The 114869-nt window shown below is 71.8% G+C and carries 102 protein-coding genes, 2 tRNA genes, 1 pseudogene and 1 riboswitch (2 of these 106 cut by a window edge); of the genes and pseudogenes, 19 read left to right on the top strand and 86 right to left on the bottom strand.

Annotated features, from left to right (window positions below; genetic code table 11):
- Positions 1–989: the 3' portion of an AAA family ATPase gene (locus tag H0H10_RS10005; protein WP_188180512.1), read on the top strand. Its footprint begins 874 nt before the window's first position; only the last 989 of its 1863 coding nucleotides appear in the window; its start codon lies beyond the left edge, outside the window; the stop codon is at positions 987–989.
- A 54-nt stretch (positions 990–1043) separates the two neighbouring features.
- Here H0H10_RS10005 and H0H10_RS10010 read toward each other — a convergent pair whose 3' ends face one another.
- From H0H10_RS10010 to H0H10_RS10050, 9 genes are all read right to left on the bottom strand, one after another.
- A complete protein-coding gene (locus tag H0H10_RS10010) occupies positions 1044–2135 on the bottom strand; it encodes a hemolysin family protein (RefSeq protein ID WP_188180513.1) in 1092 nt (363 codons plus the stop codon).
- On the bottom strand, positions 2132–3463 hold the full coding sequence (locus H0H10_RS10015) for a hemolysin family protein (RefSeq protein ID WP_188180514.1): 1332 nt from the start codon (positions 3461–3463) through the stop codon (positions 2132–2134). The genes H0H10_RS10010 and H0H10_RS10015 overlap by 4 nt, the downstream gene beginning before the upstream one ends.
- 267 nt (positions 3464–3730) lie before the next feature.
- Entirely contained in the window at positions 3731–4213 is a 483-nt protein-coding gene (locus H0H10_RS10020) for a PH domain-containing protein (RefSeq protein ID WP_188180515.1), read from the bottom strand.
- 23 nt (positions 4214–4236) lie between these two features.
- Entirely contained in the window at positions 4237–5094 is an 858-nt protein-coding gene (gene hisG / locus H0H10_RS10025; protein ID WP_188180516.1) for an ATP phosphoribosyltransferase, read from the bottom strand.
- Positions 5095–5141: 47 nt separating this feature from the next.
- Positions 5142–5414, bottom strand: a complete 273-nt coding sequence (locus H0H10_RS10030; RefSeq protein ID WP_030951748.1) for a phosphoribosyl-ATP diphosphatase — start codon at positions 5412–5414, stop codon at positions 5142–5144.
- Positions 5415–5448: 34 nt separating this feature from the next.
- Positions 5449–5934, bottom strand: coding sequence for a 6,7-dimethyl-8-ribityllumazine synthase (ribH, locus tag H0H10_RS10035; protein WP_188180517.1), 486 nt, complete (start codon positions 5932–5934; stop codon positions 5449–5451).
- A 20-nt stretch (positions 5935–5954) separates the two neighbouring features.
- Positions 5955–7244: a bifunctional 3,4-dihydroxy-2-butanone-4-phosphate synthase/GTP cyclohydrolase II gene (locus H0H10_RS10040; RefSeq protein WP_188180518.1), complete on the bottom strand. Its 1290-nt coding sequence runs from the start codon at positions 7242–7244 to the stop codon at positions 5955–5957.
- Positions 7241–7885, bottom strand: coding sequence for a nicotinamide mononucleotide transporter family protein (locus H0H10_RS10045; protein ID WP_188180519.1), 645 nt, complete (start codon positions 7883–7885; stop codon positions 7241–7243). Before H0H10_RS10045 ends, H0H10_RS10040 begins: the two co-directional genes overlap by 4 nt.
- Positions 7882–8484: a riboflavin synthase gene (locus H0H10_RS10050; RefSeq protein WP_188180520.1), complete on the bottom strand. Its 603-nt coding sequence runs from the start codon at positions 8482–8484 to the stop codon at positions 7882–7884. The genes H0H10_RS10045 and H0H10_RS10050 overlap by 4 nt, the downstream gene beginning before the upstream one ends.
- A 151-nt stretch (positions 8485–8635) precedes the next feature.
- A riboswitch (FMN riboswitch) is annotated at positions 8636–8766 on the bottom strand.
- 215 nt (positions 8767–8981) lie between these two features.
- Here H0H10_RS10050 and H0H10_RS10055 point away from each other — a divergent pair.
- From H0H10_RS10055 to H0H10_RS10065, 3 genes are all read left to right on the top strand, one after another.
- On the top strand, positions 8982–11327 hold the full coding sequence (locus H0H10_RS10055) for a chitinase C-terminal domain-containing protein (RefSeq protein ID WP_188180521.1): 2346 nt from the start codon (positions 8982–8984) through the stop codon (positions 11325–11327).
- Positions 11328–11483: 156 nt separating this feature from the next.
- Complete coding sequence (locus tag H0H10_RS10060) at positions 11484–12251, top strand: SDR family oxidoreductase (RefSeq protein ID WP_188180522.1); 768 nt, start codon at positions 11484–11486, stop codon at positions 12249–12251.
- On the top strand, positions 12248–12691 hold the full coding sequence (locus tag H0H10_RS10065) for a hypothetical protein (protein WP_223179654.1): 444 nt from the start codon (positions 12248–12250) through the stop codon (positions 12689–12691). The genes H0H10_RS10060 and H0H10_RS10065 overlap by 4 nt, the downstream gene beginning before the upstream one ends.
- A gap of 258 nt (positions 12692–12949) precedes the next feature.
- Here the strand turns inward: H0H10_RS10065 and H0H10_RS10070 are convergent, their stop codons facing one another.
- Positions 12950–14206 (bottom strand): ROK family transcriptional regulator, encoded by a 1257-nt coding sequence (locus H0H10_RS10070; RefSeq protein WP_188180523.1) that lies wholly within the window; start codon positions 14204–14206, stop codon positions 12950–12952.
- 160 nt (positions 14207–14366) lie between these two features.
- Here H0H10_RS10070 and H0H10_RS10075 point away from each other — a divergent pair, with 160 nt between their 5' ends.
- The gene (locus tag H0H10_RS10075) at positions 14367–15578 is read left to right on the top strand and encodes an MFS transporter (RefSeq protein ID WP_188180524.1); all 1212 of its coding nucleotides are present in this window, start codon (positions 14367–14369) and stop codon (positions 15576–15578) included.
- On the opposite strand, the gene H0H10_RS10080 is transcribed toward H0H10_RS10075, so the two are convergent.
- Positions 15538–15996, bottom strand: coding sequence for an acyl-CoA thioesterase (locus H0H10_RS10080; RefSeq protein WP_188180525.1), 459 nt, complete (start codon positions 15994–15996; stop codon positions 15538–15540). The two genes, H0H10_RS10075 and H0H10_RS10080, sit on opposite strands and share 41 nt — an antisense overlap.
- 195 nt (positions 15997–16191) lie before the next feature.
- On the opposite strand from H0H10_RS10080, the gene H0H10_RS10085 reads away from it, so the two are divergent.
- Positions 16192–17583, top strand: a complete 1392-nt coding sequence (locus H0H10_RS10085; RefSeq protein ID WP_188180526.1) for a uracil-xanthine permease family protein — start codon at positions 16192–16194, stop codon at positions 17581–17583.
- Here H0H10_RS10085 and H0H10_RS10090 read toward each other — a convergent pair.
- Positions 17565–18710 carry a glycoside hydrolase family 6 protein gene (locus H0H10_RS10090; protein WP_188180610.1) on the bottom strand — a complete coding sequence of 382 codons (1146 nt, stop codon included), beginning with the start codon at positions 18708–18710 and terminating at the stop codon, positions 17565–17567. The two genes, H0H10_RS10085 and H0H10_RS10090, sit on opposite strands and share 19 nt — an antisense overlap.
- 174 nt (positions 18711–18884) lie before the next feature.
- On the opposite strand from H0H10_RS10090, the gene H0H10_RS10095 reads away from it, so the two are divergent.
- Entirely contained in the window at positions 18885–19580 is a 696-nt protein-coding gene (locus tag H0H10_RS10095; protein ID WP_188180527.1) for a DUF5995 family protein, read from the top strand.
- A gap of 95 nt (positions 19581–19675) precedes the next feature.
- Positions 19676–20602, top strand: coding sequence for an LLM class F420-dependent oxidoreductase (locus H0H10_RS10100; RefSeq protein ID WP_188180528.1), 927 nt, complete (start codon positions 19676–19678; stop codon positions 20600–20602).
- A 33-nt stretch (positions 20603–20635) separates the two neighbouring features.
- Here the strand turns inward: H0H10_RS10100 and H0H10_RS10105 are convergent, their stop codons facing one another.
- The 10 genes from H0H10_RS10105 to rpe all read right to left on the bottom strand — a co-directional run bounded on the left by H0H10_RS10105 (position 20636) and on the right by rpe (position 32061).
- A complete protein-coding gene (locus tag H0H10_RS10105) occupies positions 20636–22333 on the bottom strand; it encodes a flavin monoamine oxidase family protein (protein WP_188180529.1) in 1698 nt (565 codons plus the stop codon).
- 45 nt (positions 22334–22378) lie between these two features.
- Positions 22379–23167 carry a carbon-nitrogen hydrolase family protein gene (locus H0H10_RS10110; protein ID WP_188180530.1) on the bottom strand — a complete coding sequence of 263 codons (789 nt, stop codon included), beginning with the start codon at positions 23165–23167 and terminating at the stop codon, positions 22379–22381.
- A 734-nt stretch (positions 23168–23901) separates the two neighbouring features.
- On the bottom strand, positions 23902–25134 hold the full coding sequence (locus H0H10_RS10115; protein WP_188180531.1) for an MFS transporter: 1233 nt from the start codon (positions 25132–25134) through the stop codon (positions 23902–23904).
- Between the two features lie 138 nt (positions 25135–25272).
- Positions 25273–25725, bottom strand: coding sequence for an Lrp/AsnC family transcriptional regulator (locus H0H10_RS10120; protein ID WP_188180532.1), 453 nt, complete (start codon positions 25723–25725; stop codon positions 25273–25275).
- A gap of 10 nt (positions 25726–25735) precedes the next feature.
- Positions 25736–27208, bottom strand: a complete 1473-nt coding sequence (locus H0H10_RS10125) for an amino acid permease (protein WP_188180533.1) — start codon at positions 27206–27208, stop codon at positions 25736–25738.
- A 731-nt stretch (positions 27209–27939) separates the two neighbouring features.
- Positions 27940–29382 (bottom strand): GuaB1 family IMP dehydrogenase-related protein, encoded by a 1443-nt coding sequence (locus H0H10_RS10130; protein ID WP_188180611.1) that lies wholly within the window; start codon positions 29380–29382, stop codon positions 27940–27942.
- 141 nt (positions 29383–29523) lie between these two features.
- The gene (locus H0H10_RS10135) at positions 29524–29844 is read right to left on the bottom strand and encodes a barstar family protein (RefSeq protein ID WP_188180534.1); all 321 of its coding nucleotides are present in this window, start codon (positions 29842–29844) and stop codon (positions 29524–29526) included.
- Positions 29841–30212: a guanyl-specific ribonuclease gene (locus H0H10_RS10140; RefSeq protein ID WP_188180535.1), complete on the bottom strand. Its 372-nt coding sequence runs from the start codon at positions 30210–30212 to the stop codon at positions 29841–29843. Before H0H10_RS10140 ends, H0H10_RS10135 begins: the two co-directional genes overlap by 4 nt.
- 40 nt (positions 30213–30252) lie before the next feature.
- Positions 30253–31296, bottom strand: a complete 1044-nt coding sequence (locus H0H10_RS10145) for a sugar-binding transcriptional regulator (protein ID WP_188180536.1) — start codon at positions 31294–31296, stop codon at positions 30253–30255.
- 78 nt (positions 31297–31374) lie between these two features.
- Entirely contained in the window at positions 31375–32061 is a 687-nt protein-coding gene (gene rpe / locus H0H10_RS10150; RefSeq protein WP_188180537.1) for a ribulose-phosphate 3-epimerase, read from the bottom strand.
- Positions 32062–32177: 116 nt separating this feature from the next.
- Between rpe and H0H10_RS10155 the strand changes: the two genes are divergently transcribed.
- Positions 32178–34316: an MMPL family transporter gene (locus tag H0H10_RS10155; protein ID WP_188180538.1), complete on the top strand. Its 2139-nt coding sequence runs from the start codon at positions 32178–32180 to the stop codon at positions 34314–34316.
- On the opposite strand, the gene H0H10_RS10160 is transcribed toward H0H10_RS10155, so the two are convergent.
- Both H0H10_RS10160 and fmt read right to left on the bottom strand, forming a co-directional pair.
- Positions 34297–35715: an RsmB/NOP family class I SAM-dependent RNA methyltransferase gene (locus H0H10_RS10160; protein WP_188180539.1), complete on the bottom strand. Its 1419-nt coding sequence runs from the start codon at positions 35713–35715 to the stop codon at positions 34297–34299. The two genes, H0H10_RS10155 and H0H10_RS10160, sit on opposite strands and share 20 nt — an antisense overlap.
- A gap of 75 nt (positions 35716–35790) precedes the next feature.
- Positions 35791–36723, bottom strand: coding sequence for a methionyl-tRNA formyltransferase (gene fmt / locus H0H10_RS10165; RefSeq protein WP_188180540.1), 933 nt, complete (start codon positions 36721–36723; stop codon positions 35791–35793).
- A 323-nt stretch (positions 36724–37046) separates the two neighbouring features.
- On the opposite strand from fmt, the gene H0H10_RS10170 reads away from it, so the two are divergent.
- Entirely contained in the window at positions 37047–37595 is a 549-nt protein-coding gene (locus H0H10_RS10170) for a hypothetical protein (RefSeq protein ID WP_188180541.1), read from the top strand.
- An 81-nt stretch (positions 37596–37676) separates the two neighbouring features.
- Here H0H10_RS10170 and H0H10_RS10175 read toward each other — a convergent pair whose 3' ends face one another.
- The 14 genes from H0H10_RS10175 to pyrR all read right to left on the bottom strand — a co-directional run bounded on the left by H0H10_RS10175 (position 37677) and on the right by pyrR (position 54537).
- Positions 37677–39830 (bottom strand): primosomal protein N', encoded by a 2154-nt coding sequence (locus H0H10_RS10175; protein WP_188180542.1) that lies wholly within the window; start codon positions 39828–39830, stop codon positions 37677–37679.
- A gap of 436 nt (positions 39831–40266) precedes the next feature.
- Complete coding sequence (gene metK, locus H0H10_RS10180) at positions 40267–41475, bottom strand: methionine adenosyltransferase (protein ID WP_188180543.1); 1209 nt, start codon at positions 41473–41475, stop codon at positions 40267–40269.
- A 238-nt stretch (positions 41476–41713) separates the two neighbouring features.
- On the bottom strand, positions 41714–42916 hold the full coding sequence (coaBC, locus tag H0H10_RS10185) for a bifunctional phosphopantothenoylcysteine decarboxylase/phosphopantothenate--cysteine ligase CoaBC (protein WP_188180544.1): 1203 nt from the start codon (positions 42914–42916) through the stop codon (positions 41714–41716).
- A gap of 103 nt (positions 42917–43019) precedes the next feature.
- Positions 43020–43292 carry a DNA-directed RNA polymerase subunit omega gene (gene rpoZ, locus H0H10_RS10190; protein WP_003977348.1) on the bottom strand — a complete coding sequence of 91 codons (273 nt, stop codon included), beginning with the start codon at positions 43290–43292 and terminating at the stop codon, positions 43020–43022.
- A 69-nt stretch (positions 43293–43361) separates the two neighbouring features.
- A complete protein-coding gene (gmk, locus tag H0H10_RS10195; protein WP_188180545.1) occupies positions 43362–43919 on the bottom strand; it encodes a guanylate kinase in 558 nt (185 codons plus the stop codon).
- A gap of 37 nt (positions 43920–43956) precedes the next feature.
- Entirely contained in the window at positions 43957–44280 is a 324-nt protein-coding gene (locus H0H10_RS10200) for an integration host factor (RefSeq protein WP_003977346.1), read from the bottom strand.
- A 257-nt stretch (positions 44281–44537) separates the two neighbouring features.
- Positions 44538–45383: an orotidine-5'-phosphate decarboxylase gene (pyrF, locus tag H0H10_RS10205; protein WP_188180546.1), complete on the bottom strand. Its 846-nt coding sequence runs from the start codon at positions 45381–45383 to the stop codon at positions 44538–44540.
- Positions 45380–46486, bottom strand: a complete 1107-nt coding sequence (locus tag H0H10_RS10210) for a quinone-dependent dihydroorotate dehydrogenase (protein WP_188180547.1) — start codon at positions 46484–46486, stop codon at positions 45380–45382. The genes pyrF and H0H10_RS10210 overlap by 4 nt, the downstream gene beginning before the upstream one ends.
- 92 nt (positions 46487–46578) lie before the next feature.
- A complete protein-coding gene (gene carB / locus H0H10_RS10215) occupies positions 46579–49887 on the bottom strand; it encodes a carbamoyl-phosphate synthase large subunit (protein WP_188180548.1) in 3309 nt (1102 codons plus the stop codon).
- Positions 49880–51019 carry a glutamine-hydrolyzing carbamoyl-phosphate synthase small subunit gene (carA, locus tag H0H10_RS10220; protein WP_188180549.1) on the bottom strand — a complete coding sequence of 380 codons (1140 nt, stop codon included), beginning with the start codon at positions 51017–51019 and terminating at the stop codon, positions 49880–49882. The genes carB and carA overlap by 8 nt, the downstream gene beginning before the upstream one ends.
- Positions 51016–51582, bottom strand: a complete 567-nt coding sequence (locus H0H10_RS10225) for a PH-like domain-containing protein (RefSeq protein ID WP_188180550.1) — start codon at positions 51580–51582, stop codon at positions 51016–51018. The genes carA and H0H10_RS10225 overlap by 4 nt, the downstream gene beginning before the upstream one ends.
- Positions 51579–52865, bottom strand: coding sequence for a dihydroorotase (locus H0H10_RS10230; protein ID WP_188180551.1), 1287 nt, complete (start codon positions 52863–52865; stop codon positions 51579–51581). The genes H0H10_RS10225 and H0H10_RS10230 overlap by 4 nt, the downstream gene beginning before the upstream one ends.
- Before the next feature lie 5 nt (positions 52866–52870).
- On the bottom strand, positions 52871–53851 hold the full coding sequence (locus tag H0H10_RS10235) for an aspartate carbamoyltransferase catalytic subunit (protein WP_188180552.1): 981 nt from the start codon (positions 53849–53851) through the stop codon (positions 52871–52873).
- A 116-nt stretch (positions 53852–53967) separates the two neighbouring features.
- Positions 53968–54537 (bottom strand): bifunctional pyr operon transcriptional regulator/uracil phosphoribosyltransferase PyrR, encoded by a 570-nt coding sequence (gene pyrR, locus H0H10_RS10240; protein WP_188180553.1) that lies wholly within the window; start codon positions 54535–54537, stop codon positions 53968–53970.
- 287 nt (positions 54538–54824) lie between these two features.
- Here pyrR and bldD point away from each other — a divergent pair, with 287 nt between their 5' ends.
- Positions 54825–55328, top strand: a complete 504-nt coding sequence (gene bldD, locus H0H10_RS10245) for a transcriptional regulator BldD (RefSeq protein ID WP_030166512.1) — start codon at positions 54825–54827, stop codon at positions 55326–55328.
- 173 nt (positions 55329–55501) lie between these two features.
- Here bldD and nusB read toward each other — a convergent pair whose 3' ends face one another.
- From nusB to H0H10_RS10305, 13 genes and pseudogenes are all read right to left on the bottom strand, one after another.
- Positions 55502–55936: a transcription antitermination factor NusB gene (gene nusB, locus H0H10_RS10250; protein ID WP_188180554.1), complete on the bottom strand. Its 435-nt coding sequence runs from the start codon at positions 55934–55936 to the stop codon at positions 55502–55504.
- 2 nt (positions 55937–55938) lie between these two features.
- Positions 55939–56505, bottom strand: coding sequence for an elongation factor P (gene efp, locus H0H10_RS10255; protein ID WP_188180555.1), 567 nt, complete (start codon positions 56503–56505; stop codon positions 55939–55941).
- A gap of 59 nt (positions 56506–56564) precedes the next feature.
- Positions 56565–57671: an aminopeptidase P family protein gene (locus H0H10_RS10260; RefSeq protein WP_188180556.1), complete on the bottom strand. Its 1107-nt coding sequence runs from the start codon at positions 57669–57671 to the stop codon at positions 56565–56567.
- 607 nt (positions 57672–58278) lie between these two features.
- Positions 58279–59154 (bottom strand): Pro-rich N-terminal domain-containing protein, encoded by an 876-nt coding sequence (locus tag H0H10_RS10265; RefSeq protein ID WP_188180557.1) that lies wholly within the window; start codon positions 59152–59154, stop codon positions 58279–58281.
- 244 nt (positions 59155–59398) lie between these two features.
- A complete protein-coding gene (gene aroB / locus H0H10_RS10270) occupies positions 59399–60490 on the bottom strand; it encodes a 3-dehydroquinate synthase (protein WP_309141771.1) in 1092 nt (363 codons plus the stop codon).
- Positions 60491–60607: 117 nt separating this feature from the next.
- Positions 60608–61012 (bottom strand): annotated as a pseudogene (locus tag H0H10_RS39790) (shikimate kinase); the annotation flags it as partial.
- 32 nt (positions 61013–61044) lie between these two features.
- Positions 61045–62229 (bottom strand): chorismate synthase, encoded by a 1185-nt coding sequence (gene aroC, locus H0H10_RS10275; RefSeq protein ID WP_188180558.1) that lies wholly within the window; start codon positions 62227–62229, stop codon positions 61045–61047.
- Positions 62230–62480: 251 nt separating this feature from the next.
- Positions 62481–63308, bottom strand: coding sequence for a shikimate dehydrogenase (locus tag H0H10_RS10280; protein ID WP_188180559.1), 828 nt, complete (start codon positions 63306–63308; stop codon positions 62481–62483).
- Positions 63308–65029 carry an endolytic transglycosylase MltG gene (mltG, locus tag H0H10_RS10285; RefSeq protein WP_188180560.1) on the bottom strand — a complete coding sequence of 574 codons (1722 nt, stop codon included), beginning with the start codon at positions 65027–65029 and terminating at the stop codon, positions 63308–63310. The genes H0H10_RS10280 and mltG overlap by 1 nt, the downstream gene beginning before the upstream one ends.
- A gap of 123 nt (positions 65030–65152) precedes the next feature.
- Entirely contained in the window at positions 65153–65617 is a 465-nt protein-coding gene (gene ruvX / locus H0H10_RS10290; protein ID WP_223179680.1) for a Holliday junction resolvase RuvX, read from the bottom strand.
- 35 nt (positions 65618–65652) lie between these two features.
- The gene (gene alaS / locus H0H10_RS10295) at positions 65653–68325 is read right to left on the bottom strand and encodes an alanine--tRNA ligase (protein WP_188180562.1); all 2673 of its coding nucleotides are present in this window, start codon (positions 68323–68325) and stop codon (positions 65653–65655) included.
- Complete coding sequence (locus H0H10_RS10300; protein WP_188180563.1) at positions 68325–68678, bottom strand: hypothetical protein; 354 nt, start codon at positions 68676–68678, stop codon at positions 68325–68327. Before H0H10_RS10300 ends, alaS begins: the two co-directional genes overlap by 1 nt.
- Positions 68679–68685: 7 nt before the next feature.
- Positions 68686–69129 carry a DUF948 domain-containing protein gene (locus H0H10_RS10305; RefSeq protein ID WP_188180564.1) on the bottom strand — a complete coding sequence of 148 codons (444 nt, stop codon included), beginning with the start codon at positions 69127–69129 and terminating at the stop codon, positions 68686–68688.
- A gap of 154 nt (positions 69130–69283) precedes the next feature.
- Here H0H10_RS10305 and H0H10_RS10310 point away from each other — a divergent pair, with 154 nt between their 5' ends.
- A complete protein-coding gene (locus tag H0H10_RS10310; RefSeq protein WP_188180565.1) occupies positions 69284–71449 on the top strand; it encodes an ATP-binding protein in 2166 nt (721 codons plus the stop codon).
- Between the two features lie 28 nt (positions 71450–71477).
- Here the strand turns inward: H0H10_RS10310 and rpsD are convergent, their stop codons facing one another.
- From rpsD to H0H10_RS10335, 5 genes are all read right to left on the bottom strand, one after another.
- Entirely contained in the window at positions 71478–72092 is a 615-nt protein-coding gene (gene rpsD, locus H0H10_RS10315; RefSeq protein ID WP_029383113.1) for a 30S ribosomal protein S4, read from the bottom strand.
- 295 nt (positions 72093–72387) lie between these two features.
- Entirely contained in the window at positions 72388–73743 is a 1356-nt protein-coding gene (locus tag H0H10_RS10320) for a replication-associated recombination protein A (protein WP_188180566.1), read from the bottom strand.
- 68 nt (positions 73744–73811) lie between these two features.
- Positions 73812–74474 carry a vitamin K epoxide reductase family protein gene (locus H0H10_RS10325; RefSeq protein ID WP_188180567.1) on the bottom strand — a complete coding sequence of 221 codons (663 nt, stop codon included), beginning with the start codon at positions 74472–74474 and terminating at the stop codon, positions 73812–73814.
- 194 nt (positions 74475–74668) lie between these two features.
- The gene (hisS, locus tag H0H10_RS10330; protein WP_188180568.1) at positions 74669–75931 is read right to left on the bottom strand and encodes a histidine--tRNA ligase; all 1263 of its coding nucleotides are present in this window, start codon (positions 75929–75931) and stop codon (positions 74669–74671) included.
- A 13-nt stretch (positions 75932–75944) separates the two neighbouring features.
- On the bottom strand, positions 75945–76652 hold the full coding sequence (locus H0H10_RS10335) for an MBL fold metallo-hydrolase (protein ID WP_188180569.1): 708 nt from the start codon (positions 76650–76652) through the stop codon (positions 75945–75947).
- 180 nt (positions 76653–76832) lie between these two features.
- On the opposite strand from H0H10_RS10335, the gene H0H10_RS10340 reads away from it, so the two are divergent.
- Both H0H10_RS10340 and H0H10_RS10345 read left to right on the top strand, forming a co-directional pair.
- On the top strand, positions 76833–77654 hold the full coding sequence (locus H0H10_RS10340; RefSeq protein ID WP_188180570.1) for a peptidylprolyl isomerase: 822 nt from the start codon (positions 76833–76835) through the stop codon (positions 77652–77654).
- A 135-nt stretch (positions 77655–77789) separates the two neighbouring features.
- Positions 77790–79019, top strand: a complete 1230-nt coding sequence (locus tag H0H10_RS10345) for a DUF349 domain-containing protein (protein WP_188180571.1) — start codon at positions 77790–77792, stop codon at positions 79017–79019.
- Between the two features lie 69 nt (positions 79020–79088).
- Here the strand turns inward: H0H10_RS10345 and relA are convergent, their stop codons facing one another.
- The 15 genes from relA to pgsA form a co-directional block, all read right to left on the bottom strand.
- On the bottom strand, positions 79089–81623 hold the full coding sequence (gene relA, locus H0H10_RS10350) for a GTP pyrophosphokinase (protein WP_188180572.1): 2535 nt from the start codon (positions 81621–81623) through the stop codon (positions 79089–79091).
- Between the two features lie 172 nt (positions 81624–81795).
- On the bottom strand, positions 81796–82335 hold the full coding sequence (locus H0H10_RS10355) for an adenine phosphoribosyltransferase (protein ID WP_188180573.1): 540 nt from the start codon (positions 82333–82335) through the stop codon (positions 81796–81798).
- Entirely contained in the window at positions 82332–83450 is a 1119-nt protein-coding gene (secF, locus tag H0H10_RS10360; protein WP_188180574.1) for a protein translocase subunit SecF, read from the bottom strand. Before secF ends, H0H10_RS10355 begins: the two co-directional genes overlap by 4 nt.
- 1 nt (position 83451) lies before the next feature.
- On the bottom strand, positions 83452–85242 hold the full coding sequence (secD, locus tag H0H10_RS10365; protein ID WP_188180575.1) for a protein translocase subunit SecD: 1791 nt from the start codon (positions 85240–85242) through the stop codon (positions 83452–83454).
- Between the two features lie 132 nt (positions 85243–85374).
- Positions 85375–85869 (bottom strand): preprotein translocase subunit YajC, encoded by a 495-nt coding sequence (gene yajC / locus H0H10_RS10370; protein ID WP_188180576.1) that lies wholly within the window; start codon positions 85867–85869, stop codon positions 85375–85377.
- A 175-nt stretch (positions 85870–86044) separates the two neighbouring features.
- The gene (ruvB, locus tag H0H10_RS10375; RefSeq protein ID WP_188180577.1) at positions 86045–87115 is read right to left on the bottom strand and encodes a Holliday junction branch migration DNA helicase RuvB; all 1071 of its coding nucleotides are present in this window, start codon (positions 87113–87115) and stop codon (positions 86045–86047) included.
- Positions 87116–87146: 31 nt separating this feature from the next.
- A complete protein-coding gene (gene ruvA, locus H0H10_RS10380; RefSeq protein ID WP_188180578.1) occupies positions 87147–87752 on the bottom strand; it encodes a Holliday junction branch migration protein RuvA in 606 nt (201 codons plus the stop codon).
- A gap of 13 nt (positions 87753–87765) precedes the next feature.
- Positions 87766–88314 (bottom strand): crossover junction endodeoxyribonuclease RuvC, encoded by a 549-nt coding sequence (gene ruvC / locus H0H10_RS10385; protein WP_188180579.1) that lies wholly within the window; start codon positions 88312–88314, stop codon positions 87766–87768.
- Between the two features lie 112 nt (positions 88315–88426).
- Positions 88427–89179 (bottom strand): YebC/PmpR family DNA-binding transcriptional regulator, encoded by a 753-nt coding sequence (locus tag H0H10_RS10390; protein WP_188180580.1) that lies wholly within the window; start codon positions 89177–89179, stop codon positions 88427–88429.
- Between the two features lie 48 nt (positions 89180–89227).
- Complete coding sequence (gene pdxT, locus H0H10_RS10395) at positions 89228–89833, bottom strand: pyridoxal 5'-phosphate synthase glutaminase subunit PdxT (protein WP_188180581.1); 606 nt, start codon at positions 89831–89833, stop codon at positions 89228–89230.
- A gap of 56 nt (positions 89834–89889) precedes the next feature.
- Positions 89890–90801: a pyridoxal 5'-phosphate synthase lyase subunit PdxS gene (gene pdxS, locus H0H10_RS10400; RefSeq protein ID WP_188180582.1), complete on the bottom strand. Its 912-nt coding sequence runs from the start codon at positions 90799–90801 to the stop codon at positions 89890–89892.
- Between the two features lie 99 nt (positions 90802–90900).
- The gene (locus H0H10_RS10405; RefSeq protein ID WP_188180583.1) at positions 90901–91443 is read right to left on the bottom strand and encodes a LemA family protein; all 543 of its coding nucleotides are present in this window, start codon (positions 91441–91443) and stop codon (positions 90901–90903) included.
- A gap of 155 nt (positions 91444–91598) precedes the next feature.
- Entirely contained in the window at positions 91599–92762 is a 1164-nt protein-coding gene (locus tag H0H10_RS10410; RefSeq protein WP_188180584.1) for a glycosyltransferase family 4 protein, read from the bottom strand.
- Positions 92759–93688 carry a phosphatidylinositol mannoside acyltransferase gene (locus H0H10_RS10415; RefSeq protein ID WP_188180585.1) on the bottom strand — a complete coding sequence of 310 codons (930 nt, stop codon included), beginning with the start codon at positions 93686–93688 and terminating at the stop codon, positions 92759–92761. The genes H0H10_RS10410 and H0H10_RS10415 overlap by 4 nt, the downstream gene beginning before the upstream one ends.
- Positions 93685–94359 carry a phosphatidylinositol phosphate synthase gene (gene pgsA / locus H0H10_RS10420; protein WP_188180586.1) on the bottom strand — a complete coding sequence of 225 codons (675 nt, stop codon included), beginning with the start codon at positions 94357–94359 and terminating at the stop codon, positions 93685–93687. The genes H0H10_RS10415 and pgsA overlap by 4 nt, the downstream gene beginning before the upstream one ends.
- 265 nt (positions 94360–94624) lie before the next feature.
- Here pgsA and H0H10_RS10425 point away from each other — a divergent pair, with 265 nt between their 5' ends.
- Positions 94625–96823, top strand: coding sequence for an elongation factor G-like protein EF-G2 (locus H0H10_RS10425; RefSeq protein ID WP_188180587.1), 2199 nt, complete (start codon positions 94625–94627; stop codon positions 96821–96823).
- Positions 96824–97135: 312 nt separating this feature from the next.
- Positions 97136–98797: an AbeC-like domain-containing protein gene (locus tag H0H10_RS10430; protein WP_188180588.1), complete on the top strand. Its 1662-nt coding sequence runs from the start codon at positions 97136–97138 to the stop codon at positions 98795–98797.
- 97 nt (positions 98798–98894) lie between these two features.
- On the opposite strand, the gene H0H10_RS10435 is transcribed toward H0H10_RS10430, so the two are convergent.
- The 4 genes from H0H10_RS10435 to H0H10_RS10450 form a co-directional block, all read right to left on the bottom strand.
- Complete coding sequence (locus H0H10_RS10435) at positions 98895–99443, bottom strand: HIT family protein (RefSeq protein WP_188180589.1); 549 nt, start codon at positions 99441–99443, stop codon at positions 98895–98897.
- 76 nt (positions 99444–99519) lie between these two features.
- Positions 99520–101499 carry a threonine--tRNA ligase gene (gene thrS / locus H0H10_RS10440; RefSeq protein ID WP_188180590.1) on the bottom strand — a complete coding sequence of 660 codons (1980 nt, stop codon included), beginning with the start codon at positions 101497–101499 and terminating at the stop codon, positions 99520–99522.
- A 90-nt stretch (positions 101500–101589) separates the two neighbouring features.
- Entirely contained in the window at positions 101590–102810 is a 1221-nt protein-coding gene (locus tag H0H10_RS10445; RefSeq protein WP_188180591.1) for a hypothetical protein, read from the bottom strand.
- Positions 102807–103373, bottom strand: a complete 567-nt coding sequence (locus tag H0H10_RS10450; protein WP_188180592.1) for a DUF4365 domain-containing protein — start codon at positions 103371–103373, stop codon at positions 102807–102809. The genes H0H10_RS10445 and H0H10_RS10450 overlap by 4 nt, the downstream gene beginning before the upstream one ends.
- Positions 103374–103544: 171 nt before the next feature.
- On the opposite strand from H0H10_RS10450, the gene H0H10_RS10455 reads away from it, so the two are divergent.
- Positions 103545–104270: a 3'-5' exonuclease gene (locus H0H10_RS10455; protein WP_188180593.1), complete on the top strand. Its 726-nt coding sequence runs from the start codon at positions 103545–103547 to the stop codon at positions 104268–104270.
- Between the two features lie 141 nt (positions 104271–104411).
- Here the strand turns inward: H0H10_RS10455 and H0H10_RS10460 are convergent.
- From H0H10_RS10460 to H0H10_RS10500, 9 genes are all read right to left on the bottom strand, one after another.
- Positions 104412–104483: transfer RNA gene (locus H0H10_RS10460), tRNA-Val, on the bottom strand.
- 39 nt (positions 104484–104522) lie between these two features.
- Entirely contained in the window at positions 104523–104969 is a 447-nt protein-coding gene (locus H0H10_RS10465; protein ID WP_188180594.1) for an SRPBCC family protein, read from the bottom strand.
- Positions 104970–105009: 40 nt separating this feature from the next.
- Entirely contained in the window at positions 105010–107748 is a 2739-nt protein-coding gene (locus H0H10_RS10470) for an exo-rhamnogalacturonan lyase family protein (RefSeq protein WP_188180595.1), read from the bottom strand.
- A 104-nt stretch (positions 107749–107852) separates the two neighbouring features.
- Positions 107853–108455 carry a hypothetical protein gene (locus tag H0H10_RS10475; protein ID WP_188180596.1) on the bottom strand — a complete coding sequence of 201 codons (603 nt, stop codon included), beginning with the start codon at positions 108453–108455 and terminating at the stop codon, positions 107853–107855.
- A gap of 9 nt (positions 108456–108464) precedes the next feature.
- Positions 108465–109358 carry a carbohydrate ABC transporter permease gene (locus H0H10_RS10480; RefSeq protein ID WP_188180597.1) on the bottom strand — a complete coding sequence of 298 codons (894 nt, stop codon included), beginning with the start codon at positions 109356–109358 and terminating at the stop codon, positions 108465–108467.
- Positions 109355–110356 carry a carbohydrate ABC transporter permease gene (locus tag H0H10_RS10485; protein ID WP_188180598.1) on the bottom strand — a complete coding sequence of 334 codons (1002 nt, stop codon included), beginning with the start codon at positions 110354–110356 and terminating at the stop codon, positions 109355–109357. Before H0H10_RS10485 ends, H0H10_RS10480 begins: the two co-directional genes overlap by 4 nt.
- On the bottom strand, positions 110356–111645 hold the full coding sequence (locus H0H10_RS10490; protein WP_188180599.1) for an ABC transporter substrate-binding protein: 1290 nt from the start codon (positions 111643–111645) through the stop codon (positions 110356–110358). The genes H0H10_RS10485 and H0H10_RS10490 overlap by 1 nt, the downstream gene beginning before the upstream one ends.
- A gap of 384 nt (positions 111646–112029) precedes the next feature.
- Positions 112030–112101: transfer RNA gene (locus H0H10_RS10495), tRNA-Val, on the bottom strand.
- Positions 112102–112242: 141 nt separating this feature from the next.
- Positions 112243–112695 carry a TIGR02611 family protein gene (locus H0H10_RS10500; protein ID WP_188180600.1) on the bottom strand — a complete coding sequence of 151 codons (453 nt, stop codon included), beginning with the start codon at positions 112693–112695 and terminating at the stop codon, positions 112243–112245.
- A 191-nt stretch (positions 112696–112886) separates the two neighbouring features.
- Between H0H10_RS10500 and H0H10_RS10505 the strand changes: the two genes are divergently transcribed.
- A complete protein-coding gene (locus H0H10_RS10505) occupies positions 112887–113300 on the top strand; it encodes an SsgA family sporulation/cell division regulator (RefSeq protein ID WP_004002642.1) in 414 nt (137 codons plus the stop codon).
- Between the two features lie 300 nt (positions 113301–113600).
- Complete coding sequence (locus H0H10_RS10510) at positions 113601–114161, top strand: CGNR zinc finger domain-containing protein (protein ID WP_188180601.1); 561 nt, start codon at positions 113601–113603, stop codon at positions 114159–114161.
- Between the two features lie 62 nt (positions 114162–114223).
- Here H0H10_RS10510 and H0H10_RS10515 read toward each other — a convergent pair whose 3' ends face one another.
- Together H0H10_RS10515 and H0H10_RS10520 are read right to left on the bottom strand one after the other, a co-directional pair.
- A complete protein-coding gene (locus tag H0H10_RS10515; protein WP_188180602.1) occupies positions 114224–114403 on the bottom strand; it encodes a hypothetical protein in 180 nt (59 codons plus the stop codon).
- A 179-nt stretch (positions 114404–114582) separates the two neighbouring features.
- Positions 114583–114869: the 3' portion of a hypothetical protein gene (locus H0H10_RS10520; protein WP_188180603.1), read on the bottom strand. 163 nt of this gene lie beyond the right edge of the window; only the last 287 of its 450 coding nucleotides appear in the window; the start codon falls outside the window, past its right edge; the stop codon is at positions 114583–114585.

Here is a 114869-nt window from a genome sequence, read left to right on the forward strand (position 1 = left end):
TGAAGCTCTCCGAACCCGACCCGCCGTCCGCCCCGCTGCCGTCCGTGCCCGGCCCGCCGGTGCGCGAGAAGACCGGCATGCCGGAACAGTCCCTGCCGGCCGGGCCCACCGACCCGGCGTTACTGGAGCAGGCGCTCGCCGAACTGGAGCGCATGGTCGGGCTGGAACCGGTGAAGCGGCAGGTCAAGGCGTTGTCGGCGCAGCTGAACATGGCGCGGCTGCGGGCCGGACAGGGGTTGCCGGTCCAGCCGCCCAAACGCCACTTCGTCTTCTCCGGCCCCTCCGGCACCGGCAAGACCACGGTCGCCCGCATCCTCGGGCGCGTCTTCTACGCCCTCGGCCTGCTCGGCGGCGACCATCTCGTGGAGGCGCAGCGGGCCGACCTGGTCGGCGAATACCTCGGGCAGACGGCCGTGAAGGCCAACGAGCTCATCGACTCCGCGCTCGGCGGCGTCCTCTTCGTCGACGAGGCGTACTCGCTGTCCAACTCCGGCTACGGCAAGGGCGACGCGTACGGCGACGAGGCCCTTCAGGTGCTGCTGAAACGGGCGGAGGACAACCGCGACCACCTCGTGGTGATCCTGGCCGGCTACCCGGAGGGCATGGACCGGCTGCTGACCGCCAACCCGGGACTGTCCTCCCGATTCACCACCCGCGTGGACTTCCCCTCGTACCGCCCGCTGGAACTCACCGCGATCGGCGAGGTGCTGGCCGCGGAGAACGGCGACGCGTGGGACGAGGAGGCCCTGGACGAGCTGCGCTCGATCGCCGGGCACGTCGTCGACCAGGGCTGGATCGACGAGCTGGGCAACGGGCGGTTCCTGCGGACGCTGTACGAGAAGAGCTGCGCGTACCGGGATCTGCGGTTGTCCGCGTATCCCGGCACGCTGACGCGGGAGGACCTGGCGACGCTGCGGCTGCCGGACCTGATGCAGGCGTACGGGGAGGTCCTGTCGGGGCGTGGGCCGCAGGACCCGCCGGGCATGTGAGACGCCGGGGGCGGCACGGGTTTCCCCGGCCGCCCCCACCGTGCCTCTGCCCGGCTACGTCGCCAGCGCCTGCTCCGGTGCCCCGCTCACCCGGGGCTGCGCCTCCGGCACCGCCTCCGTCGTCACCGCCCGGTGCGCCGGGTCCCGTACCTCGCCGACCAGCAGCTCCAGTACGTCCTCCAGGGCGACCAGGCCGAGCGTCCTGCCGGAGGCGTCGGCCACCTGCGCCAGGTGCGTGGCGGCCCGGCGCATCACGGTGAGCGCGTCGTCGAGCGGCAGTTCGGGCCGCAGGGTCGTCATGGGCCGCCAGAGCCGCTGCGGGACGGCACGGTCGGAGTCCTCCAGGTCCAGCACGTCCTTGACGTGCAGATACCCCATGAAGGCGCCGGTCTCCGCGGCGACCGGGAAGCGGGAGTAACCGGTGCGGGCGGTGAGCTCGACGATCTCGCCCGGCGTGACCGCGGGACCGACCGTCACCAGCGACTCGCGTCCGAGAAGCACGTCCGTGACCGGGCGGGAGCCCAGTTCCAGGGCGTCCTCCAGGCGTTCCTGCTCCTCCGGGTCGAGCAGCCCGGCCTGGCCGGCGTCCTCCACGAGCCGGTTGAGCTGCTCGCTGGTGAAGACGGCCTCGACCTCGTCCTTGGGCTCGACGCGGAACAGCCTGAGGACGCCCTGGGCGCAGGCGCCGAGGCCCACGGTGACGGGTCTGCAGAGCCGCGCGAAGGCGACCAGACCGGGGCTCAGCCACAGTGCGGCCTTCTCGGGCGCGGCCATCGCGAGGTTCTTCGGGACCATCTCGCCGATGACCAGGTGGCAGAAGACCACGGCGGCCAGCGCGATGACGTACCCCAGCGGGTGGATCATGCCGTGCGGCAGGTGGATCCACTCGAAGAACGGCTCCAGCAGACGGGCGACCGTCGGCTCGGCGACCGCGCCCAGCGTCAGCGAGCAGACGGTGATGCCGAACTGGGCCGCGGCCATCATCTGCGGCAGGTGCTCCAGGCCGTGGAGCACCTGCCGGGCGCGGGCGGTGCCGAGCGGTTCGATCTGGCTGCGGCGTACGGAGACCAGGGCGAACTCGGCGCCGACGAAGAAGCCGTTGGCGAGCACGAGCAGCACGGCGAAGACGAGTTGCAGAACGCTCATCGGGCGGCCTCCAGCACGGACACCGGCGCCGTCCGCACCAGCCGTATGCGTTCGGCGCGGTAGTGGCCGACCTGCCGGACGGAGAACCGCCAGCCGGGCAGCTCCGCCCGGTCCCCGACGGCCGGGATGCGGCCGAGCAGGTCGGCGACCAGGCCGGCGACGGTCTCGTACGGGCCCTCGGGCGCCTGAAGGCCGATGCGCCGCAGGGCGTCGACGCGGCAGCTGCCGTCGACGTCCCAGGCGGGGTGTCCGTCCTCGGCCGGGGCGGGGGCGAGTTCGGGGACGTCGAGGCCGTCGTGCTCGTCGCGGACCTCGCCGACGATCTCCTCGACGATGTCCTCCAGGGTGACGACGCCGGCGGTGCCGCCGTACTCGTCGACGACCACCGCGATGGGCTGCTCGCTGCGCAGGCGCGTGAGCAGCGGCCGCACGGGCAGCGTCTCCGGGACGAGCAGCGCCGGGCGGGCGATCCGGCCGACCGGGGTGCGCAGCCGGTCGGGCGCCGGGACCGCGAGGGCGTCCTTCAGATGGACCATGCCGACGATCTCGTCGATCTTCTCCCGGTACACGGGGAAGCGGGACAGGCCGGTGGCGCGGGTGAGGTTGACCACGTCCTCGGCGGTCGCCGAGGACTGCAGGGCGCTGACCTTCACCCGAGGGGTCATCACGTGCTGCGCGGTCAGCTCGCCCAGCGACAGGGTCCGGACGAACAGGTCGGCGGTGTCCTGTTCCAGGGCGCCGGCCCGGGCGGAGTGCCGGGCCAGGGAGACGAGTTCGCCGGGGGTGCGGGCGGAGGCCAGTTCCTCGGCGGGCTCGAAGCCGAGCGCGCGCACCAGGCGGTTGGCGACGGCGTTGAGCGCGGCGATCACGGGCCGGAACAGGCGGGCGAAGACATGCTGCGGGCCGGCGACGAAGCGCGCGACCTGCAGCGGCTTGGACACCGCCCAGTTCTTGGGCACCAGCTCGCCGATCACCATCTGCACGGCGGACGCCAGCAGCATGCCGACGACCACCGACACCCCGGGTACGGCGCCGTCGGGGATGCCGATCGCCGTGAACGGGCCGTCCAGCAGCTGGGCGAGCGCCGGTTCGGCGAGCATGCCGACGACGAGGGAGGTGATGGTGATGCCGAGCTGGGTGCCGGAGAGCTGGAAGGACAGCTCCCTGAGGGACTCGACGACCCGGCGGGCGCGTCGGTCGCCGTCGGCGGCGGCCTGCTCGGCGTCGGGGCGCTCCACCGTCACCAGCCCGAATTCGGCGGCGACGAAGAAGCCGTTGGCCAGGATCAGCAGGAATGCGGCTGCCAGGAGCAGCAGGGGGGTGGTCATGAGGCCGCCGCCTCCGCATGGGCGCGTACCGCGTGGGTGCGGTCAGCGCTATGTCGGCAGGGGGCGGCGCAGGTACTGCAGGACGATCCGTCCATCGCCGGAGGGAGTCACTCCTCGGGTAGCAGGAACCCCCGCGCACCGGGCGGAGCGACAGGGGCGCGGACGCGCCGGCCGCGTCCGCGTTCCCAGATTAATCGCGACCGGGGCGCCTGCGGCAGAGCGGACGCTCCGGAGCCGCCCCCGGACGTGTCCCGGGGGCGGCTCCGGTCAGCCGTGCCGGGGCTCGGGGCCGGCGCCGGACCGGGCCTCGGTGAGGGCCCGCAGGGCCCGCGCGTCGGCGATGGCGCGCTGCCTGGCGATGCCCGGCTGGATGCCGAGCGCGGGCAGGCTGGTGCCGTCGCTGAGGTCGAGGAAGACCCACGGGTCGCCGGGGCGGAGGTTCACCTGAAGGATCTCCGCCCATTCCAGGTGCCGCTTGCTGGTGAGGTTGACCACGGTGACGCCGGAGTCGTCCGCGACGACCTTGGGCCGGGCCAGCACGAGCAGGACGCAGTCCAGGAGGAGGGCCGTCAGCACGAAGCTGAGGCGCTCCCCCGGGCCGAGCCCCTTGAGCGACACCGCGACCGCGGTGATGGTCACGAGGATGGCGACGGCCGAGGCGATCAGGACGGCTCGGGTACGGCTTGGCCGGAAGGTGACGGGCAGGGCGGGCGTGGCGTCCGGTGCGGCCGCCGGCTGGGCATCCGACATGGTGGTGCTCCGGTGGGGCCCGGTCAGAGACGGCAGGCGTGGATGGCCGTGGTCAGGATGGCCCGGGCGCCGATGTCGTAGAGGTCGTCCATGATCCGCTGGGCCTCCTTGGCCGGGACCATCGCGCGGACGGCGACCCAGCCCTCGTTGTGCAGCGGGGAGACGGTCGGGGACTCCAGGCCGGGGGTGAGCGCGACGGCCTTCTCCAGCTGCTCGACGCGGCAGTCGTAGTCCATCATCACGTACGTCCGGGCCACCAGGACGCCCTGGAGGCGGCGCAGGAACTGCTGCACCTTCTGCTCGACGCTCTCGTCGGCGTCGGCGCCGGTGCGGCGGATCACGACGGCCTCGGACTTCATGATCGGCTCGCCGATGACCTCCAGGCCCGCGTTGCGCAGCGAGGTGCCGGTCTCGACGACGTCGGCGATGACCTCGGCGACACCGAGCTCGATGGCGGTCTCGACGGCGCCGTCGAGGTGGACGACGGAGGCGTCGATGCCGTTGTCGGCGAGGTGCTTCGCGACGATCCCCTCGTAGGAGGTGGCGACCGTCATGCCCTTGAGGTCCTCGACGCCGTTCGCCGTGCCCGGCTTGGTGGCGTAGCGGAAGGTGGAGCGGGCGAAGCCCAGCGGCAGGATCTCCTCGGCGCTCGCGCCGGAGTCGATCAGCAGGTCGCGGCCGGTGATGCCGATGTCGAGCTTGCCGGAGGAGACGTAGATCGCGATGTCGCGGGGGCGGAGGTAGAAGAACTCCACCTCGTTCTCCGGGTCGACGATCCGCAGTTCCTTGGACTCGCGGCGCTGCTGGTAGCCGGCCTCATGCAGCATCTCCGCCGCAGGGCCTGAGAGGGAACCCTTGTTGGGGACGGCGATGCGCAGCATGAGGTCGGCTTCCTTTGTGTGAAGGGATGTGGGGGGAGGACTGGGTTCTACAGGTGGGCGTAGACGTCGTCGAGGGAGATGCCGCGGGCGACCATCATCACCTGGACGTGGTACAGCAGCTGGGAGATCTCCTCGGCGGCCGCCTCCTTGCCCTCGTACTCGGCGGCCATCCAGACCTCGGCGGCCTCTTCGACGACCTTCTTGCCGATGGCGTGGACGCCCTTGTCCACCAGCTCGGCGGTGCGGGAGGTGGCGGGGTCGCCGTTTGCGGCCTTGTGCTGGAGCTCGGTGAAGAGCTCCTCGAACGTCTTCTTGGACATGGTGGCGCCCACTTTACGCGTTGTGCCCGGCGGTCTAACGCCACGGTTCGGATACTGAGCGGAGTGTGGCCGCCGTGGCGACGGCGGCGGTCACCGCCTCGTGCCCCTTGTCCTCGCTGGAACCGTCGAGGCCGGCCCGGTCCAGGGCCTGCTCCTCGGTGTCACAGGTGAGCACGCCGAAGCCGACGGGGACGCCGGTGTCGACCGAGACCTGGGTGAGGCCCTGGGTCACGCCCTGGCACACGTAGTCGAAGTGGGGGGTGCCGCCGCGGATGACGACGCCGAGGGCGACGACCGCGTCGTAGCCGCGGCCCGCGAGGACCTTGGCGACGACCGGGAGCTCCCAGCTGCCGGGGACCCGCAGCAGGGTCGGCTCGCTGATGCCCAGGTCGTGCAGGGCGCGCAGGGCGCCGTCCACCAGTCCGTTCATCACCTTCTCGTGCCACTGTGCCGCGACGACGGCGACCCTGAGGTCTCCCACGTTGCGTACGGACAGTTCCGGTGCACCCTTGCCGCTCATGTCTCTCCTGGAGTCCTTGCTTACTGGTTGCCGCAGGTGGACACGGGGGTCGTGTCCAGCCAGGGCAGGTCGTGCCCCATCCGGTCCCGCTTGGTGCGCAGGTACCGGAGGTTGTGCTCGCCGGCCTGTACCGGCATCGGTTCGCGGCCGGTGACCTCGATGCCGTGCCGCCGCAGCGCGGCGGACTTGTCGGGGTTGTTGGTCATCAGGCGTACGGCGCGCACGCCGAGGTCCGCCAGGATCTGTGCGCCGGCGCCGTAGTCCCGGGCGTCGGCGGGCAGGCCGAGTTCCAGGTTGGCGTCGAGGGTGTCCCGGCCGCGCTCCTGGAGTTCGTAGGCGCGCAGCTTGGACATCAGGCCGATGCCGCGTCCCTCGTGGCCGCGCAGGTAGACCACCACTCCCCTGCCCTCGGCCTGGATGCGGTCGAGGGAGGCGTCCAGCTGGGGGCCGCAGTCGCAGCGCTGGGAGCCGAAGACGTCGCCGGTGAGGCACTCGGAGTGGACGCGGACGAGGACGTCCTCGCCGTCGCCGATGTCGCCGTGCACGAGGGCGACGTGCTCGACGCCGTCGACGGTGGAGCGGTAGCCGTACGCCGTGAACTCGCCGTGGCGGGTGGGCAGCCGGACCTCGGCCTCGCGGCGGACGGTGGGCTCGCTGCTGCGGCGGTAGGCGATCAGGTCCTCGATGGAGATGATCGTCAGGCCGTGCTTGCGGGCGAAGGGGATCAGCTCGGGCAGCCGCAGCATGCGCCCGTCCTCGCCGGCGATCTCCACGATCGCGCCGGCCGGGCGCAGGCCCGCGAGGCGGGCGAGGTCGACGGCGGCCTCGGTGTGGCCGTTGCGCACGAGCACACCGCCGGAGCGGGCGCGCAGCGGGAAGATGTGGCCGGGGCGGACCAGGTCGGTGGGCTCGGCGGTACCGCTCGCCAGCAGCCGGAGCGTGGTGGCGCGGTCGGCGGCCGAGATGCCGGTGCTCACGCCGTGGGCGGCGGTGGCGTCCACGGAGACCGTGAACGCGGTCCTCATCGACTCGGTGTTGTCCTCGACCATCTGCGGGAGCCTGAGCCGGTCCAGTTCCCCGCCCTCCATGGGGGCGCAGATCAGGCCGCGGCACTCGCTCATCATGAAGGCGACGATCTCCTCGGTCGCCTTCTCCGCGGCGATCACGAGGTCGCCCTCGTTCTCGCGGTTCTCGTCGTCGACGACCACGACGGGGCGTCCGGCGGCGATGTCGGCGATGGCCTGTTCGACGGGGTCGAGGAGCAGGTCCTCGGGGCCGTCGGGGCTGTAGAGGATGGGTGCCGTGCTCATGCGGGCGCTCCTTCCGGGATGGGCCGCGTGGCGTTGCGGGAGCGCAGCCACCAGTCGCGCAGGCCCCACAGGACGAGCGCGCCGTAGATGACGTAGACGAAGCCGGAGAAGGCGAAGCCGTTGGCGAAGTTCAGCGGCACGCCGACCAGGTCGACGAGCAGCCAGGCGAACCAGAACTCGACCATGCCGCGGGCCTGGGCGTACATGGCGACGACGGTGCCGACGAAGATGTACGCGTCCGGCCAGGGGTCCCAGGACAGGGTCGGGTAGGCGGTGAACAGCCCGCCGACCGCGAGGGTGCCGACGGCGGCCGCGGCGAGCAGGGCGCCGCGCTCGCGCCAGGTGGCGAACCGGACGGCGATGGAGCCGTCCTGCGCCTGCTGCCGGCCGCGGTTCCACTGCCAGAAGCCCCAGGCGGCGACGACCATGACGACGATCTGCTTGCCGGCGCTGCCGGAGAGATGGGCGGTGGCGAAGGCGGCGAAGAGGATCAGGCCGGAGACGAACTGGGCGGGCCAGGTCCAGATCGAGCGCCGCCAGCCGAGGGCGAGGGCGAGCAGCCCGATCACGTTGCCGATCATGTCCGACCACTTGATGTGCTGGTCGAAGAGCGTGAACGCCTCGGAGTTGAGCCAGTTCACTTGGTGCCCCCCTGGGTGCCGAGCAGCCGCTCGACGTACTTGGCGATGACGTCCACTTCGAGGTTGACCGGGTCGCCGGGCTGCTTCAGGCCGAGCGTGGTCAGGGCGAGGGTGGTGGGGATGAGGCTGACGGTGAAGAAGTCGGGTCCGGCGTCGACGACGGTGAGGCTGATGCCGTCGACGGTGATGGAGCCCTTCTCGACGACGTAGCGGGAGAGGCCGGCGGGCAGGGAGATCTTGACGATCTCCCAGTGCTCGGACGGCTTGCGCTCGATGATCTCGCCGGTGCCGTCGACGTGGCCCTGCACGATGTGCCCGCCGAGCCGGGCGCCCACGGCGGTGGGGCGCTCCAGGTTGACGCGGGAGCCGACGGCGAGGACGCCGAGGCTGGAGCGGTTCAGGGTCTCGGCCATCACGTCGGCGGTGAACTCGTCGCCCTCGTGGTCGACGACCGTGAGGCACACGCCGTTGACGGCGATGGAGTCGCCGTGCCTCGCGCCCTCGGTGACGACGGGGCCTCGCAGGCGGAAGCGACAGGCGTCGTCGAGGGTCTCGACGGCGGTGACCTCGCCCAGCTCTTCGACGATTCCGGTGAACACTTCCCGGGTCCTCCTGCCTCTTCGGGCACGGACTCCGGGGCTGTCGATGACGACAGAAAGTACGAACGGGAACACCGGGAGCGACGCCGGACGGGGACCCGCCCGGTGCCGGACGAGCCCAGAGTCGGCGGCGCGCACGCATGCCCGCCCGCCGCGCACTGCCTCCCATCCGGACTTTAACCGTCGGTCCAGGAATTTCACCTGGTCAACCGGTCGCTGGAGGCGACCGGGTCGCGGACTGTAACCGCCGGTTCGGACTTTCACCGACCCCGGAGTGCGCTGCTTCTGGTACAGGGCCAGTGTGCCACGCCTGATCGGTGCCCATGCGGGCGAGTCGTGTGGATTGCCTCACAGGCCACTCCCCCGCATCCGCCGGCCTGCGCGCGGCGGCCCCAACTCGCCGCCGTCCGCTCCCGCTTGAGATTGGTCCATACCTATTGACTCACTGGTCTAGTCCTCTCTAGGGTCTGCGCAACTTCCGTGGAGAGGAACCGACTGTGCCTTCCCCCTCACGCCATAGAGCGAGACCCGCGCTGTTCGCGGCGGCGGCCGCCGTCGCCGGCCTGGTCCTCGCAGGCCTCCCGGCGACCGTCTCGCACGCCGCCGACCAGGAGTCCTGTCGCCCCGACGGGCTCTACCGGACCCCCGGCGCCGACGTCCCCTACTGCTCGGTCTACGACGCCGAGGGCCGGGAGAAGATGGGCGCCGACCACCCCCGCCGGGTGATCGGCTACTTCACCGGCTGGCGCACCGGAAAGGACGGCAAGCCCGCCTACCTGGCCTCGGACATCCCCTGGGACAAGGTCACCCACATCAACTACGCCTTCGCCCACGTCGACGGCGGCAACAGGCTCTCCGTCGGCTCGGACGGCGCCGCCAACCCCGCCACCGGGATGACCTGGCCGGGCGTCAGCGGCGCCGAGATGGACCCGGGACTCCCCTACAAGGGCCACTTCAATCTGCTGAACAAGTTCAAGAAGCAGCACCCGGACGTCAAGACGATGATCTCGGTGGGCGGCTGGGCCGAGACGGGCGGCTACTTCGCCGACGACGGCAGGCGCGTGAACTCCGGCGGCTTCTACTCGATGGCCACCAACGCCGACGGCTCGGTCAACCAGGCCGGCATCGACACCTTCGCGGACTCGGCGGTCGACTTCGTCCGCAAGTACGGCTTCAACGGCGTCGACATCGACTACGAGTACCCGACGACGATGAAGGACGCGGGCAACCCGCTCGACTGGTCCTTCGCCAACGGCCGCCGGGCGGGCCTGGTCAAGGGCTACGCGGCGCTGATGAAGACGCTGCGGGAGAAGCTGGACCGGGCGGGCGCGGCGGACGGCAGGCACTACCTGCTGTCGGTGGCGGCCCCCTCGTCCGGCTATCTGCTGCGCGGCATGGAGACGTTCCAGGTCCAGAAGTACCTGGACTACGTCAACATCATGTCGTACGACCTGCACGGCGCCTGGAACGAGTACGTGGGCCCCAACGCCTCCCTGTTCGACGACGGCAAGGACGCGGAACTGGCGGCGGCGAACGTCTACGGCAGCCAGCAGTACGGCGGCATCGGCTACCTCAACACCGACTGGGCGTACCACTACTTCCGCGGCTCCATGCCGGCGGGCCGCATCAACATCGGCCTGCCGTACTACACGCGCGGCCACAAGAACGTGCAGGGCGGCACGGACGGCCTGTGGGGCAGGGCGGCGGCCACCTCCTGCCCGGCCGGTTCCGGTCTGACCAAGTGCGGTGACGGTGCCGTCGGCATCGACAACCTGTGGCACGACAAGGACGACAACGGCAAGGAGTCCCCGGCCGGTTCGAACCCGATGTGGCACGCGAAGAACCTGGAGAAGGGCATCGTCGGGGACTACGTGACGCAGTACGGCTTCCCCGCCGGCACCCGGCTCACCGGGACGTACGCGCGCAAGTACGACTCCACGCTGGTCGCACCGTGGCTGTGGAACGCCGAGAAGAAGGTGTTCCTGTCCACCGAGGACGAGCAGTCGGTGGCCGCCAAGGCCGACTACGTCGTCGACCGCGGCATCGGCGGGACGATGGTGTGGGAGCTGGCCGGCGACTACGGCTGGAACGCGGCCAAGGGCCAGTACGAGGCCGGCGACACGCTGACCTCCCTGATGTACGAGAAGTTCAAGTCGGCCTCCCCGTACGGCGCGAAGGTCTCGAACAAGGCGCTGCCCGCCAAGGCCGTCGACATCGGTGTGGAGTTCACGGACTTCAAGCTCGGCGATTCCAACTACCCGATCACCCCGAAGGTGAGGATCACCAACAACACGAGGACGACGCTGCCGGGCGGCACGGAGTTCCAGTTCGACTACTCCACCGCGGCCCCGGGCAACGCCTCCGACCAGTCGGGCTTCGGCACGAAGGTGATCAGCAGCGACCACACGGGCAGCAACGTGGGCGGGCTGAAGGGCGACTTCCACCGCGTCTCGCTGAAGCTGCCGGCCTGGCAGTCGCTGGCGCCCGGCGCGTCGGTGGAGCTGTCCTTCAACTACTACCTGCCGGTGTCCACTCCGTGGAACTGGACGGTGAACATCGCGGGCACGACGTACGCGCTGGCCGGGGACCTGGCGCGCGGCACCACCGTGGTGGAGCCGGGCTCGGGCTCCTCGCCCTCCCCGGACCCGACGAACCCGACTCCGACGCCCACCCCGACGCCCGGCGCCTGCACCGCGCCCGCGTGGAACGCGGCCTCGGAGTACGGCGGGGGTTCGACGGTGTCCCACAAGGGGCACTCGTGGAAGGCCAAGTGGTGGACGAAGGGCGAGGAGCCCGGCACCACCGGTGAATGGGGGGTCTGGCAGGACCTGGGCGCCTGCTGACCCTCCGGCGAGACCGGCCCGGCGGCGGTGACGACGGCCCTTGCCCGCCGCCGGGCCTCCCAACGGCCCGTCCGGGGCGTGCTCTCGCAAGGCGCCCCGGACACGGACAGACTGGAGTGCGCAGGGAGCGTCCGGCGTCCGAAGGGGCAGAACGGCATGACCACGATCCTGGTGACCGGCGGCACCGGCACGCTCGGCCGGCTCGTCACCGAACGGCTGCGCGCGGACGGGCACGAGGTGCGGGTGCTCAGCCGCCGCAGCCGGCCGTACGCCGTCGACCTGCGCGAGGGCGGCGGCGCTCTGGACGCGGCGCTCGACGGGGTGGACACGGTCGTGCACTGTGCGACCTCCCCGCGCGGCGGCGACGAGCGGGCGGCCACCAACCTGATCGCGGCCGCGCTGCGGGCCGGCGTGCGGCATCTGGTGTACATCTCCATCGTCGGCGTGGACCGGGTGCCGCTCGGCTACTACCGGTCCAAGCTCACCGTCGAGCGGCTGGTCGAGGCGTCGGGTCTCGGCTGGACCGTGCTGCGGGCGACGCAGTTCCACGACCTGGCGGTGCGGCTGCTCGACGCACTGGCCAAGCCGCCGGTCATGGTCCTGCCTGCCGGCGTGTCGGACCAGCCGGTCGAGGTGGCGGAGGTCGCGGACCGGCTCGCCGGGCTGGCCGTCGGCGAACCCGCCGGACGGGTCCCGGACCTGGCCGGACCGGAGGTACGGACGCTGGAGTCGCTGGCCCGCGCGTATCTGAGGGCGACGGGACGCCGGCGGGCCGTGGTGAGCGTGCCGCTGGCGGGGAAGGCTTACCGCGGGTTCCGTGCGGGCGGGCACCTCGCGCCCGCGCGGGCGGTCGGCAAGCGGACCTTCGAGGAGTACCTGGCGGTGCGGTTCGGCCGCGGGGACGGGGACGGGCGGCGCGGATGACCAGACGCGAGTGGCTGCGGGCGGGGCTGGGGCTGCTCGCCGGTACGCAGGTGCTGCTGGGGCTGTGGATCCTGCTGCTGCCGGAGCTGTTCTGGAAGTGGCGCTGGGTGTCGCACCTGCCGCCGTACAACGAGCATCTGCTGCGGGACTTCGGCGGGGCGAGCCTCGCGCTCGCCGTGGTGCTGTGCGCGGCGGTGGCGGCGATGGAGCGGCGGCTGGTGGTCACCGCGCTGGTGGCCTACCTGGTGGCGTCCGTCTCCCATCTCGTCTTCCACGCCCAGCACCTGGAGCCCCTGGCGGCCGCGAGCGGTGCCGGCTTCATGGCGCTGCTGGGCGCGGCGGTGGTGCTGCCGTCCGCGCTGCTCTGGCTGGCGTCGGACGCGGCGGCCTTCCGGCCGTCCGGGCACAGCGAGCCGGAGGCACCCGACCGGCGCGGCTGAGCGGCGCGGTACGTCCCGCCGCCCGGCTGCAGAGGGCACCGGCGGAGGCCGGCGCGCGGGGGTGCGCCCAGGGACGCCGTTCTTCTACCGCTCCTGAGGTGCGAAAAGCTCGTCCGGGCTCACCCGCTCCTGGGTGCGAATGGCTCGCCATGGCTACCGCCCCTGGGGACGCGCACAGTTGGCCCTGGCTACCGCTCCTGGTAGCGCGAACAGTTCGTCCTGGCTACCGCTCTGGGACGCACGAACAGTTCGCCCTGGCTACCGCTCCTGAGGTGCGAACAGTTCGTCCTGGGCGCGGTCCCGGGCCGTCAGCAGGGCGCCGCGCAGTACGGCGCCGCCGCCCAGCGCGCTGGGCCGCACCTCCGTGGCGAGCGGCGACATCCGGGCGAGGCGGTCCCGTACCCGGGCGGCGAGGGCGTCGCCCCCGGCCCGGCCGAGCTCGCCGGCCAGCACGACACAGCCGGGGTCCAGGACGGAGACGACCGCGGCGGCCCCGAGGGCGACACGGTCAGCGAGGGCGTCCAGGAACCGCCCGGCCGCGGGACCCGGCGCCGGCCCGGTCACGCCCGACGGCCGGCCGTCCTCCCCGCCCGCCGCCCCGGGGCATTCCCCGTCGGCCAGGCGTACCGCCTCCCGCACCAGGGCCGCCGCCTCGCGTTCGAGGTCCGCGGCATGGGCCGTCAGGCCGTGTTCCGCCGCGAGGCCGACGACCGCGGCCGCCCCGGCGAGGGAGTGGAAGCCGCCCGCGCAGTCGGTGGCCGACGGCAGGCCGCTCGTTCCCGGCACCGGCAGGAAGCCGATCTCGCCCGCGCCCCCCGAGGCACCGCGCCGCAGCGTGCCGTCGAGGACGACCGCGGCGCCGATGCCCAGGCCGAGCCACAGCAGGGCGAAGGTGTCGCGGTCCCGTGCCGCGCCGTCGCGCTGCTCGGCCAGGGCGGCGAGGTTGGTCTCGTTCTCGACGCTGACGCGGGCCTTCGGGAACCGCTCCTGGAGGGCCGCCACCAGACGCCGGTGCCATGCGGGCAGGCCGGTGGAGTCGCGGAGTTCACCGCTCGCGGGGTCGATCAGGCCGGGCGCCCCGATGCCGACGGTGTGCAGCAGGTCGGTGCCCGCCTCCTTCGCCGCCCGCTCGACCAGTGTCACCGCCTGCTCCACCGCGGGACCGGTCCCGGTGTCGTCGCCGATCGGCACGGACGCCTCGGCGAGCACCCGCCCCACCAGGTCGGACACGAGCACGGAGACGCCCTCGGTGCGCACGTCGAGCGCGGCCAGGTACGCCCGGTCGGCGACGATGCCGTACAGCCTGGCGTTCGGTCCGCGGCGCTGCTCACCGGACTCACCGGTCACCTCGATCAGACCGGCGGCGGCGAGGCGTTCGACGAGGTCGGCGACGGTCGGCCGGGACAGGCCGGTCAGCTGCTTCAACCGCGCCGCCGTCAACGGACCCTCCTGCTGGAGCAGACGCAGGGCGAGCCGGTCGTTGATGGCCCGGGCGGTGCTCGGGGATGCGGGCATGCCGGGATCCTCCCAGATCGACGGACCGCGCCGGACGGGGCCGTGGCACGGAGCGGCGGCCCATTATTTCGCCTATCTATCAGGCAGGGTTCCTGATAGTTTACGCCGCGCAGTGGGCGCAGCGGACGCACAGGCGTCACGACAGGGGGAGGACCCGACAATGAGTTCAGTGGTCTACGAGCAACGCGAGGTGAGGCGCGCCCGGTACGCCGTGGCGGCCGTGTTCGCCGTGCACGGCGCCGTCACCGGCTCGTTCGCGACCCGTGTGCCGTGGATCCAGGACCATGCCGGGGTGAGCGCGGGCCAGCTGGGTCTGGCGCTCGCGTTCCCGGCGCTCGGCGCCTCCGTCGCCATGCCCCTGGCCGGCGGCATCAGCCACCGCTTCGGCGCCCGCAACGCGCTGCGCGGACTGATCGCCCTGTGGACGCTGTCGCTGGTCCTGCCGTCGATCGCCCCCGGCCTGCTCACCCTCTGCCTCGCCCTGTTCGTCTACGGCGCCACGGCGGGCATGTCGGACGTGGCCATGAACGCGCTCGGCGTGGAGGTCGAGAACCGTCTCGACAAGTCGATCATGTCCGGCCTGCACGGCATGTGGAGCGCCGGCGCCCTGATCGGCTCGGCGGCCGGCACGCTCGCCGCCCACCTGGGCGCGGACGCCCGGCTGCACCACGTGCTGGCCGCCGCCGTACTGACCGTGCTGGGGGTCACCGCATGCGCCTGGGTACTGGACCTCCAGCCCGCCGAGGACGAGGACCCGCCGCCCAGGTTCGCGCTGCCGCCCAGGTCGGCGCTGCTGATCGGCGCGATCGGGTTCTGCGCGGTGTTCGCGGAGGGCGCGAGCCTGGACTGGTCGGCGGTCTACCTGCGGGACGAGCTGGAGACCTCGGCCGGCCTCGCGGCGGCGTGCACGACCGGCTTCACCCTCACCATGGCCGTCGCCCGGATCGCGGGCGACAAGGTGGTGGACCGGTTCGGCGCGGTGCGCACGGTCCGGGTCAGCGGCGTACTGGCCGCGCTCGGCGGAGTGCTCATCGTCGCCGCAGGCCATCCGGCGGTGGCGATGACGGGGTTCGCGCTGATGGGCCTCGGCATCGCCGTGGTCGTACCGCTGTGCTTCGCCGCGGCCGGCCGCAGCGGGCCCAACCCGAGCCAGGCCATCGCGGGCGTGGCCACCATCACCTACACCTCCGGCCTGGTCGCGCCGAGCGCGATCGGCACGCTGGCGCAGGTGACCAGCCTGGTGGTGTCGTTCGGTCTGGTGACCCTGCTGTCCTGCGGGCTGGCGGCGTTCGCGGGGGTGCTGCGCGCCGGCGACCGGGACCGGCCGAAGGTCAGTGCTCCGGGCGCAGCAGTTCCCGACCGGCGTTCCTGAAGGCGTCGCTCCAGGGCGCCGGGCGCAGCGTTCCGGAGTCCAGCCGGACCAGCACCCGGGTGCCCCGGGCGTACGTGGTGGAGCCGTCCGCCGAGCAGAACCGGAAGCCGTACGTCAGCCCGGTCGTGCCGAGCCGCTCCAGCCAGAGGTGGACGGCGTACGCTCCCGGCCGGGTGACCGGCGCCTCGTAGGTGATCCGCAGTTCCTTGACCGCGTTGCAGGCGTCCCCGGCCGCCGCCCAGTCGCCCTCGAACCGGAAGCCGTGCTCGGTCCACAGCTCCGCCCAGGCCCGCTCGACCATCACCGGGTAGCGGGCGTTGTGCAGCAGGCCGAGGGCGTCCAGGTCGTCGAAGTGGACGGTGACGGGGACGAGCCGGCCGTGGGCCAGGGCGGGGGCGGCGGGTGCTTCGGCGGTCACGGGCGGGCTCCTGGAAGGTCGCGCAAGGCTTGCTCACATACGGAAGTTCGCCTTCATCCTAAGCGCACGCTCAGTAGCCCCGCCGGGGAAGGCCCTGGTCAGCAAGGGGGCCGCGGGACAATGGCACGGCCCGGTACCCCCGACAATGGGTCCGGACAGTCCTTGCGGAACGTACAGAGAAAGCGAAACCTCACCATGGACCTCGGCGTGCGCTGGAAGCTGCACGGTGACGGGCGCACGCCCGCACCCGGAGCGGTGGTCCGCCCCGACGAACGGCTCTCGTGGCCCCGCACGGTCGGGCTCGGCGCCCAGCACGTGGTGGCCATGTTCGGAGCGTCCTTCGTGGCCCCCGTCCTCATGGGCCTGGACCCCAACCTCGCGATCATGATGTCCGGCGTCGCCACGGCCGTCTTCCTGCTCGCCACGCGCGGCCGCGTACCCAGCTACCTCGGCTGCTCGCTCTCCTTCGTCGGCGTCGCCGCGGTGATCCGCGCCCAGGGCGGCACCAGCGCCACGGTGACCGGCGCGGTCCTCGTCGTGGGCGCGGTGCTGTTCCTGGTGGGGCTCGCCGTGCAGCGCTTCGGGGCGCGGATCATCCACGCCGCGATGCCGCCGATCGTCACCGGCGCGGTGGTGATGCTGATCGGCTTCAACCTCGCTCCGGTCACCGCCTCGACCTACTGGCCGCAGGACCAGTGGACGGCGCTGCTGGTGATGCTGTTCACCGGTCTCGCCGTGGTCTGCCTGCGCGGTTTCTGGTCCCGGATCGCGATCTTCCTGGGTCTGGTCTTCGGGTACGGCCTCTCCTGGCTCTTCGACCAGCTCTTCGGGAAGATCCACTCCGTGGACGGCAGCGGCAAGGTCACCGACCACTGGCGGCTGGACTTCTCCGCCGTCGGCCAGGCCGACTGGATCGGCCTGCCGTCCTTCCACGGCCCCACCTTCGAGTGGTCGGCGATCCTGGTGGCCCTGCCGGTCGTGATCGCGCTCGTCGCCGAGAACGCCGGGCACGTCAAGGCGGTCGGCGAGATGACCGGCGACCCGCTCGACGACAAGCTCGGCACGGCGATCTCCGCCGACGGCGTCGGCTCCATCCTGTCCACCGCGGTCGGCGGCCCGCCCAACACCACGTACTCCGAGAACATCGGCGTGATGGCCGCGACCCGCGTCTACTCGACGGCCGCGTACTGGGCCGCCGCCGGCTTCGCCCTGCTGTTCGGCATCTGCCCGAAGTTCGGCGCCGTGGTCGCCGCGATCCCGGGCGGCGTGCTCGGCGGCATCACCGTCATCCTCTACGGCATGATCGGCCTGCTCGGCGCGCAGATCTGGATCAACGCCAAGGTGGACCTGCGCAACCCGCTGAACCTGGTGCCGGCCGCCGCGGGCATCATCATCGGCGTCGGCAACGTCAGCATGAAGTTCACCGACAACTTCTCCCTCAGCGGCATCGCGCTCGGCACCCTGGTCGTCATCACCGGCTACCACGCGCTGCGCGCCTTCGCCCCGGCCCACCTCAAGACGCAGGAGCCGCTGCTCGACGAGGGCACCTCGACCTACGACGAGGGCTCTCAGCGCGCCAAGTCGTAGGCGTACGAGGGGGTGAACGTCCCCGGCGAGCCCTTGCAGCCGTCCGACTCCCCCGGCAGCTTCACCCACAGGTAGGCGTCGATGCGCCCCAGGCCGGTGCTCAGGGTCGGGGTGCGGCCCACCTTGCGGCCGGCCGGGTCGCACCACTCGCCGTCCGGCGGGGCGCCGTTGCCGTTGCGGCTGGTGTCGATGACGGCGCCCAGGCCGGGCGGACCGCCGAGGGCGTCGAGGACCGCGCGGTCGTAGGCCACCTCGTCGGCGGTGGTGTGGAAGTTGGAGACGTTGCTGAACACGCCGTCGGAGGAGCCGGCCGAGGCGGCACCGGCCTGTTTCAGCCATCCCGCCTGCTTGGCGGGCGCGTGCCAGCCGGAGTGACCCGCGTCGTAGTAGACCCGGGCCCTGGGGTTGGCGTCCTTCAGGACGCGGCCGGCGCGGGCCAGCGAGGCGAAGCGGTCGGCGCGCTCGCCGGCGGACAGGCACTCGGCCTGGGCCACCGAGTCGGGCTCCAGGATCACGACGACCTCACCGGAGCCGAGCCCGGCGGCGAAGCGGTCGATCCAGTCGTCGTACGCGTCGAGGTCCGGCGCCCCGCCCTGGGAGTGCCCGCCGCAGTCCCGGTCGGGTATCGCGTACGGCACGACGACCGGCACCCGGCCCTGCGCGGCGCCCCCGGAGGTGACCGCGCGGACCCGGGAGGTGATGGTCGCGGGCGTGAAGTCGGCGAACCACACGGCCGCCGGGTGGTCGGCTATCCGGGACTCGATGACCGGCCGGCGCGGGTCGTCGGGGTGGGCCCGGACCCAGTCGAGGATCTGGGACCGGGGGTGCCGGTACAGCCGGGTGGACGCTGCGGCGGTCCGCGGCTGCTTCTCGGTCCTCGCCGGCGTCGGCCGGGGGCTCGCCTTCTCCCCGGCCGGCGAGGGCGACGGTGAGGCGGACCGGGTGACCGACGGGGACAGGGATGGGGACGGCGACGGCGACGGCGGCACAACGGGCAGGGACGGAAGGCCCGGCGACCGCGTCACCTCCGGCGGCCGGGCCTCGTCCGTGCCGCCGCCGTCGTCGAACGCGGACAGCATGCCGGTCGCGGCGCCCACCGCGACCACGACGGACGCCGCCACGACCATCGCGCTGCGGCGGGCGGCACGCCTGCGCTCGGCCCTGCGGGCGGCCAGGCGCCGGGCACGAAGGCCAGACACGTACGGTTCCCCCTCCCCCGCACGGCGGGCGCGTTCCCCCGTTCTGGGGAAGCGTCGGGCCCGCCGGCACTCCCGTCAGCCTAAAGCTGCGACCCTGCCGCCATGGCGCACTGCGAACAACTCACCACGGTCCCCGGCGCGGTGGACGGCGTCCTGTCCCGCATGCGCGCCCTCGACGCGACGCTTCCGCCGTGGGACGGGGTCGCGGTCTTCAACCGCGTCTACCTGGCCGTCACCGAGGCCGTCGACCGGCAGATCGACGGCGGGCGGTTCCCGGACGCCCGGGCCGCGATCACGCTGGACGTGCGGTTCGCGGAGCGCTATCTGGCCGCCGTCGACACGGCCGATGCCGACCGCCGGCCGCCGGCCTGCTGGCGGCCGCTGTTCCAGTTCCGCCGGCATCCCGGAGTACGGCCGCTGCAGTTCGCGCTGGCCGGTATCAATGCGCACATCGGCCACGATCTGGCGCTCGCCGTGGTGGACACCTGTCGTACGCTCGGCTGCGAACCCGCCGACCTGGAGGACGAGTTCGACCGGGTGGGCGATCTCCTCGTGTCGCTGGAGGAGCGCATCCGCGACGAGCTGATGCCGGGTCCCGACCTCCTCCAGATCGCCGACCCGCTCACCCATCTGCTCGGCTCCTGGAGTCTGGAGCGCGCCCGGGACGCCACCTGGGCGGCAGCCCGCGCGCTGTGGGCGCTGCGCCGGCTGCCCGACGTCGCCGGGGAGTTCACCGAGCACCTGGACGCGGCGGTGGGCTTCGCCGGCCGCATGCTGCTCACCCCGCTGCCGGACTGATCCGGCCAACATCGCCGCGCCCGACCGGAAATCCCCCGTGACCGCAGTACGTTGGCGGCTCGGGCAGTACAGCGACCGCGAAGGAGCACCCAGGTATGGCGACCCGGCTCGGACTCGGCCTCCCCCAGATGCGGCAGTACGACATCGGCAAGGACGTCCCCGACGTGGCCCGCGCCGCGGAGCGGACTGGCTACGACAGCCTGTGGGTCTTCGAGCGCGCCCTGTTCCCCGAACCGGCCACCCAGGGGCTGTACGGCGTCGAGGGCCTGCCCTGGCCGGACGAGTACCGCAACGTGGCCGAGCCGCTGGTCACACTGGCGCTGGCGGCAGCGGCCACCGAACGGGCCGAGCTGGGCACGAGCGTCCTGATCGCCCCGCTGCACGTGCCGTTCCAGCTCGCCAAGACGCTGGCGTCGCTGGACGCGGCCAGCGGCGGCCGGGTGATCGCGGGCTTCGGCACGGGCTGGTCCCACGACGAGTACGCGGCCGCGTCGGTGCGGCCGTTCGCCGAGCGGGGCCAGGCGCTGGACGAGCTGATCGAGGTGTGCCGCGCGGTCTGGGGCCCGGACCCGGTCACGTACGACGGGCACCTCACGAAGATCGCGTCCGCGGTGGTCGGCCCGAAGCCCGCCCGTCCCATCCCCGTGATGCTGGCGGCGGGCAGCGCCAAGGCCCGGCGCCGGCTGGTCGACCACGCCGACGGCTGGCTGCCGGTGGGCATGGGCGCCGAGGCCGTGGCCGAGCAGTGGCGGGTGCTGCAGGACCTGGCCGCCGAGCGCGGCCGTACGGAGCCGATCCGGACCGTGCTGCGGGTCAACGCGCGGTACCGGTCGGCGACCGTCGACGGCGACCGCCAGCCGTTCCACGGCAGCGTCGACCAGATCGTCGACGACCTCGCCGCCCACGCCGAGATCGGCCTCGACGAGATCCTGATCGACCTCCAGAGCACCCCGCGGGACGCCCAGGAGCTCATGGACGTCGCCGCGGAGGTGCACGAGAAGGCGCGGGCGGCCGGGATCTAGCCCGCAGCTCTCGTCCGCGGCTCTCGTCCGGGGTCAGTCCTCCGGGAGTTCCACCGGAGCGATCTCGTCGTACAGGTCGCCGGGCCCCGGGTTGCCGGGGTCCGTCGCCCCGCCGAAGTGGTGCATGACGCCCCAGACCGCGTTCAGCGCGGTCTGGACGGCGCCCTCGGCCCAGCCTGCCGTCCAGGAGATGTCGTCGCCGGCGAGGAAGATGCCCCGCTTGTCCTCGGGCAGCCGGTCCTGCATGAAGTGCGTGAACAGGCGCCGCTGGTAGCGGTAGTGGCCGGGGAGGTTGGCCTTGAAGGCGCCCATGAAGTAGGGCTCGTTCTCCCAGGAGACCGTCACCGGGTTGCCGATGATGTGCTTCCTGATGTCGACCTTCGGGTAGATCTCGCCGAGCGACTTCAGCATGACCTCCATCCGCTCGTTCGCGGACAGGGGCAGCCACTTCAGGCTGTCGTCGCACCAGGTGTAGGACAGGCAGATGACGGCGGGCTTGTCGGGGCCGTCGTCGAGCAGGTAGGTGCCGCGGGTCATGCGGTCGGTGAGCGTCATCGACATGACGTCCCGGCCGGTCTCCTCGTCCTTGTCCAGCCAGAACGGCCGGTCGACGGGCACGAAGAGCTTCGAGCTCTCCATGTAGTGGGTCCGCTCGATGGCGGTCCAGTGGTCGATCGGGAAGAGCGAGTCGTCGCAGGCGATCTTGGACAGCAGCATCCAGGACTGGGCGGTGAAGATCGCCGCCTTGTAGGTGCGGATGTCGCCGTTCGCGTCCGTCACGGTGATCTGGTTGCCCGCGGTGCGGTTCAGGCGGGTCACGGCCGGGCGGGGCTCGCCGCCCTCGTGCAGGCTCGCGAGCGAGGTGCCGTACGGCCAGTGGACGATCTTCTCCGGCTCGCGCTCCCACAGGCGCAGCGGCAGCTGCTGGGAACCGCCGATGATGCCGCGGTGGTGGTCGTCGGCCTCGGTGTAGACGACCCGGAGGATCTCCAGGATGGAGTTGGGGAAGTCGGTGTCCCAGCCACCGGTGCCGAAGCCGACCTGGCCGAAGATCTCGCGGTGCCGGAAGGACTTGAATGCCTCGGAGTCGCAGAGGAAGCCGTAGAAGGTCTGGTTGTCGAGCTTCTCGACGAGCTTGGACCAGATCTCGCGGATGCGCTTGACGTCCCGCTCGCGCAGGGCGCGGTTCATGTCGGAGAAGTCGGCGCCCTCTTCGAGGCACTTGGCCCAGGCGTCGGCCACGTCCCGGTAGACCTGCGGCAGGTCGTCGAGCGTCTCGGCGTAGTGGGACTCGCCCTTGAGGTCGACGACGGTCGAGGGCGTGGCCTCCGCGAGGGGGTTGGGGAAGGGCCGGGTCTCCAGGCCCACCAGGTCGATGTAGTGCTGGAGGGCGGTGGAGGACGGCGGGAAGCGCATCGCGCCCATCTCGGCGGTCAGCGACGGGTCGCACCCCTCGAAGCCGACCGTCCGCAGCCGGCCGCCGATCCGGTCGGCCTCGTACACGACGGGCTTGAGGCCCATCTTCATCAGCTCGTAGGCCGCCACGATGCCGGACAGACCGCCGCCGATCACCGCGACCTCGGTGCCGTGCTCGGTCGCGGGTATCTGGCCGAGGCCCGCCGGGTGGGCGAGGAAGTCGTCGTACGCGTACGGGAAGTCCGGGCCGAACATGGTGATCGGCGGCTGCTGCTCGTCTGCGTGCTCGACGGCGTTGGGCACCGTGGACGTCATGGGGTACGGACTCCTTGCACAAGAAAGACTGGGGGCGGGGGTGTTTCAGACGAGGGACCCGTACAGGCCGGGGCGGCGGTCCTTCAGGTACGGGTTGGCCTCGCGGGAGGCGGCGAGGAAGGCCGGGTCGGCGTCGGCGAGGACCAGTTCCTCGGCGCGCCCGGCCCGGGTGCGGGCGATGCCGTCGGGTCCGGCGAGGGTGGAGAGCCCGACGAACTCGAACTCGCCCTCCTGACCGACCCGGTTGACGTACGCCACGTACATCTGGCTCTCGAAGGCCCGCACCGGCACGACCGACTCGGCGACGAACTGGAACGGGTGCATCTGCGCGGTCGGCACCAGGAGCAGGTCGGTGCCGGCCAGGGCGTGGGCGCGGACGTTCTCCGGGAACTCGACGTCGTAGCAGATCATCAGGCCGACGGTCAGGCCGTTCAGCTCGGCCTGGACGACGGGCTGCTCGCCCGGGGTGAAGTGGTCGCGCTCGAAGCAGCCGAAGAGGTGGGTCTTGCGGTAGTTCGCCAGGCGCGTGCCGTCGGCGGAGATCAGCTGGGCGGAGTTGAAGACGGTGCCGTCGGCGCGCTCGGGATAGCCGTAGGCGATGGCGAGGCCGTGCCGGGTGGCCGTCTCCGCGATCGCGTCGGCCGCGTCGCCGTCGGCGGGCTCGGCCAGGCGCGCCACGTCGTCGCCGATCGCGTACCCGGTCAGGAACATCTCCGGCGCGACCAGCAGCCCGGCGCCCGCGGCGGCGGCCCGGCCGGCCGCCTCGTCGAGCACCTTGAGGTTCTCGGCGGTGGAGCCGGGGCGGCCGGAGCTCTGGAGCAGGGCGGTGCGCATGCGTGTTCCTCACCGGTGGGCGGGGGTTCGGGGGGGCCAGATAGACGGTACGGTCGGCGGTCCCGGCCGGACAAGGAGGAGCCGTTGCGCGCCGGTGCGCGGATCGTTGCGTCGGCCGGGCGCCTCCCGGCGATTCGTTGCACGGCTTCCGTCGTACGTCCGTCCTCGCCCGGGCGCAGGCGTCGCGCGGCGGAGGGGCGGTCCCGGACGCCGGGCCGCGACGGGCAGCCCGGCGGGGACGAAGGACCGGCCACGGAGCGCGGGCCCGGCGACGCCGTCCGAGCAGGCGGGGCGGGGAACGGGCGGCGTCACGGTCGCGCCCTGACCGCCGCCGACTCCGGGGCCCTGTCCGGCGCGAGTCATGCCCCGCGCGGCGCTGGTGGGGGGCACGCCCTCCCCCGACGCAGGCAGGACACCGCAGCCCACCGCATGGCCCCGGACCCTGCCTCGCGCGGCGCCCGGCCGGCATGCCCTCCCCCGACGCAGGCAGGACACCACAGCCCACCGCATGGCCCCGGACCATGCCCCGCGCGGCGCCCGGCCGGCATGCCCTCCCCCGACGCAGGCAGGACACCGCAGCCCACCGCGTGGCCCTGGATCATGCCCTGGGCGCGGGCCGGCGGGCATGCCCTCCCCCGGCGTGGGAAGGGCGCCGGGGAGCACCGCGTGGGCCGCCGCGGCAGCGGCAGACGTCCGTGCCGTCTCCGCACCGCGGCGGGCCGCAGCGGACCCGCTCACCTGTGCCGATCGCGTGCCGCCGCCTTCCCTCGGCCGATCCGCCGGACAGGCCCCGGCCGTCTCGCCGTCAGCATCGCGGCCGTCAGGAGATACGGCACCGCGAACCAGGCGAAGGCCGTGGCGTGCCCGGTCGATGTGCCGACCGCCGCGTAGGCGCCGAACACCGCGACCGTGGCCAGCTCCGTGCCGAGGCCCGCGACCGAGGTGAGGGTCGCCCGGCCGGTGGCGTCGATGCGTTCCTGGAGGCGGGCGTCGGCCAGGACGCTCGCCAGCTGGAAGCCGCCGAAGGCGACGGCGACCAGCACCAGGCCGGACGGTGTCCCGGCGGCGGCGCCCGCGGCCAGGGCGGACCCCGCGCCCGCCAGCAGACCGGCGAACCCGGCCCTGCCCAGGCGTTCGCCGACGCCGGCCAGCAGGCCGCCGGCCGTGGCGCCGGCCCAGATCACCAGGAGCAGCCAGGGCACCGTCTGCTCCGCCACGCCCGTGTCGCGCACCAGCAGCGGCGTGTACTCGTCGAGGGCCCCCCATACGGCCGTCACGGCCGGGACCAGCAGCAGCGCGCCGCGCACGGACCGGTCGGCGCGGACCTCGCCGAGCCCCGCCCGCAGGGTCGCCGTCCAGCCGTCGCCGCCGGCGGACGGCGCCCGGTGTTCGGGGAAGCGCGTCGCGGTCGCCGCGGCGAGCAGGCAGACCAGGACGCTCGCCGCACCCACGGCGGCGTATCCACCCTGGGCGAAGACCGGCCCGGCGAGTCCCATCGCGGCCATCACGCCCACCAGTCCGGCGGAGCGGGCCCGGCCCATGACACGGGCGTAGCGGCCGGCGGCACCGAGCCGGTCCAGTTCGTCGTGGACCAGGGCCTCCAGCGCGCCCGAGCCCAGCGCTCCGCCGGCGCCCCAGAGCACGAAGCCGAGGGCGAAGGCGCCGTAGGACGGCACGAGCACCCACAGGGCGAAGCCGGCGGCGGTGAGCAGCGGGCCGAGCCACAGCAGCCGGCGCCGGGAGACCGCGTCGGCCCAGGCGCCGGAGGGGACCTCCAGCAGCACTCCCGTGACCGACCAGAGGGCGAACAGGGAGGACATCTGCCAGACGGACAGTCCGGTGTCGCTGAACAGCAGCGCGTACACCGGGTAGAGCAGCACGAACTCGTCGAGGAACGCGTAGCCGTACAGCGTGGTCGTCAGCCGCCGGTAGCCGGCGGCCGGCACACGCGGGGGTGTGAGAGTCATGGGGCCTTCCCGAGGGGGCGGTACGGACACCGGAGGTACGGCGTCCGAGGCGGCCCTCGGGAGGAGGCGCGGCTGGTGGATCAATGTCGCCAGGTCATGGCCCGATGATAGGCGGACCTGCGGCACCCGGCCGGGGAATTACGTGGGCGACCCCGACGAGTAGCGCCGCAGCAGCGGCGAGAGCACCAGCACGGACTTGGTCCGCTCCACGAACGGCTCCCCGGCGATCCGCTCCAGGACCCGTTCGAAGTGCCGCATGTCGGAGGCGAAGACCTGGGCGATCGCGTCCGCGTCCCCGGTGACGGTGGACGCGGCCACGACCTCCTGGTAGCGCTCCAGGCCCCGCTGGATGGTCTCCGGCGAGGTGTTGCGGCGGCAGTGGATCTCGACGAAGCCCTCGGTCTCCCAGCCGAGCGCGGCGGGGTCGACGCGCACGGTGAAGCCGGTGATGGCTCCGGTGGCGCGCAGCCTGTCCACGCGCCGTTTCACGGCGGGCGCGGACAGGCCGACGAGTTGCCCGATGTCCGCGTAGGAGCGGCGGGCGTCCTCGGCGAGGGCGTGCACGATGCGTTCGTCGAGATCGTTCAGCACTGCGGGTGGTTCACTTCGCTTCTGATGGGGCCAGTCGGGAGCGGCGGTAGCCGTATACGAAGTAGAACACGAGCCCGACGGCCATCCAGACACCGAAGACCACCCAGGTGACGGTCGACAGGCTGCCCATCATCCACACGCAGAAGGCGAAGCCCAGGGCCGGCAGCACCGGCGACAGCGGCACCCGGAAGGTGCGGGGCATCTCCGGGCGGGTCCGGCGTAGCACCACGACGGCCACGTTGACCAGGGCGAAGGCGAAGAGCGTGCCGATGCTGGTGGCGTCGGCGAGCTGACCGAGCGGGATCGCGGCGGCGAGGACACCGCAGAACAGGGAGACGATCAGGGTGTTGGCGCGGGGGGCGCCGGTCTTCGGGTGGACCTTGGAGAACACCTTGGGCACGAGCCCGTCCCGGGACATCGCGAACAGGACGCGGGTCTGGCCGTACAGCACGGTCAGGACGACGCTGGCGATGGCGATGACGGCGCAGAACGCCAGCAGGGTGCCCCAGAAGTGCTGGCCGGTGACGTCGCTCATGATCTGGGCGAGGGACGCCTCGGAGTCGGTGAAGGTGCGCCAGGGCCGGGCGCCGACGGCGACGGCGGCGACGAGGACGTACAGCGCGGTGACGATGACCAGGGACAGCATGATCGCGCGCGGCAGGTCGCGCTGGGCGTTCTTGGCCTCCTCGCCGGCGGTGGAGGCGGCGTCGAAGCCGATGTACGAGAAGAACAGCGTGGCCCCGGCGGCGCTGACGCCGGCCATGCCGAGCGGCATGAAGTTCTCGTAGTTGCCGGAGCGGAAGCCCTGGACGCCGATGGCGCAGAACAGCACCAGTGCGGCGATCTTGACGACGACCATGACGGTGTTGGCGCGGGCGGACTCGCGGGCGCCGCCGAGCAGGAACGCCATGGCCAGCAGGACGACGATCAGCGCGGGCAGGTTGAAGATGCCGCCGTCGCCGGGCGGCGCCGACAGGGCGGCGGGGATGGTGACGCCGATGGTGCCGTCGAGGAGCTCGTTGAGGTACTCGCCCCAGCCGACGGCGACGGCGGCGACCGACACGCCGTACTCCAGGACCAGGCACCAGCCGCAGACCCAGGCGACCAGCTCGCCCATCGTCGCGTAGGCGTACGAGTACGAGGACCCGGCGACCGGGATGGTCCCGGCGAGCTCGGCGTAGGACAGGGCGGAGAAGAGCGCCGTGAGGCCGGCGATGACGAAGGAGAGGGTGACCGCGGGTCCGGCCTTGGGGACGGCCTCGCCGAGGACCACGAAGATGCCGGTGCCGAGGGTGGCACCGATGCTGATCATCGTCAGCTGCCACAGGCCGAGGGAGCGGCGGAGGCTGCCTCCCTCGCCCTGGCCGCCCTCCGCGACCAGGCGTTCCACCGGCTTGCGGCGCATGAGGCGCGCGGCCGGGCCCGGGGCGGAGGGCGGGGCGGCCGGGGCGTCGTGGTGCGGGGGTGCGCCTTGGTCGAGCACGCGTTGACTCCTTTGTCGCTGCCGGTCTCAAGCGGGCGGGCTTGCGGCGGGCTTGCTGAAGCGGCGGGGACCGGCGGCGTCCCTCGCGCAAGCGGGAACCCACCGAGCGGGGTCCCCGCCACGCCACGTACAGCGCAGAACCCTATGAGCGGGGCCGTTGCCCCGGTAATGCAGCAACCTTGCGCATCCCCGCACGATCGTTGCGTTCGTCGCGGCGGGACGGGCGTTCGTTGCGCGGGGGCTGTCGAGCGTTGCGCACGGCGGTCGCCGCGCGGTGGGAACCACCCTGGTCAGCACCGGTACGGCTCGCCCACGCCGGCGCGTGTCCGACAACGTCCGCCACGCCGACCACGGCCTCTCCGGCCCGGTCCCGGCGGCCTCCTGCGCCCGATCCGTCGGGGCACGCCTCCCGGGCGGCATGCCGACCGGCGCCGAGCGGGGTCCCGGCCCGCGACCAGCAGGCACCGGCCTCCCGGTCGGTGCGGACGGTGGGCCGACGCCCGCGGCCGGCCTCCCGGACCGGGCCGACGCTGAGCGACACCCGTGACCGGCCTCCCGGACCGCGCCGACGGCGAGCCGGCACCCGAGACCGGTCTCCCGGGCCGCGGGCTCGGTCGGGCGAGGAGCCGGCGTCCGGGCAGGAGGGGGCGGCGGATACGGCGACGGCCCCCGTCCTCCCGGTGCGGGGAGGGCGGGGGCCGTTCGAGGGGGCCGTCCGGGACGGGAGCCGGTCAGTTCCAGCTGGCGTGCAGCGGCTTGCCCTCGGCGTAGCCGGCAGCGCTCTGGATGCCGACGATGGCCTTCTCGGCGAACTCCTCCAGGGAGGCCGCACCGGCGTAGGTGCAGGAGGAGCGGACGCCGGCGATGATCGAGTCGATCAGGTCCTCGACGCCGGGGCGGGCCGGGTCCAGGAACATCCGGGAGGTGGAGATGCCCTCCTCGAACAGCGCCTTGCGGGCCCGGTCGTACGCCGACTCCTCCGAGGTGCGGTTGCGCACCGCGCGGGCGGAGGCCATGCCGAAGGACTCCTTGTAGGCCCGGCCGTCCGCGTCGTGCTGGAGGTCGCCCGGGGACTCGTAGGTCCCGGCGAACCAGGAGCCGACCATCACGTTGGACGCGCCGGCCGCGAGGGCCATCGCCACGTCGCGCGGGTGGCGGATGCCGCCGTCGGCCCACACGTGCTTGCCGTACTTCTTCGCCTCGGCCGCGCACTCCAGGACCGCGGAGAACTGGGGCCGGCCGACACCGGTCATCATGCGCGTGGTGCACATGGCGCCGGGGCCGACGCCGACCTTGATGATGTCCGCGCCCGCCTCGATCAGATCGCGCACGCCCTCGGCGGAGACGATGTTGCCCGCGACGATCGGGACCTGCGGGTCGAGGTCGCGCACCAGCTTGATGGCGTTGATCATCGACTCCTGGTGGCCGTGCGCGGTGTCGATGACGAGGGTGTCCACGCCCGCGTCCAGCAGCTGCTTCGCCTTGCCCGCCACGTTGCCGTTGATGCCGACGGCGGCGGCGATCCGCAGCCGGCCCTGCGCGTCGGTGGCCGGCGTGTACAGGGTGGCGCGCAGGGCGCCCTTGCGGGTGAGGATGCCGGCCAGCCTGCCGTCCTTGTCGACGGCCGGGGCGTAGCGGCGGTTGGCCGCGTCGAGGGTGTTGAACGCCTCGCGCGGGTCCATGTCCGCGTCGATCAGCAGCAGGTCCTTGGACATGACCACTTCGAGCTGGGTGAAGCGGTCCACGCCCGTCAGGTCGGTGTCGGTGACCACGCCGATCGGCTTGTGCTCCTCGTCGACGACGACACCGGCGTTGTGCGCGCGCTTGGGCAGCAGGGCCAGGGCGTCGGCGACCGTCTGGTGCGGGGCCAGCACGATCGGGGTGTCCAGCACCAGGTGACGGCTCTTGACCCACGAGACGACGTCGGTGACGACCTCGATCGGGATGTCCTGCGGGATGACCACGAGGCCGCCGCGACGGGCCACCGTCTCGGCCATACGGCGACCGGCGATGGCGGTCATGTTGGCGACGACGAGCGGGATGGTGGTGCCCGTGCCGTCCGGGGAGCTGAGGTCCACGCCCTGCCGGGAGCCGACGGCGGAGCGGCTCGGCACCATGAAGACGTCGTCGTACGTCAGGTCGTACGAGGGCTGGATGTCGTTGAGGAAACGCACGTGCTGCACATCCCAGTGGTTCAGAGGTGGCCCCCGGACAGGTCAGCCAGGGGGAAAGAGCACGTACTTCATTCTCCCATGACGGGCGCCGCATCTTCCCCGGGCAGATCATCCAGGCTGGTCAGGGACCCTCTTGGAGGATCATCCAGGGCCCAGGGTCACGAAGAGGCCCGCGCCCCGGTCCGTCGCCTCCGCGAACACCTCCTCGGCGACCTGCCACTCCTGCGGTCGGGCCTCGGCGTACGCCCGCCAGCCGCGCACCACCACCAGCAGCCCGCGCTCCACCGCCCCCTCGGGCCACAGGGTGTGGTCGGACAGGGAGTCGGCGAGGGCGTCCCAGTTGCGGCCGAACCACTCCGGCAGGTCCAGGGTGCGGGCGCAGCGGTCCATCAGGCCCGCCTTGTCGGTGACGCCCTCCAGGTCCAGCGTGACCACGATCCGGCCCGCCGGGTCTTCCGTCATCTCAGTACCGCCCTGAAGGAGTCGTAGTGGTCGTCGGTGTAGTACGTCTCGTCGTGCCGGCCGGTCACGATCCGCCGGGCGCCGCGGTCGCGCGAGCCGGGCGTCCGGACCGTGTACTCGCGGTAGTAGCCGCGTTCGTGGCGCGGCAGCAGGCCCTCGAAGTTGCCGAAGACGGCGCCGTCCCGCTCGTACGGGAAGGGCCCGCCCGCGTCGATGAGCCGCAGGGTCTCGCGGGCCTCGGCGGGCAGCTCTGACTCCCGGACGGTGGCCATGCCCTCGGCCCAGGACGGCGGGAGGTCCGTCGTCGCACAGCCCGCGAGCAGTACGAGGACACCGGCGAGCCCCCGGAGGACGAACCGCAGCACCATGCCGCCGATGCTGCCACGGCCCTCCCCCCACGACCTCCGGTCAGGCCCCGTCCGGGTCGGCGCGGTTGAGCGCCGGCTTCGGCGCCGGCCCGGCCGTCATCAGGTAGTCCGCGGCGGACGTGTCCGTCACCAGGCTGGTGACCAGCCCGGACCGCAGCACCGCGTCGATGGCGGCGGCCTTGCGCTGTCCGCCCGCGATCGCGACGACCTCGGGGATACGGCGGAGCTGGTCGGCCTTGACCGTGATGCACCGCTCCCCCAGGTCCCGCCCGACCCGCCGGCCCTCGGTGTCGAAGAGGTGCGCGGACATCTCGGCGGCGACGCCGAGCGAGGCGTAGTGCGCGCGCTCCTCGTCGCTGAGCATGTCGTGCACCGTCGAGATGCCCGGCTCCCAGGAGCCGATGGAGACGCAGGCGACCGTGACCTTGTCGAAGTACTCGAAGGCCCGGGCGATCCCGGTCTGGTGGCGCAGCGCCTGCGCGGTGGCCGCGTCCGGCAGCAGCATCGGCGCGTAGATGGGGTGCGCGTCGCCTCCGGACACCTGGGCGGCGCGGCGCACGGCCTCGACCGAGCCGCGCTCGGCGGTCCCGGCGTCGTACACGCCCGTCAGCTGCACCACCGTGCACGGCGGCAGGCGGTCCAGGGCCGCCGCCATGTGGATGGTGGAACGGCCCCAGGCCAGGCCCAGCACGTCCCCCTCGTTGACCAGCTCGCCGAGCAGGTCGGCGGCCACCTCTCCCAGGTTCTCGGGATCGGGCGTCTCCTCGGCGTCGGCCGGGGACTCCACCACGACGGCGTGCCTCAGGCCGTAGCGGGCGCGCAGCGCGTCGGAGCGCTCGGCGTCCAGCTCGGCCGGCACGCGGATCTCGATGCGTACGAGGTCTCGTTCGAGGGCGGTCTCCAGGACCCGGGCCACCTTGAAGCGGCTGACGCCGAACTCCTCCGCGATCTGGATCTTGGACTTGCCCTCCAGGTAGAAGCGGCGGGCCATGGCCGCCGCCTGGACCAGCTCAGCGGGTCCCATCCGCATGGCTGAGCGGCCCGCCGACATACCCGACACGGCGATCTCCTCACTGCTGTTCACATTCTGGATTCGCCGTTCATCCTTGCAGATTCGGCGCTGTTGATCAGCCCTGATGGGAGCCGTTCACGTTCTCGTGGTTCAGTGGTCGCATGCCCAGGACGCCTTGGCGGTCGCCGCCTCGGCACGGGTGCGCAGTGCACGTACCGCCTCGGCCGGGTCGGAGGCCCCGTACACGGCCGAGCCCGCGACGAAGACGTCGGCGCCGGCGTCCGCGCACTGTTCGATGGTGGAGTCCGACACACCCCCGTCGACCTGGAGCCACAGCTCCAGACCGTGCTTGCTGATCAACTCGCGGGTCCGGCGGATCTTGGGGAGCATGATGTCCAGGAAGGCCTGACCGCCGAAACCCGGTTCGACCGTCATGATCAGCAGCATGTCGAGCTCGGGGAGCAGGTCCTCGTACGGCTCGATCGGCGTCGCGGGCTTCAGCGCCATGGAGGCGCGGGCCCCCTTGGCCCGGATCTCCCGGGCGAGACGTACCGGAGCGGCCGCCGCCTCGACGTGGAAGGTGACGGAACCGGCCCCTGCCTCCACGTACTGGGGCGCCCAGCGATCGGGCGCCTCGATCATCAGATGGCAGTCCAGCGGAGTGTCCGTCGCACGGGCCAGGGACTCCACGACCGGCACGCCGAGGGTGAGGTTCGGGACGAAATGGTTGTCCATGACGTCGACGTGGAGCCAGTCGGCTCCCCGGACCGCCCGGGCCTCGTCCGCGAGGCGGGCGAAGTCGGCGGACAGGATGCTGGGGTTGATCTGCGCGGCCATGCCCCAAGCCTGCCATGCCCGGCCGCGGAGGGTCGCGCCGGTCCGGGCGAAGCCGCCGGCCGGACAGCGCCGGCCAGGCGGCCGGGACCCGGCGACGGGCCGCGCGGGATGCGGCCATGACGAGCCGGGGCATCGGGCACCTGGTGTGCGGACGCCGCTCGAAGTGGCTGGTGCTGGCGCTGTGGCTGGTGGTGCTGGTCGTGTCGGCACCCTTCGCGCACAGGCTCACCGCCGCGCAGGACAACGACGCCGCGTCCTGGCTGCCGGGGTCGGCGGAGTCCACCCGGGTCCTGGCCCTCTCCGAGGGCTTCCGGCCCGAGCAGGTCCCGGCCGTCGTCGTGTACGCACGTGAGAGCGGTCTGACGCAGGAGGACCGGGCCCGTATCGAGCAGGACGTGCGGCAGCTCGGGCAGCTGCGCGACCACGGCATCATCGGCGCGCAGACCAGCGGTCCGGTCTACGACCGGCCGAGCGGCCCGCGCGCGGCCCAGGTCTACGTGCCGATCACCATGGACGGTTCGGGCTGGGAGCGGATCGGGCCCGCGGTGGACGCCGTCCGGGACGCCGTGGGCGGGGGCGGTGACGGGCTCGCCGTGCACATCACGGGCCCGGGCGGCACCTCCGCGGACTTCGCCGCGGCCTTCCGGGGCATCGACTCCACGCTGCTGTTCTCGGCGATGGTCGTGGTGGTCGTGATGCTGCTGATCACCTACCGCAGCCCCACCCTGCTCCTGGTCCCGCTGCTCGCGGTCGTCTGCGCGCTGTTCAGCGCCGAGGCACTGATCTATCTGCTGGCCGAGCACGGAGGGCTGACGGTCAACGGCCAGAGTGCGGGCATCCTCACCGTGCTGGTCTTCGGGGCGGGCACGGACTACGCGCTGCTCCTGGTCGCCCGCTACCGCGAGGAGCTGCACCACCACGAGGACCGGCACGAGGCGATGGCGCTGGCCCTGCACCGCGCGGGCCCGGCCGTGCTGGCCTCGGGGGCGACGGTCGTGCTGGGCATGCTGATGCTGCTGGCGGCCGAGATGAACTCCACCAGCGGTCTCGGCCCCGTCGCCGCGATCGGTGTCACGGTGGCGGTGCTGGCCATGATGTCCCTGTTCCCCGCGCTGCTGGTGATCGTCGGCCGGTGGATCTTCTGGCCGGTGATCCCGCGCTTCGGCGCGGCCGACCCGGCCGGACGGGGCGTGTGGGCCCGCACGGGCCGCCGGATCGCCCGGCGCCCGCGCGTGATCTGGGCCGGCACGGCGGCCGTGCTGGCTCTGTGCTCGCTGGGCCTGCTCCAGCTCCGCGCGGACGGCCTCGGCAACGCGGACGCGTTCACCGGCTCGCCGGACTCCATCGTCGGCCAGGAGGTCTCCGCGCGCTATTTCCCGGCGGGCAGCGGCGATCCGCTCGTGATCGTCAGCAACCGGGCGCAGGCCGAGCGGGTCGGCCGCGTGGTCGCGGCCACGCCGGGGGTGGTCCCGGAGTCGCTGCGCCTGCCACCGGGCACGAAGCCCTCCTTCGAGGGCAAGGTGCTCTTCGAGGCGACCCTGACCGCCCCGGCGGACAGCCATGCCGCGAAGCAGACCGTGCAGCGGGTCCGGGAGGCCGTGCACGCGGTGCCGGACGCCGATGCGGCGGTGGGCGGCGGGACCGCGGCCCTGCTCGACATGGACGAGGCGATCACGCACGACAACCGGCTGGTCATCCCGCTGGTGCTGGTGGTGGTCGTGCTGATCCTGTGCGTGCTGCTGCGTGCGCTGATCGCGCCGCTGCTGCTCATCGGCACGGTGATCCTGTCGTTCGCGGCCGCTCTCGGCATCAGTGCGCTCGCGTTCCGATACGTGTTCGGCTTCGCGGGTGAGCCCACGGAATTCCCGTTGTTCGTCTTCGTCTTCCTGGTGGCCCTGGGCATCGACTACAACATCTTCCTGACGACCCGCATCCGCGAGGAGGCCGCCCGCCGGGGCACCCGGACGGGCGTGGTGACCGGCCTGTCGGCGACGGGCGCGGTCATCACCTCCGCGGGCCTGGTGCTGGCCGGCACCTTCGCCGTCCTCGGCGCGCTGCCGATGGTGGTCTTCGCGGAGATCGGCTTCGCGGTGGCGCTGGGCGTGCTCCTGGACACGTTCGTCGTGCGCTCGGTGCTGGTCACCGCCCTGTTCCTGGACGTGGGCCCGAGGGTGTGGTGGCCGCACCGGCTGGCCCGGGAGGACGGCGGCACGAAGGCGCCGGAACCGGTCGGCGTCAGCCCGTCCGGCGAATGAGCGCCAGGTACATCGCGTCGGTCCCGTGCAGATGCGGCCACAGCTGTACGTCGGGCCCCTCGCCCAGCTCCGGCACGCCGGGCAGCAGCGGCCGGGCGTCGAGCAGGTCGGTGCCGGGGTGCTGCTTGAGCACGTCGGCGACGACGGCCCGGGTCTCGGCGAGGTGCGGCGAGCAGGTCGCGTAGCCGACGACGCCGCCGACCCGTACGGCCTCCAGGGCACTGCTCAGCAGGCCGCGCTGGAGCGGCGCGAATCCGTCCAGGTCCTCGGGGCGGCGCCGCCAGCGCGCCTCGGGGCGGCGGCGCAGGGCGCCGAGCCCGGTGCAGGGCACGTCGACCAGCACCCGGTCGAAGCTGCCGGGCCGCCAGGGCGGCCGGGTCCCGTCGGCGGCGATGACCTGGTAGGGCCCGGGGTTGCCGTCCAGTGCCCTGGCCACGAGCCCGGCCCGGTGCGGCTGCTTCTCCGAGGCCAGCAGGAAGGCGCCGCGTTCGGCGGCCAGGGCGCCGAGCAGCGCGGCCTTGCCGCCGGGCCCGGCACAGCCGTCGAGCCAGCGCCGGTCCGGTCCGTCCAGGGGCGCGTTGGCGAGGGCCAGCGCGACGAGCTGGCTGCCCTCGTCCTGCACCCCGGCGCGGCCCTCGCGCACGGCGGTGACGGCACCGGGCTCGCCGCCCTCGGTCAGCCGCACGGCGTACGGCGACCAGCGTCCCGGCACGGCGGCCTCCTCGCCGAGCAGTTCCTCGCTGGTGGCCCGTCCGGGCCGCGCGACCAGCGTGACCTCGGGCCGCTCGTTGTCGGCGGCCAGCAGTTCCTCGATGCCGGCGCGGCCGCCGCCGAGCGAGTCCCACAGCGCGGAGACGACCCAGCGCGGATGGGAGTGCACGACCGCGAGATGGTCCTCGGGGTCCTCGTCGTAGGGCGGGGCGACCCGCTCCAGCCATCCGGCGAGATCGTCCTGCGCGACCTTGCGGAGCACCGCGTTGACGAACTTGGCCCGGCCGTCGCCGAGCACGACCCGGGCCAGCTCCACGGAGGCGGACACGGCGGCATGGCTCGGGATCCGCGTCCCGAGCAGCTGGTGCACCCCGAGGCCGAGCACGTCGAGCACCGGCGGATCGACCTCGCGCAGCGGCCGGTCGACACAGGCCGCGATGACGGCGTCGTACGTCCCCTGCCGCCGCAGCGTCCCGTACACCAGCTCGGTCGCCAGCGCCGCGTCCCGGGCGTCGAAGTCGCCGCTCTCCCGCGCCTTGCGCAGCAGCGGCGGAAGGACGAGGTTGGCGTACGCGTCCCGCTCGTCCACGGCCCTGAGCGCCTCGAAGGCGAGGATGCGGACGGGGTCCTTCTTGGGCCGGCGGTAGGGCTTGCCGGTTTTGCGGGGACGACGAGGCTGTTCGCTCACGAAAAAGGTGCTCCGGTTGTGGGAGGAAGTGCGCTTACAGCCTACGTCCGCCGGGGTGGGAGGCGTTCTCGGGGATCAGTCCCCGACGGTCTCGCCGTCGGCGATCCGCGCCCCGCGCGCCCAGTCCGCGGCCCGCATCGGCTTCTTGCCCTGGGCCTGCACCCACAGCAGCTCGACGGCGTACGAGCCGGTCCCGACGTACACGTTGTTCTTGCCGGCGGCGAGCTGTCCCGGGGCGAGGTCGGTGCGGTCCGGCACGGGCGCGGCCTGCACGAGCTTGAGCCGTTCGCCCCGGAAGGTGGTCCAGGCGCCGGGCGCCGGGGTGCAGCCGCGCACCACCCGGTCCACGCGCAGCGCCGGGGCGGACCAGTCGACCCGGGCGTCCTCGACGGTGATCTTCGGGGCGAGGCTGACGCCCTCGGCCGGCTGCGGCACGGCCTTCAGGGTGCCGTCCTCGATGCCGTCCATGGTGGCGGCGAGCAGCCCGGCGCCGGCGAAGGCGAGCCGGGTCAGCAGGTCCCCGCTGGTGTCGGTGGGCCGGATCTCCTCGGTGACCGTCCCGTAGACGGGACCGGAGTCGAGCCCCTCCTCGATGAGGAAGGTGGACGCCCCGGTGATCTCGTCGCCCGCCATGATCGAGTGCTGGACGGGCGCGGCGCCGCGCCAGGCGGGCAGCAGCGAGAAGTGCAGGTTGACCCAGCCGTGGACCGGGACGTCCAGGGCCACGCGGGGCAGCAGCGCCCCGTAGGCGACGACGGGACAGCAGTCGGGCGCGATCTCCCTCAGCCGCTCCAGAAACTCCGGGTCCCGGGGCCTGACCGGCTTCAGCACCTCGATCCCGGCCTCCTCGGCCCGCTCGGCCACGGGGGAGGCGACGAGCCTGCGCCCGCGTCCGGCCGGCGCGTCGGGCCGCGTGACGACGGCGGCCACCTCGTGCCGGCCGGAGGCGATCAGGGCGTCCAGAGCGGGGACGGCGACCTCGGGGGTGCCGGCGAAGACGAGCTTCATGGGTGGGACGGGCCTCTCGGGCGGGTGCGGATGCGGGCGGCGCACCAGTCTACGAGCCCGCACGAACACGGAAGCCGCCGACGGCGAAGCACCCCGACGGGAGAGTCCCGCCTCTTGGCCGACCGGAAACGGGTGGTGCGCGGGTGGGAGAAGAACCCGAGGCCGGAGGCCGAGGGCACGGGGCTCCCGACGGCGCACGCATATGCCACCGCGCCCCACCCCGTGACCCGCGGAGCGCTGACGCGTTGGTCAAGAAAGAGTTGACCACAACGGGCCGCCCGGGCGGCCCGATTCCTTTCAACGCCGGTTCGAGAGGCTTGTTCATGGCCGACCACGCAACCCACGACGCCCAGGCTCGGGCCAGCCTGCACTTGCTGGTGCGCGACATCGAGCGGGTCCGCCGGCAGGTGGACGCACTGCGTACGCTCACCGCCCAGTTGGGCAACGTCTACCGCCCGCGCCGCTCCGGGCCCTCCACGGGCTTCGTCGTCTACGGACGCGCCCCCGCTCCGACGGTCCGTCTCGCCCAGGAGCTGCGGGACAGTGTCGAGAACCTGGTCACGGCCGCGGTGGACTTCGACCGCTCGCTCGGCTTCTCGTGGGACGCGGTGGGCTCCGCACTCGGCGTCACCAAGCAGGCCGTGCACCGCCGTTACGGCGCCCGCCGTGCCGCGGCCCAGGCGGCGGCCGCCGAGACCGCCGAGCGGGCCCCGGAGCCGACGGGCACCCGCTCGGTGAACGTGGGGACCGGTGTCGCCACGGTGCCGACGGTCCCCGCGGCCCGCTCCATGCCGACCCAGCCGACGGCGGGCAGCCCGGTCCTGCGCGACGAGGTCAGGCCCACGGCCTTCCCCGGTCCGCGCAACGGCTGATCCGCCCGCTCCGTCCCGTTCCGTACGCTGCCCTTCCGGTTCCTGTCCCGGGAGGGCGGCCGCATTGCCGGTTCCCCCGGCTCAGCCGATGTCGGGCGGATCGATCCGCACCCACACCGTCTCCCCGCCTCCGCGAGCCATCCGCGCCGCCTGTGCGGCCTTCAGTGCGCCGGCCAGTGCGGCCCCCCTGCCGGGCGGCACCCGGACCAGCGCCCGCTCCCAGTGCTCCCCGGGCGGCGGCGCCCCCACCCGCCGCGGACCTCCGGCGGCGGTGACGGGCAGCGGCACGGGTCCCAGCACCTCGGCTTCGGGCGGCAGTTCGGACGTCCGCAGGAAGCCCGCCACCGCCTCGGGCCGCCCCGACACGGCCGCCATCCGGGAGACCGGCGGAAAGCCCAGCTCGGCCCGCTCGGCGAGCTCCCGCACCGCATGGCCGACGGGGTCCCAGCGCACCAGCGCCTGCACCGGCCGCAGGGTCGGCTCGGCGACCACGACGACGGTGCCCCCGGCGGTCTGCGGGCGCACCAGTGCGCAGGCGGCGATCCAGCGCCGCAGGGCGTCCTCGCCGGCGCGCAGGTCGGGCCGTCCGAGCATGGCCCAGCCGTCGAGCAGCAGGGCCGCCGCGTACCCGCCCTCGGCGACGGGCTCGGCGCCGGGGGTGCTCACGACCAGCGCGGGCGTGCCCGGCACGGTGTCGAGCACGTGTTCCCGTCCCGAGGTCCGCACCGGCACGGCGGGGAAGGCCCGCCCCAGTTCCTCCGCGGTGCGCCGGGCCCCCACTATCTGGGCCCGCAACCGGAAGGAACCGCACTCCGGGCAGTGCCACCTGTTCTCCTCGCGCCCGCACCACCCGCACCGCAGGGCGGATGCGGAGTCCTGTGCGGCCAGCGGCCCGGAGCAGTGCCGGCAGCGCGCCGGGGCCCGGCAGACGGCGCACGCCATGCGGGGCGCGTAGCCGCGCCGGGGCACCTGCACGAGCACCGGTCCGTCGCGCAGCCCGTCCCTGACGGCCTGCCAGGCGAGGGTCGGCAGCCGGGCGGCCCGGGCGGCCTCGTCCCGGGCCAGGTCACCGTCCCCGACGGTCCTCACGAGCGGGGCGGCGGCCCGCACCTGGTCCCGGGCCGCGACCAGCGGACGGGCCCAGCCGCTCTCCACGAGCTGCGCGGCCTCCACGGTGCAGCTCCAGCCGCCCAGCAGGAAGGCGCACCTGTCCTGGGCGGCACGCAGCAGCAGCACCTCGCGCGCGTGCGGCTGGGGGGCGTGGGGCTCGCTGTGGCTGTCGTCCCCGTCGTCCCACAGGGCGACGAGTCCGAGGTCCCGCACCGGGGCGAACATGGCGGCCCGGGTCCCGACCACGGCCCGTACGGCGCCGCGCCGCACCGCCAGCCACTGCGCGTACCGCTTCTCGGGTCCGGCGTCGGCGGTGAGCACCGCGTGCCGTCCCTGCCCCAGCAGGGAGGTCAGGGCGGCGTCGGCCCGGGCGACCGCCCGTCCGTCCGGCAGGACGACCAGCGCACCGCGGCCGGAGGCCAGCGTGGCCGCCACGGCCCGCGCCAGCTCGTCGGCCCATCCGGGACCAGGCAGCGCGTTCCACACCGCGCGCGGGGCTCCGCCCGAGGCCAGGGACTCCAGGAACGCGGTCCCCCGCTCGTACCGTTCCCAGGAGCCCGGCTCGGGGGCCCGTGGCGGCGGCAGCGGCTCGGGGGACGGGCGCCGCTCGGCACGCGCGTTGCGCGGCGGGACGGCGAGCTGCAGCACGTCGGCGAGGCTGCCCGCGTACCGGTCGGCGACGGCCCGGGCGAGTCCCAGCAGCTCGCCGGTGAGCACGGGCTCCGGCGAGACGACCTGGGCCAGCGCGGCCAGCGGACCGGAGTAGTCGGACTCGGCGAGCCGCTCGACGAGGAACCCGTCGATGAGCCCGCCGCCCTCGCGTCGCCCTTCCCGCACCCGGTGCCGGCCCGCCCCGAACCGCACCCGGACCCGGACGCCGGGCTGGGCGTCGGCGTCGAGTTCCTCGGGCACGGCGTAGTCGAAGTACCGGTCGAGGTGGAGCACGCCCTTGTCGACCAGCACCCGGGCGACGGGCAGCTCCTTGGCGAGCGCGGCGCCGCGCCAGGTCCGGGGCTTGGCCCGGGGCGCCTTGGCCTTGCGTACGCTCTCGCGGATGAGCGCGAGCTGCTCGGGGGGCGGCGCGTCCTGAGCGCCACCGCCCGCCGGTTCGTTCTCGCTGCTCACGCTTGCATTCTTACCAAATACCACTGACAACCGACGGCGCCCGAGATCACCACCGGCGGCGGTCCGACTCTGCCTTGGACCACTCGGCCACACCGACCGGAGCGGTGCCCGTCCGGCCGGCGGCGGGATTCGAACCCGCGAGGGCCGCTCGCCCGAAGTACCCGTCGCCTTCGCACCGGGCGTGCCGGTCCTCCCGAGAACAGGGCGGCCGCGGTCGCGTGGTGCCTGATTTCACCGCACGCCGTGAGGCGCGCTCCATCGAAGGACCCGCGGCCTGCGCACCGGGAGGGCCCCAGCCTAGGACCGCGCCGGCGGCGCCGCGAGACGTTTTCCGCCCCGGCTCCGGACACGCCGGGGCCCGGCGCCCCTCACCGGGACACCGGGCCTCGCGTCACGTCCTCGAACCGTCGGGCCGCCGAGGGCCGCTTCGCGGCTCTTACAGCCCCGCGGCCTTGCGCAGCGCCTCCACGCGGTCGGTGCGCTCCCAGGTGAAGTCGGGAAGCTCGCGGCCGAAGTGGCCGTAGGCGGCGGTCTGGGCGTAGATCGGGCGGAGCAGGTCGAGGTCGCGGATGATCGCGGCCGGACGGAGGTCGAAGACCTCGTCGATCGCCTTCTCGATCTTCTCGGTGTCGATCTTGGCGGTGCCGAAGGTCTCCACGAACAGGCCGACCGGCTCGGCCTTGCCGATGGCGTAGGCGACCTGGACCTCGCAGCGGGAGGCGAGGCCCGCGGCGACCACGTTCTTGGCGACCCAGCGCATGGCGTACGCCGCCGAGCGGTCCACCTTGGACGGGTCCTTGCCGGAGAAGGCACCGCCGCCGTGGCGGGCCATGCCGCCGTAGGTGTCGATGATGATCTTACGGCCGGTCAGGCCGGCGTCGCCCATCGGGCCGCCGATCTCGAAGCGGCCGGTGGGGTTGACCAGGAGGCGGTAGTTCTCCGTCTCGAGCTTGATGCCGTCCTCCAGCAGCGCCTTCAGCTCCGGCTCCACGACGAACTCGCGGATGTCGGGGGCCAGCAGCGAGTCCAGGTCGATGTCGCTGGCGTGCTGGGAGGAGACGACGACCGTGTCGAGGCGGACGGCCTTGTCGCCGTCGTACTCGATGGTGACCTGCGTCTTGCCGTCAGGGCGCAGGTAGGGGATGGTGCCGTTCTTGCGGACGTCCGACAGCCGCTTGGACAGGCGGTGCGCCAGGAAGACGGGCAGCGGCATGAGGGTCGGCGTCTCGTCCGACGCGTAGCCGAACATCAGGCCCTGGTCACCGGCGCCCTGCCGGTCCAGCTCGTCCTCGTCGCCCTCGACCCGGGTCTCGTACGCCGTGTCCACGCCCTGCGCGATGTCCGGGGACTGCGCACCGATGGACACGGAGACGCCGCAGGAAGCGCCGTCGAAGCCCTTCTTGGAGGAGTCGTAGCCGATCTCCAGGATCTTGCCGCGGACCAGCGTGGCGATGTCCGCGTAGGCCTTGGTCGTGACCTCGCCGGCCACGTGCACCAGGCCGGTGGTGATCAGCGTTTCGACGGCGACCCGGGAGGCCGGGTCCTCGCGCAGAAGCGCGTCGAGAATCGTGTCGCTGATCTGGTCAGCGATCTTGTCGGGGTGACCTTCGGTCACGGACTCCGAGGTGAACAGGCGACGGGACACAACGCTCCCTGGGGTTGCAGCGGCTGCTGGCTGATCATGGGTGGACGACGCGGGAGCTGCACCCGGCGACGTCCGAGAACAGTTTATCGGTCGCGCAAGACCGCAGGCCCACCCGTCTCGCCTCTCGGGAGCGCTGTGACCTGCGGCACGGGCATTCTGCACAATGCCGGGCGCCCTGGCCAGCGTCGCCACGCTCCAATGCGCGAGGTTCCAGCGAGGCCAGTGGCGAATGAGACATTCAGCCGAGCCGCTCGGCCACGAGGTCCCACACGGTGTCGGCGAGTCCTTCCTTCGGGCCGTGCGGAATCGGGGTCTCGCCGCCGTCGGCGCCGAGCACCACGGCCTCGTTGTCCTCCGCGCCGAAGGTCTTGCGCTCCCCCACCTCGTTCACCACGAGGAAGTCGCAGCCCTTGCGCTTCAGCTTGGCGCGGCCGTTGGCGAGGACGTCGTCCGTCTCGGCGGCGAAGCCGACCACCACCTGGCCGGGGCGGGCGCGGTGGGCGGAGATCTCCGCGAGGATGTCCGGATTCCGCACCAGGGCGATCGGCTCGGGCTCCTGGTCGTCCTTCTTCTTGATCTTCCCGGTGGCGTAGGCGGCGGGGCGGAAGTCGGCGACCGCCGCGGCCATGACGACCGCGTCGGCGTCCGCCGATGCCCGCAGCACCGCCTCGCGCAGCTCCAGGGCCGTGCCCACCGGGACCACGTCCACCCCGGCCGGGTCCGGCAGGGCCGCGTTCGCCGCGATCAGGGTGACGCGGGCGCCCCGGGCGGCGGCGGTGCGGGCGAGGGCGTAGCCCTGCTTGCCCGACGAGCGGTTGCCGAGGAAGCGGACCGGGTCGAGGGGTTCTCGGGTGCCGCCGGCGCTGACGACGACGTGCCGGCCCGCGAGGTCGGGCTCCTTGGCGCCGCGGGCGAGCACCCGGCGGCAGACCTCGAAGATCTCGCCCGGATCGGGCAGCCGGCCCTTGCCGGTGTCGACGCCGGTGAGGCGGCCGACGGCGGGTTCGACGACGACCGCGCCGCGGCGTCGCAGCGTCGCGACGTTCTCCTGGGTGGCCGGGTGCTCCCACATCTCCGTGTGCATGGCGGGGGCGAAGACGACGGGGCAGCGGGCCGTGAGCAGGGTGTTGGTGAGGAGGTCGTCGGCGAGGCCGTGGGCCGCCTTGGCGAGCATGTCGGCGGTGGCCGGGGCGACCACCACCAGGTCGGCGTGCTGGCCGATGCGCACGTGCGGGACCTCGTGCACGTCGTCCCACACCTCGGTGGCGACCGGGTTGCCGGACAGGGCGGACCAGGTGGCGGCGCCGACGAAGTGCAGCGCGGAGGCGGTGGGGACGACCCTGACCTCGTGCCCCGACTCCGTGAACCTGCGCAGCAGCTCACAGGCCTTGTAAGCGGCGATGCCGCCGCTGACCCCCAGAACGACCTTCGGCTTGTCCACCGTCTCTCCCCGGACCTCGGAAAACGTATGCCCCCATCAGACACCACAGGCCCGACAGCTGTGCTGCCGGGCCTGTGGAAAAGTCAGCTTCGAGCTGAAAATACTACTGCGCCGGACCCTCGATGGCCTCGGACGTCAGCAGCCCCGCGTTGATCTCGCGCAGGGCGATCGAGAGCGGCTTCTCGTGGACGTGGGTGTCGACGAGGGGACCGACGTACTCGAGGAGGCCCTCGCCGAGCTGCGAGTAGTACGCGTTGATCTGGCGGGCCCGCTTGGCCGCGTAGATCACGAGGCTGTACTTCGAGTCGGTGGCCTCGAGGAGCTCGTCGATCGGCGGGTTGATGATGCCCTCGGGCGCGGAGATGGAAGAGGACACGCTCTACCTTCCGATGGATGGGAAAGAATCAGTCGGGCTGACCGGTCAGGACCTGGCGATCACTCACGATCACACGACGTCCATCAAGGCTAGCAGCTCGCGCGCCACGTCCTCGACGGAGGTGTTGACCAGGGTGCTGTCGAACTCCGGCTCGGCCGCCAGCTCGACCCTCGCCGCCGTGAGACGGCGCTCGATCACCTCCGGCGGCTCGGTGCCCCGGCCGGTGAGCCTGCGCACCAGCTCCTCCCAGGAGGGCGGAGCCAGGAACACCAGGCGGGCCTCCGGCATGGACTCGCGGACCTGCCGAGCACCCTGGAGGTCGATCTCCAGCAGCACCGGCTCACCCGCCTCCAGGCGCTCCAGCACGGCCGCACGCGGCGTGCCGTAGCGGTTGCCGGCGAACTCGGCCCATTCCAGCAGCTCGCCGTTGGCGATCAGCTTGTCCATCTCCTCGTCGGTGACGAAGAAGTAGTGGACTCCGTGCTGCTCACCGGGCCGGGGCTTGCGGGTCGTCGCCGACACCGAGAGCCAGACCTCGGGGTGTTCCTTGCGCATATGGGCGACGACCGTGCTCTTGCCGACCCCCGAGGGGCCGGAGAGCACGGTCAGCCGCGGACGTTCACTCATGCAGCGATTATTCCAGCAATCCCGGAGTGGTCAGGACTCAGCTGCCGGTGCTGCCGAACTCACGCTCCAGGGAAGCGATCTGGTTGGAACCGAGGCCACGCACGCGACGGCTCTCGGAGATCCCGAGTCGCTCCATGATCTGCTTGGCGCGGACCTTGCCCACGCCCGGCAGGGACTCGAGGAGGGCGGAGACCTTCATCTTGCCGATGACGTCGTTCTCCTGGCCCTGCTTGATGACCTCGTGGAGGGAGGCGCCGGAGTGCTTGAGTCGATTCTTGACCTCGGCCCGCTCCCGGCGAGCCGCGGCGGCCTTTTCGAGCGCGGCTGCGCGCTGTTCAGGGGTAAGGGGCGGAAGAGCCACGCCTACGTCACCTCGGATGTCGAACTGTCGGATACGGACCGGTGAGGAACCTAGTCGCCCCACACCTGGGGAGCCACGAGCAACACGCTTGCCCGTTCTCCCCCACTGCCTGGAGGGCGTGGGTGGTGCCCTCACTCGACGGAGACTAGCGGTCATGTCCGCCAGAGTCAGCGAGAACAGCGGAAAAGTCCTGGTCAGCCTCCGTCAGGCCAGACATTTAGGACATACTCCCTCGGATTTGAGGATGTATCCAGACTCTAGGACTCCGCTACCGCGCTCCGGATCTCCTCCGCGAAGCGGTCCGCGGACGCGCGCAGGGCGCCCAGGTCGGGACCGTGACGCAGAACACCCCGGCTCACGTTCGGCACCACGTTGCGCACCGCCGCGCCGAAGACCCGCGGCAGGTCCGCCGGGGTGGCTCCCTGGGCGCCGATGCCGGGCGCGAGGAGCGGACCGTTGATCGCGAGGTCGTACGACGAGAGATCACCGAGCGTGGCGCCGACCACGGCGCCGAAGGAGCCGAGGGGCCCCTCCCCCGCGTTCTCCGCCGCCAGGTGCGCGAGCATCGTCGCCCCGACGGTCCGCCCGTCGGCCCGCACCGCGTGCTGCACCTCGCCGCCCTCCGGGTTGGAGGTCAGGGCCAGCACGAACAGGCCCGCGCCGCTCTCGCGCGCCATGTCGACGGCGGGCTTCAGGGACCCGTAGCCGAGGTACGGGGAGACGGTCAGCGCGTCCGAGAACAGCGGGGCGTCCTTGTGCAGGAAGGACTCGGCGTAGGCGGCCATGGTCGAGCCGATGTCGCCGCGCTTGGCGTCCATGACGACCAGCGCCCCGGCCGCCCGCGCCTCCTCGACCGCCTTCTCCAGGACCGCGACGCCGCGCGAGCCGAAGCGCTCGAAGAAGGCGCTCTGCGGCTTGAGGACGGCGACCCGGTCGGCCACGGCCTCGACGACGGTGCGGGTGAACCGCTCCAGGCCGGCCACGTCGTCGCTCAGGCCCCACTCGGCGAGCAGGGAGGCGTGCGGGTCGATGCCGACGCACAGCGGGCCGCGCTCGTCCATCGCGCGGCGCAGCCGCGCGCCGAAGGGTTCGAGTACCGTCATGAGTTCTTCCTCACATCGGCGCCGACCGCGTCGGCGAGGGTGGCGTACGGGCTCTGCCGCAGGCGGGCGGCGAGCCCCTTGTGGATGGCGCGGGACCAGAAGGGGCCCTCGTAGATGAACGCGCTGTAGCCCTGGACCAGCGTGGCGCCGGCCAGGATGCGCTGCCAGGCGTCCTCGGCGGTCTCGATGCCGCCGACCCCGACGAGGGTGATCCGGTCGCCCACGCGCGCGTACAGGCGGCGCAGGACCTCCAGGGAGCGGGCCTTCAGCGGGGCGCCGGACAGGCCGCCGGTCTCCTGGACGAGGGCGGGCGGGGAGGTGAGGCCCAGTCCCTCGCGCGCGATGGTGGTGTTCGTGGCGATGATCCCGTCCAGGCCCAGCTCGACGGCCAGGTCGGCGACCGCGTCGACGTCCTCGTCGGCCAGGTCCGGCGCGATCTTGACCAGGAGGGGCACGCGCCGGGTGGTGACCACGCGGTCGGCGGCCTCGCGCACCGCGGACAGCAGGGGCCGCAGCGCCTCGGTGGCCTGGAGGTTGCGCAGGCCCGGCGTGTTCGGGGAGGAGACGTTGACGACCAGGTAGTCGGCGTAGGGGGCCAGCCGCTCGGCGGACTTCACGTAGTCGCCGGCCGCCTCCTCCTCGGGGACGACCTTCGTCTTGCCGATGTTGACGCCGACGACGGTCCTGAAGACGGGCGTACGGGAGGCCAGGCGGGCGGCGACGGTGCGCGAGCCGTCGTTGTTGAAGCCCATGCGGTTGATCAGCGCCCGGTCCCCGACCAGGCGGAAGAGCCGCTTCCTGGGGTTGCCGGGCTGCGGCTCCCCGGTGACGGTGCCGATCTCGACGTGGTCGAAGCCGAGCATCGCCATGCCGTCGATGGCGACCGCGTTCTTGTCGAAGCCGGCGGCCAGTCCGAAGGGACCGTGCATCCGCAGGCCCAGGGCCTCCGTGCGCAGCTCCTTGTAGCGGGGCGCGAGCACGGCGGCCACGAAGGTGCGCAGCACGGGGATGCGGGCGGCCAGGCGGATCCAGCCGAAGGCCAGGTGGTGGGCCCGCTCCGGGTCCATCCACCGGAAGACCAGGCGGAAGAAGAGCGTGTACATGTTCGGGTGTCCCAGGTGTCCTCGTGAGGCCTCGCGGCCTCGTGGGCTCATGAAGAGGGGGACACCGTTTCCGGTGTCCCCCTCCTCGGCTGCTAGTCGCGGGCCGCGGTCAGGAATTCCGCGTGTTCCTGGAGCGAGCGGACGCCCACGTCCCCGTGGTTGAGGGCGTCGATGCCCTGGACCGCCGCGGCGAGCGCCTGGACGGTCGTCAGGCACGGCACGGACCGCGCCACGGCGGCCGTACGGATGTCGTAGCCGTCGAGTCGGCCGCCGGTGCCGTACGGGGTGTTGACGATGAGGTCGACCTCGCCGTCGTGGATCAGCTGGACGATGGTCTTCTCGCCGTTCGGGCCGGTGCCCTCGGACTGCTTGCGCACGACCGTGGCGTGGATGCCGTTGCGCTTGAGGACCTCTGCGGTGCCGGAGGTGGCCAGCAGCTCGAAGCCGTGGGCGACCAGCTCGCGCGCCGGGAAGATCATCGAGCGCTTGTCGCGGTTGGCGACCGAGATGAACGCCCGTCCCTTGGTGGGCAGCGGGCCGTAGGCGCCCGCCTGCGACTTGGCGTACGCGGTGCCGAAGACGGAGTCGATGCCCATGACCTCACCGGTGGAGCGCATCTCCGGGCCGAGGACGGTGTCGACGCCGCGGCCGTGGATGTCCCGGAACCGGGACCACGGCATCACGGCCTCCTTGACGGAGATCGGCGCGTCCAGCGGCAGCTCGCCGCCGTCGCCGGTGGCCGGCAGCAGGCCCTCGGCGCGCAGCTCGGCGATGGTCGCGCCCAGCGAGATGCGGGCGGCGGCCTTGGCGAGCGGCACGGCGGTCGCCTTCGAGGTGAAGGGCACGGTCCGGGAGGCGCGCGGGTTGGCCTCCAGGACGTAGAGGATGTCGCCGGCCAGTGCGAACTGGATGTTGATCAGGCCGCGCACGCCGACACCGGCGGCGATGGCCTCGGTGGAGGCGCGCAGCCGCTTGATGTCGAAGCCGCCGAGCGTGATCGGGGGCAGGGCGCACGCCGAGTCGCCGGAGTGGATGCCGGCCTCCTCGATGTGCTCCATGACGCCGCCGAGGTACAGCTCCTCGCCGTCGTACAGCGCGTCGACGTCGATCTCGATCGCGTCGTCGAGGAAGCGGTCGACCAGGACCGGCCGGGAGGGGCTGATCTCGGTGGACTCGGCGATGTAGGACTCCAGGCGGGTCTCGTCGTAGACGATCTCCATGCCGCGTCCGCCGAGGACGTAGGAGGGCCGGACGAGGACCGGGTAGCCGATCTCGTCGGCGATGGCCTTGGCCTCGGCGAAGGTGGTGGCGGTGCCGTGCTTGGGGGCCGGCAGGCCGGCCTCCTTCAGGACCCGGCCGAAGGCGCCGCGGTCCTCGGCGGCGTGGATGGCCTCGGGGGACGTGCCGACGACCGGCACGCCGTTGTCCTTGAGCGCCTGGGAGAGGCCCAGCGGGGTCTGGCCGCCGAGCTGGACGACCACGCCCGCGATCGGGCCGGCCTGCTGCTCGGCGTGGACGATCTCCAGGACGTCCTCCAGGGTGAGCGGCTCGAAGTACAGCCGGTCGGAGGTGTCGTAGTCGGTGGAGACGGTCTCCGGGTTGCAGTTGACCATCACGGTCTCGTACCCGGCCTCGCTCAGCGCGAAGGAGGCGTGGACGCAGGAGTAGTCGAACTCGATGCCCTGGCCGATGCGGTTCGGGCCGGAGCCCAGGATGATGACGGCCGGCTTCTCGCGCGGCGCGACCTCGGTCTCCTCGTCGTAGGAGGAGTAGAAGTACGGCGTCTTCGCAGCGAACTCGGCGGCGCAGGTGTCGACCGTCTTGTAGACCGGGCGGATGCCGAGCGCGTGCCGGACCTCGCGGACGACGTCCTCGCGCAGGCCCCGGATCTCGCCGATCTGCTGGTCGGAGAAGCCGTGCCGCTTGGCCTCGGCGAGCAGGTCGGCGGTCAGCTCGGGAGCCTCGGCCAGCTCGTCGGCGATCTCCTTGATCAGGAAGAGCTGGTCGACGAACCAGGGGTCGATCTTCGTGTACTCGAAGACCTCCTCCGGGGTGGCGCCCGCGCGGATGGCCTGCATGACGGTGTTGATGCGGCCGTCGGTGGGGCGGACGGACTCCTCCAGCAGGGCCTGCTTGTCGCCCGTCTCGCCGACGAAGGTGAACTGGCTGCCCTTCTTCTCCAGCGAGCGCAGCGCCTTCTGGAAGGCCTCGGTGAAGTTGCGGCCGATGGCCATGGCCTCGCCGACCGACTTCATGGTGGTGGTGAGGGTCGAGTCAGCCGACGGGAACTTCTCGAACGCGAAGCGCGGGGCCTTGACGACCACGTAGTCGAGCGTCGGCTCGAAGGATGCCGGGGTCTCCTGCGTGATGTCGTTCGGGATCTCGTCCAGCGTGTAGCCGACGGCGAGCTTGGCGGCGATCTTCGCGATCGGGAAGCCGGTCGCCTTGGAGGCGAGCGCGGACGAACGCGAGACACGCGGGTTCATCTCGATGACGATGACACGGCCGTCGGCCGGGTTCACCGCGAACTGGATGTTGCAGCCGCCGGTGTCGACGCCGACCTCGCGGATGACGGCGATGCCGATGTCCCGCAGGATCTGGTACTCGCGGTCGGTCAGCGTCATCGCGGGCGCGACGGTGATCGAGTCGCCGGTGTGGACGCCCATGGGGTCGAAGTTCTCGATGGAGCAGACGACCACGACGTTGTCGTGCTTGTCGCGCATCAGCTCCAGCTCGTACTCCTTCCAGCCGAGGATGGACTCCTCCAGGAGCACCTCGGTGGTCGGCGAGAGCGTGAGGCCCTGACCGGCGATGCGGCGCAGCTCCTCCTCGTCGTGCGCGAAGCCGGAGCCGGCGCCGCCCATGGTGAAGGAGGGGCGGACGACGACCGGGTAGCCGCCGAGCTCCTCGACGCCCTTGAGGACGTCGTCCATGGAGTGGCAGATGTAGGAGCGGGCGGACTCGCCGTGGCCGATCTTCTTGCGGACCTCCTCCACGACCTCCTTGAACTGGTCGCGGTCCTCGCCCTTGTGGATCGCCTCCACGTTGGCGCCGATGAGCTCGACGCCGTACTTCTCCAGGACGCCGTTCTCGTGCAGCGAGATGGCGGTGTTCAGGGCCGTCTGGCCGCCCAGGGTGGGCAGCAGCGCGTCGGGCCGCTCCTTGGCGATGATCTTCTCGACGAACTCGGGGGTGATCGGCTCGACGTAGGTGGCGTCGGCGATCTCCGGGTCGGTCATGATCGTCGCCGGGTTGGAGTTGACCAGGATCACGCGCAGGCCCTCGGCCTTGAGCACGCGGCACGCCTGGGTGCCGGAGTAGTCGAACTCGGCGGCCTGGCCGATGACGATCGGGCCGGAGCCGATGACCAGGACGGACTGGATATCGGTGCGCTTAGGCACGCTGGCCCTCCATCAGGGAAACGAAGCGGTCGAACAGGTAGGCGGCGTCGTGCGGGCCGGCTGCCGCTTCGGGGTGGTACTGGACGCTGAAGGCCGGCTTGTCGAGGAGCTGGAGGCCCTCCACCACGTTGTCGTTGAGGCAGACGTGGGAGACCTCGGCGCGGCCGTAGGGGGTGTCGGAGACCTTGTCGAGCGGGGCGTCGACGGCGAAGCCGTGGTTGTGCGCGGTGACCTCGACCTTGCCGGTCGTGCGGTCCTGCACCGGCTGGTTGATGCCGCGGTGGCCGTACTTCAGCTTGAAGGTGCCGAAGCCGAGGGCGCGGCCGAGGATCTGGTTGCCGAAGCAGATGCCGAACAGCGGGGTGCCGCGCTCCAGGACGCCCTGCATGACCGAGACCGGGTGGTCGGCGGTGGACGGGTCGCCGGGGCCGTTGGAGAAGAACACGCCGTCCGGGTTGACGGCGTAGACGTCCTCGACGGTGGCCGTGGCGGGCAGGACGTGCACCTCGATGCCGCGCTCGGCCATGCGGTGCGGGGTCATGCCCTTGATGCCGAGGTCGACGGCGGCGACGGTGAACTTCTTCTCGCCGATCGCCGGGACGACGTACGGCTCGGTGGTGGCGACCTCGGCGGAGAGGTCGGCGCCGGCCATCTCGGGGGCCTGGCGGACCTCGGCGAGCATGGTGCCCTCGTCGGGCAGCGCGTTGCCGGAGAAGATGCCGACGCGCATGGCGCCGCGCTCGCGCAGGTGCCGGGTGAGGGCGCGGGTGTCGATGCCGCTGATGCCGACGACGCCCTGGGCGGCCAGTTCCTCGTCGAGGGAGCGGCGGGAGCGCCAGCTGGAGGGCACGCGCGCGGGGTCGCGCACGACGTAGCCGGAGACCCAGATCCTCTTGGACTCCATGTCCTCGTCGTTGACGCCGGTGTTGCCCACGTGCGGGGCAGTCATCACGACGACCTGGCGGTGGTACGACGGGTCGGTGAGGGTCTCCTGGTAGCCGGTCATGCCGGTGGAGAACACGGCTTCGCCGAAGGTGGCCCCCACGGCCCCGTAGGCGCGGCCGCGGAAGATCCGGCCGTCCTCCAGGACGAGTACGGCGGGAGTTTTGGCTCCCCGGGTGGAGGTCGTCATCGTGCGCCTTCCGTTTCCGTCTTGTTGATCATGTCGTTCAGAATCTCGACCCACTCGTTGTGCTCGGCCGCCCGGTCGGAGCGGAAGCCCGAGTCGATCAGTTTGTCGCCGTGCGCCCAGGTCACCACCAGCAGGCCGCCCTCGGTGAGGACCTTGCCGGCGATGCCCTTGTCGAGCCGGGCCTCGCGCAGCTGTGCGGCCGGGACGAAGAAGTCGCTCGCGCCGGGGCGTACGACGTCCAGTCCCGCGTCCGTCAGCGTGAGCTCGGCCCTGCTGCGGGTGCCCAGGCCGTGCGCCACGATGCGGTCCAGCCACTGTCCGGCGGTGGTGGAGCCGTGGTAGCGGCCGCTCATCGTCAGTTTCGCCTCGCCGGGCTCATCCGGCGCGGCGGGCAGCTCCGGCAGGTCGCCCTGGAGCGTGCCCCGCCACTTCCAGCCCTCGCGCATCAGCCAGTAGACGAGCGCGACGAACAGGCCGAGGCCGACGACCCAGCCGATGCGGGCGGCCCAGTCGGTCACTTCCGCCGATTCCTTCCCGGCGGCCAGCAGGATTACAGGTGTCACGTGAGCTTCCCGTCGACGAGCGTCGCCTTGCCCCGCAGCCACGTGTGCGTCACACGGCCCGGCAGCTCACGCCCCTCGTACGGGGTGTTGCGGCTGCGCGAGGCGAAGCCCGCGGGGTCCACCCGGCCACGGTATGCCGTGTCGACGAGGGTGAGGTTGGCGGGCTCACCAGCCGAGACGGGACGGCCCTGACCGGCGGCCCGTCCGATCCGCGCGGGCGTGAAGGACATCCGGTCGGCGACGCCGGCCCAGTCCAGCAGGCCGGTGTCGACCATGGTCTCCTGGACCACCGACAGCGCGGTCTCCAGGCCGACCATGCCCATGGCGGCGGCGGCCCACTCGCAGTCCTTGTCCTCGTGCGGGTGCGGGGCGTGGTCGGTGGCGACGATGTCGATCGTGCCGTCGGCGAGCGCCTCGCGCAGCGCCATGACGTCGCGCTCGGTGCGCAGCGGCGGGTTGACCTTGTAGACCGGGTTGTAGGACCGCACCAGTTCGTCGGTGAGGAGCAGGTGGTGCGGGGTGACCTCGGCGGTGACGTCGATGCCGCGGGACTTGGCCCAGCGGACGATCTCGACGCTGCCCGCCGTCGACAGGTGGCAGATGTGGACGCGGGAGCCGACGTGCTCGGCGAGCAGCACGTCCCGGGCGATGATCGACTCCTCGGCGACGGCCGGCCAGCCGCCGAGGCCCAGCTCGGCGGAGACGACGCCCTCGTTCATCTGGGCGCCCTCGGTCAGCCGCGGCTCCTGCGCGTGCTGGGCGACGACCCCGCCGAAGGCCTTCACGTACTCCAGCGCCCGGCGCATGATCACTGCGTCGTGGACGCACTTGCCGTCGTCGGAGAAGACGGTGACGCCGGCCGCGGACTCGTGCATGGCGCCCAGCTCGGCGAGCTTGGCGCCCTTCAGGCCGACGGTGACGGCACCGATGGGCTGCACGTCGCAGTAGCCGGACTCCTTGCCGAGCCGCCAGACCTGCTCGACGACGCCGGCGGTGTCGGCGACCGGGAAGGTGTTGGCCATGGCGAACACGGTGGTGTAACCGCCGCTCGCCGCCGCGCGCGTGCCGGTCAGGACGGTCTCGGAGTCCTCGCGGCCGGGCTCGCGCAGGTGGGTGTGCAGGTCGACCAGGCCCGGCAGCAGCACCTTGCCGCCGGCCTCGACGACCTCGGCGCCCTCCGCCGGGAGGCCGGTGCCGACCTGGGCGATCGTCTGGCCGTCGATCAGCACGTCCTGCGGCTCGCCGCCGAGCACCTTCGCACCACGGATCAGGATCTTGCTCATCGTTCTTACTTCTCCTCGGTGGTGCGGGCGTGGGTGACGGCGGGTTCGTTGCCGCCGAGCAGCAGGTAGAGGACGGCCATCCGGATGGAGACGCCGTTGGTGACCTGCTCGACGACGGTGCAGCGGTCGGAGTCGGCGACCTCGGCGGTGATCTCCATGCCGCGGACCATCGGGCCGGGGTGCATCACGATGGCGTGCTCGGGCATCCGCGCCATGCGGTCGCCGTCGAGGCCGTAGCGGCGGGAGTACTCGCGCTCGGTCGGGAAGAACGCGGCGTTCATGCGCTCGCGCTGCACGCGCAGCATCATCACCGCGTCGGACTTGGGCAGCGTGGAGTCCAGGTCGTAGGAGACCTCGCACGGCCAGGTCTCGACGCCGACCGGCAGCAGGGTCGGCGGGGCGACGAGGGTGACCTCGGCGCCGAGGGTGTGCAGCAGGTCCACGTTGGAGCGGGCGACGCGGCTGTGCAGGACGTCGCCGACGATCGTGATGCGGCGCCCGTCGAGGTCCTTGCCGAGGCCGGCGTCCCGGCCGACCAGCCGGCGGCGCATGGTGAACGCGTCCAGCAGGGCCTGGGTGGGGTGCTGGTGGGTGCCGTCGCCGGCGTTGATGACGGCGGCGTCGATCCAGCCGGAGGTGGCAAGCCGGTAGGGGGCGCCGGAGGCGCCGTGCCGGATGACGACGGCGTCGACGCCCATGGCCTCCAGGGTCTGGGCGGTGTCCTTCAGGGACTCGCCCTTGGAGACGCTGGAGCCCTTGGCGGTGAAGTTGATGACGTCCGCGGACAGGCGCTTCTCGGCGGCCTCGAAGGAGATCCGGGTCCTCGTCGAGTCCTCGAAGAAGAGGTTGACGACGGTACGGCCGCGCAGGGTCGGGAGTTTCTTGATCGGCCGGTCGGCGACCCGGGCCATCTCCTCGGCGGTGTCGAGGATCAGGACGGCGTCGTCGCGGGTGAGGTCGGCGGCCGAGATGAGATGACGCTGCATCTGTCAGGCTCCGTAAGGCAGTTCATTCGGGAGAACAGGAGAATTCGGGCATCCGGGCGCACGCGTGGGCGCGCCGAGCGGGCGTACCGCGGACGAGCGCGTGTACGCCGGGGGTGCTACGGCTGGGCGCCCTGGGTGGCCGGCTTGGCTCCGAGCAGCACGGTGTCGCGACCGTCCTCCTCGGCGAGCTGGACCTTGACCGTCTCCCGCAGCGACGTGGGGAGGTTCTTGCCGACGTAGTCGGCGCGGATGGGCAGTTCGCGGTGGCCGCGGTCGACGAGGACCGCGAGCTGCACCGCGCGGGGGCGTCCGATGTCGTTCAGCGCGTCCAGGGCGGCCCGGATGGTGCGGCCGGAGAAGAGCACGTCGTCGACGAGGACGACCAGACGGCCGTCGATGCCGTCACCGGGGATCTCGGTGCGGGCCAGCGCACGCGGCGGGTGCATGCGCAGGTCGTCGCGGTACATGGTGATGTCGAGCGAGCCGACCGGGATCTTGCGCTCGGTGATCTGCTCCAGCTTGGCGGCGAGCCTGCGGGCGAGGAAGACGCCTCGGGTCGGAATGCCGAGGAGCACCACGTCGTCGGCGCCCTTGGCGCGTTCGACGATCTCGTGGGCGATGCGGGTCAGCACCCGCGCGATGTCGGGCCCTTCGAGTACGGGCCGTGCATCGGACTGCGTGTCCATACGAAACGGACCTCCTTCTCCGCCTCACGGGACGGACCTTAAAGGACGTCGGAATTGCGCCACCTACGTTAGCAGGCTCCGGGGAGTGCCCTGATCGTCCCCCTGTCACCCTTCTGCCACCCCCGCATCACTCCTTCGGAGTAACGGATGGCCGATACCACGGAAGAGTCGGTGCGGACCATTCGGCTTGACGCAGAAGAGTAACGCTGCGTAACCTCACAGTGAGTTACCAGCCGCGCGGCACGGAACCAAGCCAGGCCGCGTCGACACAGTGTCCGGGGAGCCATATGTCCAGCGAATACGCCAAACAGCTCGGGGCCAAGCTCCGGGCCATCCGCACCCAGCAGGGCCTTTCCCTCCACGGTGTCGAGGAGAAGTCCCAGGGCCGCTGGAAGGCCGTGGTGGTCGGTTCCTACGAGCGCGGCGACCGAGCAGTGACCGTGCAGCGCCTCGCCGAGCTGGCGGACTTCTACGGCGTCCCCGTCCAGGAGCTGCTGCCGGGCACCACCCCGGGCGGCGCCGCCGAGCCGCCGCCGAAGCTGGTCCTGGACCTGGAGCGGCTGGCCACCGTGCCGGCCGAGAAGGCGGGCCCGCTCCAGCGGTACGCCGCCACGATCCAGTCGCAGCGCGGTGACTACAACGGCAAGGTGCTCTCGATCCGCCAGGACGACCTGCGCACACTCGCCGTCATCTACGACCAGTCGCCCTCGGTCCTGACCGAGCAGCTGATCAGCTGGGGCGTCCTGGACGCGGACGCGCGCCGTGCGGTGGCGTCCCACGAGGAGGGCTGAGCGGGCAGCCGCCACAGCAGAAACGTGCCGCCGGGGTGGCCGGAACTTCACGGTTCCGGCCACCCCGGCGGCTTTCTGACCGCCTCACGCGTGCCCCAAGGGACACGGGAGAGAACGCCGGAGGGCCCGCAGCATGCGTGCTGCGGGCCCTCCGGCGTCATGGGGTCTCGGGATCAGCTCTCGTCCCGGCGCAGCGAGGGCTTGAGCTCCTTCAGCCGGCCGAGCAGGCCGTTGACGAACGAGGGCGACTCGTCCGTGGAGAACTCCTTCGCCAGCTGCACCATCTCGTCGAGGACGACGGCGTCCGGGGTCTCGTCGACCCAGATCAGCTCGTACGCACCGAGGCGCAGGATGTTGCGGTCGACGACCGGCATCCGGTCGAGCGTCCAGCCGACCGAGTACTGGGCGATCAGCTCGTCGATGCGCCGGGCGCGCTCGGCGTAGCCCTCGACCAGCTCCATCGTGTACTCGCTCACCGGCGGCTGCCGCGTGTCGGACCGGGAGTGCCGGACCCAGTCCGCGAGGACCGTCAGGACGTCGGCGCCGCGCTGGTCGCCCTCGAAGAGGATCTGGAAGGCGCGCTTGCGGGCCGTGTTGCGGGCAGCCACGGTTAGCTGTTCACCCGGCCGAGGTAGTCGCTCGTGCGGGTGTCGACCTTGATCTTCTCACCGGTGGTGATGAAGAGCGGGACCTGGATCTGGTGGCCGGTCTCCAGCGTGGCCGGCTTGGTGCCGCCGGTGGAGCGGTCGCCCTGGACGCCCGGCTCCGTCTCCTGGATGGTCAGCTCGACGGCGGCGGGCAGCTCGACGAAGAGCACCTCGCCCTCGTGCTGCGCGACGGTGGCCTCGAAGCCCTCGATGAGGAAGTTGGCGGCGTCGCCGACGACCTTGCGGTCGATGTGGAGCTGGTCGTAGGTCTCCATGTCCATGAAGACGAAGTAGTCGCCGTCCATGTACGAGAACTGCATGTCGCGCTTGTCGACAGTGGCCGTCTCGACCTTGACACCGGCGTTGAAGGTCTTGTCGACGACCTTGCCGGAGAGCACGTTCTTGAGCTTGGTGCGCACGAAGGCCGGGCCCTTGCCGGGCTTGACGTGCTGGAACTCGACGACGGACCAGAGCTGGCCGCCTTCGAGCTTGAGCACCATGCCGTTCTTGAGGTCGTTCGTGGAAGCCACGGTTGCGGAATCTCCTGGACTGACGTGGGACGACCCCGGGGCAGGCGCTCAGCGCGTGGCTAGAGCGCGAGCAGCTCCTTGGTCGTGATGGTGAGTAGCTCGGGTCCGCCGTCCGCCTCGGGGCGCACGACGAGCGTGTCATCGATCCGGACACCGCCCCGGCCGGGGAGGTGGACCCCCGGTTCGACGGTGACCGGCACGCAAGCGTCCAGTTTACCCATGGCCGCCGGGCTCAACTGAGGGTCCTCGTCGATTTCGAGTCCGACGCCGTGACCGGTGAGGGCCGGCAGGTTCTCCCCGTACCCGGCGCTGTCCAGTGCCTGGCGTGCGGCGCGGTCCACGTCGCGGCAGGAGGCGCCGGGTGCGAGGGCCTCCCGTCCGGCCCGCTGGGCTGCGAAGACGAGGTCGTACAGCTCGATCTGCCAGTCGGCGGGCGAGGTGCCGATGACGAAGGTGCGGCCGATCTCGCAGCGGTAGCCGCGGTAGGTGGCGCCGAGGCAGACGGAGAGGAAGTCGCCCTCCTCCACCCGCCGGTCGGTGGGCCGGTGGCCGCGGCGGCCGGAGTTCGGGCCGGTGGCGACGGAGGTCGCGAAGGCGGGGCCGTCGGCGCCGTGGTCGACCAGACGGCGTTCCAGTTCCAGGGCGAGGTGCCGCTCGGTGCGGCCGACGAGGATGGATTCGAGGAGTTCCCCGAGGGCCTGGTCGGCGATCTCCGCGCCGATGCGCAGGCAGGAGATCTCCTCCTCGTCCTTGACGACGCGGAGCTGTTCGACCGCGCCGCCCAGGTCGGTCAGGCGCAGCCGGGGCGCGACGGAGCGCATGGCCCGGTGCCGGGCCACGGTGAGGTGGTGCTCCTCCGTGGCGAGGGAGTCGGCACCCTGGGCGGCGGCGAGGCCGGTGGCCGCGACGGCGGGGTCGCCGCCGGGTCCTGGCAGGGCCCGCACCGGCAGGGCCTCGTCCGGCCGGCCCTCGCCGGGGGCGTCGCCGGGCGGGCCGGTGCACACGAGCAGGTCCTCGGTCTTGCCGAGCAGCAGTACGGCGCCGTGCGGGGCGGCGCCCGCGAGATAGCGCACGTTGGCGGGCCGGGAGACGAGCGCCGCCGCGCTGCCGCCCGCGTTGCAGCGTTCTCGTAGGCGCGTCCGGCGGGCCGCGTACACCTCTGACATGAGCCGAGCGTAAGAGCTCCGCGCAGGCGGCGCCGCTCGGGAGAGCCGAGTGGGCGGTACGGGACGCTGCCGCTCGGAGAAGTGGGCGGGCGGGGAGTCTGTTCTGTCGTCCACCGGCAGGGCGGGGACTGGTCGCGCCCCGCCGCGGGGCGGCTGCCGCCGGGCCGAGACGGCCGGGGCGCGGCAAGGGCCCGCAGAACGGCGGCGGCTGCGTGAGGCGCCGACGGGAACCCGCCGCCGTCGACCGCCGGGACCCCGGCAGCATGGCACCAGCCACAGAGCCGGCACCGCGCTCGGGGCGTTGCCGTCGGCGATGGCGCCCCGGGAGAGCCTGCGGGCCCCCGGCCGAGAGACAGCCGCGGCGCGGCGACGGCCTGCGGAGCGGAGGCTGCTGCGCGAGTTCCCGACGGGAACCCGCCGCCGTCGACCGCCGGGACCCCGACAGCAGGGCGCCGGCCGCAGAGCCGGCACCGCGCTCGGGGTGTCGCCGTCGGCGGTGGGGTGCCGGGAGGGCCTTCGGGCGCTCCCCCGGCCGGGGCGGCCTCGGTGTGGCGGAGCCGGATGTCGGTACCGTCCGGCCCCCGCAGGTCGGCTCTCCTGGCCGCGCTTACCAGCTCGGGGGGCTCGCTATCGAGCGGGCCAGGACCTCGTCCAGGACCTGGGCCGTCTCGGGGACGTCGAGCTGGGAGTTGTCGATGATGGGCAGGCCGGAGCCGTACCAGCCGGCCATGCGGCCGTGGATGCGGGCGACCTCCTCGTCCGTGAGCCTGCGGTTGCCGGTGCGCTCGGCGTTGCGTTCCAGGACGATGTCCAGGCCGGGCAGCAGGACGACCGGGAGCAGACCGGGGCCGACGTGCCGTTTCCAGCCGCCGAGGCCGACGACGGGGCGGTCGGGGAAGACGGCGTCGTCGAGGATGCACGAGATCCCGTTGGCGAGGAAGTTGCGCGCGGCGAAGCCGCAGGTGCGGCGGGCCAGGCGGTACTGGGCCTCGGAGTTGTCGTTCCACCCGGACTGGGGGTCGGCGAAGCCGGAGCGGACCCATTCGCGCACGTCGTCGAGGCTGATGTGGGCGGTCGGGACCCGGCGGTGGTCCGCCCAGTACTTGGCGACGCTGGTCTTGCCGGCACCCGCGGGGCCGATCAGCAGGACCGCGAGGGTCGTCGTGGCGGGCTCGGGCGCGGTCGCCGTGGCAGGGGGCGCGCTGGGCACGGCGACGGGACCGCCGGGCGGCAGTGGTACGTGGCCGGTGGTGTCCGGCACGGCCGGGGCCGGGGCCTGCTGCGGGGCTGGGGGGTGGGGGGCCGGGGGGTGGGGGGCCGGGGGGTGGGGGGTCTGCGCGGGGTAGCCCGGCGCCGGGGGTGGTGGCACGGGGGCGGGACCCTGGTGCGGACCCGGGTGGTGTGCGGCCGGGGACCAGCCGATGGCCGGTCCGTGCCCCGGCAGATGGGGCGGCGGCAGCGGAGAACCCACTGCGTGCTGCATCCGGTGCCACTCCGTCTCGTTCTTCGGGCTCGGTTCGCCTCCGGGGCGCTGCGGCCGTGGTCGAGGGGTCGACCCCGGCGCGCCCCTTCGGCTCACTCGCCGCAGGCGATGGGCGCTGACAGCGGGCCGAGGACCCGCTTGCTACCGAACGGTACCGCCCCCGGCCGTCGTTTGGTGAAACGGCCGGGGGCGGTCCGAAGTGCCCGCCCCGCAAGGCGAATCGGGCGGAAGGTGCGCCGGGGTACTACTCGCCCACTTCCCCGTAGGCGGCGAGGAGGACGGCCGGGTCGGGTCCCTCCAGGACGGTCGGCTTGGCCAGGCCGTCGAGGACGATGAAGCGCAGCAGGTCGCCGCGGGACTTCTTGTCGACCTTCATGGTCTCCAGCAGCTTGGGCCACTGGTCGTAGCGGTAGTGCAGCGGCAGCCCGACCGCTTCCAGGATGGTGCGGTGGCGGTCGGCGGTGGCGTCGTCCAGACGGCCCGCGAGGCGGCCCAGTTCGGCGGCGAAGTGCATGCCGACCGCGACCGCGGCGCCGTGGCGCCACTTGTAGCGCTCGTTCTTCTCGATGGCGTGACCGAGGGTGTGGCCGTAGTTGAGGATCTCCCGCAGGCCCGCTTCCTTCAGGTCCGAGGAGACGACCTCCGCCTTGACCTTGATCGAGCGCACGATCAGCTCGGCGGTGTGCGGCCCGGCCGGGGTGCGCGCGGCCTGGGGGTCGGACTCGATCAGGTCCAGGATCACCGGGTCGGCGATGAAGCCGGCCTTGATGACCTCGGCGAGGCCCGAGACGTAGTCGTTGACCGGGAGGGAGTCCAGGGCGGCGAGGTCGCACAGGACGCCGGCGGGCGGGTGGAAGGCGCCGACGAGGTTCTTGCCCTCGGCGGTGTTGATGCCGGTCTTGCCGCCGACGGCCGCGTCGACCATGGCCAGCACGGTGGTCGGGATGGCGATCCAGCGCACCCCGCGCAGCCAGGTGGCGGCCACGAACCCGGCCAGGTCGGTGGTGGCACCGCCGCCCACGCCGACGATGACGTCGGTGCGGGTGAAGCCGGACTGGCCGAGCGCCTTCCAGCAGTAGGCGGCGACCTCGGCGGTCTTGGCCTCCTCGGCGTTGGGCACCTGGATGGCGATGGCCTCGTAGCCCTGCTCGGCGAGGTCGGCGCGCAGCGCGTCACCGGTCTCGGCGAGCGCCTCGGGGTGGATCACCGCGACCCGCTTGGCCTTCGGGCCGATCAGCCCGGCGAGTTCGCCGAGGAGCTGACGGCCCACCAGGACCTCGTAGGGCTCGGACCCCGCGGTGCCGCCGACCTGGATCCTTGTCACTTCGTTCACCACAGCGTCCTTCTGCCGGGGGTCCGGGGGTTGTCCCCCGGGAATTACCGTCTTCAACTCCAGTGCGTCCAGGGCGGCTTGGGTGACTTCTTCGGGCGTACGCCCGTCGGTGGCGACGACGACGGTGGCGACCTCCTCGTAGAGGTGGCGGCGGGCCTCCATCAGCTCGCGCCACTGCTTGCGCGGGTTCACCGCCAGCAGCGGGCGGGCGGCGTTGAGGCCGGTGCGCTTCACCGCCTCCTCGACGTCCATCGACAGGTAGACGACGGGGCGACCGGCGAGCAGGGCGCGGGTGTCCGCGTCCAGGATCGCGCCGCCGCCGAGCGCGAGAACGCCGTCGTGCTCGGCGAGCGCCCGCCCGACGGCCTGCTTCTCCAGCGCGCGGAAGGCCGGCTCGCCCTCGTCGACGAAGATCTCCGCGATGGTGCGGCCCTGCTCGGCGACGATGTCGTCGTCGGTGTCCCGGTAACCGACGCCGAGCCGCTCCGCCAGCAGCCGCCCGACCGTGGACTTGCCGACGCCCATCGGCCCGACCAGCACCACAAGAGGCACGGTGCTCACCGGATGGCCAGGTTGTCGAGGTACGACCGGACGTTGCGGCGGGTCTCGGTCACCGAGTCGCCGCCGAACTTCTCCGCGACCGCGTCCGCGAGGACGAGGGCCACCATGGCCTCGGCGACGATGCCGGCGGCCGGCACGGCGGAGACGTCGGAGCGCTGGTGGTGGGCCTGAGCCGCCTCGCCGGTGGTCACGTCCACGGTCTTCAGGGCGCGCGGCACGGTCGCGATCGGCTTCATCGCGGCCCGCACCCGCAGCAGCTCACCCGTGGTGAGACCGCCCTCGGTGCCGCCGGAGCGGCCGGAGACGCGCTTGATGCCCTCCGGCGTGTTCACGATCTCGTCGTGCGCCTTGGAGCCGGGCACCCGGGCCAGCTCGAAGCCGTCGCCGATCTCCACGCCCTTGATCGCCTGGATGCCCATCAGGGCACCGGCGAGGCGGGCGTCCAGCTTGCGGTCCCAGTGGACGTGCGAGCCGAGGCCGACCGGCACGCCGTACGCCAGGATCTCGACCACGCCACCGAGGGTGTCGCCGTCCTTGTGGGCCTGGTCGATCTCCGCGACCATCGCCTTCGACGCGTCCGCGTCCAGGCAGCGCACCGGGTCCGCGTCCAGCCTCTCGACATCCGCCGGGGTGGGGTACACGCCCTGCGGAGCCTTCGCCGAGGCCAGCTCGACGACGTGCGAGACGATCTCGATGCCGGCCGTCTCCTTCAGGTACGACCGGGCGACCGCGCCGAGCGCGACCCGGGCCGCGGTCTCCCTGGCGGAGGCGCGCTCCAGAATCGGACGGGCCTCGTCGAAGCCGTACTTCTGCATGCCGGCCAGGTCGGCGTGACCGGGCCGCGGACGGGTCAGCGGGGCGTTGCGGGCGAGCCCCGCCAGCACCTCCGGGTCGACCGGGTCGGCCGCCATGACCTGCTCCCACTTCGGCCACTCGGTGTTCCCGACCATGATCGCGACCGGGGAGCCGAGGGTGAGGCCGTGCCGGACGCCGCCGAGGAAGGTGACCTCGTCCCGCTCGAACTTCATCCGCGCACCGCGCCCATAGCCCAGCCGCCGCCTCGCCAGATGGTCCGCCACCATGTCCGTGGTGATCGGCACGCCGGCGGGCAGACCCTCCAGCGTCGCGACGAGTGCGGGACCATGGGATTCCCCCGCGGTCAGCCAGCGCAACCTGCTCAACGGTGCTCCTCAGTGCTCGCGCCCCGGTATGCCCTCCGTACGCGTCGGCTCGCGTACGACGACGGCGCGACCGGGTGCGCGGGCCCCGGTCCGCCACCTCCGATCCTCCCACGTCCGGCAAGGGGACCCGGCCGCCGGTCCATCTGGCGGACCGGAGGGGGTGGGGCGGGGCCGCCGCGCGGGGCACGCGGGTGGGCGTTCCTTGCCGTACCCCCTGCGGGAGCCGTACCCCCTGCGGGACCGGACGGACGCTAGCGGTCCGCGAGGGCGCGCTCGCCCGCCTTGCGCATGGCGGCGAGCGGGGCCGGGGTGCGGCCGGTCATCTGCTCCACCTGGAGCACCGCCTGGTGCACCAGCAGGTCGAGGCCGCTGACGACGGCGCCGCCGTACGCCGACCAGCGGGCGGCGAGCGCGGTCGGCCAGGGGTCGTACAGCACGTCGAAGAGGGTCGCGGGCGTCTCCGGCACGGCGGAGGCCAGTGCGTCGGTGGTGCCGGCGGGGGTGGTGGCGATGACCAGCGGGGCGCGCAGCGCCTCCTCGGCGTCGGCCCAGTCGGCGATCCGCACCGCGACGTCCAGCCGCTCGGCCCACTCCCGCATCTCGGCGGCGCGGGCCTCGCTGCGCACGTAGACGGCGACCTCGCCGGTGCAGATCCGGGCCAGCGCGGCCAGCGCGGAGGAGGCGGTGGCACCGGCGCCGAGGACGGCCGCCGTGTCGACCTTGTCGATGCCGTGCTCGCGCAGGGCGGCGACCATGCCGGGGATGTCGGTGTTGTCGCCGGTCCTGCGGCCGTCCTCGGTGAAGACGACGGTGTTCACGGCGTCCACGGAGGCCGCCGTGTCGCTGATCTCGTCGAGCAGCGGGATCACGGCCCGCTTGAGCGGCATGGTCAGCGACAGCCCGGCCCACTCGGGCCCCAGCTTCTCGAAGAAGCCGGGCAGCGCCGCCTCGTCGACATCGAAACGGTCGTACGTCCAGCCCTCCAGGCCCAGCTCCGCGTACGCGGCGCGGTGCAGCACCGGGGAGAGGGAGTGGGCGATCGGGGAGCCGAGCACGGCCGCCCGGCGGGGTGCGGACATCAGTTGTTCCTCGAGGCGTTCCACTTGTCGACCAACTTCTGATGGTCCTCGTTGGTCTTGGTGAACTCGCTCGTCCTGCCGTCGAGCGAGATGAAGTAGTACCAGCCGCCGTCGGTCGGGTCGAGGGCGCCCTTCAGGGCCTCCTCACCGGGGTTGCTGATCGGGCCGGGCGGCAGGCCCTTGGTGTAGTAGGTGTTGTACGGGTTGTCGTAGTTGCGCAGCTCGCTGAGGGACAGGTCGAGCTTGCTCTGGTTCTTGATGTAGTTGTACGTGGAGTCGAACTCCAGCATCCCGTTGGTCTGCTCGTTGCCCGGCTCGAGGCGGTTGTAGACGACCTCGGCCATCTTCCGGAAGTCGTCGTGGCTGGTGCCCTCGGCCTGGACGAGGCTGGCCACGGTGAGCAGTTGCCAGGGCCCTTCGAGGCCAAGGCTCTCCGCCTTCTTCTCGAGGCCGAGTTCCTCGTACTTCTCGGTCGCCCGCGCCACCATCTGCTTCAGCACGTCCTCGGGCTTCTGGCCCTTGGCAGCCGAGTAGCTGGAAGGGTAGAGGAAGCCCTCCAGGGGGTCCTTGACGTTCTCGTGGTTCGTCGCCCAGTCGGGCAGGCCGAGGCTCTTCCACTTGGTCTCGGCCACCTTTGCAGTGGTGCCCTTGTCGACTTCCAGGCGTTTGTCGATGAGCTGGTAGATGTCGGCGTTGCGCTTGCCCTCGGCGATGATCAGGTTGCTGCGGCTCTCCGGGCTCAGCAGCAGCTCGACGGCGCTCTCGGCCGACATCTCCTTCTGCAGCGTGTACACGCCGTCCTGGATGGACTTGCCCCGCGGGTTGCTCTGCTGGGCCGCGACGAAGGCGTCGACGCTCTTGACCACGCCCTTCTTCTTGAGCTCCTGGCCGATGGTCCAGCCGCCCGCGCCCTTCGGGATGGTGACGGTGACCTGCTCGCCGTTTCCGTCGCCCGCGTAGTCCGGGGCGGCGCCGAAACGATCCTGGTAAAACTGGTAGCCGAAATATCCGACTCCTGCCACACCGCCGCCGAGCACCAGGCAGACCACGAGACAGGCGCACCCGTTACGGCGTTTCCGGGGCTTGCCGCCCCGGCCCCTGCGCTCGCCGCGCCCTCGGCCGGCACCGTCGCCGTCATCGGCGTCGTCGTCCCGGTCGTCGGCGTTCCCGCCCGCGAAGAAGGCGTGTTCTCCCTCGTCGGGGCCGGGGTCCCAGTCCTGACGCTGCGGTTCGGGTTCGGTGCGCCGGCGCCCCGGCGGCTCCGGCGGAGGGTACGCCTCCGGGGTGCCGTAGAAGTCGGGCCGCTCCGCGCCGTAGCCGGCGCTCTGCTGCCCGTAGGGGTCGGACGGGTCGGCGGGGTACTGGACGTGCGGCTGCGCGCCGCCGCCCCAGCCGTCGTCGCCGTCGTACGGCTGCTGCTGGTGCTGTGCCTGGGCCGCGTACTGCTGCTGGTCGTACGGCTGCTCCTGGTGCCCGCCGTACTGCCCGTACTGCTGCTGCGCCTGACCGTACGCGGACTGTCCGCCATCGCTCCAGTCGCCGTAGTGCGACTGCTGCGGTTGCTGCGGTTGCTGCGGCTGCTCCGGATAGTGCTGCGGCCGGCCGCCGTAGGGGGACTGCTGACCCGCATGGGCCTGCTGTCCGCCCCATCCGCCGTCCCCGTACAACGGGTCCTCCGGATGCCACGGTTCGGAGCCTTGGCCCCGGCCATACTCAGTCATCGATCCCCTAGAGCCGCGAGGCGGCGGAACGCGCGGCCGGAAGGACCGGCTTCCGTTCCGCCTCTTGCTGTGCGGCGGCTGTTCGAATGCCGCCGCATCGCGCGGAACGTTACCGTATCGCGATCAGATGACCACTTCGACGCCCTCGCCGGGTGCTTTGCCTGACACCCGTTCGGATTCCAGCGCCTGCTGGAGGATGATCACAGCGGCTGCCTGGTCGATGACCGACCTGCCCTTCTTGGACTTCACGCCCGAGGCGCGCAGTCCCTGGGCGGCCGTCACGGTCGTCATCCGCTCGTCGACCAGCCGCACGGCGACGGGCGCGATGCCCTTGGCCAGTTCCTGGGCGAAGCCGCGGGCCTTGGCCGCGGCCGGGCCCTCGCCCCCCTTGAGGGAGCGAGGGAGGCCGACGACGACCTCGATGGGCTCGTACTCCTCGACCAGCTGCCGCAGACGGCGGTGAGCCGCCGGAAGGTCGCGGCCGGGGACGGTCTCGACCGGGGTGGCGAGGATCCCGTCGGGGTCGCAGGAGGCGACCCCGATGCGGGCGTCCCCGACGTCGATCGCCAGACGGCGGCCGCGGCGCATGACCGGGCCGCCCGCCTGTCCGTTCTCCGTGCCGCTCACTTGGCCGTTTCCGCCACGAGCCGCTCGACGGCCTCGACGGCCTCGCCGATGGCGGCCGGGTTCTGGCCGCCGCCCTGGGCGACGTCCGGCTTGCCGCCACCGCCGCCGCCGAGGGTCTTGGCGGCCGTGCGGACCAGGTCACCGGCCTTGAGGCCGCGGTCGCGGGCGGCGTCGTTGGTGGCGATCACCGTCAGCGGCTTGCCGTTGACCGTGGTGAACAGGGCCACGACCGCGGCCCGGCCGCCCTGGATGCGCCCGCGCACGTCGAGGACCAGCTTGCGCAGGTCGTCGGCGGTGGTGCCGTCCGGGACCTGGCCGGTCACCAGGGCGACGCCGCGCACGTCCTTGGCGGACTCGGCGAGGCCGGCGGCGGCCTGGAGCACCTTCTCGGCGCGGAACTTCTCGATCTCCTTCTCGGCGTCCTTCAGCTTGGCGAGCATGCCGGCGACCTTCTCCGGCAGCTCCTCGGAGCGGCCCTTGAGCAGCTCGGTGAGCTGGTTGACCACCGTGTGCTCACGGGCGAGGAAGTTGTAGGCGTCCACGCCGACCAGGGCCTCGATGCGGCGCACACCGGAGCCGATGGACGACTCGCCCAGCAGCTTCACGAGGCCCAGCTGGGCGGTGTTGTGCACGTGGGTGCCGCCGCACAGCTCCTTGGAGAAGTCGCCGATGGTCACGACGCGCACGCGGTCGCCGTACTTCTCGCCGAACTCGGCGATGGCACCCTGCTTCTTGGCCTCGTCGATGCCCATGACCTCGGCCTGGACGTCCAGGTCGCGGGCGAGCACCTCGTTGATCTTCTGCTCGACGTCGGTCATCACGGCCGTCGGGACGGCGGACGGCGAGCCGAAGTCGAAGCGGAAGCGGCCGGGCTGGTTCTCGGAACCGGCCTGGGCGGCCGTCGGGCCGAGGGCGTCGCGCAGGGCCTGGTGGGTGAGGTGGGTGGCCGAGTGGGCGCGGGCGATGGCCGTGCGGCGCTTGGCGTCGATCGAGGCGTGGGCCTTGGCGCCGACGGTGACCTCGCCGACCTGGACGACGCCCTTGTGGACGTACACACCGGGGACCGGCTTCTGGCAGTCGCGGACCTCGATGACGGCACCGGTGTCGATCTTGATCCGGCCGGTGTCGCCGATCTGGCCGCCGCCCTCGGCGTAGAACGGGGTGCGGTCGAGGACGACCTCGACCTCGTCGCCCTCGGTGGCGGCCGGCGAGGAGACGCCGTCGACGAGGATGCCGACGACGGTGGACTCGCCCTCGGTGTCGGTGTAGCCGATGAAGTCGGTGGCACCGGCCCGGTCGGCGATCTCCCGGTAGGCGCCGAGGTCGGCGTGGCCGGTCTTCTTGGCCTGGGCGTCGGCCTTGGCGCGCTCCCGCTGCTCCTTCATCAGGCGCCGGAAGCCGTCCTCGTCCACGGACAGCCCCTGCTCGGCGGCCATCTCCAGGGTGAGGTCGATCGGGAAGCCCCAGGTGTCGTGGAGCAGGAAGGCCTTGTCGCCGGGCAGGACGGTACCGCCGGCGGCCTTGGTGTCGGCCACGGCGGTGTCGAGGATGTTGGTGCCGGCCTTCAGCGTCTTGAGGAAGGCGTTCTCCTCGGCGAGGGCGACCTTCTCGATGCGCTCGCGGTCGGTGACCAGCTCGGGGTACTGCTGCCCCATCATGTGGATCACGACGTCGATCAGGTCCTTGACGACCGGACCGGTGGCGCCGAGCAGACGCATGTTGCGGATGGCGCGGCGCATGATGCGGCGCAGCACGTAGCCGCGGCCCTCGTTGCCGGGGGTGACGCCGTCGCCGATGAGCATCACGGCGGTGCGGATGTGGTCGGTGACCACGCGCAGGGAGACGTCCGAGGCGTGGGCGTCGCCGTAGGCCACACCGGTCAGCTCGGTGGCCTTCTTGATGACGGCCATGGAGGTGTCGATCTCGTACATGTTCTGCACGCCCTGCAGAATCATGGCGAGCCGCTCCAGGCCGAGGCCCGTGTCGATGTTCTTGGCGGGCAGGTCACCGAGGATCTCGAAGTCCTCCTTGCCGGTGCCCTCGCCGCGCTCGTACTGCATGAAGACCAGGTTCCAGATCTCCACGTACCGCTCGTCGTTGACGGCCGGGCCGCCCTCGACGCCGAACTCGGGGCCGCGGTCGTAGTTGATCTCGGAGCACGGGCCGCAGGGGCCGGGGACGCCCATGGACCAGAAGTTGTCCTTCTTGCCCAGGCGCTGGATGCGCTCGGCGGGGACGCCGACGACCTCGCGCCAGATCTGCTCGGCCTCGTCGTCGTCCTGGTAGACGGTGATCCACAGGCGCTCGGGGTCGAGGCCGTAGCCGCCCTTGTCCTGAGGGCTGGTCAGCAGCTCCCAGGCGAGCTTGCAGGCGCCTTCCTTGAAGTAGTCGCCGAAGGAGAAGTTGCCGCACATCTGGAAGAACGTGCCGTGCCGGGTGGTCTTGCCGACCTCCTCGATGTCCGGCGTACGGACGCACTTCTGCACGCTGGTGGCGCGGGAGAACTTGGGCTTGACCTCGCCGAGGAAGTACGGCTTGAAGGGCACCATGCCCGCGTTGACCAGCAGCAGAGTCGGGTCGTCCGCGATGAGCGACGCCGAAGGGACGACGGTGTGCCCGCGCTCCTCGAAGAAGCTCAACCAGCGGCGGCGGATCTCGGCCGACTCCATCAGTGGTCCTCATTCCGGTTGTACGAGTACGTCGTCCTGTCGACGTACATCGGGTCGTTGCGGTTCTCGATGGCGGCGTGGCGCCGGGGTGCGGGCAGTTCGTGGTCGGGGACGGGGGCGTTCAGCCCGAGCGCGTCGCCCAGTTCGGCCTCCCGCTGGGCCATGTTGTCGCGGACGTCGAGGGCGAAGCCCACCGCCCGGTCCTTGAGCCGGCCGCCCGCCTCGATCGCCTTGTTCGTCGCCGTGACGGCGAGGTTCTCGGGGGTGAGCTGCTTCAGCTTCCGGTTGACCTTGGTGGTGGCCCACACTCCGGCGGCGACGCCGGTGGTGAACCAGAACGTACGGCGGAACATCCCTGGGTCAGTCCTTCTTCCGCTTCGTCCGCCGTGCGGCCGGAATCGTCCGGCCCACGATCACGGTACGCCTCGGCTCCCTGGCCGGCACGTCCTCCTTGCGGGCGCCGAGCGCCCGGCGCACGCCGTAGCCGAAGGCCGCGACCTTGACCAGGGGGCCGCCGAACGTGGAGGCCACGGTGGTCGACAGCGCGGAGGCGTTCGACGTGACCTCCTGGACGTCGGAGGCGATCGCGTCCACCCGGTCGATCTGGGTCTGGGCGGAGCGCACCGCCGTGGAGGCGTCGGCCAGCAGCGGGACGGCCTGGTCGGTCACGTCCGCCACGAGCTTGGTGGTCGCCCTGAGCGTCTGGGCCAGCCTCGCCAGTGCGACGGCGAGGAAGGAGACCAGGATCGCCCAGAAGACGGCCACCAGGATCCCGGCAACCTCTCCACCGGACACTGTGTGCACCCGCTCCCTGAAAACGTGCCTGAACATCGAGAAAGTCGTGCACCGAGCCTATCGCGCCGGGCGTGGGGCTCCGTACCGGATTACCGTCCGCGCCCGGTGGAGTTGCGGGCACGGATTGTACGGAACGAACACGGTTCAGTACGCTCCGTGTCCCATGCGAGTTCAACGGCCCGACGGCGCGTCCCCGCACGGCAACCTCCCCCTGGAACTCGACGCCTTCGTGGGGCGCACGGCGGAACTCGCCGGGCTGGGCCGCGCACTGGAGGACTCACGCCTGGTGACCGTCACGGGGACCGGCGGGGTCGGCAAGTCGCGTCTGGCGGCACGGGCGGCCGCACGGTCCGCGCCCCGGGACGGGGTGTGGCGGGCGGAGCTGGCTCCGGTGCGCGATCCGGGGTTCGTCGACTACGCGGTGGTGGAGGCGCTGGGTCTGACCGACCACACGACCCGGCTGCCGCGCGAGACGCTGCTCATGCATCTCGCCGAGCGGGAGCTGCTGCTGGTCCTCGACGGGGTCGAGCACCTGGTGGACGCCTGCGCCGCGCTGGTGACCGATCTGCTGGGCCGCGCACCGGGGCTGCGGGTGCTGGCCGTCGGCCGCCGGCCCCTGGGCGTGTCAGGCGAGCGGCTGTTCCCGCTGGCGCCGCTCGGCGAGGACGAGGCGGTGGAGCTGCTGACGGTCCGGGCGGCGCAGCGCAACAGGGCGTGCGGAGGCGACGGGGTGGCGCGGGAGCTGTGCCGGCGCCTCGACGGCGTGCCGCTGGCGATCGAGCTGGCCGCCGGGCGACTGGAGGTGCTGTCACCGGGGCAGGTGCTGGAACGGCTCGACGACCGGTTCCGGCTGCTGACGGGCGGGCACCGGTCCGCGCCGCCCCGGCACCGGACGCTGCGCACGGCGATCGGCTGGAGCCACGAGCTGTGCACGCCGCGGGAGCGTCTGCTGTGGGCCCGGCTGTCGGTGTTCGCCGGCCGGTTCGACCTGGAGGCCGCCGAGTACGTGTGCAGCGGGAACGGGCTGCCCGCCGGCGACGTGCTCGACGTGCTGTCCGCCCTGCTGGCGCAGTCGTTGCTGACCCGGGAGGACACCCCGGCCGGGGTGCGCTACCGGATGCTGGACACGGTCCGGGCGTACGGCGCCGACTGGCTGGCGGCGACCGGCGACGCGGCACGGCTGCGGCGCCGGCACCGCGACTGGTACCTGGGGCTGGCGACCTGGTGCGAGCTGGAGTGGTTCTCGCCGCGCCAGCGTGAGGTGGCCGCCCGGGTGGACGTGGAGCTGCCGAATCTGCGCGGCGCCCTGGAGTACTGCCTGGCCGAGCCGGAGGAGGTGCACCTGGGCCAGTACCTGGCGGGCTCGCTGTGGTTCCACTGGGTCGGCTGCGGGCGGCTGTCGGAGGGGCGGCGCTGGCTGGAGCAGGCGGTCGGGCTGGACGCCGAGCGGACGGCGGGCGACCGGTCACGGCTGAAGGCGCTGTGGGTGCTCGCCTACGTGGCGATCCTCCAGGGCGACACGGTGCCCGCGCTGGCGATGCTCCAGGAGTGCCGGGAGCAGGCCGAGCGGTCCCGGAACGCCACGGCGGTGGCGTACGCCGAGCACCGCACCGGCTGTCTGGCGCTGGTCTCGGACGACATGCCGCGCGCGGAGGCGCTGCTGCGCTCGGCGCTGCGGCGCTACCGGGAGATCGGGGAGCTCAACAGCAACGTGCTGATGGGCCAGGTGGAACTGGCGATGACCCGGGCGTTCCAGGGCGATCTGCCGGACGCGGTGCGGTTGTGCGAGGACGTGCGCCGGGTGTGCGAGGACCACGGCGAGCGATGGGTCCGGGCCTACGCGCTGTATGTGCTGGCCTACGCGGCCTGGAGCGACGGCGACACGGCGGGTGCCCGGCGGTTGCTGACCGACTGCCTGGACAGTGCCCACGGTTTCCGGGACCTGCTGGGCACGGTGCTGGCGGTGGAGCTGCTGGCCCTGGTGACGGTGGCCGAGGACGACGCGGAGGAGGCGGCGGTGCTGCAGGGCGCGGCGGGCCGGATGTGGCCGTCCGTGGGCCTGCCGCTGTTCGGCTCGGCGCACTACAACGCGCCGCACGAGCTGTGCGAGGCGACGGCCCGTGAGCGGCTGGGCGACGAGCGGTACGAGCAGTGCGCGGGCCACGGGGCGCGGCTCGACCGCGGGGAGGCGGTGTCGCGGGCGCTGCGGCGTCCCGGGGCACCGGTGTCGCTGCCGGTGCCCCGGCAGGCGGGCCGGCGTGCGGCGTCCGCACGCACGGCGAAGCCCGCCGCCTCGCCCACTCGAAGGGGCGGGGAGACGGCGGGCTGAGGTACCGCTGGTACTGCGTCCGGCTGGATCAGCGGGCGTAGTACTCGACGACGAGCTGCTCGTCGCAGATCACCGGGATCTCCTTGCGGTTCGGCTCGCGGTCCAGGCGGAACGCCAGGGCCTTGAGGTTCACCTGGAGGTAACGCGGGGTCTCGCCGTCGGGGGCGAAGCCACCCTCACGGGCGATCGTGAAGAGCGTCTTCTCCTTGGAGCGGTCGCGGACCTGGACCACGTCGTCGGGGCGGACGACGAAGGACGGCTTGTCGACCTTCTTGCCGTTGACCTGGATGTGGCCGTGGACGACCATCTGGCGGGCCTGGTAGATCGTGCGGGCGATGCCCGAGCGCAGGACGAGCGCGTCGAGGCGCTTCTCCAGCTCCACGATCAGGGCCTCGCCGGTCTTGCCCTGCACCTTGGACGCGCGCTCGTAGGCGCGGACCAGCTGGCGCTCGGAGATGTCGTACTGAGCGCGCAGGCGCTGCTTCTCCAGCAGACGGACCTTGTAGTCCGAGTTCTGCTTGCGGCCGCGGCCGTGCTCACCCGGCGGGTAGGGGCGGGCCTCGAAGTACTTGACGGCCTTCGGGGTCAGCGCGATGCCGAGGGCACGCGACTTCTTGACCTTGGGGCGGGACTGATTCGCCACTGTCTGTGTCTCTTTCCTAGTTTTCCGGCTTGTCAGGGTTGAGGGAGGTCGCATCCGCAGCCGGGGAATCCCTCCTCGTCCGTACGGACGGGGCGGGCAGCCGCTCCCCTGGTCTGGGCACATACGTGCAGCACGCGAGTGGCCCACCGACCGCTCCCGGGGCTCCGGGTGGTGGTGGGCTGCCCGCGACACCGATCGACGGTGCGCGACGCTCCTGGAACCCGCTGGGGGTTCCGGCCGGCCGTCCCGTTCTGACTGCACGGGACTCGGCACTTCTGGCCATCCTACAGGCTGCTCAGGACCGCTTGCGGCCGAGGTGCTTACGGGTCCATTCCACCGCGTCCGCGTACCGTGCCTCGGCGCCGTGCCGGGTCGGGGTGTAGTACTCGCGGTCCTTCAGGGCGTCCGGGGCGTACTGCTGGGCGGCGATGCCCTCGGGCAGGTCGTGCGGGTAGACGTACCCCTGGCCGTGACCGAGCTTGCCCGCGCCCTTGTAGTGGCTGTCGCGCAGGTGGGGCGGGACCGGTCCGGCCAGTCCCTTGCGTACGTCCTCCAGGGCGGCGCCTATGGCGGTCGTCGCCGCGTTGGACTTGGGCGCGAGGGCGAGGGCGATGGTGGCGTGGCTGAGGGTGAGGGCGGCCTCCGGGAAGCCGATCATGGCGACGGCCTGGGCGGCGGCGACGGCCGTCGGCAGGGCGGTGGGGTCGGCGAGGCCGATGTCCTCGCTGGCGGAGATCATCAGGCGGCGGGCGATGAAGCGGGGGTCCTCGCCGGCCTCGATCATCCGGGCCAGGTAGTGCAGGGCCGCGTCGACGTCGGAGCCTCGGATGGACTTGATCAGGGCGCTGGCGACGTCGTAGTGCTGGTCGCCGTCGCGGTCGTACTTCACCGCGGCGCGGTCGACCGTCTCCTCCAGCGTGGTCAGGGCGATCTCGCTCTCGCCCTTGTCGAGTGCCGCTCCGGCGGCGGCCTCCAGGGCCGTGAGGGCGCGGCGGGCGTCGCCGCCGGCGATGCGCAGCAGGTGCTCCTCGGTGTCCTCGGGGAGGGTGACGGCGCCGCCCAGTCCGCGGTCGTCGGTCAGGGCGCGGCGGAGCAGGCCGCGGACGTCGTCGTCGGTGAGGGGTTCGAGGGTGAGCAGGAGGGAGCGGGAGAGCAGGGGCGAGATCACCGAGAAGTACGGGTTCTCGGTCGTCGCGGCGATCAGGGTGACCCAGCGGTTCTCGACGGCCGGGAGCAGGGAGTCCTGCTGGGCCTTGCTGAAGCGGTGGATCTCGTCGAGGAAGAGGACGGTCTCCTTGCCGTACCCCCCGACGGCGCGGCGGGCGCCGTCGATGACCGCACGGACCTCCTTGACGCCGGCGGTGATCGCCGAAAGCTCGACGAAGCGCTTGTTGGTGGCCTTGGAGACGACGTACGCCAGGGTCGTCTTGCCGGTGCCGGGCGGGCCCCAGAGGATCACCGAGGAGGGACCGGCGGGGCCGGAGGCGCCCTCGCCGACCAGTCGTCGCAGGGGCGAGCCGGGCTTGAGCAGGTGCTGCTGGCCCACCACCTCGTCGAGGGTGCGCGGGCGCATCCGGACCGCCAGGGGGCTGCCGGTCGGGTCCTTCTCCTGGCGTTCTTCGGCTGCGGCGGTGAACAGGTCGGGCTCCACGCCCAAAACCCTAAATCACCGCACTGACAACGCGGCGGGCGCCGTCGGCCGGCCCGTCAGCCGGTCCGTCAGCCGGTCCAGAAGTCCCACCAGCGGGTCAGGATCAGCATGCCGATGATGCCGATGTGCAGCACCGGCATGACCCAGGTGAACTCGCCGAAGAAGCTCTTCAGCCAGCCGGGCGCGGGCAGGAAGCCGTTGCGGACGTTGAACGACGTCACGTACCAGAACATGAGGATCGTGGCGACCCAGGCCAGGCAGCACCACAGGCACAGGGCGTTGATCCGGTACAGGGACTGGAACGTCAGCCAGGCGCAGAAGACGACGCCGAACAGGGTGCCAGCGTTGAAGGTGAGCCAGTACCAGCGCGGGAAGCGGGCCCCGGCCAGCAGGCTCATGCCGACGCAGATCACGATGCCGTAGGTGACGAGGCCGAGCATCGGGTTGGGGAAGCCGAAGACGGAGGCCTGGTCGCTCTCCATGACGCTGCCGCAGGAGACGACCGGGTTCAGGCTGCACCCGGGGGTGAAGGTCTCGCCCTTGACCTTGGCCTCGAGCAGCTTGAACTTGTCGAGCGTGATGACCCAGGCGGCGAGTACTCCGGCCGCACCGGTGATCACCAGGAGCAGGGCGAAGGCCCGGCTGCCGCCTTCGGAGCGCCGGGTGCCGGCACCGGCTTGCGGCGCGCGTTCGGGCTCGGTGGAAGCGTCCTTCACTGTCGTCTCGCTCATCACGCCGATTCCGTCATTTTGAGTGTCGGGCCTGCTTCGGGCAGTGCCATTGTGCCGCACCGGCCTGTAAAGCCACTGTTCGATGAACACAAGAACGCACCGGCGATCACCCCGGCGCAGTGCACTCCGGCCGAAACCCGTTCGACGGGGGCACGCGCGAACGAACGCGCGTGCCCCGTCGGCGTACGGAACGGTCAGCCGAGCCGGGACTCCAGCTCCGCCACGATCTCGTTCACGCCGATCGCGGTCTGCTCGCCGGACTCCATGTCCTTGAGCTGGACGACGCCGTCGGCGAGGTCGCGCTCGCCGGCGACGATCGCGTAGCGGGCGCCGCTGCGGTTGGCGTTCTTCATGGCGCCCTTGAGGCCCTTGCCGCCGTAGGCGAAGTCGGCGGCGACACCGTTCTTGCGCAGCTCGGTGACCTTCGCGAAGAGGACCCTGCGGGCCTCCTCGCCGAGCGGGACGGCGAACACGGAGGTCGCGGCCGGGATGTCCAGCTCGATGCCCTCCGCCTCCAGCGCGAGGACCGTCCGGTCGACGCCGAGGGCCCAGCCGACCGACGGCAGGGAGGGGCCGCCGATCATCTCGGACAGGCCGTCGTAGCGGCCGCCGCCGCCCACCGCGGACTGGGAGCCGAGGCCGTCGTGGACGAACTCGAAGGTCGTGCGCGTGTAGTAGTCCAGGCCGCGCACCAGCTTCGGGTCGTCCTCGAAGGCCACGCCCGCCGCGGTGATCAGCTCGCGGACCTCCTCGTGGTACGCCTTGCAGGCGTCGCACAGGTAGTCGCGCAGCAGCGGGGCGTCGGTGAGCTGCTTCTGCACCTCCGGACGCTTGTCGTCCAGGACGCGCAGCGGGTTGATCTCGGCGCGGCGCAGGGTGTCCTCGTCGAGGTCCAGGCCGCGCAGGAAGTCCTGGAGGGCGGCCCGGTAGACGGGACGGCACTCCCTGTCGCCCAGGCTGTTGAGCAGGATCCGGAACCGGCTCAGGCCGAGCGAGCGGTACGCCTGGTCGGCCAGGATGATCAGCTCGGCGTCCAGCGCCGGGTCCTCCGCGCCGATCGCCTCGGCACCGACCTGGGAGAAGTGGCGGTAGCGGCCCTTCTGCGGGCGCTCGTAGCGGTACTGCGAGCCGGAGTACCAGACCTTCACCGGCAGGTTGCCCGCCTTGTGCAGGTTGGCCTCCAGGACCGCGCGCAGCACGGGGGCCGTCGTCTCCGGGCGCAGCGCCAGCCTGTCGCCGCCCTTGGTCTCGAAGACGTACATCTCCTTGGTCACGATGTCGGTGGACTCGCCGACACCGCGCGCGAACAGCTCGACGTTCTCGAAGCCGGGCGTCTCGATGTAGCCGTAGCCGGAGCCCCGCAGCGGGGCGGCGATCGCCTCGCGGACGGCGAGGTACTTCGCCGAGTCCGGCGGCAGCAGGTCGTACGTGCCCTTGGGGGCCTTGAAGGTGCTCACGGAAGGTCTCTCGTCACATTCCTCGTCGGGGAGCCTCGCCGGCTCCCTGGCCGGCCGCCACCTGCCGCAGATACGGGTTGGTGGCGCGCTCGTGGCCGATGGTCGTCTGGGGGCCGTGGCCGGACAGCACCACGGTCGAGTCGTCGAGCGGCAGGCACACGCGGGCCAGCGAGTCGAGCATCTCGGCCATGTCACCGCCGGGCAGGTCGGTGCGTCCGATGGAGCCGGCGAACAGCAGGTCGCCCGAGAACAGGATCGGCGGGATGTCCGCCGCCTCGGGCAGGCCGAAGGTCACCGACCCCTTGGTATGGCCCGGCGCGTGCGCGACCGTCAGCTCCATGCCCGCCAGCTCCAGCTTCGCGCCGTCGGTCATCTCCCTGACGTCGTCCGGCTCCCCCACCGTCAGCTCGCCCATCAGCGGCATGCCGATGGAGCGGCCGAGGGCCTTCTCGGGGTCGCTCATCATGTAGCGGTCCTCGGGGTGGATCCAGGCCGGCACGTCGTGCGCGCCGCACACCGGGACGACCGAGGCCACGTGGTCGATGTGGCCGTGGGTGAGGACGACGGCGACGGGCTTGAGCCGATGCTTGGCGAGTGCGTCCTCGACTCCCTGGGCGGCCTGGTGGCCGGGGTCGATGATCACGCACTCCTCACCGGCGGCGGGGGCGACGAGGTAGCAGTTCGTCCCCCAGGCCCCGGCGGGGAACCCGGCAATGAGCACGATCGTCCTTCGTTGTGTCGGTTCGGGTGGGCTTGAGGGCCGGCTGCGCCCTGGTCAGAGCCTACCGGCGGTGCCGATTCCTCAGCGAACCCATATACGGTACGGGGCTACACGCAGGCGGTCGGCTCATCGCGCGCACGCGTACCGGTCGGCACACACGACGCATGAGGAGAGAACCCCGTGGTCAGCCAGGAACAGCGGCGGCGTCAGCTCGCCCGGGAGAAGTTCTTGCGGCAGCAGCAGCGACGTACCTCCGCGCGGCGCAAGGCGCGCATGCGCAACGCGGTGATCGCGTCGGTGCTCGGCGTGGTCCTGGTCGGCAGCCTCGCGCTGTACACGACCGGGGTCCTCAAGGACGACGACTCCAAGACCAACGCGAGCGCGGAGGTCACGCCGAGCGCCTCGCCCACCAGCAAGGCGCCGGACCCGTGCGACAAGCCGGCCGAGGGCAAGGTCAAGACGCAGACCTGGAAGAAGGAGCCTGCGATGACCATCGACAAGTCGGCGAAGTACACGATGACGCTGGCGACGACCTGCGGCGACATAGACATCGACCTGAAGACGTCGGCGGCGCCGCACACCGTCAACTCGTTCAACTTCCTGGCCGGCAAGGGCTACTTCGACCACACGAGCTGCCACCGGCTCACCACCAACGGGATCTACGTGCTCCAGTGCGGCGACCCGACGGGGCAGGGCAGCGGCGGTCCCGGCTACAACATCCCGGACGAGAACCTGAAGGACAAGAGCCTGAAGGACAACACGTACCCGGCGGGCACGGTGGCGATGGCGAACACCGGTCAGCCGGGCACCGGCGGCAGCCAGTTCTTCCTCGTGTACCAGAACAGTCCGCTGCCCCCCAGCTACACACCGTTCGGGACCATCTCGAAGGACGGCATGACGGTGCTGAAGAAGATCGCCGCCGCCGGGGAGAGCACCGGCGCGGGTGACGGAGCGCCGAACGCGACGGTCGTGATCGACAAGGCGACCGTCACGAAATCCTGACCCCCAACTGCGAAATTTCGGTCGCGCGGGATGCGGACAGGCCACCCGCCGGTCGCCTATGTTGGCCGTGACGAAACTGTGGACGATGCCCGGGGGCGGCAAAACCCTCCGCAGGCATCATGTGGAGGAGGCGCTGTGAGCAGCGACCCGTGGGGCCGCGTCGACGAGACGGGGACCGTGTACGTGCGTACGGCCGACGGCGAGAAGGTCGTCGGTTCCTGGCAGGCAGGCTCCCCCGAGGAGGCGCTGGCCTACTTCGAGCGCAAGTACGAGGGCCTGGTTGTCGAGATCGGCCTCCTCGAGAAGCGAGTGAAGACCACCGACCTGTCGGCGAAGGACGCCCTGGCCGCCGTCGAGCACCTGCGCGAGCAGGTCGACGCGCACCACGCGGTGGGCGACCTGGACGCCCTGCGGGCCCGGCTGGACAAGCTCGTGGAGCTGGTGGAGGCGCGGCGCGAGGAGCGCAAGGCGCAGCGGGCCAAGCAGTCCGACGAGGCGCGCAGCGCGAAGGAGGCGCTGGTCGCCGAGGCCGAGGAGCTGGCGCAGTCCGACCAGTGGCGGGCGGCCGGCGAGCGGCTGCGGGCGCTGGTGGACACCTGGAAGGGTCTGCCGCGGCTGGACCGCAAGTCGGACGACGAGCTGTGGCACCGCTTCTCGCACGCCCGGTCGGCGTTCTCCAAGCGGCGCAAGCAGCACTTCGCCCAGCTGGACGCGCAGCGCGAGGAGGCCCGCCGGACCAAGGAGCGGCTGGTCGCCGAGGCCGAGGCGTTGTCGAACTCGACGGACTGGGGTCCGACGGCCGCGCGCTACCGCGACCTGATGGCCGAGTGGAAGGCCGCCGGCCGTGCCCAGCGTGAGCACGAGGACGACCTGTGGAACCGCTTCCGCGGTGCCCAGGACGTCTTCTTCGCCGCCCGCAGCTCGGTCTTCGCCGAGCGCGACGCCGAGCAGGCGGAGAACCTCAAGCTCAAGGAGGAGCTGGCCGAGGAGGCCGAGAAGCTCCTGCCGATCCGGGACCTGAAGGCGGCCCGTGCCGCGTTCCGCTCGGTCAACGAGCGCTGGGAGGCCATCGGCCACGTGCCGCGCGACGCCCGGCCGAGGGTCGAGGGGCGGATGCACGCGGTCGAGCGGGCGATCCAGGAGGCCGAGGAGGCCGAGTGGCGCCGGACGAACCCGGAGGCACGCGCGCGTGCCGAGGGTCTGACCGGCCAGCTCCAGGCCGCGGTGGACAAGCTGCGGTCCCAGATCGAGCAGGCGCGCGCCCAGGGCAACAACGCCAAGGCCGACAAGCTCGAGAAGGAGCTGGAGGGCCGGCAGGCGCTGCTGGACCAGGCGCTGAAGGGTCTGCAGGAGTTCGGCGGCTGACCGACCCGTACGAAGGAGGCGGCCCGGCGGTGTGTCCCACCGCCGGGCCGCCTCCTTCGTGGGGCTACGTCACGAGGGCCTGCGTGCCGACGTCACCCGGTACACGTCGTAGACGCCCTCCACGCCCCGTACGGCCTTCAGGACGTGACCGAGGTGCTTGGGGTCGCCCATCTCGAAGGTGAAGCGGGAGGTGGCGACGCGGTCGCGGGAGGTCTGGACGGCCGCCGAGAGGATGTTGACGTGCTGGTCGGACAGCACGCGCGTGACGTCCGACAGCAGCCGGGAGCGGTCCAGGGCCTCGACCTGGATGGCGACCAGGAAGACGGAGGACTGGGTGGGCGCCCACTCGACCTCCAGGATCCGCTCGGGCTCACGGGACAGCGAGTCGACGTTGACGCAGTCGCTGCGGTGGACCGAGACGCCGCTGCCGCGGGTGACGAAGCCGATGATCGGGTCGCCGGGCACGGGCGTACAGCAGCGGGCCAGCTTGACCCACACGTCCTCGACGCCCTTGACGACGACCCCCGGGTCGGCGCTCGTCCGGCGTTTGCGTCCGCGACCACGGGTGGGCGGTACCGCCTCGTCGATCTCCTCGGTGGCGGCCTCTTCGCCGCCGAGCGCCTGGACCAGCTTCTGCACGATGTTCTGCGCGGAGACATGGCCCTCGCCGATCGCCGCGTACAGCGCGGAGATGTCCGAGTAGCGCATCTCGTGCGCCAGGGTCACCAGGGAGTCGCCGGTCAGGATGCGCTGGATCGGCAGGTTCTGCTTGCGCATGGCGCGGACGATGGCGTCCTTGCCCTGCTCGATGGCCTCGTCGCGGCGTTCCTTGGAGAACCAGGCCCGGATCTTGTTGCGGGCGCGTGGCGACTTCACGAAGCCGAGCCAGTCGCGGGAGGGGCCCGCGCCGGCCGCCTTGGAGGTGAAGACCTCCACCAGGTCGCCGTTGTCCAGGGTGGATTCCAGAGGGACCAGCCGGCCGTTGACCCGGGCTCCTATGGTGCGGTGGCCGACCTCGGTGTGCACCGCGTACGCGAAGTCGACGGGGGTGGCGCCCGCGGGGAGCGCTATGACGTCGCCCTTGGGGGTGAAGACGAAGACCTCGTTGCGGGAGAGGTCGAAGCGCAGCGACTCCAGGAACTCGCCGGGGTCCTCGGTCTCCTTCTGCCAGTCCAGCAGCTGCCGCAGCCACGCCATGTCGTTGATGGCGTCCTTGTCCTTGCCGGCCTTGGGCACGTCGGTGCGCACCTTGGAGGCGCCGGCGACGGCCTCCTGCTTGTACTTCCAGTGCGCGGCGATGCCGTACTCGGCGCGGCGGTGCATGTCGAACGTGCGGATCTGCAGCTCGACCGGCTTGCCGCCCGGCCCGATGACCGTCGTGTGCAGCGACTGGTACATGTTGAACTTGGGCATCGCGATGTAGTCCTTGAACCGGCCGGGGACCGGGTTCCATCGCGCGTGCACGGTGCCGAGGGCCGCGTAGCAGTCGCGGACGGTGTCCACGAGGACGCGGATGCCCACCAGGTCGTAGATCTCCGCGAAGTCACGGCCGCGGACGATCATCTTCTGGTAGACGCTGTAGTAGTGCTTGGGCCGTCCGGTGACGGTCGCCTTGATGCGGGCGGCGCGCAGGTCCTGCTGGACCTCGTCGGTGACGACGGCGAGGTACTCGTCGCGCTTGGGGGCGCGCTCGGCGACCAGGCGGACGATCTCGTCGTACATCTTGGGGTAGAGGATCGCGAAGGCGAGGTCCTCCAGCTCCCACTTGATGGTGTTCATGCCCAGGCGGTGGGCGAGCGGCGCGTAGATCTCCAGGGTCTCGCGCGCCTTCTTCTCCTGCTTCTCGCGCTTGAGGTAGCGCATCGTGCGCATGTTGTGCAGGCGGTCGGCGAGCTTGATGACCAGGACACGCGGGTCCTTGGCCATGGCGACGACCATCTTGCGCACGGTCTCGGCCTGCGCGGCCTCGCCGAACTTGACCTTGTCGAGCTTGGTGACGCCGTCGACGAGCAGGGCGACCGTGTCGCCGAAGTCGCGGCGGAGCTGGTCGAGGCCGTACTCGGTGTCCTCGACGGTGTCGTGCAGCAGGCCGGCCATGAGGGTGGCCGGATCCATGCCCAGCTCGGCGAGGATGGTGGTGACGGCGAGCGGGTGCGTGATGTACGGGTCGCCGCTCTTGCGCTTCTGGCCGCGGTGCCAGCGTTCGGCGACCTGGTAGGCGCGCTCGATCTGGCGGAGGGTGGCCGTCTCGATCTTGGGGTCGTTGCTCCGGACTATCCGGAGCAGCGGCTCCAGCACCGGGTTGTAGGGGTTGGCGCGCTGGACGCCGAGGCGTGCGAGGCGGGCGCGGACGCGGTTGGAGGAGCCCGAGCGGGTGGGCGGCCCGGCGGGCGCGCGGACGACCGGGGGGTTGGGGGCGCGCTCGGGCGGCGCCGGCTTGGGACGGGGCTGCTCGGCCGGCTTGTCGACGGGCGCCGACTGGGCGTGCTGGAGCGGCCCGCGGGTGTCGTTCTTCGCGTGGGGCGCGCTCGGCGCGGGCTTGGCCGCGGAGGCCGAGGCGGACTCGGGCTTTGCGGCGGTCAGTGGCTGGGCCTCGTCTGGCAAGAGGACTCCTCGTGCGCGATCCGGGTCCCCCGGTCAGGCTCCGGAAACCCCATGGTAGCGATCCTGCGTCCCAGGATCGCCTTCTGGCCATTGTGAGGGCCGTCAACCAGAGAAACGCCGGAGGCGGACGCCGGATTCCTCCGGGCCCGCCTCCGGGGTGCCACGAGACCTGTCAGACCGTGAGGAGCGCCTCCAGCGGGGCCCCGGCCAGAGCCGGCTCCAGCCGGGCCCGTCCGTCGAGGAAGCCCAGCTCCATCAGGACGGCGAGGCCCGCGACCTGGGCACCGGCCCGGCGGATCAGCTGCAGCGAGGCCTCGGCGGTGCCGCCGGTGGCGAGGACGTCGTCGACGACCAGGACGCGGTCGCCGGCGCTCAGGTCCTCGGCGTGCACCTCGATCTCGGCCGAGCCGTACTCCAGGTCGTACGCCTGGCTGAGGGTGGCTCCGGGGAGCTTGCCCGCCTTGCGTACGGGGATGAAGCCGAGGCCGGCCCGGACGGCGACCGGGGCGCCGAGGATGAAGCCGCGGGCCTCCAGACCGATGATCTTGGTGGCACCGGTGCGCTCGGCGATCTCGGCGAGCGCGTCGGTGAGCGCGGTGAACGCCGCCGGGTCCGCCAGGAGCGGGGTGATGTCCTTGAACACCACGCCCGGCTCCGGATAGTCGGCCACGTCCCGGATGCGGCTGAGGAGCAGTTCCCGGATGTCGGTCATCGGCGCTTCCCCGAGGGTCGGCCACGGCCGCGCGTGCGGGACGCGGACTGGTTGCGGGCGCCGACGACCGCGGCGGCCGCGTCGTCCGGCTCGTCGTCGAGCGGGCCGGACGCGACGTCGTCCTCCGGGGACTCGCCCTTGGCCGCGGCCTGGGCCCGCTTGGCGAGGACGCGCTTCTTGAGGGCCTTCATCTGCGGCTCGCGCTCCTTGAGGTCGGCGACGAGCGGCGTGGCGATGAAGATCGACGAGTACGCACCGGCCGCGAGACCGACGAACAGCGACAGCGAGATGTCGTTGAGCATGCCTGCGCCGAGCACACCGCCGCCGATGAACAGCAGACCGGCCACCGGCAGGAGCGCGACCACCGTGGTGTTGATGGAGCGCACCAGCGTGCTGTTGATCGACCGGTTGGCGATCTCGGCGTACGTCCAGCGGGTCTGCTTGGTGATGTCTCTCGTCTGCTCCTTGAGACTGTCGAAGACGACGACCGTGTCGTAGAGCGAGTAACCGAGGATCGTCAGCAGACCGATGACCGTACCGGGCGTCACCTCGAAGCCGACGAGGGCGTAGATGCCGACGGTGATGGTGATGTCGTGGATCAGCGCGACGAACGCGGCGAGCGCCATGCGCCACTCGAACGCGATCGCCAGATAGATCACCACCAGGACCAGGAAGATCCCGAGGCCCTGCCACGCCTTGTTGGCGATCTGGTCACCCCAGCTGGGGCCCACCAGATCGGCGTTGATCCTCTCCGCCTCGACCTTGAGGTCCTCGGCGAGCTGTTCCTTGATCTGGTCCGACTGGGCGGTGTCGGTGCCGGCGATCTGGATGCGCAGGCTGCCGTCGCCCAGCTTCTGGACGATCGCGTCGTGGCCGGAGGCCTCCTCCGCGTACCCCTCGGCCTGGGACACCGAGGCGCTCATGTTCTTCGGGGTGGTGAAGACCGCACCGCCCTGGAACTCGATGCCCATGTGCAGGCCGCGCACCGCCAGGCCGACGATGGCCGTGATGGTGATCAGGATCGAGATGCCGTACCAGATCTTGCGGTTCTTGACGAAGTCGTAGCCGATCTCGCCGTGGTGCAGTCGGGCGCCGAGGTTGCCGAGCTTCGACATCTCACGCCTCCTTCGTCTCGACAGGGCCGGCGGGGTGGGCGGGGCGGCGCGTGCGGCGCAGCGGCGGCTTGGCACCCAGGCTCTTCGGATCCAGACCGGACCACTTGTGGCCGCTCGCGAAGAACTTGCGGCGGGCCATCAGCGTGAGCAGCGGCTTGGTGAAGAGGAACACGACGACCACGTCGAGCAGGGTGGTCAGACCCAGCGTGAAGGCGAAGCCCTGGACCTTGCCGACGGTGACGATGAAGAGCACCGCGGCGGCGAGGAACGACACGAAGTCGGAGACCAGGATGGTGCGCCGGGCGCGCGGCCAGGCCCGCTCGACGGCGGGGCGCAGCGAGCGGCCCTCGCGGATCTCGTCGCGGACGCGTTCGAAGTACACGATGAACGAGTCCGCGGTGATGCCGATGGCGACGATGGCACCGCACACCGCCGGCAGATTCAGGGCGAAGCCGATGGTCGGGCCGAGCAGCGACATGATCACGTAGGTCAGGGCCGCGGACACCAGCAGCGAGGCCACGGCGATGAACGACAGGCCGCGGTAGTAGACGAGGAGGTAGATGACGACCAGGGCGAGGCCGATCGCGCCCGCGATCAGGCCGGCCTGCAGCTGCTCACCGCCGAGCGCGGCGGTGACGGTGGTGACGCTGTCCTCCTTGAAGGTCAGCGGCAGGGCGCCGTAGGACAGCATGTTGGCGAGGCTCTGGGCCTCCTCCTGCGTGAAGTTGCCGGAGATCTCGGCGTTGCCGCCGGTCAGCGCCTGGCTGACGTACGGGTCGGAGACGACCTCGTTGTCCAGGACGATGGCGAACTGGTTCTGCGGCGACTGGTTCTTCGCCAGCTTGCCGGTGATGCTCGCGAACTTCTTGGCGCCGCCGTCGGTGAAGTCCATCGTGACGGTCCAGCCGGCGGCGGTCTGCGTGTTGAAGACGGCCTGGGCGTCGTCGACGTCCGTGCCGTCGACCTCGGCGGGGCCGAGGATGTACTTCTGCCACTGGCCCTGCGAGTTCTGGCCGCAGGCCACCGTCGCGTCCTGCGGCTTGGCGCCGTCGCCGGCCCTGGCGCGGGCCGCCTCGTCGGTGCAGTCGAGCGCGGCGTACTGGGCCTGGAGTTCGCCGTCGTCGCCGCTGCCGGAGGCGGTGGCGCTCGGGGACGGCGAGGCCTTGCCGGAGGCGTCGCCGGACGGGGAGGGGTCGGCCTTCAGGGCGTCGGTGACCGCACGGCCCTGGGTGGTGGAGCTCGCCGATGCGGAGGCGGACGGCGACGAGCTCGCCTTCTCGTCGCCGGTGGCCTTGTCCGTGGCCTTGTCGGCGGCCTTGTCGGTGGCCTCGCCGGAGGGGCTGCCGGACGCGCTCGGCGTGGGGCTGGCCGTCCCGGCCGGGCCGGAGAGCTCGGTGGCGATGACCGGACGGAAGTAGAGCTTGGCGGTGGTGCCGACCTGCTCGCGGGCTTCCTTGGAGTTCGTCCCCTTGGGGATGTTGACGATGATGTTCCGGTCGCCCTGGGTCTGCACCTCGGCCTCGGAGACGCCCAGGCCGTTGACGCGGCGCTCCATGATCTCGACCGCGGTGTCCATGTTGGTCTTGTTGATCGCGGATTCCTGGCCGGGCTCGGACTCGGCGCGGAGCGTGATGCTCGTACCGCCGGCCAGGTCGATGCCGAGACGCGGAGTGGTGTGCCCGGAGGCGAACATCCCCCCGGTGAGCGCCACGATGGCGATCAGGATCAGGGCCAGCGAGCGCCCCGGCTTGCTCGGTGCGCTCGCATTACGTCCCTTTTTAGGTGCTGCCACCTTCTCGTACTCCCTCTCGGGCCGCCTCGCGCCGGGTCGGCGTACCGGCGGCCATGACATGGTGTCGGGATACCGTGCGAGCCGCGCGTCACGCGGGGCGCGCGGGCCCTGCCCGCGCGCCCCGGGGCACGGCTACTTCGCCTCGGAGCCGCCGTCGGCCTTCTTCGCCTGCTCGTCCGTCTTCGCCTCGGCGGGCGCGGCGTCGTCGGCCGGCTCGTCGGCCGCGTCCTTCTTGCCGAGGTCGACGGGCTTGTCGTCGGAGGCGTCGGTGGCGGAGGCGTCGGTCTCGGTGAGGGAGGAGGCGTCGTCCGGGACGATGTCGGCGTCGGACTTCAGGTCGTGCTCGATGCCGTGCACGATGCGGTTGTACTCGTCGTCGCTCAGGACGGCGCCGATGGAGTTCTTGGCGAAGAGCAGTTCGACGCCCGGACCGGCGTCGAGGAGGACCGTGTCCTCGTTGACCTCCTTGACCGTGGCGTACATGCCCCCGATGGTGCGGACGCCGGAACCGGGCTGCATCTGGTTCCGCATCTCGACGGCCTGCTGCTGCTTCTTCTTCGCCGACCGGGTCATCAGGAACATGGCCCCGATGAGCACGATGAACGGGAGGAGGGTCACGAGACTCACGGGTCGGTACTTCCTTCACACGACCGCGATGGTGAGCGGCCTGATGGTTGGGGGTGTGTGCACCGCCGACAGAGGCGGCATCGGCGGAGTCTAAGCGAGTCCGCGCGCATGGAACAACGCTCAGCATGGCACCAGGGTTCCTGGTCCGGCCAGTGTGCTCGCCGTGACGACGGCATCACGCCCCGAACAGGTCCTGTTGTCCGTTTCCCGGGTTCTGTGCGTGCGGCGGCGTGAGGCCGAGATGCGCCCAGGCGGCCGGGGTCGCGACCCGCCCGCGGGGGGTGCGCGCGAGCAGGCCCTCCCGTACGAGGAAGGGTTCGGCGACCTCCTCCACGGTCTCGCGCTCCTCCCCCACCGCGACCGCGAGGGTGGACAGGCCCACGGGACCGCCGCCGAACAGCTTGAGCAGGGCTTCCAGCACGGCCCGGTCGAGGCGGTCCAGGCCCCGGGCGTCGACCTCGTACACCGCGAGGGCCGCCGCGGCGATCTCCCGGGTGATCAGTCCGTCGGCCTTGACCTGGGCGTAGTCGCGGACCCGGCGCAGCAGGCGGTTGGCGATGCGGGGCGTGCCACGGGAGCGACCGGCGATCTCGGCGGCGCCGGCGGTGTCGATCTCGACGTCGAGCAGGCCGGCCGAGCGGTGGACGACGCGCTCCAGCTCGGCCGGTCCGTAGAACTCCATGTGCGCGGTGAAGCCGAAGCGGTCGCGCAGCGGGGGCGGCAGGAGGCCCGCGCGCGTCGTGGCGCCGACCAGGGTGAACGGGGGCAGTTCGAGGGGGATCGCGGTGGCTCCGGGGCCCTTGCCGACGATGACGTCGACACGGAAGTCCTCCATCGCCATGTAGAGCATCTCCTCGGCGGGCCGCGACATGCGGTGGATCTCGTCGAGGAAGAGGACCTCGCCCTCCTGGAGCGAGGACAGGATCGCCGCGAGGTCGCCGGCGTGCTGGATGGCGGGGCCGGAGGTGATGCGGATGGGGGCGCCCATCTCCGCGGCGATGATCATGGAGAGGGTGGTCTTGCCGAGGCCGGGGGCGCCGGAGAGCAGCACGTGGTCGGCGGTGGCGCCACGCGCGCGTGCGGCGCGCAGCACGAGGTCGAGCTGTTCGCGGACCTTTTCCTGCCCGATGAACTCGCCGAGGTCCTTGGGGCGCAGCGCGGCCTCCACGGCCTGGTCCTCGCGGTCGGCGGCAGATCCCACCAGCCGCTCCCCGGCGTCCGTGCCGGTCGTGTCGTCCCAGTTCACTGAGGTTCTCCTTGCAGGGGGCGCAGGCGGGTCAGCGGGCTCGGTTCAGGGTCTGCAGGGCCGCCTTGAGCAGCTGCCCCACCTGCGGCGGGCCTCCTGCGGCCTCCGCCTGGGGGGCCACGGCGGACACGGCCTCGTCGGCTTCGCGGGTCGCGTACCCGAGGCCGATCAGGGCGGCGTGCAGCTGGTCGCGCCAGCCGGTGCTGACCGGGGCGCCGACGGCGGGGGCTCCGACGGGCTCGCCGAGTCGGTCCTTCAGCTCCAGCAGCAGCTTCTGCGCACCCTTCTTGCCGATGCCGGGGACGGCGGTCAGCGCCTTCTCGTCACCGGTCGAGACCGCTCTGCGCAGCGCGTCCGGGGTGTGGACGGCCAGCATGGCCTGGGCGAGGCGGGGGCCGACGCCGCTGGCGGTCTGCAGGAGCTCGAAGACCTGGCGCTCGTCGTCGTCCGCGAAGCCGTACAGGGTCAGGGAGTCCTCGCGGACGACGAGGGAGGTGGCGAGCTTGGTGGCCTGGCCGACGCGCAGGGTGGACAGCGTGTTCGGTGTGCACTGGACGGCCATGCCGACCCCGCCCACCTCGACCACCGCGGCGTCGGGAGCGAGGGCGGCGACCGTGCCGCTGACGAAGGCGATCATGCCGTACGGCCTTTCATGCGTGGGGGGCCCGCGGGGCCTGCGGGGCTTTCGATGCGTGCAGGGCGAGGGCCTGCTGGAGCCGGTTCTGCGCGGGGGCGCGCCAGATGTGGCAGATGGCGAGCGCGAGCGCGTCGGCGGCGTCGGCGGGCTTCGGGGGCTCGGCGAGTCTCAGCAGGCGGGTGACCATGGCGCCCACCTGGGCCTTGTCGGCGCGTCCGGTGCCGGTGACGGCGGCCTTGACCTCGCTGGGGGTGTGCAGGGCGACCGGGATGCCGCGCCGGGAGGCGCACAGGATGGCGACGGCGCTGGCCTGGGCGGTGCCCATGACCGTGCGCACGTTGTGCTGGCTGAAGACGCGTTCCACGGCGACGAACTCCGGCCGGTGCTCGTCGAGCCACTGCTCGATGCCCTGCTCGACGGCGACGAGGCGGAGGCCGAGGTCCGCGTCCGCGGGCGTGCGCACGACACCGACGCCGAGCATGGTGAGCGGCCGGCCCGCGACGCCCTCCACGACACCGACCCCGCAGCGGGTCAGCCCCGGGTCCACCCCCAGTACGCGCACGCGCTTTCCCTTCGATCGCCTGTTTGTGCAGGCTATCGGGTACCACCGACAACGGCGGCGGGCCGGGGGGACGTGTCCCACCGGCCCGTCGAGGACGCCGTGCGGCGCGGCGTCAGGCGCCGACCTTCTCCATGATCTCGTCGCTGACGTCGAAGTTCGCGAAGACGTTCTGCACGTCGTCGCTGTCCTCCAGCGCGTCGATGAGCTTGAAGATCTTCTTCGCGCCCTCTTCGTCCAGCTCGATCTGCATGGTGGGGACGAAGTTGGCGTCGGCGGACTCGTAGTCGATGCCGGCGTCCTGCAGGGCGGTGCGGACCGCGACCAGGTCGGTGGCCTCGCTGATGACCTCGAAGCTCTCGCCGAGGTCGTTGACCTCCTCGGCGCCCGCCTCCAGGACGGCGCCGAGCACGTCGTCCTCGGTCAGCTCGCCCTTGGGGACGATGACGACGCCCTTGCGGTTGAACAGGTACGACACCGAGCCCGGGTCGGCCATGGAGCCGCCGTTGCGGGTCATGGCGACGCGGACGTCGGAGGCGGCGCGGTTGCGGTTGTCGGTGAGGCACTCGATGAGCACCGCGACACCGTTCGGGCCGTAACCCTCGTACATGATCGTCTCGTAGTCGGCGCCGCCGGCCTCCAGGCCCGCGCCGCGCTTGACCGCGGAGTCGATGTTCTTGTTGGGCACCGACTGCTTCTTGGCCTTCTGGATGGCGTCGTACAGCGTCGGATTGCCGTCGGGGTCGGCGCCGCCCATCCGGGCCGCGACCTCGATGTTCTTGATCAGCTTCGCGAAGAGCTTGCCGCGCTTGGCATCGATGACGGCCTTCTTGTGCTTCGTCGTGGCCCATTTAGAGTGGCCGGACATCTGCCTGTCTCCTTCGCGTAACCCGTCTTTGTACGAACCCCAGAGATCCTACAAGGACTCCGCCGTGCCGTTCGCGCGCACCATGTCGGCGAAGAGCCGGTGCACCCGGTGGTCGCCGGTCAGTTCCGGGTGGAACGACGTGGCCAGCGCGTTGCCCTGGCGGACGGCGACGATGTGGCCGTCGTGTTCGGCGAGCACCTCGGCCCCGGCGCCCACGGACTCCACCCAGGGCGCGCGGATGAAGACGCCCTCCACAGGATCGCCCGTGATGCCCTTGACGTCGAGCGCGGCCTCGAAGGACTCGTTCTGCCGTCCGAAGGCGTTGCGCCGGACGATCATGTCGATGCCGCCGACCGTCTCCTGGCCGGAGCGCGGGTCGAGGATCTTGTCGGCCAGCATGATCATGCCGGCGCAGGTGCCGTAGACGGGCATGCCGTCCCGCACGCGCGCGCGGAGGGTCTCCATCACTCCGAAGAGGACGGCCAGCTTGGAGATGGTGGTGGACTCGCCGCCGGGCAGGACCAGGCCGTCCACCTCGGCGAGTTCTTCGGGGCGCCTGACCGGCCTGGCCACGGCATCGGCCGCGGCCAGGGCGATGAGGTGCTCCCGTACGTCGCCCTGGAGTGCCAGGACGCCGATGACAGGAGTGTTCATGGGGTGATTACCAGTCCCTGGTGCCAGTCTCTGTTGCCGGTCGTCGCCGGTCCGCGTCACCAGCCGCGGTTGGCGTAGCGCTCGGCCTCGGGGAGGGTGTCGCAGTTGATGCCGACCATGGCCTCGCCGAGGTTGCGGGACGCGTCCGCGATGATCTTCGGGTCGTCGTAGAAGGTGGTGGCCTTCACGATGGCGGCGGCGCGCTTGGCCGGGTCGCCCGACTTGAAGATGCCGGAGCCGACGAAGACGCCCTCGGCACCGAGCTGGCGCATCAGCGCGGCGTCGGCCGGGGTGGCCACACCGCCGGCGGAGAACAGCACGACCGGCAGCTTGCCCAGCTCGGCGACCTCCTTGACCAGCTCGTACGGGGCGCGCAGCTCCTTGGCGGCGGCGTACAGCTCGTGGTTGTCGTAGCCGCGCAGGCGGGCGATCTCGTTCTTGATCTGGCGCAGGTGGCGGACGGCCTCGACGACGTTGCCGGTGCCGGCCTCGCCCTTGGAGCGGATCATCGCCGCGCCCTCGGCGATCCGGCGCAGGGCCTCACCGAGGTTGGTGGCGCCGCAGACGAAGGGAGTGGTGAACGCCCACTTGTCGGAGTGGTTGACCTCGTCGGCCGGGGTGAGGACCTCGGACTCGTCGATGTAGTCGACGCCGAGGGACTGCAGGACCTGGGCCTCGACGAAGTGGCCGATGCGGGACTTGGCCATCACGGGGATGGAGACCGCGTCGATGATGCCCTCGATCATGTCCGGGTCGGACATGCGGGCCACGCCGCCGTCCTTGCGGATGTCGGCCGGGACCCGCTCCAGGGCCATGACCGCGACGGCGCCCGCGTCCTCGGCGATCTTCGCCTGCTCCGGCGTGACAACGTCCATGATCACGCCGCCCTTGAGCTGCTCGGCCATGCCGCGCTTCACGCGGGCGGTGCCGGTCTCGGGAGCCTGGTTTTCGGAGAGCGTGCTGGACACGGATACCTCACTGAAGGGTAAAGAGGGTTTCTTCAGCACTGAGGAAACGTGAACGGACCAGGCCACAGCAAGGGCCAATGGGAAGGCGGTGGCTCCTTTTCAGGCCGCCCGGTCCACCAGCGCCGCGGGCGGCTCGTCGTCCATCTCGAAGGCCAGCGGGAAGGGCGCGTGTCCGGCCAGCCGGAACCAGCGCACCTTGCGGTGCTCGCGCAGGCGGCGGGCCGCGCCCACGGCGTCGTTGTGGAACCGCCGGGCCATGGGCACGCGCCGTACGGCCTCGGTCAGCTCGTGGGCCGCTTCCTCGCCCCCGGGCGCCTCGCGCAGCACGTCCACCTGCTGCGGGTCGGCGAACACCGCGCGCAGGGCCTGGCTCAGCTCGCTCTCGGCGACCTCCCGCTGCTCCTCCTCGGCCTGGCGGGCGGCGTGCGCGGCCTCGTACAGCACGATCGAGGCGGCCGGGTCGAGCACGCCCGCGGTGGCCAGTTCCTGTGCCACGGAGGCCCTGCGCAGCAGCTGCGCGTCCAGGGCGGCCCGGGCGGCGTCGATCCTGGCGTGCAGCCGGTCCAGCCGTCCCGCCGTCCAGCTCAGGTACAGGCCGATGGCCACGAGGACGACGAGGATCCAGATCAGGGTTGCGGTCACGGGCGGCAAGGCTACCGGGGCGCTCCGCCTGTCTTGCCGGGTCCCTCGGTGACCGTCGCCGGGGGCTGCCGCCCCCGCGCCCCCGCTTCGGCCTGGACGGCCTCGTCCTCAAACGCCGGACGGGCTGAGTGAGCCGTCCCGGCCTCGAAGTCCGCTCAGTCCCGCGCCAGTCCCAAGCGGGCCCTCAGGCCCGTCGCGCGGTCGTCCGTGGCGACCGCCGCCGCGCCCGCCGTCACCGTCTCGTAGACCGACATGATGTCCGCCCCGACCGTGGACCAGTCGAAGCGCCGTACGTGGGCGCTGCCCCGCTCGCGCAGCCGGTCCCGCCGTTCCGGGTCCGCCAGCAGGCGTACGGCCGCGTCGGCGAGCGCGTCGGAGTCCTCGTTGGCGAACAGCTCACCGGCCGCGCCCTGGTCGAGGACCTGTGCGAAGGCGTCCAGGTCGGAGGCGAGCACGGGAGCGCCCGCCGACAGGGCCTCGACCAGGATGATCCCGAAGCTCTCGCCGCCGGTGTTGGGCGCCACGTACAGATCGACGCTGCGCAGGAAGCGGGCCTTGTCCTCGTCGCTGACCATGCCGAGGAACTCCACCCTGGAGCGGAGCTCGGCGGGCAGCGAGGCCACCGCCTCCTTCTCGTCGCCGCGCCCGGCGACCAGCAGCCGGGTTTCCGGCCGCTCGGCGAGGATCTTCGGCAGGGCCCTCATCAGCACCGGCAGGCCCTTGCGGGGCTCGTCGATGCGCCCGACGAAGCCGATCGTGCCGCCCTGCCACTCGGGCTTGGGGGCGGCCTTGGCGAAGAAGTCGACGTCGACCCCGTTGGGGATCACGACGGCGTCCCCGCCCAGGTGCTCGACGAGGGTGCGGCGGGCGTACTCGCTCACCGCGATGCGCGCGCTGATCTTCTCCAGGGCCGCCTGGAGGATCGAGTACGCGGCGATCATCGCGCGGGAGCGCGGGTTGGAGGTGTGGAAGGTGGCCACGATCGGGCCCTGCGCCGCCCAGCAGGTCAGCAGGCCGAGGGAGGGCGAGGTCGGCTCGTGGATGTGGATGACGTCGAACGCGCCGTCGTGCAGCCAGCGCCGTACCCGGGCCGCCGACAGGAAGCCGAAGTTCAGCCGGGCCACCGAGCCGTTGTACGGCACCGGGACCGCGCGCCCCGCGGAGACGACGTAGGGCGGCAGCGGGGTCTCGTCGTCGGCGGGCGCGAGGACGGACACCTCGTGGCCGAGGCGGATGAAGTACTCGGCGAGGTCACGGATGTGGAACTGGACGCCGCCCGGCACGTCCCAGGAGTACGGGCAGACGATGCCGATCCTCACGACGCGCCCTGCCCGGGCTGCGACGGGGCCTTGGCCGGATCGAGGTCCTTCAGCCACAAGCGCTGCAGCATGTGCCAGTCCTCCGGATGGTCGGCGATCCCGGTGGCGAAGGCGTCGGCCAGCGCCTGTGTCATGACAGACGTCTTCTCGCGCCGGGTACCTGACCCGGGCACCTCGACCGGCGGATGCACGCGCCCCTGCATGACGGGCGATTCGTCGTACCAGAGCGTGACCGGCAGCAGGAGCGCCCCTGTCTGCTGGGCGAGCAGGGCGGGGCCGGCCGGCATCCGGGCCGTCTCGCCGAAGAACTCGACCTCCACCCCGGAGGCGGACAGGTCCCGGTCGGCGACCAGGCAGACCAGGCCGCCGTCGCGCAGCCGCCGGGCCAGCGTGCCGAACGCCGTGCCGCCGCTGTGCGGCAGGACCTCCATGCCGAGGCCCTCGCGGTAGGCGACGAAACGGTCGTAGAGGGTCTCCGGCTTGAGCCGCTCGGCGACCGTCGTGAAGGGGATCCCGAGCTCGGTGGTGACCCAGGCGCCGGCGAGGTCCCAGTTGGCCAGGTGCGGCAGGGCCAGGACGACGCCCTTGCCGGCGGCCAGGCCCTCGGTCAGGTGGTGCAGGTCCTTGGGGGCGAAGCCCGTGCGGATGCGCTCGCCGCTCCAGGCGGGCAGCCGGAAGGACTCCATCCAGTAGCGCAGGTACGAGCGCATGCCCGCGCGCGAGAGGGCGGCGAGCCGCTCGGGGCTCGCGTCCGGCAGCACGCGCGCGTAGTTGCTCTCCAGCCGCCTCACGCCCGTGCCGCGCTGCTTCCAGGCGACGTCGGCGATCGTGCGGCCGAGCCGTGCGGCGACGGGCTCCGGGAGCTTCTTGACGGTGCTCCAGCCGGCGCCGTAGAGCGCGTCGGTCAGCCGGTCCCGGGCACTCACTTCGCGGCCTCGCTCCCCCGGGCGCCCTGCCCGGCCGCGGCGGCCTCCGCCTCGGCGGACTCCCGGCGGACCGTGACGACGCGCTGGATCAGCGTGACGAGGCTGCCGACGGCGACGATCCACAGGGCGATCGGCAGGAGGTACTGGATGCCGGGCACGCCGAACTTGTGCAGGCCGGCGAATCCGGCCGCGACCAGGGAGACCACCAGCCGCTCGGCGCGCTCGACGAGCCCGTTGACGGCGACCGGCAGGCCGATCGACTCGCCGCGCGCCTTGGTGTACGACACCACCTGGCCGCTGGCCAGGCAGAAGATCGAGACGGCGCACAGGACGTTGTCGTTCCCGCCGCCCGCGTACCAGAGGGCGAAACCGCCGAAGATCGCGCCGTCGGCGACCCGGTCGAGCGTGGAGTCCAGGAAGGCCCCCCAGCGGCTGGAGCGGCCGAGCTGGCGGGCCATGTTGCCGTCGACGAGGTCGGAGAACACGAACAGCGTGATCACGACCGTGCCCCAGAAGAACTCGCCCATGGGGTAGAAGACCAGCGCACCCGCGACCACACCGGCGGTGCCGATGAGCGTGACCGTGTCCGGGCTCACGCCCCGGCGGATGAGAAACGCGGCGAACGGTGTGAGGACACGCGTGAAGAATGCACGCGCGTACTTGTTCAGCATGGCCTTCCCGAGGGGTCGGTGTGGCCGCGTGGCCCTTGCTGACCACCGGCTGGCCCATCGTAGCCACGCGCGCGCGTGAGCGACGGCCGGGCACCCGGACCCCGGTCCCGGGGCGGTCGGGCGCCGGGATCGGGCCGTTCGTATGGACGCAGCGTGACGGGAGTGGAAAGCTCGAATAACCGCGGGCGTCGCCGGAGCCGCCAGTGAACGCGGTCCCCGCGTGTCCGCGCCCACAGTGACCTCACCGTGCACGGGAGGCAAGGACATGGGCGACAAGACACACACCCACCCCGGAGCCGCCGGCAGGGCACAGGCGGCCGACCATCCCGCGTCCGTACGGAATGTGGTGCTGGTCGGCCACTCCGGAGCGGGCAAGACGACTCTGGTGGAAGCTCTCGCGCTGACCGCGGGAGCACTGAACCGGGCGGGCCGCGTGGAGGACGGCGGCTGTGTCTCGGACTACGACGAGATCGAGCACCGCCAGCAACGGTCCGTGCAGCTCTCCCTGGTGCCCGTCGAATGGGACGGCATCAAGATCAACCTTCTGGACACCCCGGGATACGCCGACTTCGTCGGTGAGCTCAGGGCCGGTCTGCGGGCCGCGGACGCGGCCCTGTTCGTCGTCTCGGCCTCCGACGGGGTGGACGGCTCGACCCGCATGGTGTGGGAGGAGTGCGCGGCCGTCGGCATGCCGCGGGCCATCGTCGTCACGCACCTGGAGGCGGCCCGCGCCGACTTCGAGGAGATGACGCGGATCTGCGCCGAGGCCTTCGGCGGGGACGACCCCGACGCCGTGCTGCCGCTGTACCTGCCGCTGCACGGCCCGCAGGCGCCCGACGGGCACGCGCCCGTGACGGGCCTGACCGGGCTGCTGTCCCAGCAGCTGTTCGACTACTCCTCAGGCGAGCGCAAGGCGTCCGAGCCGGGCGAGGACCAGCTGCCGCTGCTGGAGGAGGCCCGCAACCGGCTGATCGAGGGGATCATCTCCGAGAGCGAGGACGAGACCCTCATGGACCGCTATCTCGGCGGCGAGGAGGTCGACGTCGCGACCCTGATCCAGGACCTGGAGCGGGCCGTCGCCCGCGGGGCCTTCTTCCCCGTCCTGGCCGCCGCTCCCGCCGCCGACGGCGCGCGGCAGGGGCTCGGTACCGTGGAGCTGCTGGAGCTGATCACCCGCGGCTTCCCGACGCCGCTGGAGCGCGAGGCGCCCCAGGTGACCACGCCCGACGGCACACCACGCGCCCTGAAGACGTGCGATCCCGACGAGTCGCTGGTCGCCGAGGTCGTGAAGACCTCCTCCGACCCCTACGTCGGCCGGATCTCACTGGTCCGCATCTTCTCCGGCACCCTGCGCGCCGACCAGACGGTGCACGTCTCCGGGCACGGTCTGGCCGACCGCGGCCACGAGGACCACGACGTCGACGAACGGATCGGCGCCCTGTCCACACCGTTCGGCAAGCAGCAGCGCCCGGTCGGCCACGTCATCGCGGGCGACCTGGCCTGTGTGGCGAAGCTGAGCCGCGCGGAGACCGGCGACACCCTCTCCGCGAAGGACGACCCGCTGCTGATGGCGCCGTGGGAGATGCCCGACCCGCTGCTGCCGCTCGCCATCCAGGCGCACAGCAAACCGGACGAGGACAAGCTGTCCCAGGGCCTGGCCCGGCTGGTCGCCGAGGACCCGACGATGAAGCTGGAGCAGAACCAGGACACCCACCAGGTGGTCCTGTGGTGCCTGGGCGAGGCCCACGCGGACGTGGCCCTGGAGCGGCTGCGCAGCCGGTACGGCGTCCAGGTCGACGTCGTTCCGCACAAGGTGTCGCTGCGGGAGACCTTCGGGAGCAAGGCCGCCGGACGCGGCCGGCACGTCAAGCAGTCCGGCGGGCACGGGCAGTACGCCATCTGCGAGATCGAGGTGGAGCCGCTGCCCGGCGGCTCGGGCATCGAGTTCGTCGACAAGGTGGTCGGCGGCGCCGTGCCCCGGCAGTTCATCCCGTCCGTCGAGAAGGGCGTACGGGCCCAGGCAGCCAAGGGGGTCGCGGCGGGCCATCCGCTGATCGACGTCCGGGTCACGCTGCTGGACGGCAAGGCGCACTCGGTCGACTCCTCCGACGCCGCCTTCCAGACGGCCGGCGCGCTGGCCCTGCGGGAGGCGGCGGCCGACGCGAAGATCCATCTGCTGGAGCCGGTGGCCGAGGTGAGCGTGCTGGTCGGCGACGACTACGTGGGCGCCGTGATGAGCGACCTGTCGGGGCGGCGCGGCCGGGTGCTCGGCACCGAGCAGACCGCCGGCGGGCGCACCCTCGTACGGGCGGAGGTGCCGGAGATCGAGATCGGCCGGTACGCGGTGGACCTGCGCTCCCTGTCGCACGGCACGGCGCGCTTCAACCGCCGCTACGCACGGCACGAGCCGATGCCGCCGCAGATCGCGGAGCGGCTGCGCGAGGAGGCGAAGGCCGCGTCGTAGGGCCGGCCGGGCCCGTCCGCCGGCGCGGAGTCCCCCACCGCGCCGGCGGCGTCCCGGGCGGCCCGTGCTCAACCGGCCCTGGATGAGCGGCCGTTCCCGCCTCCGACCGCGCATGTGCGGGGCCGTCGGGGCGTCTTCACGGCCGGGCGCATGACGGCGCACAGCGGCCCGGACCGCGCACGCGGGGGCGCCTTCGGGCATCCGGCGACGCATGTCCGTGGCTGCGGATACGCTGATGACCTGATCAACAGGTGTGCGAGGCAAGGAAGTCGGGAAGGCCGCAAGCGACAGTGGTGGCGATCGGGGGCGGGAATGACCGTTGACGGCGGTTACGCGGACTTCTTCGGTCCGCAGGTGCCGCGTACGGGCGACGAGGGCCAGACGGCGACCTTCGCCCTGGCCTCGGCGGCCTACCGGGACAACCCCATGGAGGAGATCAAGAAGGCCGACAACGAGTGGCACCAGTCGGAGGTGAAGGCCGGCCGCCCATGGGCCACGATCTTCCGGCCCAACCTGGGCGAGGCGTTCTCCCGCGCGGTCGTGGACCGCATGCTGGGCGGCGACCGCAAGCCCCTCATCCAGTCCTTCGGAACCGAACCGCAGGTGGTCGTCGAACACTGTCTGGCCGCCAACCGCATCCGCAGGGAGCGCGACAACCGGCTGACCGCCGTCACGGTGGTGTGCGGTCTGCTGTTCCTGCCCGGCCTGCTGGTCTGGCTGCTCACCTTCCAGATCCGCACCACCGTCTCCAAGACGGAGAACAAGCAGGCCGGCGCCCTCGCCACCGCCGTGCTCGTCGCGGTCGGCGTGCTCGCCGTGCTGTTCCTGCTCAAGATGCCCTTCACCGGTTTCTGGGCCTGGTACGCCCGCGCGTCCGTCGTGATGCCCGTCATCGGCTGGTTCTGGGCCCGGCGGATCTGCGAGCGCACGGCCAGGGACCTGCGGGAGCGCTGGGACAGCCTCCTGTCGGGCAGCAGCGTCGGCGCCAAGGTCCCCGAGGCGGTGCCCAGCGATCCCGGAGAGACCGCGGCCGAAAAGCTGCGCCAGTCCCTGGCCAGGCTCGGCGCCGAACAGCAGTCGAACTCGGTCTTCTACGCCGGCCCCAAGGGCATCCTCGGCATGGGCACGCGCTGGGGCAGCTGGCAGCTCGCCGAGGACCTGGTGCCCGCCGACCCCACGCGGGAGATCCACCCCTTCCGCAGCTGGGACGTCATACGGTCCATCCACGACCAGCTGCGGATGCTGGAGCGCGGCCCGCTGAACACCGGCGGCTTCCCCAAGCCGTCCATACGGCACTGGGTCGTCACGCCGATCGGGGAGAACGCCAAGGCGGTCTCACGCCCGGAGGGCACGGACGTCGAGGCGTACCAGGTCAAGCCGCACGCGATACAGGACATCTGCAACAAGCAGCAGTTCGGGGCCGGGGACCGGCACTACCTGGGCGTCCAGTGGACGCTGTGGGACGGGCAGCTGGTCATCACGATGATGATCACGGTGACGGTGCTGCACGCGACCCTGCGCATCGAGGTCACCGGTCATGCCCTGGGCCCGGTGAACCCGCTCTTCACGACCAAGCCGGAGGCGCCCTCGAAGGAGGTCGCCAAGTCGTTCAAGCCGTGGGAGACACGGAAGGTGATGCTCCCGCTGGTCACCACCAACGAGGTCGTACGGCTTGCCGTCCGCGCCCCGCTCACCTGGTACCCGCCGCTGCTGAACTGGCTCGGCGGCACGATAGGACTGCCCGAGCCGTTCGGCCTGCGGCACGCCTGGGCGGATCAGCCCTGGCGGCACCGCTTCATGGCGGACGACGCGCTGCGCGCCGCGACGCCGGTGCTGCGGGTGGTGCACGCGGCGGCGATCCGGGTGCTGGAGGAGAACGGCGTGGACACCGAGAAGTTCGGGACGCGGTCGGCGTTCCTCAGCACGGCGGTGCAGGATCCGTCGCCGCGGAAGGCCGACGTGTACGACGCGTGAGCCTCGCTGGGGGCTGCGCCCCCAGACCCCGCTTCGGCCTGCACGGCCTCGTCCTCAAGCGCCGGACGGGCTGACGATGCCGGCCTCCGTCAGGAGGTCAGGCCGTCGGCCAGGCCTCCGCCAGCATCTTGCGGGTGTCGCCCAGCAGCTGCGGCAGCACCTTCGTGTGGCCGACGACCGGCATGAAGTTCGTGTCGCCGCCCCAGCGGGGCACGATGTGCTGGTGCAGGTGGGCGGCGATGCCCGCGCCGGCCACCGAGCCCTGGTTCATGCCGATGTTGAAGCCGTGGGCGCCGGAGGCGGTGCGCAGGGCCGTCATCGCCTGCTTGGTCAGCCCGGCGAGTTCCGCGGTCTCCGCGTCGCTCAGCTCGGTGTAGTCGGCGACGTGGCGGTACGGCACGGTCATGAGGTGGCCGCCGTTGTACGGGTACAGGTTGAGCACCGCGTACACGTGCTCGCCGCGCCGGACGATCAGCCCGTCCTCGTCGGACTTGGCCGGGATCGAGCAGAAGGGGCAGCCGTCGTCGGCCCCCGGGCCGCTCGGCTTGTTCTCACCCTGGATGTAGGCCATCCGGTGGGGGGTCCACAAGCGCTGGAACGCGTCCTGCGTCCCCACTCCCAACTGCTGCTCCGGCTCACTCGTCATGCGTGCAGCATATGGCGTCGCCCCCGGGGACCGGGAAAGGCCCCCGGATCTCCCGGGGGCCTTCGGTGCCTGCCGGTCAGACCTGCACCCGCTCCTCGACGACCTTCACGATCTTCGCGATGGCCTCGTCGACGGGGATGCCGTTCTCCTGGGAACCGTCGCGGTAGCGGAAGGAGACGGCACCGTTGGCCATGTCCTCGTCGCCCGCGATGACCATGAAGGGCACCTTCGCCTTCTGGGCGTTGCGGATCTTCTTCTGCATGCGGTCGGAGGAGGCGTCGACCTCGACGCGCAGACCGGCCGCCTTGGCCTTCTCGGCGAACTCCCGCAGGTACGGCACGTGCGTGTCGCCGATCGGGATGCCGAGCGCCTGGACGGGCGCCAGCCACGCCGGGAAGGCACCGGCGTAGTGCTCCAGGAGCACACCGAAGAATCGCTCGATGGAGCCGAACAGCGCCCGGTGGATCATGACCGGCTGCTGGTGCGAGCCGTCCGCCGCGGTGTACTCCAGCCCGAACCGCTTGGGCTGGTTGAAGTCGACCTGGATGGTCGACATCTGCCAGGACCGGCCGATGGCGTCCTTGGCCTGGACGGAGATCTTCGGGCCGTAGTAGGCGGCGCCGCCCGGGTCCGGGACCAGCGGCAGGTTCTGCTTCTCGGCGGCCAGGCGCAGCGCCTCGGTGGCCTCGTCCCAGTCCTCGTCCGAGCCGATGAACTTGTCGGAGTCGTCGCGGGTGGACAGCTCCAGCTCGAACTCGGTCAGGCCGTAGTCGCGCAGCAGGTCGAGCACGAAGGTCAGGAGCGTGTCCAGCTCCTCCGGCATCTGCTCCTTGGTGCAGTAGATGTGCGAGTCGTCCTGGGTGAAGCCGCGCGAGCGGGTCAGCCCGTGCACGACGCCCGACTTCTCGTACCGGTACACCGTCCCGAACTCGAACAGGCGCAGCGGCAGCTCACGGTAGGAGCGGCCCCGCGACTTGAAGATCAGGTTGTGCATCGGGCAGTTCATCGCCTTGAGGCGGTAGTTCTGCTCGTCGAACTGGATGGGCGGGAACATGCCCTCCGCGTAGTGCGGCAGGTGCCCGGAGATCTCGAAGAGGTGCTCCTTCGAGATGTGCGGGGTGTTCACGAACTCGTAGCCGGAGACCTCGTGCCGGCGGCGCGAGTAGTCCTCCATCACCTTGCGGATCACCCCGCCCTTGGGGTGGAACACCGCGAGGCCGGGGCCCAGCTCGTCGGGGAAGGAGAACAGGTCCAGCTCGGCGCCGAGCTTGCGGTGGTCGCGCTTCTCGGCCTCGGCCAGGAACTCCAGGTGCGCCTTCAGCTCGTCCTTGGACGGCCAGGCGGTGCCGTAGATGCGCTGGAGCTGCGGGTTCTTCTCGCTGCCGCGCCAGTAGGCGGCGGCGGTGCGCATCAGCTTGAAGGCGGGGATGACACGGGTGGTCGGCAGGTGGGGGCCTCGGCAGAGGTCCTTCCAGCACAGCTCGCCGGTCTTGGCGTCGAGGTTGTCGTAGATCGTCAGCTCACCGGCGCCGACCTCGGCGTCGGCACCGTCGGCGGCCTGCCCCGCGGCGCCCTTGAGGCCGATCAGCTCCAGCTTGTACGGCTCGTCGGCCAGCTCCTCGCGGGCGGCCTCGTCGGTGACGGCACGACGGGAGAAGCGCTGGCCGCGCTTCTGGATCTCCTGCATCTTCTTCTCGATGGCCTTGAGGTCATCGGGGTGGAAGGGCTTGTCCACGTCGAAGTCGTAGTAGAAGCCGTCCTTGATGGGCGGGCCGATGCCCAGCTTGGCCTCGGGGAACAGCTCCTGCACGGCCTGCGCCATGACGTGCGCGGTGGAGTGGCGCAGGATGTTGAGGCCGTCCTCGGAGGAGATCTCGACGCCCTCGACGGTCTCGCCGTCCTTGACCTCGTAGGCGAGGTCCTTGAGCTCGCCCTCCACACGCGCGGCCACGATCGAGCGCTCGCCGGCGAAGAGCTCGGCGGCCGTAGTGCCCGTCGTCACCACGCGTTCTTCCCGCTCGGAATCGCGTTGGATGATCACACGGACGTCTGACACCGGTCTCTCCTGACTGAAGTGGGTTCGCGGCGCCATACCGGAGCGCACGCTGAGGGCGATGGTACCGACCCGGGCCCGCCGACAGCGAAATCACTCCCCTGAGCAGGCCTCCTCGAAGCAGTCGAGGTTCTCCTGCAGCGCCTTCATCAGCCGGTCCCGCTCGGCCTCGTCGACCTGCACCGGGACGACCTCGCGGGCGCCGGTGAGCCGGCGGAAGCCGCCCCGGCTCTCCAGCCGGCCGTGCACCCGCACCGGCAGTCCGACGAGGTGCGCGTGGCCGGCGATGCGGTAGGACTCCTCGTCCAGGGTGATCCGTACGTGCGGGACCTCGGCCCCGGCGAGCACCCGCAGCCGTACGGTGCCCACGCCGCGCGGCCCCGACCTGCGCATCCGCACCACCGTGCCGGTGATCCGCACCGGCACGGAGGGTTCCGCGCGCAGGTAGCGGGCGCCGGCCTCGCGCAGGGCGGGCAGGTCGCCGGGCGAGAACTCGACGGGCTCGGCGAGGGCGGCGCAGCCCTCGGGGACTCCGGCTGCCGGTGCCCAGTCCACGGCGACCCGGGCTCCCTCCGTGCCGGTGACGAGGGCCACGAGCGCCTCGGTGAGCTCCTGGCTGACGCCCGCCGCGACGGCGGTGTCGAAGGCCTCCATGCCGCCGGTGGCCCGCCGGTAGTCGATCGCCTCGCGGGCCGCGTACAGCGCCTCGTGGAGGCGTACGGCGAGGGGGCGGCCGGTGGCGACGGGGACGAACGCGGTCAGGCGGCGGCCGCCCGGGGCGGGACCGACCAGGACGTTCTCCAGGGAGGCCGCGGCGGCGCGGCGGTGCCGGGCGCCGTAGTAGCCGGCACGCGCGCGCGTGGCGAGCGCGCCGGCGGTGAGCATCCGGCGGGCGGCGCCGCGCAGCCGTTCCTCGTCGTTCCAGGGCGTGGAGCCGCCGGGTCCGGCCGGGGCGTCGCGCCACCAGCGGATCTCGTCGCTGGGTACGGCGAGGGAGACCAGGATCTCGCGGGCGGAGGGCGTGCCGCTGCGGGACAGGGCGAGCAGCGCCTCGCCGAGCAGGTCGTCGCTGTCGGGGAAGGCGCGGCCGACCGGGACCAGCAGGCTCGTGGCGCCGCCGCCCGGTCCGGGCGGGGTCCAGCGGCCGTAGCGCCCGGGGGCGCCGCCGCGCCGCTGCCAGCCGTGCCGGTGCAGCAGGGCGGTGAGCACGGCCGGGTCGACCGCGTCGGGCTCGGGCGGGTGGCCGTCCCAGGCGGTGCCGGTGGGGTGCGGCCGGACGGCCCGCAGACGTTCGCCGGCCGGGCGGTGCGTCATGGTTTCCCTCCCGTCCCGACCCGCGTCATGATCTCGCACAACGCCCGGTCGTCGAAGATGCGTGCGGTCGGTATCCGGACCGTCGTGCGGCGCCGGCCCGTGACCGGGTGTCCGGCGAGGTTGGTCCAGTAGCAGCAGTGCCTGAGGTCGAGCCGGTCGTGGCCGGCGCGCAGCCACTGGTCCCGGGAGCGCGGGACGATCATCACGACCAGGATCTTGTGCACGGACACCGGCGTGCGGGCGAGCTTGGCCAGGTGGTCGTTGTCGAGGGTGAAGGAGAAGAAGCGTCCCGGCGGGCCGGGCGGAATCTGGTACGTCGCCTTGAGCTGCACCTTGATGGTGACCTCGTCGTCGACCGTGTGCCCGGGCGCGCTGTGGCTGACGTGCCAGTCGATGCCGTTGTCCGGGAAGGGCTGGGACAGCGAGCAGCCCGCGGCGGCGGCGACCGCGTGCAGATAGCCGACCTGCAGCGTCTCCATGCAGGCGGTGGTGGCGAGGGAGCCGCGCGTGGGCGCCGTGCGCTCGGGCAGCAGCCCGCCCCGTTCGGGCTGCGCTATGGCCATGACCAACAGCCTTCCAGAACTGGTGAATCCCCGCTTCGGGCCGCTGAACTGCAAAGACCCGTACTCCTGTTGTGTCCTTCCGGCGTACGCCGCAAACAGCCCGGGTATCACCGAACCGGGACAGAAGACGGCGCGTCAGCTGCCGTGGTGGGACGAGGAGTTGGGTGTCTTATGACGTGCTGGTTCGAGGGGCCGCTGGCCGCCTTCGACACGGAGACCACCGGGGTGGACGTCGAGACCGACCGGATCGTGTCGGCCGCCCTCGTCGTCCAGGACGCCCCCGGGCTGCGCCCGCGCATCAGCCGCTGGCTGGTGAACCCGGGCGTGCCGGTGCCCGAGGCGGCGACGGCGGTGCACGGGCTGACGGAGGAGCATCTGCAGCGCAACGGCCGCTGGCCCGCGCCGGTGATGTACGAGATAGCGGAGGCCCTGGCCGAGCAGGCCGTGGCCGGGCGTCCTCTCGTGGTGATGAACGCGCCCTTCGATCTGACGCTGCTGGACCGGGAGTTGCGCCGGCACCGCGCCTCCTCCCTCGGCCGCTGGCTGGAGCGGAAGTCCCTGCACGTCCTCGACCCCCGGGTGCTCGACAAGCACCTCGACCGCTACCGCAAGGGCCGCCGCACCCTCACCGACCTGTGCGCGCACTACGGCGTCCCCCTGGAGGGCGCGCACGACGCGGCGGCGGACGCCCAGGCCGCACTGGAGGTCGTACGGGCGGTGGGGCGCCGTTTCGCGGGGCGTCTGGAGCGGCTGTCCCCCGCCGAGCTGCACACCCTGCAGGCCGTGTGGCACGCGGGGCAGGCGCGGGGGCTGCAGGCGTGGTTCGCGCTGAACGGGACCGAGGAGGCGGTGGACCCGGCCTGGCCGCTGCGACCGGATCTGCCGGCGGCGGCGTGATCCCTCCATTCCGGCCGGCAGTAACGCCGGTCACGGGGGTGTGGGTGGCGCAGCCCCCACTGCGCGCGGCGAAGCCGCGCAAAACACGAAGAGAGCGACGTGGTCCGCGTCTTCTGCGGACACACGTCGCTCTCGCGATCGTGGGCGATACTGGGTTCGAACCAGTGACCTCTTCGGTGTGAACGAAGCGCTCTCCCACTGAGCTAATCGCCCGGGAACGCACTGAACAATACAGGTCCAGGCGCCCTTCCTTCAAACCGCTTGCAGCCGGGTGGCCAGTGCGCGCCGCCCGGCCCGCATCATCAGCGTGTGGTTGGCCCGGAAGACAGGCCTTCCCGGCACGGCGAGCCGGCGCAGCAGCGGCTTGCGGACGTCGACCTCCTGGTCGTACCGGGCGAGGGCGCCGGTGCCCCGGGGGATGATCGTCCAGCATGCCCAGCCGTCGATGTCGCCGGACAGGGAGACCTCCAGGATCCCCGCGGCCGGGTCGCGCGCCCGCTCCCGCAGGGTGCAGGTCAGGTCGTAGGGGACGAGCGAGCGGATCCGGATGGTCCCGCTGGTGCCGTCGAGCCGGGTGACCTCGCGCACCTGGGGCCACCAGCGGGGGTAGTCCTCGATCCGTTCCAGGGCCCGGTAGACGGCCGCCACGGGCGCGGGGAGGGTCCACAGACTGCGGAATCGGTAATGGTTCCAGTCCACGTGGGGAGTGTGCCCCGCCCCCGCGCCCGTCACGTGCCGGCTACGGCATCATGTCGCCCAGAAGTGCCAGGTTCTCGATGGCGGCGAGTCCGTAGAGCGCGGTGTCGTTGGTGGACACCCAGCTCGCCTCGCTGCCCGGCACCAGCGTGACGGGGCCGCTGAGCTTCTCGGTCTTCCAGGGCGCCGACTCCTTGTAGCCGTCCGAGTTGTAGAACTTCTCCCACGCGCGCGTGGCGAGCTTGGCGTCCCCGGTCTGCACGGCCGCGTAGGCGTCGAGGCGCGAGTGGCCCTGGAAGAGGATCAGGCTGCCGAAGTTGCTGCCGTACCGGGCGGCCTGTTCTGCCTTGGTGGCGTTGAAGTAGCGGCAGTAGTCGAGGTAGGCCTCCTTGAACTCGGGCATGTCGACCAGGTCGATGAGTTCGGCGCACAGCTCGTTCAGGCCGAAGACCGCCGAGAGGTGCGAGACGGACACCGCGGGCCGCTCCGCGATCGCGAACTTCCCGGTGTCCAGGTCGTACAGGCCGCTGCCCTGGACGAAGCCGTTGGGCTGGGCGGCGATCGTCTCCATCGTGGACAGTACGCGCGCGCGTGCCTTCTCCCACTTGGGGCCCTTGCGTTCCCACTCGGTCAGCCACGCCGACACCAGGCCGCTCCAGTCGGTGCCGAAGCCGATCGACAGGGCGTGCGGGTCGGGCGTGTAGTCCGGGTCGGGGCGGACCTTGCGCTGCGGGTCGAGCACGAGGAACGTCTCGTCGGAGTCGACATTGGCGTGCATGAGGTCGCCGACGCGTTCGTCGGCGGTGAGGAAGTAGTAGAAGCGGCGGTAGGTGGTGTTGGCGATGCGCTGCTGCTTGGCGCTGTCGGCGTAGTGCTGCACGCCGTGCCGGGTGCCGAGGCCCGCCCACTTGCCCAGGTGGTAGACGTCGACCTCGCCGGTGTGCCGGGTCATGGCCTCGGCGAAGCGGAAGATGTCGGCGCGCCCGGAGCGCAGGTAGGCGTACCAGAGCCACAGGTCGGGCGACAGCTCGGAGTTGTCCCAGGCGTAGCCGCCGACGTCGTAGCGCCACTGGTGCCGGGCGGTGTCGTAGGTGTGCATGATGTCGCCGTAGTCCCAGAAGCCGTACCAACGGCGCATCTCCACCTGGTCCTTGTAGTAGGTGAAGAGGAAGTCGAGGTGGTCCTCGATCTTCGCCTTGGCCGGCGTGGAGCGGTCGGGCTCGGAGTACAGGCCCTTGCCGAAGACGCCCGCCCCGATGAGCTGCTTCGGCGGGGCGGCCAGTTGCGGCAGCACGCGCACGGCCTGGACCTGCTCGGCGAGCGTGTCGGCGTCCGGGGTGGAGGCGTTGGCCCAGAACAGCAGCTCGGAGGTGCGGGCGATGCCGTAGGGGGTACCGAACTCCGGCTCGTAGTCCTCGTAGGTGATGTTGAGGCCTTCGAGCTGTTCGGCGTAGGTGTCCTGGCCCATGCCGTCGTGGTAGAAGCGCAGGTCCATGGGCTGTGCCTCGGGTGACCAGAGCCAGAGGGTGACCTCGGCCTCGTCGGTGTGGGCGTCGCGGATGTCGAGCTGGGCGGGGTACTTCTCCCAGAAGTCGCGCAGCCCGAAGGAGAGGCCGCCGCTGGTCCCGCCGACGTATCCGAAGCCGGAGGCGCGCCGGCCGCCGCCCGCGCCGATCCAGCCGTGTCCCTTCTTGGTGCGCTTGCGCACGGTGAAGCCGTCGGCGGAGAGCTGGGAGAGGGTGTAGTCGCCCCACTCCGGGATGTACTGGAGGCGGGTGGTGACCCGCTGGTCCCAGGTGGACGGGTCGGGCAGCTTCTCGCCCGCGTACTGCGCCGCCTGCACGGCCGCGCCCGGGTCCCGGCGCAGTCCGGTGATGCCCTTGACGGCCTCGCGCAGCAGGCCGGTGCCCTCGCCGCCGATGCGGATGTGACGGTCGTAGCTCTCGTCGCGCATCGGCACGGTGAAGCGGACGCCGAGGCCGCGGATGAAGTCGCCGCTCGCCCTGCCCGGCTCCTGGGTGCCGTCGTAGGTGATGGTGTGCACCATGCGGAAGGAGTCGGCGCCCGCGTAGAAGTAGAGGCGGATGGAGAAGGGGAGCCAGCCGCGGCTGCCCTTGCGGTGCTTGCCGTCGATGCGGACGACGGCCCGGACCGGGCCCTCCTGCTCGACGGTGACCTCCGAGACCGCGCCGTCGAAGCGCTCGTACTTCACCGTGCCCTGGTCGCCGTCCTCGATCTCGGGCTGGCGCAGCAGGACGAGCCGGCCGTTCTTCGCGATCTCGGTGGAGCCGCGGGTGACCGATCTGATCAGGGTGGTGCCGGACGTGCCGATCCTCGCGGTGAGGACGCCGGTCGACACGACGATGGTGCCGCCGCTCCGGTCGACGGTGACCTTCTTCTCGGGCGCGGCGGGGGTCCCGGCGGTCAGGGTGAGCCTGCCGGAGCCGGAGCCGACGGCGTGCGCGGTCCATTTCAGGGAGCCGTCGGGCCAGTACGCCAGCGGCCACGACTGCACGGGTACGGGCCTGCCGTCGGCGTCGGTCACGGCGAACGTCTGGTCCTCCCGGTGCACGCCCCGCGGCCAGGGGACGCCGACCGTGGAGCCGGGCGCGGCGCCCAGGCCGCCGTCCTCCAGCCAGTCCAGGGTGACGGGGTCGGCGCCGGCGGTCCCGGCGGCGGGCGCGGCCTGCGCGTCGTTCGCGCCGAGCGCCCAGCTGAACTGGGCGGCGGCGCCGGCGACGGCGGCCGCCTTGAGGAGGGACCTGCGGGGGATCGGGGACATGGCCTTTCCTTTCCGTGCGGGAAGCGTTCCGAGCGGTGGTCAGGGGCATGACAGAGCAAGGCGCGGCGCCGGAGCGCCGGCCTGCTGCGGAAGGGGCCGCCGGATCAGCGGCGGAGGTAGCGCTCCTCCACCGCGACGGCCGCCGCCGCGACGGCACCGAGCACGGGGACCGCCAGCGGCGCGACGACCCAGGCGGACAGGACCACCACGGCCAGCCCGCCGACGATCAGGAAGGAACCGGCGGGGTCGAGCACGGTCCGGCGCCCGGCGGCGGCGAGCAGGGACCGCCAGGTCACGCCGGGCGCCCAGGCGGCCGCGGCGCGCAGAACGGCCACGGCCGCGCCGATGAGGGCGGACACCCCGACGGCGCCCACGAGAGCGCCGCCGGGCAGGCCTGCCCGCACGGCCCGTACGTCCACCCACACCGCGGCGAGGACGGCCCATCCGGCCAGGCCGACGAGCCATCCGCCGCGCAGCGCCGAGCGGAAGTCGGCCGCGAACTCCCGCCACCCGCCGCGCTCGTGGGCGAGCCGCCGCCCGAGGTGGCGCGCGCCGGCCGCGAACGCGGCGGGGTAGGTGACCAGCGGCAGCGCGGCCACCGCGATCCACACTCCGGTCAGCAGGCACTCGGCGAACAGGGCGAACCGCTCGGCGAGCAGCGACTCCCCTCGCTCCTTGCGGGACTCGGCGTGCGCCTCGGTCGTCATCGGTCCACCTCAGCCCTTCAGACCGGAGGTCGCCATGCCGTCGATGAGATAGCGCTGGAAGGCCAGGAAGAAGGCGAGGACGGGCAGCAGGGCGACGAGCGACATCGCGATCATGCCGCCGTAGTCCGCCAGGGCCTCCTGGTCGACGAACATCTTCAGACCCAGCGACACCGTGTACTTGTCGGGCTCGTTGAGGTAGATCAGCGGGCCCATGAAGTCGTTCCAGGAGTTGATGAAGGTGAAGATCGCGCTGGTGATCAGGGCCGGGCGGCACAGCGGGAGCACGATCGACCAGTAGATGCGGAAGTGCCCGCAGCCGTCGAGGCGGGCCGCCTCGTCCAGCTCCTTGGGCAGGTTGCGCATGAACTGCACCATCAGGAAGACGAAGAACGCTTCCGTCGCGAGGTACTTGCCCAGCAGCAGCGGCGTGTACGTGTTGATCATGTCCATGTTGCGGAACAGCACGTACTGCGGGATCAGCAGCACGTGGTACGGCAGCAGGAGCGTGCCGATCATCAGCGTGAAGAGCAGGTTGCGGCCCGCGAACCTGATCTTCGCGAAGGCGTAGGCCGTCAGCGAGCAGGACAGCAGGATGCCGACCACCGAACCCACCGCGAGCAGCAGCGAGTTCATGAAGAACGTGGAGATCGGGATGTCCGCGATGCCCTCGGTCAGACGCGTGTAGTTGCTGGTGATCGGGTCGGCCGGAAAGAGGTCCAGGCTGCCGACGATGTCCTCGCTCTCCTTGAACGAGCCGCCGATGACCCAGACCACCGGGTAGAGGATCACCGTGAGGATCGCCAGCGACCCGAGGTGCCAGGCGAGCGAGCCGGGCAGCCTGCGCCTGAGGGCCGCCGCCCTGGTGGACCGGGCCGGTGTGACATCGGTGGCCTGCGCGCTCATCGGCCGCCCTCCTCGTAGTGCACCCAGCGCTTCTGGGACCAGAACAGCACCGCGGTGACCAGGGCGACCGCGACCAGCAGCATCCACGCCATGGCGGAGGCCAGGCCCATGCGGCTGTTCTCGAAGCCCTGGACGTACAGGTAACAGGTGTAGACCATGGAGCCGTCCGCGGGTCCGCAGGCGTTGCCTCCGGCGCCGCCGCCGACGATGTAGGCCGAGCTGAAGATCTGGAAGGAGTGGATGGTCTCCAGCAGGACGTTGAAGAAGAGGACCGGGGAGATCATCGGCAGGGTGATGTTCCAGAACTGCCGCAGCTTGCCCGCCCCGTCGACGTCGGCCGCCTCGTACAGCTCGCGCGGCACCTGCTTGAGACCGGCCAGGAAGATGACCATGGGGGCGCCGAACTGCCAGACGGTGAGCGCCACCAGGCTGTAGATGATCATGTCGGGGTCGCCGGTCCAGCCGCCGACGTCGATCCCGAAGAGCTTCTGCGTACGGTCGACCACCGCGTCGTCCGAGAAGATCGCCTTCCAGACGATGGCGACGGACACGCTCGCGCCGATCAGCGACGGCGCGTAGAAGGCGGCCCGGTAGAAGGCCTGCCCGCGCCGCTTCTGGGCCAGCAGCAGCGCCACGCCGAGGGCGGCGATCAGCTTGATCGGCGTGCCGACGACGACGTACCACAGCGTCACCCGGACCGAGTGGCGCCAGCGCGGGTCGCCGAACATCTCGGAGAAGTTGTCCAGGCCGATCCATCGGGGCGCGTCGAAGAGGTTGTAGTCGGTGAAGGCGAAGTAGAGCGAGGCGGCCATCGGTCCCGCCGTCAGCAGCAGGAAACCGGCGATCCAGGGGGACATGAAGAGGTAGCCGGCCAGGTTGTCCCGGCGCCGCCGCCGCTTGAGGGCGGCGGAGGGCCGGGGCTTCGCAAGGCCGTGCCGCGGCTCGGAGTCCCGGGTCAGGTCCTCCATCGCAGGGGCGTGTGTCACGGCGCTTCCCATCAGCCGGCGAGAGCCGTCTTCGACTCGTTGAAGAACTGCTCGACGGCGTCGTCCACGGACCGCTTGCCCAGCGCCATCTCCTCGGCGATGCGCAGGAACGCGGCCTCGCAGATGTCGGCGCCGTTCGGGTGCGGGGTGATGGGCTCCAGGACGCCCGCCTTCACGAGGGACTCCTCGTAGGCGGCGATGGCCTTGTTGACCGGGTCGGTCGGCCGGTACGCGTCGTACTGGGCCTGCGTCGTGGGCACGCCGCGGTCGTAACCCATGATCTTGGCGACCTCGGGATCGTGCACCATGAAGTCGATGAACTGGGCGACTTCCTTGGGGTGCCGGGTGCGCTTGGACGCGCTGAGCATCAGGGAGCCGAGGTACTGGCCGGTCTTCTTGCCGTCCGTGGTCGGGATGGGCGCGAGGCCGTACTCGCTCTTGCCCTCGGAGGTGTAGCGGACGGTGAAGTTGTCCCAGGTGAACTCGCTGCCGGCGAGTTCGGCGGAGAGCGCCGACTTGGGCTTGATCTGGGCGACCTTCTTCGGGTCGGCGAACAGACCGGACTTCACCTGCTTCTCCGCCCTGGTCCACCATTCGGTGAGGTCCGCCTCGGTGAAGCCGAGTCCGTCCTCGGTGAAGAACGCCTTGCCGTTCTGCCGCAGGTACAGGTCGTAGAGGTACATGACGCCGTACATGCCGCTGTCCCCGGCCCGGCCCGTCCTGTCGCGGACCTTCGTCATCGCCTCTTCGAAGTCGTCCCAGGTCCAGCCCTGTTCGGGCTTGACGCCGGCCCGGGTGTAGACGGGCTTGTCGATGACGAGGGCCATGGAGTTGGAACCGACCGGGACACCGAGGAGCTTGCCGTCGATCTCGCCGAACTTCTCCAGGCCCGCCCGGAATCCCTCCATGGAGAGGTTGCCGGCCTTCACCTGCTCGCCGAGGTCGAGCAGGACATTCTTCGCGTCGTACTTGCGGAGAAATCCGATGGCATTCTGGAAGACGTCCGGCGGATTCCCTCCGGAGGCCTGCGTGTTGAACTTCTTCCAGAAATCCAGGTACGGCTGGAAGTCGGTCTTGACCTTGATCTTCGGGTACTTCTTCTCGAAGAGCGCGATGGTCTTGTTGATGCGCTCGGCCCGGTCCTCGGCACCCCACCACGAGTAACGGATCGTCACCGTTCCGTCTCCCGAGCCGGTGCCGCCACCGCACGCGGTGGCCGTCGCTCCCAGCCCCGCGACGGCCAGCGAGGCCCCCGCCGCTTTGAGGATCGTCCGCCTCTCCACATCCCTGCCCTGCTGCATACGAGCCTCCCCGCGACGTAGCGTTCGCCCCATGAATCGTTTCAAGTAAGCGCTTGCTGGCACAAGTTACGGAGGGCCTACGGGCGCGTCAATGACCCGGACAGGAATTGATGGGCGCGACCGTCCGGCCGCCTCGGCGAAGCCCCCCGGCCGCGTCGGCCGACGGGACGGAAACACCCAGGTCGGCGGTGCGTGATCGACGGACCGAACACCGGGAGACCCACCGGAGGGCTCGTCGGGGAAGGTCACGGTTGGGTGAAGACGGGGCCAAGCGGAACCGCCCCGCGACCGCCCCGGCGCACGGAGCGCCGGCCGCCAGGTGCTCACAGGCACGACAAAGGCGGCCCGGCTCACGATCGTGAGCCGGGCCGCCTTGTGATCCGGTGGGCGATACTGGGTTCGAACCAGTGACCTCTTCGGTGTGAACGAAGCGCTCTCCCACTGAGCTAATCGCCCGGGCGCAGGAAGAACATTACCGCATGTCAGGGGGTCCCTGTGACCACGGGTGCGACCGGCGCCGCCCGCAGCGGGGCGGCAGGCCTCACGGGCAGTGACGCGCGGGGGCGGCGGCGGTCCGGACCGCGCCCCCGGCGGGGATCACTGGTCCTCGATCTTCCAGGGCATCACGAAGCCGAACTTCCAGAGGTAGAAGCCGGCGATGGCCGCGACGAGCACCAGGCCGACCGTCGTGAGGATGATGTTGCGGCGCCGCACCTTGGGGTCGAGGGCCCGCTGGGCCGCCTCGGTGACCTTGCGCTTGGTCCAGCGCAGGACGAGCTGGGCCCAGACGAACTCGGTCGCCCAGATCGCCATGCCGCCGAAGATCACGACCCAGCCCGGGCCGGGCAGCGGCAGCATCACGATGCCGGCGGCCACGACCGCGAGCCCGACGATGAAGACCCCGACCTGCCAGCTCAGATGCAGCGCGCGGCGCGCCTTGATGAATTCCGGCGCCCGCGACCCGAGCCCCTGCCCGCCGTCCGCCTCGTCCGGCCTGGTGTCGTCCGATGCCAAAGCAACCTCGCCCGGCTCGCTACTCCCCGTATTCATACGGCCAAACCCTACCCGAGCCAAACGAGTCACCGGAATGGACGCACCTTGACAACGATCTTTCGGCCGGAAGAGTTACGTAAAGGCACGCAAAACACTCAGAGGGGTTTACAACGGCACCGTAGGTGGCATGTCGATTTCGCCGACGTGCGAATCCCCGAGCGCACACTGAGCGAAAGGCCCTGGCGCTTATGAACACCACGGTCAGCTGCGAGCTGCACCTGCGCCTCGTTGTGTCGAGCGAGTCCTCCCTGCCTGTCCCCGCAGGCCTGCGGTACGACACGGCCGACCCCTACGCCGTGCACGCCACCTTCCACACCGGAGCCGAGGAGACCGTCGAGTGGGTGTTCGCCCGCGACCTCCTCGCCGAAGGTCTCCACCGTCCCACCGGCACCGGCGACGTCCGCGTCTGGCCGTCGCGCAGCCACGGTCAGGGCGTCGTGTGCATCGCCCTGAGCTCCCCGGAGGGCGAGGCACTGCTCGAGGCCCCGGCGCGGGCCCTGGAGTCCTTCCTGAAGCGGACGGACGCCGCCGTGCCCCCCGGCACGGAACACCGCCACTTCGACCTGGATCAGGAGCTCTCGCACATCCTGGCGGAAAGCTAGGGGCGAAGCCCCCGTGAAGCAGCCCGGCGCCGTCGACTCGGGGTGACGGCACGGGCCAGGACAACCGCATACGGCACACACCGGCGCCGTCGCCGCGGACCTCCGCGGGGCGGCGCCGGTGCGTGCGCGCCGACGGACACGGCGGGCGCGCCGCCGCGGGGAACCCGGGGCGGCCGAGCGGCGTTGTACGGGCAATCCGGGCACGGTCCGGAATCGGACCCGGTACGGCCGCTCCCGGAGCCACTACGATCGGCCAGCATCGGCGGGCGCCCGCCCGACCCCCAGGCCAGGGAGCGAAACGTGCTGATCACCCACGACACCCGGTGCGCCCTCGACACCGTGGTCGATCTGGTGAACACCGCACCGGAGGACGAATCGGCGCCGGACGGGCTGCCGGATGTGGCGGCCCTCGAGGATTTTGTACGAACGCACAAAATCAGTGATGTGGGCGTGCTCTCGGAGTTCGACCTCTCGGCGGTGCGCAAGATCCGCGGGCGCTTCGCCGCGGTCTTCGCGGCGCCCGACGCCCGCACCGCCTCCGTACTGATCAACGAGCTGGTCGCCGCCGCGGGCACCACGCCCCGGCTCACCGACCACGACGGGTACGACTGGCACATCCACTACTTCGCGCCCGGCGCCTCCGTCGCCGACCACCTGGCCGCCGACTGCGGCATGGCCCTGGCGTTCTTCGTGGTCGCCGGGGAGCGGGAACGGCTGCGGCGGTGCGAGGCCCCCGACTGCCGGCGCGCCTTCGTCGACCTCTCCCGCAACCGCTCGCGGCGGTACTGCGACAGCCGCACGTGCGGGAACCGGCTGCACGTGGCCGCGTACCGGGCCCGGCGCAAGGAGGCCGCGGGCTGACGTCCGGCCCGCGGCCGGCTACGCGGTCCCCGGCGGGTGACGCCGGGGAGCGCGGGTACGGCTCACAGCAGCAGCAGATCGTGCAACGAAGCCATGAGCAGCAGACACCCGATCACCGCAAGGAAGATCATCAGCGGTGGCTGGGAAAGGGCGAAGAGGCAGCCGCGCGGTTCGTCCTGCGGTGGCGCGGTTTCGCTCTGTCTCGTGTCCAGCTGTGTGTCCAGCTGTGTCCTGTCCAGCATCTCGCGGGCGATGATGACGCAGGTCGGACCCGCTACGCGATCAACACGCCCGGTATGAGCGGCTGTTCGCCGTTTTCCTCGATGTCCGGTTCAGGTTGTGATCATTCCGGGCCGCCCCCTGACGGCCTCGGACCCACTGTGTCGTTTCAGGTCCCCGGCGAGGTGGCCGGACGCCGGCCTCAGATGCCGTGCTTCTTCAGGATGGCCTCGATGTCGCTGAAGTCGTCCTCGCCCGCGGACCTGCCGGCGGGCTTGCCGGACGGCCGGGACGTCTGACGGGCGCCCGAGCCCAGGGAGGGCGCCGAGGCCGGCGGGGCCACCGCCTCGCGCTCCGCGGCCGCGCGGGCCTCCTTGCGCTGCTTGCGGGTGCCGCCGCGGCGGCGCTCCACCGCCCGCGTGGTCATGAACAGCACCCAGGACACGCCCAGCAGCCCGAAGCCGGCCCAGGCCGTCGGGCTGAACGCCG

The organism is Streptomyces griseicoloratus (assembly GCF_014534645.1).
GTDB lineage: Bacteria > Actinomycetota > Actinomycetes > Streptomycetales > Streptomycetaceae > Streptomyces > Streptomyces griseicoloratus.

Bases quoted from the DNA above. Each gene is read 5' to 3' on its own strand.
- H0H10_RS10100 (WP_188180528.1), top strand. From the start codon at position 19,676: ATGGCGACCCGGCTCGGACTCGGCCTCCCCCAGATGCGGCAGTACGAC.
- fmt (WP_188180540.1), bottom strand. From the start codon at position 36,723: ATGAAGCTCGTCTTCGCCGGCACCCCCGAGGTCGCCGTCCCCGCTCTG.
- H0H10_RS10230 (WP_188180551.1), bottom strand. From the start codon at position 52,865: ATGAGCAAGATCCTGATCCGTGGTGCGAAGGTGCTCGGCGGCGAGCCG.
- H0H10_RS10325 (WP_188180567.1), bottom strand. From the start codon at position 74,474: ATGAGCGAGACGACAGTGAAGGACGCTTCCACCGAGCCCGAACGCGCG.
- carA (WP_188180549.1), bottom strand. From the start codon at position 51,019: ATGACGACCTCCACCCGGGGAGCCAAAACTCCCGCCGTACTCGTCCTG.
- H0H10_RS10435 (WP_188180589.1), bottom strand. From the start codon at position 99,443: ATGACGAGTGAGCCGGAGCAGCAGTTGGGAGTGGGGACGCAGGACGCG.
- H0H10_RS10170 (WP_188180541.1), top strand. From the start codon at position 37,047: ATGGCCGACCACGCAACCCACGACGCCCAGGCTCGGGCCAGCCTGCAC.
- ruvX (WP_223179680.1), bottom strand. From the start codon at position 65,617: ATGCGCCGCGGCCGCCGTCTGGCGATCGACGTCGGGGACGCCCGCATC.
- H0H10_RS10265 (WP_188180557.1), bottom strand. From the start codon at position 59,154: ATGCAGCACGCAGTGGGTTCTCCGCTGCCGCCGCCCCATCTGCCGGGG.
- H0H10_RS10085 (WP_188180526.1), top strand. From the start codon at position 16,192: ATGGACCTCGGCGTGCGCTGGAAGCTGCACGGTGACGGGCGCACGCCC.
- H0H10_RS10430 (WP_188180588.1), top strand. From the start codon at position 97,136: ATGACCGTTGACGGCGGTTACGCGGACTTCTTCGGTCCGCAGGTGCCG.
- H0H10_RS10485 (WP_188180598.1), bottom strand. From the start codon at position 110,356: ATGGGAAGCGCCGTGACACACGCCCCTGCGATGGAGGACCTGACCCGG.
- H0H10_RS10070 (WP_188180523.1), bottom strand. From the start codon at position 14,206: ATGCCCGCATCCCCGAGCACCGCCCGGGCCATCAACGACCGGCTCGCC.
- H0H10_RS10210 (WP_188180547.1), bottom strand. From the start codon at position 46,486: ATGTACACGCTCTTCTTCCGCCTGGTCTTCCGGTGGATGGACCCGGAG.
- pyrF (WP_188180546.1), bottom strand. From the start codon at position 45,383: ATGACGGTACTCGAACCCTTCGGCGCGCGGCTGCGCCGCGCGATGGAC.
- H0H10_RS10425 (WP_188180587.1), top strand. From the start codon at position 94,625: ATGGGCGACAAGACACACACCCACCCCGGAGCCGCCGGCAGGGCACAG.
- H0H10_RS10065 (WP_223179654.1), top strand. From the start codon at position 12,248: ATGACCAGACGCGAGTGGCTGCGGGCGGGGCTGGGGCTGCTCGCCGGT.
- H0H10_RS10090 (WP_188180610.1), bottom strand. From the start codon at position 18,710: ATGGTCGTGGCGGCGTCCGTCGTGGTCGCGGTGGGCGCCGCGACCGGC.
- H0H10_RS10480 (WP_188180597.1), bottom strand. From the start codon at position 109,358: ATGAGCGCGCAGGCCACCGATGTCACACCGGCCCGGTCCACCAGGGCG.
- H0H10_RS10310 (WP_188180565.1), top strand. From the start codon at position 69,284: ATGCGAGTTCAACGGCCCGACGGCGCGTCCCCGCACGGCAACCTCCCC.
- pyrR (WP_188180553.1), bottom strand. From the start codon at position 54,537: ATGGACACGCAGTCCGATGCACGGCCCGTACTCGAAGGGCCCGACATC.
- H0H10_RS10500 (WP_188180600.1), bottom strand. From the start codon at position 112,695: ATGAATACGGGGAGTAGCGAGCCGGGCGAGGTTGCTTTGGCATCGGAC.
- H0H10_RS10075 (WP_188180524.1), top strand. From the start codon at position 14,367: ATGAGTTCAGTGGTCTACGAGCAACGCGAGGTGAGGCGCGCCCGGTAC.
- H0H10_RS10105 (WP_188180529.1), bottom strand. From the start codon at position 22,333: ATGACGTCCACGGTGCCCAACGCCGTCGAGCACGCAGACGAGCAGCAG.
- ruvA (WP_188180578.1), bottom strand. From the start codon at position 87,752: ATGATCGCCTTCGTCAGCGGCACGGTCGCCGCCCTCGCTCCCGACGCC.
- H0H10_RS10390 (WP_188180580.1), bottom strand. From the start codon at position 89,179: ATGTCCGGCCACTCTAAATGGGCCACGACGAAGCACAAGAAGGCCGTC.
- bldD (WP_030166512.1), top strand. From the start codon at position 54,825: ATGTCCAGCGAATACGCCAAACAGCTCGGGGCCAAGCTCCGGGCCATC.
- H0H10_RS10020 (WP_188180515.1), bottom strand. From the start codon at position 4,213: ATGTCGGATGCCCAGCCGGCGGCCGCACCGGACGCCACGCCCGCCCTG.
- hisG (WP_188180516.1), bottom strand. From the start codon at position 5,094: ATGCTGCGCATCGCCGTCCCCAACAAGGGTTCCCTCTCAGGCCCTGCG.
- H0H10_RS10355 (WP_188180573.1), bottom strand. From the start codon at position 82,335: ATGACCGACATCCGGGAACTGCTCCTCAGCCGCATCCGGGACGTGGCC.
- H0H10_RS10155 (WP_188180538.1), top strand. From the start codon at position 32,178: ATGACGAGCCGGGGCATCGGGCACCTGGTGTGCGGACGCCGCTCGAAG.
- H0H10_RS10015 (WP_188180514.1), bottom strand. From the start codon at position 3,463: ATGACCACCCCCCTGCTGCTCCTGGCAGCCGCATTCCTGCTGATCCTG.
- gmk (WP_188180545.1), bottom strand. From the start codon at position 43,919: ATGAGTGAACGTCCGCGGCTGACCGTGCTCTCCGGCCCCTCGGGGGTC.
- H0H10_RS10140 (WP_188180535.1), bottom strand. From the start codon at position 30,212: ATGGTGCTGCGGTTCGTCCTCCGGGGGCTCGCCGGTGTCCTCGTACTG.
- pdxT (WP_188180581.1), bottom strand. From the start codon at position 89,833: ATGAACACTCCTGTCATCGGCGTCCTGGCACTCCAGGGCGACGTACGG.
- pgsA (WP_188180586.1), bottom strand. From the start codon at position 94,359: ATGCTGAACAAGTACGCGCGTGCATTCTTCACGCGTGTCCTCACACCG.
- H0H10_RS10110 (WP_188180530.1), bottom strand. From the start codon at position 23,167: ATGCGCACCGCCCTGCTCCAGAGCTCCGGCCGCCCCGGCTCCACCGCC.
- H0H10_RS10455 (WP_188180593.1), top strand. From the start codon at position 103,545: ATGACGTGCTGGTTCGAGGGGCCGCTGGCCGCCTTCGACACGGAGACC.
- H0H10_RS10475 (WP_188180596.1), bottom strand. From the start codon at position 108,455: ATGACGACCGAGGCGCACGCCGAGTCCCGCAAGGAGCGAGGGGAGTCG.
- H0H10_RS10260 (WP_188180556.1), bottom strand. From the start codon at position 57,671: ATGTCAGAGGTGTACGCGGCCCGCCGGACGCGCCTACGAGAACGCTGC.
- H0H10_RS10470 (WP_188180595.1), bottom strand. From the start codon at position 107,748: ATGTCCCCGATCCCCCGCAGGTCCCTCCTCAAGGCGGCCGCCGTCGCC.
- H0H10_RS10095 (WP_188180527.1), top strand. From the start codon at position 18,885: ATGGCGCACTGCGAACAACTCACCACGGTCCCCGGCGCGGTGGACGGC.
- H0H10_RS10115 (WP_188180531.1), bottom strand. From the start codon at position 25,134: ATGACTCTCACACCCCCGCGTGTGCCGGCCGCCGGCTACCGGCGGCTG.
- H0H10_RS10300 (WP_188180563.1), bottom strand. From the start codon at position 68,678: ATGTTCCGCCGTACGTTCTGGTTCACCACCGGCGTCGCCGCCGGAGTG.
- rpe (WP_188180537.1), bottom strand. From the start codon at position 32,061: ATGGCCGCGCAGATCAACCCCAGCATCCTGTCCGCCGACTTCGCCCGC.
- H0H10_RS10040 (WP_188180518.1), bottom strand. From the start codon at position 7,244: ATGAGCACGGCACCCATCCTCTACAGCCCCGACGGCCCCGAGGACCTG.
- H0H10_RS10030 (WP_030951748.1), bottom strand. From the start codon at position 5,414: ATGTCCAAGAAGACGTTCGAGGAGCTCTTCACCGAGCTCCAGCACAAG.
- alaS (WP_188180562.1), bottom strand. From the start codon at position 68,325: ATGGAGTCGGCCGAGATCCGCCGCCGCTGGTTGAGCTTCTTCGAGGAG.
- H0H10_RS10445 (WP_188180591.1), bottom strand. From the start codon at position 102,810: ATGACGCACCGCCCGGCCGGCGAACGTCTGCGGGCCGTCCGGCCGCAC.
- H0H10_RS10235 (WP_188180552.1), bottom strand. From the start codon at position 53,851: ATGCAGCGTCATCTCATCTCGGCCGCCGACCTCACCCGCGACGACGCC.
- H0H10_RS10450 (WP_188180592.1), bottom strand. From the start codon at position 103,373: ATGGCCATAGCGCAGCCCGAACGGGGCGGGCTGCTGCCCGAGCGCACG.
- mltG (WP_188180560.1), bottom strand. From the start codon at position 65,029: ATGACTGAGTATGGCCGGGGCCAAGGCTCCGAACCGTGGCATCCGGAG.
- H0H10_RS10010 (WP_188180513.1), bottom strand. From the start codon at position 2,135: ATGAGCGTTCTGCAACTCGTCTTCGCCGTGCTGCTCGTGCTCGCCAAC.
- H0H10_RS10490 (WP_188180599.1), bottom strand. From the start codon at position 111,645: ATGCAGCAGGGCAGGGATGTGGAGAGGCGGACGATCCTCAAAGCGGCG.
- H0H10_RS10135 (WP_188180534.1), bottom strand. From the start codon at position 29,844: ATGACGGAAGACCCGGCGGGCCGGATCGTGGTCACGCTGGACCTGGAG.
- H0H10_RS10280 (WP_188180559.1), bottom strand. From the start codon at position 63,308: ATGTCCGCACCCCGCCGGGCGGCCGTGCTCGGCTCCCCGATCGCCCAC.
- ribH (WP_188180517.1), bottom strand. From the start codon at position 5,934: ATGAGCGGCAAGGGTGCACCGGAACTGTCCGTACGCAACGTGGGAGAC.
- H0H10_RS10515 (WP_188180602.1), bottom strand. From the start codon at position 114,403: ATGCTGGACAGGACACAGCTGGACACACAGCTGGACACGAGACAGAGC.
- secF (WP_188180574.1), bottom strand. From the start codon at position 83,450: ATGTCGAAGCTCGGCAACCTCGGCGCCCGACTGCACCACGGCGAGATC.
- H0H10_RS10505 (WP_004002642.1), top strand. From the start codon at position 112,887: ATGAACACCACGGTCAGCTGCGAGCTGCACCTGCGCCTCGTTGTGTCG.
- H0H10_RS10060 (WP_188180522.1), top strand. From the start codon at position 11,484: ATGACCACGATCCTGGTGACCGGCGGCACCGGCACGCTCGGCCGGCTC.